This window comes from Paenibacillus sp. F411, from assembly GCF_017582705.1.
Lineage (GTDB): Bacteria > Bacillota > Bacilli > Paenibacillales > Paenibacillaceae > Paenibacillus_AQ > Paenibacillus_AQ algicola.
Genome location: NZ_JAGFIP010000018.1, coordinates 1 through 109,485, shown reverse-complemented (window position 1 = coordinate 109,485; position 109,485 = coordinate 1). Strand labels below are relative to the sequence as shown.

95 protein-coding genes, 1 rRNA gene, 3 pseudogenes and 1 riboswitch are annotated in these 109,485 nt (G+C 46.3%); of the genes and pseudogenes, 89 read left to right on the top strand and 10 right to left on the bottom strand.

All coding sequences use genetic code 11. The features are described 5' to 3' along the window. From rrf to JJQ72_RS17105, 8 genes are all read left to right on the top strand, one after another. Nucleotides 1-102: ribosomal RNA gene (rrf, locus tag JJQ72_RS17140) — 5S ribosomal RNA — on the top strand; the annotation flags it as partial. A 371-nt stretch (nucleotides 103-473) separates the two neighbouring features. Next, nucleotides 474-1,454 (top strand): ketoacyl-ACP synthase III, encoded by a 981-nt coding sequence (locus JJQ72_RS17135; protein WP_347880769.1) that lies wholly within the window; start codon nucleotides 474-476, stop codon nucleotides 1,452-1,454. A gap of 202 nt (nucleotides 1,455-1,656) precedes the next feature. Further along, the gene (locus JJQ72_RS17130) at nucleotides 1,657-2,997 is read left to right on the top strand and encodes an ABC transporter substrate-binding protein (RefSeq protein ID WP_208204434.1); all 1,341 of its coding nucleotides are present in this window, start codon (nucleotides 1,657-1,659) and stop codon (nucleotides 2,995-2,997) included. A gap of 187 nt (nucleotides 2,998-3,184) precedes the next feature. After that, nucleotides 3,185-4,141, top strand: a complete 957-nt coding sequence (locus tag JJQ72_RS17125) for a carbohydrate ABC transporter permease (RefSeq protein WP_138224548.1) — start codon at nucleotides 3,185-3,187, stop codon at nucleotides 4,139-4,141. After that, nucleotides 4,138-5,001 (top strand): carbohydrate ABC transporter permease, encoded by an 864-nt coding sequence (locus JJQ72_RS17120; RefSeq protein ID WP_138224549.1) that lies wholly within the window; start codon nucleotides 4,138-4,140, stop codon nucleotides 4,999-5,001. The genes JJQ72_RS17125 and JJQ72_RS17120 overlap by 4 nt, the downstream gene beginning before the upstream one ends. Nucleotides 5,002-5,083: 82 nt before the next feature. Beyond that, on the top strand, nucleotides 5,084-6,847 hold the full coding sequence (locus JJQ72_RS17115; protein ID WP_138224550.1) for a cache domain-containing sensor histidine kinase: 1,764 nt from the start codon (nucleotides 5,084-5,086) through the stop codon (nucleotides 6,845-6,847). A 13-nt stretch (nucleotides 6,848-6,860) separates the two neighbouring features. Continuing rightward, complete coding sequence (locus tag JJQ72_RS17110) at nucleotides 6,861-8,210, top strand: ABC transporter substrate-binding protein (RefSeq protein WP_208204433.1); 1,350 nt, start codon at nucleotides 6,861-6,863, stop codon at nucleotides 8,208-8,210. A gap of 24 nt (nucleotides 8,211-8,234) precedes the next feature. Further along, complete coding sequence (locus JJQ72_RS17105; RefSeq protein WP_208204432.1) at nucleotides 8,235-9,824, top strand: response regulator transcription factor; 1,590 nt, start codon at nucleotides 8,235-8,237, stop codon at nucleotides 9,822-9,824. 71 nt (nucleotides 9,825-9,895) lie between these two features. Here JJQ72_RS17105 and JJQ72_RS17100 read toward each other — a convergent pair whose 3' ends face one another. Next, nucleotides 9,896-10,153 carry a GlsB/YeaQ/YmgE family stress response membrane protein gene (locus JJQ72_RS17100; RefSeq protein ID WP_138224553.1) on the bottom strand — a complete coding sequence of 86 codons (258 nt, stop codon included), beginning with the start codon at nucleotides 10,151-10,153 and terminating at the stop codon, nucleotides 9,896-9,898. A 160-nt stretch (nucleotides 10,154-10,313) separates the two neighbouring features. On the opposite strand from JJQ72_RS17100, the gene JJQ72_RS17095 reads away from it, so the two are divergent. The 23 genes from JJQ72_RS17095 to JJQ72_RS16985 all read left to right on the top strand — a co-directional run bounded on the left by JJQ72_RS17095 (nucleotide 10,314) and on the right by JJQ72_RS16985 (nucleotide 38,405). Next, complete coding sequence (locus JJQ72_RS17095) at nucleotides 10,314-11,132, top strand: MBL fold metallo-hydrolase (RefSeq protein WP_208204431.1); 819 nt, start codon at nucleotides 10,314-10,316, stop codon at nucleotides 11,130-11,132. A gap of 112 nt (nucleotides 11,133-11,244) precedes the next feature. Then, complete coding sequence (locus JJQ72_RS17090) at nucleotides 11,245-13,380, top strand: DNA topoisomerase III (RefSeq protein WP_208204430.1); 2,136 nt, start codon at nucleotides 11,245-11,247, stop codon at nucleotides 13,378-13,380. Between the two features lie 181 nt (nucleotides 13,381-13,561). Beyond that, a complete protein-coding gene (locus JJQ72_RS17085) occupies nucleotides 13,562-15,727 on the top strand; it encodes a 5'-nucleotidase C-terminal domain-containing protein (protein ID WP_208204429.1) in 2,166 nt (721 codons plus the stop codon). Between the two features lie 208 nt (nucleotides 15,728-15,935). Further along, entirely contained in the window at nucleotides 15,936-16,928 is a 993-nt protein-coding gene (locus JJQ72_RS17080; protein ID WP_208204428.1) for a Gfo/Idh/MocA family protein, read from the top strand. A gap of 64 nt (nucleotides 16,929-16,992) precedes the next feature. Then, nucleotides 16,993-17,130: a hypothetical protein gene (locus tag JJQ72_RS17075; RefSeq protein ID WP_208204427.1), complete on the top strand. Its 138-nt coding sequence runs from the start codon at nucleotides 16,993-16,995 to the stop codon at nucleotides 17,128-17,130. Nucleotides 17,131-17,234: 104 nt separating this feature from the next. After that, nucleotides 17,235-17,498: a DUF1294 domain-containing protein gene (locus tag JJQ72_RS17070; protein WP_138224558.1), complete on the top strand. Its 264-nt coding sequence runs from the start codon at nucleotides 17,235-17,237 to the stop codon at nucleotides 17,496-17,498. Nucleotides 17,499-17,595: 97 nt separating this feature from the next. Beyond that, nucleotides 17,596-18,033, top strand: a complete 438-nt coding sequence (locus JJQ72_RS17065) for a universal stress protein (protein WP_138224559.1) — start codon at nucleotides 17,596-17,598, stop codon at nucleotides 18,031-18,033. A 202-nt stretch (nucleotides 18,034-18,235) separates the two neighbouring features. Continuing rightward, a riboswitch (purine riboswitch) is annotated at nucleotides 18,236-18,337 on the top strand. A gap of 199 nt (nucleotides 18,338-18,536) precedes the next feature. Continuing rightward, entirely contained in the window at nucleotides 18,537-19,022 is a 486-nt protein-coding gene (purE, locus tag JJQ72_RS17060) for a 5-(carboxyamino)imidazole ribonucleotide mutase (RefSeq protein ID WP_138227612.1), read from the top strand. After that, nucleotides 19,019-20,203: a 5-(carboxyamino)imidazole ribonucleotide synthase gene (gene purK, locus JJQ72_RS17055; RefSeq protein WP_208204426.1), complete on the top strand. Its 1,185-nt coding sequence runs from the start codon at nucleotides 19,019-19,021 to the stop codon at nucleotides 20,201-20,203. The genes purE and purK overlap by 4 nt, the downstream gene beginning before the upstream one ends. After that, complete coding sequence (gene purB / locus JJQ72_RS17050) at nucleotides 20,200-21,495, top strand: adenylosuccinate lyase (protein WP_138224562.1); 1,296 nt, start codon at nucleotides 20,200-20,202, stop codon at nucleotides 21,493-21,495. The genes purK and purB overlap by 4 nt, the downstream gene beginning before the upstream one ends. Before the next feature lie 49 nt (nucleotides 21,496-21,544). Further along, entirely contained in the window at nucleotides 21,545-22,444 is a 900-nt protein-coding gene (locus JJQ72_RS17045) for a phosphoribosylaminoimidazolesuccinocarboxamide synthase (RefSeq protein ID WP_208204425.1), read from the top strand. A 34-nt stretch (nucleotides 22,445-22,478) separates the two neighbouring features. After that, nucleotides 22,479-22,724 (top strand): phosphoribosylformylglycinamidine synthase subunit PurS, encoded by a 246-nt coding sequence (purS, locus tag JJQ72_RS17040; protein WP_138224564.1) that lies wholly within the window; start codon nucleotides 22,479-22,481, stop codon nucleotides 22,722-22,724. 5 nt (nucleotides 22,725-22,729) lie between these two features. Continuing rightward, nucleotides 22,730-23,419 (top strand): phosphoribosylformylglycinamidine synthase subunit PurQ, encoded by a 690-nt coding sequence (purQ, locus tag JJQ72_RS17035; protein WP_138224565.1) that lies wholly within the window; start codon nucleotides 22,730-22,732, stop codon nucleotides 23,417-23,419. Further along, nucleotides 23,397-25,640, top strand: a complete 2,244-nt coding sequence (purL, locus tag JJQ72_RS17030) for a phosphoribosylformylglycinamidine synthase subunit PurL (RefSeq protein ID WP_208204424.1) — start codon at nucleotides 23,397-23,399, stop codon at nucleotides 25,638-25,640. Before purQ ends, purL begins: the two co-directional genes overlap by 23 nt. Further along, entirely contained in the window at nucleotides 25,625-27,103 is a 1,479-nt protein-coding gene (purF, locus tag JJQ72_RS17025; RefSeq protein WP_138224567.1) for an amidophosphoribosyltransferase, read from the top strand. Before purL ends, purF begins: the two co-directional genes overlap by 16 nt. Before the next feature lie 231 nt (nucleotides 27,104-27,334). Then, entirely contained in the window at nucleotides 27,335-28,375 is a 1,041-nt protein-coding gene (gene purM, locus JJQ72_RS17020) for a phosphoribosylformylglycinamidine cyclo-ligase (protein ID WP_208204423.1), read from the top strand. Then, complete coding sequence (purN, locus tag JJQ72_RS17015) at nucleotides 28,375-28,992, top strand: phosphoribosylglycinamide formyltransferase (protein WP_208204422.1); 618 nt, start codon at nucleotides 28,375-28,377, stop codon at nucleotides 28,990-28,992. The genes purM and purN overlap by 1 nt, the downstream gene beginning before the upstream one ends. 240 nt (nucleotides 28,993-29,232) lie before the next feature. Further along, entirely contained in the window at nucleotides 29,233-30,780 is a 1,548-nt protein-coding gene (purH, locus tag JJQ72_RS17010) for a bifunctional phosphoribosylaminoimidazolecarboxamide formyltransferase/IMP cyclohydrolase (protein WP_138224570.1), read from the top strand. A 116-nt stretch (nucleotides 30,781-30,896) separates the two neighbouring features. After that, nucleotides 30,897-32,165, top strand: coding sequence for a phosphoribosylamine--glycine ligase (gene purD, locus JJQ72_RS17005; protein ID WP_208204421.1), 1,269 nt, complete (start codon nucleotides 30,897-30,899; stop codon nucleotides 32,163-32,165). A 501-nt stretch (nucleotides 32,166-32,666) separates the two neighbouring features. Beyond that, nucleotides 32,667-33,974: a sugar ABC transporter substrate-binding protein gene (locus tag JJQ72_RS17000; protein WP_208204420.1), complete on the top strand. Its 1,308-nt coding sequence runs from the start codon at nucleotides 32,667-32,669 to the stop codon at nucleotides 33,972-33,974. A gap of 92 nt (nucleotides 33,975-34,066) precedes the next feature. After that, entirely contained in the window at nucleotides 34,067-35,380 is a 1,314-nt protein-coding gene (locus JJQ72_RS16995; RefSeq protein ID WP_138224573.1) for a sugar ABC transporter permease, read from the top strand. Then, complete coding sequence (locus tag JJQ72_RS16990; RefSeq protein WP_138224574.1) at nucleotides 35,380-36,222, top strand: sugar ABC transporter permease; 843 nt, start codon at nucleotides 35,380-35,382, stop codon at nucleotides 36,220-36,222. The genes JJQ72_RS16995 and JJQ72_RS16990 overlap by 1 nt, the downstream gene beginning before the upstream one ends. 146 nt (nucleotides 36,223-36,368) lie before the next feature. Next, on the top strand, nucleotides 36,369-38,405 hold the full coding sequence (locus JJQ72_RS16985; RefSeq protein ID WP_208204419.1) for a methyl-accepting chemotaxis protein: 2,037 nt from the start codon (nucleotides 36,369-36,371) through the stop codon (nucleotides 38,403-38,405). A 144-nt stretch (nucleotides 38,406-38,549) separates the two neighbouring features. Here the strand turns inward: JJQ72_RS16985 and JJQ72_RS16980 are convergent, their stop codons facing one another. Further along, nucleotides 38,550-40,685 carry an alpha-amylase family glycosyl hydrolase gene (locus tag JJQ72_RS16980; protein ID WP_208204418.1) on the bottom strand — a complete coding sequence of 712 codons (2,136 nt, stop codon included), beginning with the start codon at nucleotides 40,683-40,685 and terminating at the stop codon, nucleotides 38,550-38,552. Nucleotides 40,686-41,243: 558 nt separating this feature from the next. On the opposite strand from JJQ72_RS16980, the gene JJQ72_RS16975 reads away from it, so the two are divergent. Continuing rightward, nucleotides 41,244-42,188, top strand: a complete 945-nt coding sequence (locus JJQ72_RS16975; RefSeq protein ID WP_208204417.1) for a ring-cleaving dioxygenase — start codon at nucleotides 41,244-41,246, stop codon at nucleotides 42,186-42,188. 1 nt (nucleotide 42,189) lies between these two features. After that, entirely contained in the window at nucleotides 42,190-42,801 is a 612-nt protein-coding gene (locus JJQ72_RS16970) for an alpha/beta hydrolase (RefSeq protein WP_208204416.1), read from the top strand. Between the two features lie 51 nt (nucleotides 42,802-42,852). Here the strand turns inward: JJQ72_RS16970 and JJQ72_RS16965 are convergent, their stop codons facing one another. Beyond that, nucleotides 42,853-43,359 carry a DUF3231 family protein gene (locus tag JJQ72_RS16965; RefSeq protein WP_208204438.1) on the bottom strand — a complete coding sequence of 169 codons (507 nt, stop codon included), beginning with the start codon at nucleotides 43,357-43,359 and terminating at the stop codon, nucleotides 42,853-42,855. 261 nt (nucleotides 43,360-43,620) lie between these two features. Here JJQ72_RS16965 and ilvA point away from each other — a divergent pair, with 261 nt between their 5' ends. From ilvA to JJQ72_RS16950, 3 genes are all read left to right on the top strand, one after another. Further along, nucleotides 43,621-44,889, top strand: a complete 1,269-nt coding sequence (gene ilvA / locus JJQ72_RS16960) for a threonine ammonia-lyase IlvA (protein WP_208204415.1) — start codon at nucleotides 43,621-43,623, stop codon at nucleotides 44,887-44,889. 164 nt (nucleotides 44,890-45,053) lie between these two features. Then, nucleotides 45,054-45,335: a hypothetical protein gene (locus JJQ72_RS16955; protein ID WP_138224581.1), complete on the top strand. Its 282-nt coding sequence runs from the start codon at nucleotides 45,054-45,056 to the stop codon at nucleotides 45,333-45,335. Between the two features lie 147 nt (nucleotides 45,336-45,482). Continuing rightward, nucleotides 45,483-46,310 carry an alpha/beta hydrolase family protein gene (locus tag JJQ72_RS16950; protein ID WP_138224582.1) on the top strand — a complete coding sequence of 276 codons (828 nt, stop codon included), beginning with the start codon at nucleotides 45,483-45,485 and terminating at the stop codon, nucleotides 46,308-46,310. A 95-nt stretch (nucleotides 46,311-46,405) separates the two neighbouring features. Here JJQ72_RS16950 and JJQ72_RS16945 read toward each other — a convergent pair whose 3' ends face one another. Further along, nucleotides 46,406-46,945: a DoxX family protein gene (locus tag JJQ72_RS16945; protein ID WP_208204414.1), complete on the bottom strand. Its 540-nt coding sequence runs from the start codon at nucleotides 46,943-46,945 to the stop codon at nucleotides 46,406-46,408. Nucleotides 46,946-47,228: 283 nt separating this feature from the next. Here JJQ72_RS16945 and JJQ72_RS16940 point away from each other — a divergent pair, with 283 nt between their 5' ends. The 5 genes from JJQ72_RS16940 to JJQ72_RS16920 all read left to right on the top strand — a co-directional run bounded on the left by JJQ72_RS16940 (nucleotide 47,229) and on the right by JJQ72_RS16920 (nucleotide 51,606). Beyond that, nucleotides 47,229-48,332, top strand: coding sequence for a DUF3048 domain-containing protein (locus tag JJQ72_RS16940; protein WP_243896158.1), 1,104 nt, complete (start codon nucleotides 47,229-47,231; stop codon nucleotides 48,330-48,332). A 162-nt stretch (nucleotides 48,333-48,494) separates the two neighbouring features. Beyond that, on the top strand, nucleotides 48,495-49,109 hold the full coding sequence (locus tag JJQ72_RS16935) for a DUF47 domain-containing protein (RefSeq protein WP_208204413.1): 615 nt from the start codon (nucleotides 48,495-48,497) through the stop codon (nucleotides 49,107-49,109). A gap of 16 nt (nucleotides 49,110-49,125) precedes the next feature. Beyond that, the gene (locus JJQ72_RS16930; protein ID WP_138224586.1) at nucleotides 49,126-50,115 is read left to right on the top strand and encodes an inorganic phosphate transporter; all 990 of its coding nucleotides are present in this window, start codon (nucleotides 49,126-49,128) and stop codon (nucleotides 50,113-50,115) included. Nucleotides 50,116-50,192: 77 nt separating this feature from the next. After that, nucleotides 50,193-51,149: a magnesium/cobalt transporter CorA gene (corA, locus tag JJQ72_RS16925; RefSeq protein ID WP_208204412.1), complete on the top strand. Its 957-nt coding sequence runs from the start codon at nucleotides 50,193-50,195 to the stop codon at nucleotides 51,147-51,149. 82 nt (nucleotides 51,150-51,231) lie between these two features. Next, on the top strand, nucleotides 51,232-51,606 hold the full coding sequence (locus JJQ72_RS16920) for a YrhK family protein (RefSeq protein WP_138224588.1): 375 nt from the start codon (nucleotides 51,232-51,234) through the stop codon (nucleotides 51,604-51,606). Between the two features lie 200 nt (nucleotides 51,607-51,806). On the opposite strand, the gene JJQ72_RS16915 is transcribed toward JJQ72_RS16920, so the two are convergent. Continuing rightward, a complete protein-coding gene (locus tag JJQ72_RS16915) occupies nucleotides 51,807-52,367 on the bottom strand; it encodes a hypothetical protein (protein ID WP_208204411.1) in 561 nt (186 codons plus the stop codon). 311 nt (nucleotides 52,368-52,678) lie between these two features. On the opposite strand from JJQ72_RS16915, the gene JJQ72_RS16910 reads away from it, so the two are divergent. The 16 genes from JJQ72_RS16910 (at nucleotide 52,679) to JJQ72_RS16835 (ending at nucleotide 68,531) form a co-directional block, all read left to right on the top strand. Continuing rightward, nucleotides 52,679-52,969 carry a YerC/YecD family TrpR-related protein gene (locus tag JJQ72_RS16910; RefSeq protein WP_138224590.1) on the top strand — a complete coding sequence of 97 codons (291 nt, stop codon included), beginning with the start codon at nucleotides 52,679-52,681 and terminating at the stop codon, nucleotides 52,967-52,969. After that, on the top strand, nucleotides 52,969-53,733 hold the full coding sequence (locus JJQ72_RS16905) for a sirohydrochlorin chelatase (RefSeq protein ID WP_208204410.1): 765 nt from the start codon (nucleotides 52,969-52,971) through the stop codon (nucleotides 53,731-53,733). The genes JJQ72_RS16910 and JJQ72_RS16905 overlap by 1 nt, the downstream gene beginning before the upstream one ends. Nucleotides 53,734-53,752: 19 nt before the next feature. After that, on the top strand, nucleotides 53,753-54,634 hold the full coding sequence (locus tag JJQ72_RS16900; protein WP_138224592.1) for a diacylglycerol kinase: 882 nt from the start codon (nucleotides 53,753-53,755) through the stop codon (nucleotides 54,632-54,634). Between the two features lie 42 nt (nucleotides 54,635-54,676). Then, a complete protein-coding gene (locus JJQ72_RS16895; RefSeq protein ID WP_208204409.1) occupies nucleotides 54,677-54,943 on the top strand; it encodes a hypothetical protein in 267 nt (88 codons plus the stop codon). 205 nt (nucleotides 54,944-55,148) lie between these two features. Next, nucleotides 55,149-55,286: a hypothetical protein gene (locus tag JJQ72_RS16890; RefSeq protein ID WP_208204408.1), complete on the top strand. Its 138-nt coding sequence runs from the start codon at nucleotides 55,149-55,151 to the stop codon at nucleotides 55,284-55,286. A 321-nt stretch (nucleotides 55,287-55,607) separates the two neighbouring features. Continuing rightward, nucleotides 55,608-57,179, top strand: a complete 1,572-nt coding sequence (gene rlmD, locus JJQ72_RS16885) for a 23S rRNA (uracil(1939)-C(5))-methyltransferase RlmD (protein ID WP_208204407.1) — start codon at nucleotides 55,608-55,610, stop codon at nucleotides 57,177-57,179. A gap of 73 nt (nucleotides 57,180-57,252) precedes the next feature. Further along, nucleotides 57,253-57,381 carry a hypothetical protein gene (locus JJQ72_RS20680; RefSeq protein WP_279591742.1) on the top strand — a complete coding sequence of 43 codons (129 nt, stop codon included), beginning with the start codon at nucleotides 57,253-57,255 and terminating at the stop codon, nucleotides 57,379-57,381. Nucleotides 57,382-58,321: 940 nt separating this feature from the next. Continuing rightward, nucleotides 58,322-59,398, top strand: a complete 1,077-nt coding sequence (locus JJQ72_RS16880; RefSeq protein ID WP_208204406.1) for an SAVED domain-containing protein — start codon at nucleotides 58,322-58,324, stop codon at nucleotides 59,396-59,398. Nucleotides 59,399-59,790: 392 nt separating this feature from the next. Beyond that, on the top strand, nucleotides 59,791-61,161 hold the full coding sequence (locus JJQ72_RS16875; protein WP_208204405.1) for a nucleotide-binding domain-containing protein: 1,371 nt from the start codon (nucleotides 59,791-59,793) through the stop codon (nucleotides 61,159-61,161). A gap of 728 nt (nucleotides 61,162-61,889) precedes the next feature. Next, nucleotides 61,890-62,843, top strand: coding sequence for a DUF429 domain-containing protein (locus JJQ72_RS16870; protein ID WP_208204404.1), 954 nt, complete (start codon nucleotides 61,890-61,892; stop codon nucleotides 62,841-62,843). A 105-nt stretch (nucleotides 62,844-62,948) separates the two neighbouring features. Next, a complete protein-coding gene (locus JJQ72_RS16865) occupies nucleotides 62,949-63,524 on the top strand; it encodes a hypothetical protein (RefSeq protein ID WP_208204403.1) in 576 nt (191 codons plus the stop codon). Between the two features lie 895 nt (nucleotides 63,525-64,419). After that, a complete protein-coding gene (locus JJQ72_RS16860; protein ID WP_208204402.1) occupies nucleotides 64,420-65,103 on the top strand; it encodes a Fic family protein in 684 nt (227 codons plus the stop codon). Between the two features lie 1,162 nt (nucleotides 65,104-66,265). Next, the gene (locus JJQ72_RS16850) at nucleotides 66,266-66,622 is read left to right on the top strand and encodes a hypothetical protein (protein WP_208204401.1); all 357 of its coding nucleotides are present in this window, start codon (nucleotides 66,266-66,268) and stop codon (nucleotides 66,620-66,622) included. A 101-nt stretch (nucleotides 66,623-66,723) separates the two neighbouring features. After that, nucleotides 66,724-66,873, top strand: a complete 150-nt coding sequence (locus tag JJQ72_RS20925; RefSeq protein ID WP_208204400.1) for a YgiT-type zinc finger protein — start codon at nucleotides 66,724-66,726, stop codon at nucleotides 66,871-66,873. A gap of 116 nt (nucleotides 66,874-66,989) precedes the next feature. Next, nucleotides 66,990-67,268 (top strand): hypothetical protein, encoded by a 279-nt coding sequence (locus JJQ72_RS16840; RefSeq protein ID WP_208204399.1) that lies wholly within the window; start codon nucleotides 66,990-66,992, stop codon nucleotides 67,266-67,268. 621 nt (nucleotides 67,269-67,889) lie between these two features. After that, a complete protein-coding gene (locus JJQ72_RS16835) occupies nucleotides 67,890-68,531 on the top strand; it encodes a MarR family transcriptional regulator (protein ID WP_208204436.1) in 642 nt (213 codons plus the stop codon). Between the two features lie 479 nt (nucleotides 68,532-69,010). Here the strand turns inward: JJQ72_RS16835 and JJQ72_RS20920 are convergent, their stop codons facing one another. Further along, the gene (locus JJQ72_RS20920; RefSeq protein ID WP_481856866.1) at nucleotides 69,011-69,100 is read right to left on the bottom strand and encodes a DUF723 domain-containing protein; all 90 of its coding nucleotides are present in this window, start codon (nucleotides 69,098-69,100) and stop codon (nucleotides 69,011-69,013) included. Here JJQ72_RS20920 and JJQ72_RS20915 point away from each other — a divergent pair. The 18 genes and pseudogenes from JJQ72_RS20915 to JJQ72_RS16750 all read left to right on the top strand — a co-directional run. Then, nucleotides 69,064-69,249 (top strand): annotated as a pseudogene (locus JJQ72_RS20915) (DUF1643 domain-containing protein); the annotation flags it as partial. The gene JJQ72_RS20920 and the pseudogene JJQ72_RS20915 overlap by 37 nt on opposite strands. 476 nt (nucleotides 69,250-69,725) lie before the next feature. After that, nucleotides 69,726-70,034, top strand: a complete 309-nt coding sequence (locus JJQ72_RS16825) for a hypothetical protein (protein ID WP_208204397.1) — start codon at nucleotides 69,726-69,728, stop codon at nucleotides 70,032-70,034. Between the two features lie 291 nt (nucleotides 70,035-70,325). Then, a pseudogene (locus JJQ72_RS16820) lies at nucleotides 70,326-70,865 on the top strand (UvrD-helicase domain-containing protein); the annotation flags it as partial. A 602-nt stretch (nucleotides 70,866-71,467) separates the two neighbouring features. Continuing rightward, nucleotides 71,468-71,599, top strand: a complete 132-nt coding sequence (locus JJQ72_RS20675; RefSeq protein WP_279591741.1) for a hypothetical protein — start codon at nucleotides 71,468-71,470, stop codon at nucleotides 71,597-71,599. A 259-nt stretch (nucleotides 71,600-71,858) separates the two neighbouring features. After that, on the top strand, nucleotides 71,859-72,149 hold the full coding sequence (locus tag JJQ72_RS16815; protein ID WP_208204396.1) for a hypothetical protein: 291 nt from the start codon (nucleotides 71,859-71,861) through the stop codon (nucleotides 72,147-72,149). 384 nt (nucleotides 72,150-72,533) lie between these two features. Then, a complete protein-coding gene (locus tag JJQ72_RS16810; protein ID WP_208204395.1) occupies nucleotides 72,534-73,229 on the top strand; it encodes a metallophosphoesterase in 696 nt (231 codons plus the stop codon). Nucleotides 73,230-73,262: 33 nt separating this feature from the next. Continuing rightward, entirely contained in the window at nucleotides 73,263-73,850 is a 588-nt protein-coding gene (locus tag JJQ72_RS16805) for a DUF7669 domain-containing protein (protein WP_208204394.1), read from the top strand. Nucleotides 73,851-73,914: 64 nt separating this feature from the next. Next, complete coding sequence (locus JJQ72_RS20910) at nucleotides 73,915-74,082, top strand: YgiT-type zinc finger protein (RefSeq protein ID WP_481856865.1); 168 nt, start codon at nucleotides 73,915-73,917, stop codon at nucleotides 74,080-74,082. Nucleotides 74,083-74,878: 796 nt separating this feature from the next. Continuing rightward, nucleotides 74,879-75,379 carry a helix-turn-helix domain-containing protein gene (locus JJQ72_RS16795; RefSeq protein ID WP_208204392.1) on the top strand — a complete coding sequence of 167 codons (501 nt, stop codon included), beginning with the start codon at nucleotides 74,879-74,881 and terminating at the stop codon, nucleotides 75,377-75,379. A gap of 100 nt (nucleotides 75,380-75,479) precedes the next feature. Next, the gene (locus tag JJQ72_RS16790; RefSeq protein ID WP_208204391.1) at nucleotides 75,480-76,388 is read left to right on the top strand and encodes a hypothetical protein; all 909 of its coding nucleotides are present in this window, start codon (nucleotides 75,480-75,482) and stop codon (nucleotides 76,386-76,388) included. A gap of 115 nt (nucleotides 76,389-76,503) precedes the next feature. After that, the gene (locus JJQ72_RS16785; protein ID WP_208204390.1) at nucleotides 76,504-76,785 is read left to right on the top strand and encodes a TIGR04540 family protein; all 282 of its coding nucleotides are present in this window, start codon (nucleotides 76,504-76,506) and stop codon (nucleotides 76,783-76,785) included. 3 nt (nucleotides 76,786-76,788) lie between these two features. Beyond that, nucleotides 76,789-77,385, top strand: coding sequence for a DUF1819 family protein (locus tag JJQ72_RS16780; protein ID WP_208204389.1), 597 nt, complete (start codon nucleotides 76,789-76,791; stop codon nucleotides 77,383-77,385). A gap of 9 nt (nucleotides 77,386-77,394) precedes the next feature. Beyond that, nucleotides 77,395-77,961 carry a DUF1788 domain-containing protein gene (locus JJQ72_RS16775; RefSeq protein ID WP_208204388.1) on the top strand — a complete coding sequence of 189 codons (567 nt, stop codon included), beginning with the start codon at nucleotides 77,395-77,397 and terminating at the stop codon, nucleotides 77,959-77,961. Between the two features lie 17 nt (nucleotides 77,962-77,978). Next, complete coding sequence (gene brxC / locus JJQ72_RS16770; RefSeq protein WP_208204387.1) at nucleotides 77,979-81,545, top strand: BREX system P-loop protein BrxC; 3,567 nt, start codon at nucleotides 77,979-77,981, stop codon at nucleotides 81,543-81,545. Between the two features lie 77 nt (nucleotides 81,546-81,622). Continuing rightward, nucleotides 81,623-85,126, top strand: a complete 3,504-nt coding sequence (pglX, locus tag JJQ72_RS16765) for a BREX-1 system adenine-specific DNA-methyltransferase PglX (RefSeq protein ID WP_208204386.1) — start codon at nucleotides 81,623-81,625, stop codon at nucleotides 85,124-85,126. Nucleotides 85,127-85,204: 78 nt separating this feature from the next. Continuing rightward, a complete protein-coding gene (gene pglZ, locus JJQ72_RS16760) occupies nucleotides 85,205-87,763 on the top strand; it encodes a BREX-1 system phosphatase PglZ type A (protein ID WP_208204385.1) in 2,559 nt (852 codons plus the stop codon). Nucleotides 87,764-87,780: 17 nt separating this feature from the next. Further along, nucleotides 87,781-89,835, top strand: a complete 2,055-nt coding sequence (gene brxL, locus JJQ72_RS16755; protein WP_208204384.1) for a protease Lon-related BREX system protein BrxL — start codon at nucleotides 87,781-87,783, stop codon at nucleotides 89,833-89,835. A gap of 4 nt (nucleotides 89,836-89,839) precedes the next feature. After that, complete coding sequence (locus JJQ72_RS16750) at nucleotides 89,840-90,106, top strand: hypothetical protein (RefSeq protein WP_208204383.1); 267 nt, start codon at nucleotides 89,840-89,842, stop codon at nucleotides 90,104-90,106. A 206-nt stretch (nucleotides 90,107-90,312) separates the two neighbouring features. On the opposite strand, the gene JJQ72_RS16745 is transcribed toward JJQ72_RS16750, so the two are convergent. Both JJQ72_RS16745 and JJQ72_RS16740 read right to left on the bottom strand, forming a co-directional pair. After that, nucleotides 90,313-90,591: a hypothetical protein gene (locus JJQ72_RS16745; RefSeq protein ID WP_208204382.1), complete on the bottom strand. Its 279-nt coding sequence runs from the start codon at nucleotides 90,589-90,591 to the stop codon at nucleotides 90,313-90,315. After that, complete coding sequence (locus tag JJQ72_RS16740; RefSeq protein WP_208204381.1) at nucleotides 90,584-91,558, bottom strand: ParM/StbA family protein; 975 nt, start codon at nucleotides 91,556-91,558, stop codon at nucleotides 90,584-90,586. Before JJQ72_RS16740 ends, JJQ72_RS16745 begins: the two co-directional genes overlap by 8 nt. Before the next feature lie 1,027 nt (nucleotides 91,559-92,585). On the opposite strand from JJQ72_RS16740, the gene JJQ72_RS16735 reads away from it, so the two are divergent. From JJQ72_RS16735 to JJQ72_RS16715, 5 genes are all read left to right on the top strand, one after another. Continuing rightward, nucleotides 92,586-93,782, top strand: a complete 1,197-nt coding sequence (locus JJQ72_RS16735) for a hypothetical protein (protein WP_208204380.1) — start codon at nucleotides 92,586-92,588, stop codon at nucleotides 93,780-93,782. 619 nt (nucleotides 93,783-94,401) lie between these two features. Beyond that, on the top strand, nucleotides 94,402-94,914 hold the full coding sequence (locus tag JJQ72_RS16730) for a helix-turn-helix domain-containing protein (protein ID WP_208204379.1): 513 nt from the start codon (nucleotides 94,402-94,404) through the stop codon (nucleotides 94,912-94,914). A gap of 216 nt (nucleotides 94,915-95,130) precedes the next feature. Next, nucleotides 95,131-95,691: a hypothetical protein gene (locus JJQ72_RS16725; RefSeq protein WP_208204378.1), complete on the top strand. Its 561-nt coding sequence runs from the start codon at nucleotides 95,131-95,133 to the stop codon at nucleotides 95,689-95,691. Nucleotides 95,692-95,814: 123 nt separating this feature from the next. After that, nucleotides 95,815-96,207, top strand: coding sequence for a four helix bundle protein (locus JJQ72_RS16720; protein ID WP_208204377.1), 393 nt, complete (start codon nucleotides 95,815-95,817; stop codon nucleotides 96,205-96,207). Nucleotides 96,208-96,229: 22 nt separating this feature from the next. Further along, nucleotides 96,230-96,787 carry a hypothetical protein gene (locus JJQ72_RS16715; RefSeq protein WP_208204376.1) on the top strand — a complete coding sequence of 186 codons (558 nt, stop codon included), beginning with the start codon at nucleotides 96,230-96,232 and terminating at the stop codon, nucleotides 96,785-96,787. An 842-nt stretch (nucleotides 96,788-97,629) separates the two neighbouring features. Here JJQ72_RS16715 and JJQ72_RS16710 read toward each other — a convergent pair. After that, on the bottom strand, nucleotides 97,630-98,334 hold the full coding sequence (locus JJQ72_RS16710) for a hypothetical protein (RefSeq protein WP_208204375.1): 705 nt from the start codon (nucleotides 98,332-98,334) through the stop codon (nucleotides 97,630-97,632). Nucleotides 98,335-98,645: 311 nt separating this feature from the next. Between JJQ72_RS16710 and JJQ72_RS16705 the strand changes: the two genes are divergently transcribed. From JJQ72_RS16705 to JJQ72_RS16670, 9 genes are all read left to right on the top strand, one after another. Continuing rightward, the gene (locus JJQ72_RS16705; RefSeq protein ID WP_208204374.1) at nucleotides 98,646-99,212 is read left to right on the top strand and encodes a recombinase family protein; all 567 of its coding nucleotides are present in this window, start codon (nucleotides 98,646-98,648) and stop codon (nucleotides 99,210-99,212) included. 146 nt (nucleotides 99,213-99,358) lie between these two features. Continuing rightward, on the top strand, nucleotides 99,359-100,150 hold the full coding sequence (locus tag JJQ72_RS16700) for a TnsA endonuclease N-terminal domain-containing protein (RefSeq protein ID WP_208204373.1): 792 nt from the start codon (nucleotides 99,359-99,361) through the stop codon (nucleotides 100,148-100,150). A gap of 13 nt (nucleotides 100,151-100,163) precedes the next feature. Beyond that, on the top strand, nucleotides 100,164-102,299 hold the full coding sequence (locus JJQ72_RS16695) for an integrase catalytic domain-containing protein (RefSeq protein WP_208204372.1): 2,136 nt from the start codon (nucleotides 100,164-100,166) through the stop codon (nucleotides 102,297-102,299). Beyond that, a complete protein-coding gene (locus JJQ72_RS16690) occupies nucleotides 102,286-103,764 on the top strand; it encodes an ATP-binding protein (protein ID WP_208204371.1) in 1,479 nt (492 codons plus the stop codon). Before JJQ72_RS16695 ends, JJQ72_RS16690 begins: the two co-directional genes overlap by 14 nt. Further along, nucleotides 103,761-105,260 (top strand): TnsD family Tn7-like transposition protein, encoded by a 1,500-nt coding sequence (locus tag JJQ72_RS16685; protein WP_208204370.1) that lies wholly within the window; start codon nucleotides 103,761-103,763, stop codon nucleotides 105,258-105,260. The genes JJQ72_RS16690 and JJQ72_RS16685 overlap by 4 nt, the downstream gene beginning before the upstream one ends. A gap of 70 nt (nucleotides 105,261-105,330) precedes the next feature. Next, the gene (locus JJQ72_RS16680) at nucleotides 105,331-106,155 is read left to right on the top strand and encodes a hypothetical protein (RefSeq protein ID WP_208204369.1); all 825 of its coding nucleotides are present in this window, start codon (nucleotides 105,331-105,333) and stop codon (nucleotides 106,153-106,155) included. Nucleotides 106,156-106,315: 160 nt separating this feature from the next. Continuing rightward, nucleotides 106,316-106,444, top strand: a complete 129-nt coding sequence (locus tag JJQ72_RS20670) for a hypothetical protein (RefSeq protein ID WP_279591740.1) — start codon at nucleotides 106,316-106,318, stop codon at nucleotides 106,442-106,444. A 1,045-nt stretch (nucleotides 106,445-107,489) separates the two neighbouring features. Beyond that, entirely contained in the window at nucleotides 107,490-107,717 is a 228-nt protein-coding gene (locus tag JJQ72_RS16675) for a hypothetical protein (protein WP_208204368.1), read from the top strand. After that, complete coding sequence (locus JJQ72_RS16670; protein ID WP_208204367.1) at nucleotides 107,677-109,323, top strand: hypothetical protein; 1,647 nt, start codon at nucleotides 107,677-107,679, stop codon at nucleotides 109,321-109,323. The genes JJQ72_RS16675 and JJQ72_RS16670 overlap by 41 nt, the downstream gene beginning before the upstream one ends. 36 nt (nucleotides 109,324-109,359) lie before the next feature. Here the strand turns inward: JJQ72_RS16670 and JJQ72_RS20560 are convergent. Continuing rightward, nucleotides 109,360-109,485, bottom strand: a pseudogene (locus tag JJQ72_RS20560) (IS256 family transposase); the annotation flags it as partial.

Genomic DNA, 109,485 nt, shown 5'->3' with positions numbered 1-109,485 from the left:
GGAAGGGTTCCACGCGTACCCATCCCGAACACGAACGTTAAGCCTTCCAGCGCCGATGGTACTTGGACCGCAGGGTCCCGGGAGAGTAGGACGCCGCCAAGCAAAGAAGAAACCGTTACTGCAGCTAATGCAGTAACGGTTTTTTTGTTCCATTCCAATCATCCACAGCGCATCACTTCAAACCCGCGTATCATGATTGGAGTTATCCCTATGATGTGAACAAGCTGTACATAAGCATGAAGATCACGCTCATTAAGCACAGTTTATCAACATGACCTGGATACATCTTCACAGGAAAGCTTTTAATTCATGTTGAACAAAGCGGTTATCCTCAGCTTCATCCCCAGACCTGCATAAGATTCAGTGTTCTGCATGTCTATCTTACAAAATGTAATACATTCTTATCCACAAATTTAGTACTAAGTCCTAATACTTAGTGTTATAATAAACGAAAACAGATGGAGGTATCCACGGTGATCCAATCCCAATCAAGAGTCACGGCAATAGGAGCCTATGTGCCGGAACGGATTCTGACGAACGAGGATTTGCAGAAGATGGTTGATACCAGTGATGAATGGATAGTACAGCGGACGGGAATGCGGGAACGGCGGATTGCGGCAGAGGGACAATTCACGTCTGATCTGGCTGAGCAGGCCGTAAAGGATATGGTCCGCCGGTATGGTGTTTCTGTTCAGGATGTGGATATGATTCTGGTGGCGACAAGTACACCGGATTTTGTTTTTCCAAGTACGGCAGCAAGGCTGCAGGCCAAGCTCGGAATTCAGAACACCGGTGCCCTGGATATGAATGCTGCTTGTGCCGGTTTCGGGTATGCGCTGCAAATCGCGGACGGATGGATTACCAGTGGAATGTACCGTAAAATTCTGATCATTGGCGCGGAGACGATATCCAAGATTACAGATTATACTGATCGAGCGACGTGTATATTGTTTGGTGATGGCGCCGGTGCGGTGCTGGTAGAGCGTGATGAGGAGCAGCCGGGATTCCTTGCCTCGATTACCGGCACTTATGGGGAAGGCGGCATGAATTTATATAAAACCGGCCTTGCCAAGCAAATGGATGGACAGGATCTTGGCAGCGAATGCATAGTCCAGAACGGACGGGAGATTTATAAATGGGCGGTGCGGAATGTACCGGAAGGCACTCAGCGCTTAATCCAGCGGGCGCAGCTAGCTCCTGAGGATGTAGATTGGTTCGTCCCGCATAGTGCGAATCTTCGGATGATTGAAGCGATTTGTGAGCGGGGACCGGTTCCATTTGAACGAACTTTAACGAGCGTTGAGTATTTCGGCAACACCTCAGCGGCATCGATACCGCTTGCATTGCAGCTGGCTGTGGATAACGGGAAACTGAAGGCAGGTCAGAATGTGCTGCTGTACGGCTTTGGCGGAGGCATGACCTATGCCGGCTCTATCATTCACTGGACCATCTAAATGACAGCTTGTTTGCGCACCCCCAGCGATTATTGTGGATTAATAGCTTAAGCGAGGCCAGGATGGTTCCTGGCCTTTTTGGCATGGCGGCAGGATCGTAAAATATTCAACCTAGATTCAGAAGTTTGCCTCCTCAACATAAGGTGCTGCTTTGATTACACTGAAGAAGTAGAAAGCAACCTAAATGAGAGGGGTAAAAAGCATGAGTAGATTTAAAACCTGGGGCGTCATGCTCCTGAGCGTGATGATGGTGTTCTCGCTGGCGGCCTGCAGCGGCGGGAGTTCTGGAAACAACGAAGGTTCATCGGAAGGAACGAATGGAGAGCAGCAAGGTAGCAGTAACGAAGGAGCATCTACGGAAAACGTTGAGCTTTCTTTCTGGTCGCTCGGTACGACGAATTATGAGGAGCTGGCCAAGGAGTACACGAAAGAGCATCCCAACATTACGTTCAAGTTTCAGAACACTTCTGATCAGACCGCACATCATGCCAATTTAACGACAGCCCTATCGGCGGGATCAGGTGCCCCAGACATTTTCATGCTTGAAATCGCATTCATTGAGCGCTTTATCAATGCTCAGGATAAATTCTATAACCTGTATGATCTCGGTGCGAAGGATGTACAGGGAGATTACCTGGACTGGAAATGGAAGCAAGCTACTTCCGTAGACGGCAGCTTCCAGCTGGGACTTCCTACTGACGTCGCTCCGACCGTAGTCTACTACCGGACAGATCTCGCAGAAGCAGCAGGTCTCCCAACAGACCCGCAGGAATTCTCGGCAGCCATTAACACTTGGGATAAGTTTGCTGAGGTCGGCAAGCAGTTCAAGGACAAAACAGGCAAGCCATTCGCGGATTTGACGGATCTGGTCTATAACGGTCTTCGGGATCAGTCTCCAAACCAGATTTATTTCAGTAAAGAGGATGGTTCATTCATCGGGGATTCTAACCCGCAGGTGAAGAAAGCTTACGATTTCACAGTCAAAGGGATTCAGGAGGGCTGGATTGGCAACTGGGTGCTCTGGTCTCCGGAATGGAATAAAGCCATGAATGATGGTGAATTTGGCGTGCTGCTGGGCCCGGCATGGATGGCGGGAACGATTCGTAACGCAGAAGACTCCTCCGGCAAGTGGCAGATTGCTCAAATGCCAGAGGGCGCAGGCAACTGGGGAGGCTCCTTCCTGACGCTGCCGAAAGAAGGAAAGCATTCTAAAGAAGCATATGAATTTATTTCCTGGCTCGTCAACAAGGAGAACCAGCTGAAATCCTTCAAGGTCAGCGGCTTGTTCCCGTCCATTCCTGCAGTGTACGATGATCCGGCATTCAAGTCGGAGCAGGACGAATTCTTCAGCGGCCAGATCATTGCAGAAGCATATGCCGAAGCAGCGAAGAGCGTACAGCCGGTGTATTACGGTCCGCTTCATGATCAAACCGATACGATTATCAAGAACGCCCTGAAAAATGTACTGGAGAAAAAAGCGGATCCAGCAGCAGAGTGGGAAGGTGCCATGAAGCAAATTAAAACGCTGGTGGACCGCAGCTAGACCTAGAAAGAGACAGAAAAAGATAGCACAGCAAGGTACAGATATTGAAATCAGGAAGCATATCAGACAAAGAGTTCATCACAATCATTATCATTAGAAGCAGTTTTGAAATAACAACCGTCCGGATGAATGCAGGGAGGACTTCCTTACGTTCATTCGGACCTATTCTTTAGCATGGAGGTGCACCATGGCAGAACCCGCAGCAGCCGCAGCGGCATCCTATCCGGCCACACGTAAACGGCTGACAGAGCAAAGAAAAAGCCGGCTGACGGCCTACCTGTTTATTTCTCCGTTTTTCGTGCTGTTCGGTATTTTTGGCTTGTATCCGATCCTTTTTACGATCTACCTGTCCTTCTACAAATGGGATGCGCTCGGTCCAATGAGGTATGTAGGCTTCAAAAATTACGAGCTCATTACGAGTGATCCGACCTTTTGGATCTCGTTTAGTAACACTTTGATTATGGGAATTATGGGAACCGTACCGCAGATTATCGTTGCACTGCTTGTTGCCGTCATGCTGAATTCGGCCCTGAACAAGTACAAGAACATATTCCGTATACTATTTTTCATGCCCAATATTACGTCCATCGTCGCTGTAGCATTAGTGTTCAGTACGATGTTTGGCAACAACGGGATGGTGAACTGGCTGCTGAATAGCCTGGGCCTGGACAGTGTTCCTTTTAACTCCGGCTGGTGGGGTGTCAAAATCGCCATATCGACGATGGTCATGTGGCGCTGGATGGGGTATAACGCAATTATTTTTTTATCCGGCCTGCAGAGTATACCGACTGATATATACGAAGCCGCCCGCATTGATGGAGCCAGCCGCAGTCAGCAAATGCTGTATATTACGCTGCCTCTCCTGCGTCCGTTCATTCTGTTCGTAACCTTGGTATCGACAATCGGGGCGCTGCAGCTGTTTACCGAGCCTTATGTGTTTCTAGGGCAGTCCGGCTCTGGCTCTACTCGACAGGAAGGGGTTACGATGGTTACGTATTTGTATGATGAGGCATTCAAGAATGGATTTTTTGGAACGGCGGCGGCGACGGCAGTGCTGCTGTTAATTGCGACCATTATGTTCTCCCTGCTGAATATGCTTCTATCCAGCCGGATGGGCGGAGAAAGAGGGGGGAGTAAGGCATGAGCATCGCTGTAACGGCCAAAAAAAATCCGGATGAGCCGGGCATTGGCGCAAAGATACTATTTTATCTGCTGCTGCTGTTCGGTGCTGTACTCTCCATCTTTCCGTTCTATTGGATGTTTGTCGTAGGTAGTAATGATAAGACGGCCGCCTTTCAGATTCCGCCGCTGCTTACTCCCGGTACGGAGTTCTTCAATAACTTCTCCCGCGTGCTGGAGCGTACGGATTTCTTCAGAGCGCTGATGAATTCAGCTGTGGTGTCCACCACGGTTACGCTCTCCGTTGTTTTCTTATGTACGCTGGCAGGATATGCGTTCGCCAAATATGAATTTCCGCTCAAAAAAACGCTGTTCGTGTTCGTGATCGGCACGATGCTCGTCCCTGCACAGCTCAGTGTACTGCCTCTGTATGTGATTATGGCCAAGCTGCAGTGGATCGACAGCTACAAGGCACTGATCGTGCCGGCCATGGTGAATGCGTTCGGTATTTTTTGGATGAGGCAGTATATTGCCTCGGCTGTGCATAATGAGCTGATTGAGGCAGGCCGGATGGATGGCGGTGGACATTTTCGGATCTTCTGGAATATTGCAATTCCGGTGGTGACCCCGGCCATGGCTACACTTGGCATTATCAACTTTATGAACGTATGGAATGATTTCTTCTGGCCCCTGGTTGTGCTGAAGAATCGTGAGAATTATACAATCCAGATCGCTCTTCAGCAGCTGTTTACGAACAAGGACGGGCTGGATTACGGGATGATCATGTCAGCAACCTTTGCAGCGACACTGCCGCTGCTCATCGTGTTTCTGCTGTTTAGCCGCTGGGTGATTGCCGGGTTGACCTCGGGGGCGGTTAAGAGCTGAGTTTTCTCAAACATGTTAGCCAGCTACAAGGAAGTGGCGCAGCGATGAAGAATAATAGACAGAGGAGAATGGGGGGAAGCCTGTGAAGCTCCGTCGTAAAATCCTGCTGGCTATTATTCTTCTTGTGTTTATCCCGGTGATCGCTATGGGGAGTGTGACCTACTACACGTACTCCCAGGCCATGGAGAAGAAGTCCAGTCATTTTTACTGGATATCGCTTCAGGAAACGGATCGCCGTCTGAAATTTGCACTGAATGAGATTACGACCATATCCAATTTTGCAATTACCCAGCAGGCAGTTCAGCAAGCCTTGAAGCAGCCGGAATCCGCTGTGACCTATAACCGCCGGCAGGAAATGAACAATTTAATCCATCACCCGATGATTCTGTCCTTTGCGCTGTATAGTCATGACCGGCTTATCTACTCCGACAGTGACGCTTATACCCTCGCAGAGCTCCAGGCCCAGGAATGGTATGGCCGGGTCGTGGAAGCGCAGGGACGTCCGGTGTGGGCAGGACCGGGAGAGGACCGTGCTGCGGGAGCGCTGATCTCTGATCAAGCCCCTTCCGCAGGGCGTATTGAAATCGCTTCCGGGGCACTTATTCAGGCGCGGACCATTAAGGATTACCACTCTTTGGAGGACATCGGGACGCTCATCATTTACGTCAAGCCTGATTTGCTAGACCAGGTGTTTTGGGAGGCGGCAACGTTAAAGCAGGGAGACATCCTGCTGGTCAATCAGGAGGGGCGCATCGTATTCGATAAATCCGGGGAGCGGATCGGGGAGCATGCAGCGTTTCCTTTTTTGGAGGCGGGCTACAGCAACGGCAAAGGCTATTATGTAGATGATGATCTGGGGGAGTCGTCACTCATTACCTATCTGCCTTCACATCACAAGGAATGGTTTCTGGTCGCGGTGACCGAGAAGAAGCTGATCGCCTCGGAGTCGTCCTATATTCGCAATCTGGCGCTGCTGCTGGGCGGAAGCTCGCTGCTGTCGGCGTTTTTGTTTGACCGCTTCTTTGTCCGGAGGCTCGTGCAGAGCATCATTGGGGCGGTCAACGGCATGAAGCAGGTGAAGCGGGGCAGCTTTGTTCCGATTCCTTCACCAGGGCGGGCGGATGATGAAACCGATCTTTTAATTGATGGCTTTAATCGGATGAGCGCCCAGATTGAAGAGCTGCTGCAGCAGATTCAGACCGAGCAGGCACGCAAGAAGGAGGCTGAAATGCAGGCACTGGTGGCGCAGATCAATCCACATTTTATATATAATTCTCTGGAGTCGATCAATTCGATGGCGGTGCTGGAGGGCAACCGGAATATTAGCAAAATGGTTATTTCGCTCGGCAAGCTCCTGCGGATCAGCATTAACGAGAATCAGGAGCTAATCCCGCTTAGTATGGAGCTGGAGCACGTCAGGCATTACATGAACATCCAGAAGTTTCGCTTTGAGGATCAGTTTGATTATGAGATTACGATTCCCGAAGAGCTGAAATTTGTCGTCACTCAGAAGCTGATTGTGCAGCCCATTGTAGAGAACGCGCTATATCATGCCATTGAGCCTATGGAGGAGCCGGGTCTGATTCGTATTGCGGTCAGCGATGCGGGAGACGAGGTATTCATTGATATTACGGATAACGGACCTGGATTCTCTAAGGAACGGCTTCAAAAGCTATATGGTGAAGAACAGGGACCCGCGAGAAAGTATCGGGAAAACGGTGTGGGATTAAAAAATGTTCATGAACGCCTTCAGATTCGCTTTGGCGGGCGTTATGGCATGATGATCTGCTCCGCGCCGGGCTTCGGCTCGACGATCCGTATCCGGATACCGAAAATGCTGCCATGAAGGGAGAGCAAGCATGAAGACTCCAAAAATATTGGGAGCCCGGGGATGGGTTGTACTGTATATGTGTCTGATGACGTTACTTGTAGGCTGGATGCTGCTGCAGGATCGGGAAGTCATTGAAGAGGAGCAGGGTGAGAAAATAACGCTCACCTTTCGACACTTTTGGAATAAGGAGCATGACCGCCAAGTGCTTGACATCGTAACAGAGGTCATCAGCAGCTATCAGGCGGAGCACCCGAATATCAAAATTAACTTTGAAGGAATGGACCAGACGATTCACCGGGAGCAGAAGCTTAAGAGTGAAATGGTTACCGGCACGCCTCCGGATATGTTTGTACTGTTCGGCGGAGCGGAGATTGAGCCTTACGCCCGGGCTGGGCGCCTAATGGATTTATCGGAGTTTGTGCAATCCCGCGGTTTGAACGGGGAGTTTACAAGCCTTTCATTATGGACCTTTGATGGCAAAATCTTTGGGCTTCCCATCGAAGGGCATGCTGAGCCGCTCTATTATAACAGGGACCTGTTTCAGCGGCTCGGACTTCAGCCGCCCCGGACGCTCGCCCAGCTGAATGAGATCATAGAGAAGCTGCTGAAGCGGGATGTGATTCCATTTGCGTTAGGCAATGAGGACCGGTGGCCGGCTGCAATTTTTGCCCATTATTTCATGGATCGATATGCCGGAGCTGCCTTGATTGAGCGCTTGGCACGGGGAGATGAAGGCGTCCGTTTTGACAATGAGCTATATTTGAGTGCCTTTCAGCATTTCCAGTCCTGGATTGAGCAGGGGGCCTTCGGCCCTTCGCCCAACACTTCCTCGACAGAGGAGGCCATTGCCCTGTTTACCGGCGGGCAAGCCGCGATGTATTTGAACGGGAATTGGGATATTAATCTGTTTCAAAGTGAAGAAGACCCGGATTTTCAGCAAAAGGTGGGTGTCATCCCGTTTCCTTCTCTTCGGAACAGCGAGCCAAGGTCTATGGCCGGCGGATATACGATCGGTATTGGTCTGTCCTCCGAGCTTGTAGATCCAGAGAAGCAGGCGGCGTTAGGGTTAATGGAGGCCTTGTACACGGAGGATGTGCAGGCTCGCATCGTGTATGAGGGTCGGAGGATTCCGTCAATGAAAATTCCGTTTGATCCGGAGCGGACTGGACCGGTATTTGCCCAGGTCATTGATTTGCTGGAGCAAAGCCCGGCGAGCTTTCTCGCTTATGACAACGTCATTTCTCCGGAGGTCAAAACATCATTTCTGGAGGTCATTGAGGACCTTATCAGCGGTAAAACCAGTGCAGGAGCAGCACTTGAGCAAATTGAGCAGTCCTCCCGGGTGTATTGGGAGCTGCGCAAGGATGCGCGCAGGTGACAAAAAAGGGAGGCTGGTGTGCTTATGGAGGAGAAGCGGTATCGTGTTATCCTGGTGGATGATGAGCCGATCATTCTCCGGAGCTTGAGAGCAGCAATTCCATGGGAAGAGCTGTCGATGGAGGTTGCCGGTGAAGCAAAGAATGGAGAAGCGGCGCTGGAGCTCGTCAAGCAGCTCCAGCCTCACGTACTGATCAGCGATATCCGTATGCCGGGCCTGGATGGAATTTCTTTAATGAAGGAAGTAATGCAGGAGCAGCCGAAGCTGTTTTTTATTTTTATAAGCGGCTACGGGGAATTCGAGTATGCCCGGGAAGCGCTGCGGGAAGGCGCCTTCGATTATTTGCTCAAGCCGATTGATCATGAGGAGCTGGCGGCTTCACTTCTGAGAGCTGTTGCGGCTTTGAAGAAGCAGGAGGAGAATGACAGGCTGCTGCACTCTATGCAAACCCTGTCCCTTCTGGCCAGAGAACGCCTCTTTACTGAGCTGATTGAGGGCAGCCGCAGCCCGCTCCTTCAGCTGCAGTGGCTGGAGCATAATGAGCTGGACCAGAGCTGGTATATGGCGGTGCTTCAGCTTGACCGTTTCGAGAAGCTGGAAGCGGCCTGGAGCCGGGATGAGAAAAGGCTGTGGCTGTTCGCAATTCGGAATATATTGGAGGAATGGTTTGAGAACAGCGGCGGCCTGACTGTGTTTCCGTTTCGGAGCGGAGAGTGGCTGCTCATCTTTCCCGAGCGGATGAAGGAGCTGCAAAAGCAGCTTGGTCATGAGCTTATTTCTTTGATAAAACGGCATACAAAGCTTTCCGCCTCCGTCGGCTTCAGCTTGACGGCGTCGGGTATGCAGCAGCTGGGAGAAGCCTATGAATCGGCCACCCGGGCGCTGTATCAGCGTTTTTATACGAATGGAGAAGGCGTCTACTGCGCGGAGCAGAATAGCAGGATTAGCACCTCTGCCGGGAGCTCCTATCCAAAAAATCTGGAGGCCTCCCTGTTGGACCGTGTAAGAACGCTGGATCAGGAAGGACTGCGCTCAGGCCTTCAGGAGGTGTATGCTTACCTGGAAGCACAAGGCTGCCTGAGGCCGGCGGCGGAGCAGATTCTGGTTGAGCTGTCGGTCGTATTGTATCGGCAATTTAAGGATATGAGGACCGGGCAGGAATGGTCATTGGAAGAGCTGCTTCAGGACATCCATGCTTCCGACAGCCTGAAGGATATGATGTCCGTGCTTCAGATCACGCTGGCGCGGTGGATGAAGGACAGTGCTGCCGAGCCCTCCAGGGAGGATATGCACACGGTCATGGAGAAAGCCCGCAGCTATATTCAGGAGCACTATCAGAAGGATTTATCGATCGAGGAGGTGTCAGAGTATAGCCATCTTAGCATCAGTCACTTTTGTACGTTGTTCAAGCAGTCCTCCGGCTATACCTTCGTGGAGTATTTGACTCTCTGTCGTATCGAGAAAGCGAAGCATATCCTGAGAAATACGAGTGTGAAGGTATATCAGGTGGCGCCGCTTGTCGGCTATCAGGACCCCAGATATTTCACTCAGGTATTCAAAAAGGTTACCGGTCATACACCTACAGAATACCGGGAGTCGGTAAGTGCACAATAAAAAACACCTTCCCTTGCAAATGCGGGAAGGTGTTTTTTTGGGAATAATAAATGCGTTGTCTGTTGTTAAGGTTACGAACGGTTGCGTCTCATCGAACCCATAACCAGGCTGACGATGAAGACCAGTGCAACGGCACCGATAATGGCAGGGACGATGAAGAAGTCACCAATTTCTGGACCCCAGTCACCAAGAATCAGGCTACCGAGCCATGCGCCGATGAAACCGGCAATAATGTTACCGATGACGCCTCCGGGAATATCTCTTCCCATAATCAGACCTGCGATCCAACCAATGATACCACCAACAATGAGAGACCAAAGAAAACCCATGATTATCACCTCGTTAAAATTTTTTTAACTGTCTGTGCTTTACTATTAACCAAAGAAGCTCCGTTTAAACAGCTAGCGACACAGAAAAAATGGAATCCTGTTGTAAGGGGTATGTTATATATAAGAAATTAAAAATAACGATATGGAGGGAGAGTCTGTCATGGAAAATCACAGCTTGCTAAGAACCGGTGCAGTCGATACCGAGGAGGTCACCCCGGATCTATTGTCCATGAGAACGCTGATTGCCAATGTGCTGATGGTAGGACAGCCGCAGCAAGGCAGCTGGGTGCTGGTGGATACCGGCATGGCCAAGTTTGCAGACGCCATTGCAGACACTGCAGTCCAGAGATTTGGCCGCCCGCCCGCATGCATTGTGCTCACGCACGGGCATTTCGACCATGTCGGCACGGTGAAGGAGCTGGCAGACCGTTGGAATGTTCCCGTGTATGCCCATGGGCTGGAGCTTCCCTATCTGACAGGGAAGGCAAACTACCCGCCGGCAGATCCTACGGTGGGCGGAGGCTTGATGGCGCGGGCAGCGCTAGCGTATCCGAACGAAGGCATTAATCTTGGCACACGCGTTCACGCTTTACCGAAGGACGGATCACTGCCGGAGCTGCCGGAATGGAGATGGATCCACACACCAGGCCACAGTCCTGGCCATATTTCACTATACCGAGAGCGGGACGGCGCCCTCATTGCAGGCGATGCGTTCATTACCGTGAAGCAGGAATCGGCCTTGGCGGTCGTGACCCAGAGTAAGGAGCTTCACGGACCGCCGATGTATTTTACGCCTGACTGGGAAGCCGCTGAGCAGTCCGTTCAGAAGCTTGCCGCATTAAAGCCTCAAGTAGCAATTACGGGACATGGCGTTTCCATGGCAGGTGCCGAGCTGCAGGAGTCGCTGCTCCGCCTCGCGGAACATTTCAAAGAGATGGCTGTACCGAAGCAGGGCAAATATGTAGAGGACAGACCGTAGGCCGAGGCTGGACCGTTCTTATATGACCTGACTCCCGGATGCTGGGGACATCCGGGAGCTTTTGCCGCAGCTGCCCATGGTATAATATCATTTACGAGAAAGGGGAGAGCTTATGAAGATATTGGTGTTGGCGGAGAAGCCGTCGGTAGCTAGAGAAATTGCGCGGGTCATGGGGAGCCGCGAGAAGCATAAGAACTATTTTGAAGGACCGAAATATGTAGTTACCTGGGCACTGGGGCATTTGGTAGGGCTGGCCGAGCCGGAGGATTATGATCCCAAATACCAGACCTGGGCGCTGGAGGATCTGCCGATCCTGCCGGAGCGCATGAATCTGAAGGTGCTGCGTGAAACGAGCCATCAGTTCAAGACCGTACAGCATCTCTTGAAGCGCCAGGATATCGGGGAGATGATTGTAGCCACGGACGCGGCACGGGAAGGCGAGCTGCTGGCCCGCTGGATCCTGAGCATGGCGAAATGGAACAAGCCGTTCAAGCGTCTATGGATTTCTTCCCAGACAGACAAGGCGATTCGGGAGGGCTTTGCTTCCCTTAAGCCGGGCAGCCAGTTCGATCGTCTGTACGAGTCCGCACGCTGCCGGGCTGAGGCAGATTGGATGGTCGGCTTGAACGTGACGCGCGCGCTGACGTGCAAATTCAATGCACAGCTGTCTGCCGGGCGGGTACAGACGCCGACGCTGGGCATGATTATGCAGCGAGAGAAGGACATTACCGGCTTCCGCTCCCAGGAATTTGATACGATTCAAGTGGATCTTGGGGGCTTTGAAGCCTCGTGGCGGGCGTCCGGCGGTGACGGACGCATCTTTGACCGCAAGCAGACCGAGGAACTGAGGGCCAAGCTGTCTTCAGGAGCAGCCCGCGTCATCACGGTGAAAAAAAGTGAAAAAGCCGAGCCGCACCCGCTGGCGTACGATTTGACCGAACTGCAGCGGGATGCGAACCGCCGTTTCGGCTTCTCAGCCAAGCAAACGTCCAGTGTGCTGCAGCGTCTGTATGAACAGCATAAGCTCGTTACATATCCGCGTACAGACAGCCGTTACTTAACAAGTGATATGGTGTCCACGCTTAAAGAACGGCTGGAGAGCGTAGCCATCGGCCCGTATGCTGCGCTGGCCCGTCCACTGCTTCGCAAGCCGATGCAGCCTGGCAAGCGAGTCGTTGATGACAGCAAGGTGAGTGATCACCATGCGATCATTCCAACAGAGGAAACGGTGCTGCTGAACAAGCTCAGCGCAGAGGAGCGCAAGCTGTATGACCTGATCGTGCGCCGGTTCATCAGCCTGTTCTATCCTCCTGCGAAATATGATTCCGTGTCGGTCACCCTCAAGCTGGAAGGCGAGCAGCTGTACGCCAAGGGAACGACCGTTAAAGACAGCGGCTGGCGCGAGGTGTACGGAGGGGATTACGAGACCGCGGAGGAGGACGATGCAGATCTCGGCGTTTCGGAGTCAGCCGGAAAGCTGCTGCCTCCGCTGCAGGAAGGCGAGCAGCTTCAGGTGCGCCGCTGCATCGTCAAGCCGGGCCGCACTCAGCCGCCGAAGCGGTACACGGAAGCCGCGCTGCTGACCCAGATGGAGAAGCATGGGCTCGGCACTCCGGCAACGCGCGCGGACATTATCGAGAAGCTCGTCAGCTCTGATACGATTGAGCGGCAGGGCTCGTCGCTGCATCCAACAGGCAAGGGCAAGCAGCTGATTGAGCTGGTGGCGCCGCAGCTGCGTACGCCGGAGCTGACCGCAAGCTGGGAAGCGGACCTGGAGATGATTGCCAAGGGCCAGGGCAAAGCGGAGCCGTTCATCCGCGGCATTCGGGAGATGACAAAGGAGTTGGTCGCGGGAGTCAAGGGGAGCACGGCGGAATATACGCCGCATAATGTATCGGCCAGCCATTGCCCGGACTGCGGCACGAGGCTCCTGGAGAAAAAGAGCAAGCGCGGCAAGCTGCTGCTCTGTCCCAGCGACGACTGCGGCTATAAGCGTTCCGGGGAGAAGCGTCTCTCCAACCGCCGCTGTCCGCAGTGTCATAAGAAGATGGAGCTGAAGGAAGGCAAGGCCGGGATGTTCGTGCAGTGCCTGGGCTGCGGCATTACGGAGACGCTGAATAAAGACAGCAAGCATATTAACAAACGGGAGGAACGTAAGCTCGTTCAGCAGTATGGTAGCAAGCAGGAATCTCTGGGTAATAATCTGGGGGAGCTGCTGAAGGCTGCGATGGAGAAAAACAAAGACTGATTTCCCTTCTTGAACAGAGGGAGAAATCGGCTTTAATTTTACATAGAATTAACTCAATAACTGCTCCCCGTAAATTTTTCCGCGTTATGGTAGGAAAGCAGCGTCTTTGAAAATTCATTTTTTCATAGATCAGTGGTTAGATCCATTCCGCTAAACAGCGAACGAGGAGGAGTATAATTCTATGGAAAAGGTATTGGCGAAAAAAATGATCAGCAGCATGCTGAGCGCAGTTGTTGTGGCAGCATCCGTTCTTCCCGGCCTGGCAGGAGCGGCAGGTACAGCAGGTGCAGCAGGTGCAGCGGGTACAGCAGGTGAATCCAAGGGGTTTGAGCTCCGCATTTTACATACGAATGATACCCACGCGCATTTGGACCAGGTCGCCCGCAGGGTGACGGCAGTGAATGCAGCGAGAAACGACAGCACTTTGCTGCTGGATGCCGGCGATGTATTCTCCGGGACGCTGTATTTCAATCAATATAACGGACTGGCCGATCTGTATTTCATGAACCTGCTGGGCTATGACGCTATGGTGCTCGGAAACCACGAGTTTGATAAGGGTCCCAAGGTGCTGGCTGATTTCGTCAAGCAGGCCAAGTTTCCGCTGCTAAGTGCGAATATTGATTTCAGCACCGAGCCGGCACTGCAGAAGGAGTCTGATCAGGCCATCGGCGTGCCCGCAAGCAACGGCAAAATCTATCCGGCAATGATCAAGGAAGTAAACGGAGAGAAGGTTGGCATTATTGGACTGACGACTCCGGACACCGCGGTGCTCTCTTCTCCGGGTCAGAACATCAAATTTCAGGACGAGGTGGAGAGTGCACAGCAGCAGGTGGATGCCTTTGAAGAAATGGGAATTGAGATGATCATTGCATTGACTCATTTGGGCTACAATGCCGACGTGGCGCTTGCCGAGCAGGTAAAGGGACTCGATATTATTGTGGGCGGTCATTCCCACACAATCCTGAATGAACCTAAAGTGGTGCATGCGGATGAAGAGCCTACGCTCATCGTACAGACGGGTGAGTACGACAACAACCTGGGCCAGCTTGACGTCACCTTCAATGATGAAGGCGTGGTTACAGCCTGGAAGGGCCAGCTGATTCCTCTGAACAAGAAGGATGATGCAGGCAACTACACCATTGCCAGCGATCCGGCTGCTGCTGAGAAGCTGGCTGAGTATGCAAAGGCGCTGGAGGAGCTGAAGAAAACCGTAGTCGGGAAATCCGGCGTGGAGCTGAACGGCGAGCGTGAATCAGTGCGCAAGGAAGAGACAAACCTCGGCAATCTGATGGCGGACGGAATGCGCTCCAAGGTGATGAGCATCGTCAAGGACCCGGATGCCAAAGCTTATGTAACCATTCAGAACAGCGGCGGCATCCGCGCCTCGATTGGGGCGGGCGATATTACCCTGGGGCATCTGCTGACGACGATGCCTTATGGCAATAATCTGACGGCTTTGAAGATGACCGGGGAAGAGATTGTTGCTGCGCTGGAGAACGGAGTCAGCGGCGTGGAGGACGGAGCGGGAAGGTTCCCGCAGGTGTCCGGTTTGCGCTTCTACTATGATTCCACGAAGCAGCCGGAGAAGGTGGACAGCGTAACCGGAACAACAGAGCAGGAAGGCCAGCGGATCGCAAGTGTGCAGATTCTGAATGAAGATGGCACGTATTCCGATATAGACCCGGATGCTTACTATATCGTTGCCACGAACTCCTATGTTGCCGATGGCGGCGACTTCTACAGCTCCATGAAGCAAGCCAAAGAGGACGGGCGTTTATATGAGCTGAATCTGGTCGATTATGAGGTGTTTCGCGAGCATCTGGATCAGGTGGGGAACGTCAAGATCTCTACCGAAGGACGGATCACCGATCTGTTAGGAGCGGCGCTTCCGGCTGAAGCCGGAGGAAACGCTGGTGCCACTAACGGCCCTGTATTCAAGGACATCGTCAATGATCCGGCTCTGACTATGATTCAGGAGGCAGCAGAAGCGGGGATCATCAAGGGCTATGAGGATGGCACCTTCCGTCCGGACCGGGTCGTTACACGGGCGGAATTCGCCGTCTTGATCAGCCGGGCATTTGACATGAAGAAGGCAGGAGATGCAGCGGCAGCGGAGTTTACGGACGCCCATCTTATTCCTTCCTGGGCGCAGGATTCTATCGCTGCATTGGATGGAGCCGGACTGCTGAAGGCATGGCCGGGCATGGCATTCAAGCCTATGGAGCCGATGACAGCATCTGAAGCAGCAACGCTGCTCCGCGCAATCTCGGACAGCTACGACGTTACCGGAGAGGCGAAAAGTCTGACCCGTAAAGCGGCTGTGCTTCTGATCATGGAGGCACTCTGATATCCAGAAAGTCCTGACAGTGAGGCCCCTGGTCTTTGAGGCGTGAAGCTAGAGGCTTCATCCGTAGACCAGGGGCCTTTTTTTTATTGAAAATGGCGGAAAATGGCGCTGCATTGTAACCTTTGCGCGGCACTTTAATTATAGAATAGGATGGAGTGACTGGATAGCCATTTCATTCCAATTAGATGAGGTGAAGGAGGAGTATGGCATGGAAGAAACAGCAAGCCGCATTCAATGGGGCATTATGGGGACAGGCTGGATTGCCGAAAAGTTTGCTGCCGATTTGAAGTATGCTAATAACGGAAGCCTTGCGGCCTGCGGGTCGAGAACTGACGACAGCGCCCGGCGCTTTGGGGAGCGCTTTGATATTCCTCGTACATATGGCTCTTATGAAGAGCTCGTGCAGGATCCGGCACTGGATGCCATTTATGTAGCAACGCCGCATCCGCTGCACAAGGACAATGTGCTGCTTGCACTTCGCGCCGGCAAGGCTGTGCTGTGTGAGAAGCCCTTTACGATGAACAGCCGCGAGCTGGAGGAAGTGATCCAGACTGCGAGAGACCACAAGCTGTTCCTGATGGAAGGCATGTGGACCCGCTTTCTTCCGCCTATTGTACAGGCAAGACAATGGATTGCGGATGGCCGGATTGGCGAGGTGCGTATGTTGAAGGCGGAATTTGGCTTCAGGACGGAGATGAACCCGGAGCACCGTCTGTTCAAGCCGGAGCTGGGAGGCGGTGCACTGCTGGATGCGGGCATCTATCCGGTTTCGTTCGCTTCTATGGTGCTGGGAAGTGCTCCTTCAAACCTTAGCAGCACGGTACACTTTTGCGAGACCGGGGTTGACGATCAGTTTACGCTGCTGCTGGAGTATGAGGATGGAAAGTCAGCCTCTTTAAGCAGCGCTACGCGCCTGGCCTTGACCAATGACGCCGTCATTTATGGAACGGAAGGGCGGATCCGGATTCCTGGCTTTTTCAATGCCCGTGAAGCCTTTCTTTATGAAGGAGATCAGCAGACCGAGGCCTATCAGGATGACCGGGTCAGTGACGGCTATGCCTTTGAAGCCGAAGAGGTTGGACGCTGTCTCATGAACGGCGCCCTGGAGAGCGCTGTAATGCCTTTGGATGAATCCCTGGCCATTATGAAGCTGCTGGATGGGGTGCGGGAGCAGTGGGGACTTCAGTACGAGGTTGAATAAAAAAAACGGGGCATAAGCTTCCCTTCGTTGGCTCACTCTAGGTAGTACAGGGGGGTGAAGTGAAATGCCGATCCATAAGCCAAGAAAGATCAAGAATCAACAAAACCACTCCAGCATTCTGGAGGAAAGCCAGACGGTGAAGCCGCAAAAAGCAGCTCATACACCGCCGAGCCTGAACGGAATCCCGAAGCAGGAATCGTAAGCATTTTGCCGGAATGATATAGCATAGAGCCCCTTAGTTTGTGTTCTCCTCCCGTCACTTTTATAATAAAACGGAAGAAGAACGCGGGATAGGGGGCTTTTATAATGAGGACAGCACTGATCATATGGTTTCTGTTTATTAATCTGACCTCATATTTGGTGATGTCCGAGGACAAGCGCCGGGCACGGCTGGGCCGCGAACGGATCCCGGAGCAGACGCTGTTCCTGCTTGCGGCAGGAGGCGGGGCACCGGGAGTGCTGGCAGCGATGTACCGCAAACGTCACAAGACCAGGCATCTCTCCTTTCGACTAGGAATACCGCTGCTGTTGTTTGTAAACGCGGTCATTTACGGGTACCTATGGACATAATAAGCAGGCTAAAGGGCATGCTCCGGGGTTTCACCTTACCGGGTTGAAGGTTAATGAAGGGCAATTCTTTCTTTAACCTGGGAATGAGGTGGGCTATATGCTGTTCAAAAATATATTGCTGGCTTATGACGGATCGGAGCTGTCCGAGAAGGCACTGGAGCAGGCGCTGGGGCTGCTGAAGGTCATGCCGGAGGCAGCGCTGGATATCGTGCACGCTTATGAATTTCCTCGCTTTTTCATCGGAGAGGGCATTGCGCCGGTTCCGGGAACGGTGAATAAGGAGATTTTTGATGTGGCGGAGCAGACGACGAACGAGCTGAAAACCCGGCTGCGCGAAGCCGGTGTGGACGGGAACGTACAGATGATTCAAGGTGCACCGGGAGAGGTGCTGGTAGAATTTGCTGTTCAGAACGGGAATGACCTGATTGTGATCGGCAGCCGCGGTCGCAGCGGTATCCAGGAATTTATGCTGGGAAGCGTCAGCCATCATGTCGTTCAGCACGCCGGCGTGCCGGTGCTGGTCGTTAAATCATAATTCGAGAGCGGGGACACGGCTTCAGGGACACCATGGGTGTTCCTTTTTTTATAGGAACAGGAGCCTTGATTTTACAAAAAGCGAACATTAGATTTTACGAACAACTAAACGTTCGTGTTTAGGTTGACACCCGGTGTTAGAGATTGTTAAACTGAAATTATCAGGGCTTATTTATCTCATGAATGATCTATCCCATGAAATAACGGCCTAATTGTATAGGTCTCGTATAAAGCCGGGGATAAGGCCCGGAGGTTTCTACCCGAAAACCGTAAATTTTCGGACTACGAGGGAACAGGGCATAAGTCAGCAGGGCCATGTGTCGATGACTGCAGAAGACCGCCCTGACAGGTATTTTTTGTGCCCGGACTTTAATCGCCATTATGATTTCATCATAGAGCAGGTCCGGTGTTCCCTTGGAAGTCCGGTCCTTCTGCACAGCTGCAGAAAGAGCCGGATTTTTTTAATAGCTAAGTGTAGTTGAATCCTGAGAAAGCAGGTGCATGATGTCGGTAAAAGCAGCAGTCATTATGGGCAGTCAATCGGATTGGGATACGATGTCCCACGCATGCGAGGTGCTGGAGGAGCTAGGCATCCCCTATGAGAAGAAAGTGGTATCCGCCCACCGGACGCCGGACTTGATGTTTAAATATGCTGAAGAGGCAGAAGGACGGGGCATTCGCGTAATTATTGCCGGAGCGGGCGGGGCAGCCCATCTGCCGGGTATGGTGGCGGCGAAGACCGTGCTGCCGGTGATTGGTGTGCCGGTGCAGTCGAAAGCGCTGAACGGTCTGGATTCTCTTCTGTCCATCGTGCAGATGCCCGGCGGCGTGCCGGTAGCAACGGTGGCGATCGGCCGCGCGGGGGCAGTCAATGCAGGCTTGCTGGCCGCCCAGATTCTCGGAACCGCCGATGAGGCGATCCGGGCCAAGGTGCAGGAGCGGCGTGACCGCACCCGCGATGAGGTGCTGAAGGGCAGTGACCTGTTATGAGCAAACGTATCAATGAAGGACAAGCTGCTCCAGTGCTTCCGCCAGGCTCCGTCATTGGGGTGCTCGGAGGCGGTCAACTCGGCCGCATGATGGCTCTGGACGGAATGAAGATGGGGTATCGGTTCATGACGCTGGACCCCGTCCCGGATTGTCCGCTGGGCCAGCTGGCTCCGCAGATTACGGCGTCTTACTCTGACCGTGAGGCGGCTGCGGAGCTGGCCTCCAGGTCAGATGTCATCACTTATGAATTCGAGAATGTTGACGCAGCCGTAGCTTCATTGCTGGAAGAGCAGTCCTATGTTCCTCAAGGCAGCCGACTGCTCTATACGACGCAGAATCGTCTGCGGGAAAAGGCGGCGATTGAAGCTGCTGGCGTTCCGGTTGCTCCTTACCGGGAGATACACAGTCTTGAGGAGCTTCAGGCTGCTGCGGCAGCTCTGGGCCTGCCCTGTGTGCTGAAGACCGCAACAGGCGGCTATGACGGCAAGGGACAGGCGGTGCTGAGGGAAGAAGGCCAGCTGGCTGAAGCCTACGACACTCTGGCAGCAGCTGGAACACAGCTCGTGCTGGAGAAATTCATCACCTTTAGCAGTGAAATTTCTGTCATTGCAGCGCGAACACCGGCTGGTGAGGTCAAGAGCTTCCCGCCGGCGGAGAATGTGCATGTAGACAATATTTTGCACGTATCCATTGTGCCCGCCCGAATTCCTACAGAGGTTCAGCGCCGGGCCTGCCAGGTGGCGGAGAAGGTAGCAGAGGGCTTAGAAGCTGTTGGTCTGCTGGCCGTTGAAATGTTCTTGACAGACCAGGGCGATATTTATGTGAACGAGGTGGCTCCTAGGCCGCATAACTCGGGTCACTATACGATGGAAGCCTGCGCTACCTCACAGTTTGAGCAGCATGTGCGTGCGATCTGCAGCCTTCCTCTCGGAGACACCGCGCTGCTGAGTCCTGTTGTGATGGTGAACCTGCTGGGCCAGCATGTCGAGCCGGCTGTGGAGCGCCTCACAGGCAAGGATGAACTTGCAGAGTCGCTTGGCATCGTGCCGAAGCTTCATTTATATGGAAAGAGTGAAAGCAAGCACGGCCGCAAGATGGGGCATATCAACCTGTTGTGCGGTGATGTGGAAGATGCGTTGAAATGGATCGAGCAGACTAATATTTGGAGGCTGAATCAATGATTGAACGTTACAGCAGACCGGAAATGCGGGCCGTTTGGACCGAGGAGAACAAATTCAGAGCCTGGCTGGAGGTTGAGCTTTGCGCCTGTGAGGCTTGGGCAGAGCTGGGCGTAATTCCGAAAGAGGATACCGTCACCCTGCGCCAGAATGCTTCTTTTAATATTGACCGGATCTACGAAATCGAGCAGGAGACGCGCCATGACGTTATTGCCTTTACCCGCGCAGTCTCGGAAAGCTTGGGCAATGAGCGCAAATGGGTTCACTACGGTTTGACCTCCACAGATGTTGTGGACACGGCCAACGGCTATCTGCTGAAGCAGGCTAATGAAATTCTGGAGCAGGATCTGCTGCGCTTCATCGACATTTTGCGCGAGAAGGCGCTCTCCTACAAGCATACCCCGATGATGGGACGCACACACGGCGTTCATGCCGAGCCGACGACCTTCGGTTTGAAGATGGCGCTGTGGCATGAGGAAATGGTCCGCAATCTGGAGCGCTTCCGCCACGCCGCAGATGCGGTGCAGTACGGCAAGATCTCCGGCGCAGTTGGCACATACGCGAACATTGATCCGTTCGTAGAGGAGTTTGTGTGCCGCAAGCTGGGTACAAAAGCGGCTCCGATCTCCACCCAGACGCTGCAGCGTGACCGCCATGCGGAATATATGGCGACGCTGGCGCTGATCGCGACGTCTCTGGACAAGTTCGCTACCGAGGTCCGCGCGCTGCAAAAGAGTGAGGTCCGGGAGGTGGAGGAAGCTTTTGCCAAGGGGCAGAAGGGCTCCTCGGCAATGCCGCACAAGCGCAACCCGATCGGCTCGGAGAACATCTCCGGCCTGGCCCGCGTCATCCGCGGCCATATGGTGTCAGCGTATGAGAACGTGCCGCTGTGGCATGAGCGCGATATTTCACACTCCTCCGTGGAGCGGATCATTTTGCCGGATGCAACCATGCTGCTGAACTACATGCTGAACCGCTTCGGCAACATTGTGAAGAATTTGACGGTGTTCCCGGACAACATGAAGCGCAACATGGCCCGTACATTCGGTGTTCCGTTCTCCGGCCGCGTCATGACGAAGCTGATCGACAAGGGCTTCAGCCGGGAGCAGGCCTACGATACAGTGCAGCCGAGAGCGATGCAGGCGTGGGAAGAGCAGCGCCAGTTCCGCGAGATTGTGGAGAGCACGCCGGAAATTACTGAAGTGCTGAGTGCAGAGGAGATTGAGGATGCGTTCAATCCTTCATGGCATCTGAAGCATGTGGATACGATTTTTGACAAGCTGGGCTTGAAATAGAAGTAAGGCGGCTCCGGCTGGAGCTGCCCCTTCAAAGGGAGTGGAGAATATGGGATCTCGCGCACTGTCCACAGCTGTGGATCTGATTGATGCGCCGCTGCTGTACAAAGGCAAGGTCAGAGAGCTTTATGATCTTGGGGAACATCTGCTGATTGTGGTCACGGACCGCATCTCGGCGTTTGATTACGTGCTGGACCCGCCGGTTCCCGCCAAGGGAACAGTGCTGAACCAGCTCAGCGCTTTTTGGTTTGACCTTACGAAGCATCTCATGGATAACCACGTGGTGCATACCGATGTTCATGCATTAGGCGCAATCGTCAAGGACCCGGAGGCGCTGGAGGGAAGAGTGATGGTGTCCAAGCGGGCCGAGCGCATTGATATTGAGTGTGTGGTCCGCGGCTACATTACCGGAGGAGGCTGGCGGCAATACCAGTCCACCGGAGAGATCAACGGCATTCATCTTCCGGAAGGCATGCGGAAGAATGAGGCCTTTAAAGAGCCCATCTTTACGCCTGCAGCCAAGAACGACGTCGGCCATGATGAGGATATCTCCATGGATACGATGAAGGACATGGTGGGGGCAGAGCTCGCACTGGAGCTGCAGGAGAAAAGCCTGATGCTCTACCACTATGCCCATAATTACTGCGCCGAGCGGGGCATCATCCTGGCAGACTGCAAGTTCGAATTCGGCCTGCTGGACGGCAAGGTGATTCTCATTGATGAAATCTTCACTCCCGATTCCTCAAGATTCTGGGATCAGAGCAAGTACGAGCTGGATATTGAAATTGACAGCATGGACAAGGAGCCGGTCCGCAGCTACCTGGCGGGAACCGACTGGGACAAGAACAGCAAGCCGGAGGAGCTTCCGGCCGGTGTCGTTGAAGAGACGACTCGCCGGTATACCGATATTTACCGCCGCATTACGGCACCCGTTCAATCAAACTCTTAATTCCTATACGATACCGAGGAGGAACATCAAAGACATGTTAAAAGCAAAGGTCTATGTCACCATTAAGCAGAGCGTTTTGGATCCACAGGGAGTTGCCGTTCAGGGCGCTCTTCATTCCATGGGTTTTCAGGAAGTGGAAAGCCTTCGGATCGGCAAGTATATGGAAGTAGAGCTGAATACGGATGACCGTGAAGAGGCGGAAGCGCGTTTGAAAGTCATGTGCGAGAAGCTGCTTGCCAACACCGTGGTTGAAAATTACCGCTTCGAACTGGAGGGCTAAGTATCATGAGATTTGCAGTACTCGTGTTTCCCGGCTCCAACTGTGATATTGACTGCTACAAGGCGGTAGAGCAAACGGTTGGTGAGCCTGTTGATTACGTTTGGCATACCGCAACCGACCTGTCGGCATATGATGCCATTCTGGTACCCGGCGGCTTTTCCTACGGCGACTATCTGCGCTGCGGCGCCATTTCTCGCTTCGCTCCGGTAATGAGCGAGGTCGCGAAGGCAGCAGAGCAGGGCAAGTTTATTCTGGGCATTTGCAATGGCTTCCAGATCTTGACGGAGGCGGGCTTGCTGCCAGGCGCTCTGCGCCGCAATGAATCGATGAAATTCCGCTGTCATGACAGCGTTCTGAAGGTCGTGAACAACGAAACTCCATTTACCCGCCACTATAGTGAGGGACAGGAGATCGTCATCCCGATCGCACATGGAGAAGGCAACTACTACTGTGATGAAGAGACACTGCAGCAGCTGCGTGACCGTAACCAGATCGTATTTACGTACAGCGACAATCCGAACGGCTCCGTTGCGGACATCGCTGGCATTTGCAACGAGCGTGGCAACGTGCTGGGCATGATGCCGCATCCGGAGCGGGCGGTGTCCAGCCTGCTTGGCTCGGAAGACGGAAAGGCAATGTTTACATCCATCATTCAGACCTGGAGGGATACACATGGCGCAGCAAGTGTCCGCTAAAGAACCTACCGCAGAACAGATTGCGGAACACCGACTATATGAGCAGATGGGCGTGTCGGACAGCGAGTATGATCTGATCTGTTCGTTCATGGGACGCAAGCCGAATTATACGGAGATTGGCGTATTCAGCGTCATGTGGTCCGAGCACTGTGCCTACAAAAATTCCAAGCCGCTGCTCCGCCGTTTTCCAACGAGCGGTCCGCGCGTGCTGATGGGACCCGGCGAAGGCGCAGGGATCGTTGACATCGGCGACAATCAGGCCGTTGTATTCAAAATCGAAAGCCATAACCACCCCTCCGCTGTAGAGCCGTTTCAGGGCGCAGCGACCGGAGTCGGCGGCATTATCCGTGATATTTTCTCCATGGGTGCAAGACCGGTAGCGATTCTGAACTCGCTTCGTTTTGGCAAGCTAGAGAGCGATCGGGTGAAATATTTGTTTGAGCACGTCGTTTCCGGCATCGCCGGCTACGGCAACTGCATCGGCATTCCGACCGTCGGCGGTGAGGTAGTGTTCGATGAGAGCTATGAAGGCAACCCGCTTGTAAACGCGATGTGTGTCGGCGTCATCGACCATGACAAAATTCAGCGCGGTGTCGCCAAGGGTGTAGGTAACCCGGTCTTCTATGTAGGACCTCCTACCGGCCGTGATGGCATTCACGGAGCAACCTTTGCTTCGGTAGAGCTGACTGAGGAATCGGAAGCGAACCGTACTGCGGTTCAGGTTGGCGATCCGTTTATGGAGAAGCTTGTCATGGAATCGTGCCTGGAGCTGATCGACTCCGGGATCGTGCTGGGCATTCAGGATATGGGCGCAGCCGGCCTCACGTGCTCCAGTGCTGAAATGGCAAGTAAAGCCGGCAACGGCCTGGAGCTGTATCTGGATCAGGTTCCGCAGCGCGAAGAAGGCATGACGCCTTATGAGATGATGCTGTCGGAATCCCAGGAGCGTATGCTTTTCGTTGTTGAGCCGAAGGATGAAGCGCAGGCGCGGGAAATTTTTGAACGCTGGGGCGTGATTTGTGCGAAGGTCGGCAAGGTTACAGACGACGGCCGCCTGAAGCTGTTCCATCACGGTGAGGTGGTCGGCGATATGCCGGTTACGGCGCTCGTGGATGAGTGCCCGGTGTATAACAAGCCTTCCTCGGAGCCGGCTTACTTCGCCGAACAGGCCAAGGTGGATACGACACGTTATGCGGAAGTCACAGACCTTGGCGGCGCGTTGAAAAAGGTGCTGGGCTCCCCTAGCCTTGCGAGCAAGGCCTGGGTATACAACCAGTACGATTATATGGTACGCACCAGCACGGCAGTACGTCCGGGCTCGGACGCTGCGGTTGTAACCGTGGACGGCACACGCAAGGCGCTGGCTATGACAACGGACTGCAACGGCCGTTATGTATATCTGGATCCGGAAACCGGCGGCAAGATTGCTGTCAGCGAAGCAGCGCGGAACATCGTCTGCTCCGGCGCAGAGCCGCTGGCCATTACGGATAACCTGAATTTCGGATCTCCGGAGAAGCCGGAAATCTTCTGGCAGATGGAGCGGGCTGTTGACGGCATGGCAGAAGCATGCCGCGAGCTCAATGCTCCAGTCATCGGCGGTAACGTCAGCCTGTATAACGAAAATGCCAAGGGAGCGATTTACCCGACGCCGGTCGTTGGCATGGTCGGTCTGATCCATGATGTAGACCATATCACGACACAGGACTTCAAGGCGGAAGGCGATCTGGTGTATCTGCTGGGCGAAACATTTGCGGAGCTGGGCGGAAGTGAATTCCAATCGGTAATCCACGGCGTTTCCGAGGGACGTCCGCCGGTGCTTGATCTGGCTAAGGAAAAAAGACTGCTCAGCGGCGTGCTGACAGGTATCCAGTCCGGCTTCATCTGCTCCGCGCATGACGTATCCGAGGGCGGACTTGCCGCTGCTCTGGCCGAGAGCTGCATCAGCGGACAGATTGGCGCAAGCATTGAGCTGCAGAGTGAGCTCAGAAATGACATGACGCTCTTCAGTGAAAGCCAGTCCCGGATTATCGTTTCGGTTACCCCGGGGAATGAGTCCAATCTGGAGCAGCTGCTGAAGGAAGCCGGCGTTCCGTTTGCTGCGATCGGACGGGTTGGCGGCAGCGAGCTGCATATTTCGATCAACGGTGCTTCCGCGGTACAAGAACCGGTGGAGGCTTTGAAAGCCGTCTGGGAGGATGCCATCCCATGCCGAATGAAATAATGCCTGAAGGCTTATGGACTGGCGATTATTACAACGAAGGCAGCGGCAAGGACGGCGTCTTTGATAAATTGAAGGAGGAGTGCGGGGTGTTCGGCGTGTTCGGACATCACGACGCGGCTTCACTCTCCTACTACGGACTGCATGCTCTGCAGCACCGCGGTGAGGAGAGTGCCGGTATTTGTGTAGCGGACGGTGTACAGTTCCGTTATCATCGCGGCATGGGGCTCGTCAAAGAGGTGTTCGGGCGGGAGCTGCTGGAGTCTCTGCAGGGAGACCGCTCTATCGGACATGTCCGCTACTCTACGAGCGGCGACAGCCAGATTACGAATGCCCAGCCGCTCGTCTTTAAATATCGCCAGGGTAATCTTGCGATTGCTACGAATGGCAACATCGTCAATGAACCGGCACTGCGCCGGGAGCTGGAGGATTCCGGCTCCATCTTTCAGACGACCAGCGACACCGAGGTCATCGCGCATCTTATTGCCCGGTCCCCTAAAAATTTTGTTGAAGCAGCCAAGGATGCTTTGCAGCGTCTGGTAGGCGGATTCGCCTTTCTGCTGATGACGGGCGATAAGATGATTGTGGCTTCGGATCCGAACGGTCTGCGTCCGCTGACGATGGGGCGTCTTGGAGACGCCTACGTCTTCGCATCGGAGACCTGCGCGATGGAGGTCATCGGTGCCGAGCCGGTCCGCGACATTGCACCAGGCGAGCTGCTGGTGCTGGATGCTGACGGACTGCACGAGGACCGTTATACCGAAGCCGGCAGAAAAGCGCTGTGTGCGATGGAGTATATCTATTTCTCCCGTCCGGACAGTGACATGAACGGCTCGAACCTGCATTCCGCCCGCAAGCGGATGGGCAGCCGGATGGCGCTGGAATCCTTCGTGGATGCCGACGTCGTTACCGGAGTTCCGGACTCCAGTATCTCCGCTGCCATCGGCTATGCCGAGCAGACGGGTATTCCGTACGAGCTGGGACTGATCAAGAACAAGTACACGGGCAGAACGTTTATTCAGCCCAGCCAGGAGCTGCGGGAGCAGGGCGTCAAGATGAAGCTCAGCGCCGTACGGCGGGTCGTGGAAGGCAAGCGGGTAGTCATGATTGATGATTCGATCGTGCGTGGAACGACGTCGCGGAGAATCGTGAATCTGCTGCGTGAGGCCGGAGCGACTGAGGTGCATGTGCGGATTACGTCGCCGCCGTTCCAGAATCCGTGCTTCTACGGCATCGACACGCCGGACCGGAGGGAGCTGATTGCTTCTTCCAAGAGCGTGGACGAGATCTGCCGGGAAATTAACGCGGACAGCCTCTCCTTTCTGACGCCGGATGGCCTCATATCGGCCATTGGGGGCTACGACGAGAACAGCCCGAAGGGCGGCTTGTGCCTGGCCTGCTTCGATAATGAGTATCCGACACAGATTGATTTCGGCGGGGAAGAGAAGATGGGGTGCAGCTGTTAAGGAAGGCGGCTTAGCTTTCAACAACCAGTGCACCTATGATCTGGTATCCTGCATGCAATGAAGTTAAGTCCATAAATGATTCAAGCCATAAAGCAACACGCTTGATACCGGCACGAACATCATCCGGCAGTTGAAAAGGAAGTCCTGTGGATTCCTGCTGGACTGGCCGGATGGTTCTGTCTGTGTCATCAAATACGTATCCATTAATTTCTTTAAAGGAGTGTTTCGCGCGTGTCTGATACTTATAAAAACGCCGGAGTCGATATTGCGGCAGGCAATGAAGCGGTAGAACGGATGAAAAAACACGTCAAAACAACGTTCAGGCCGGAGGTCATGACGGATCTGGGCGGATTTGGCGCTTTGTTTCAGCTGAATAAGGATCAATATGAAGAGCCGGTTCTCGTCTCCGGTACCGACGGCGTAGGCACCAAGCTGAAGCTCGCATTCTCGATGGACCGCCATGATACGATCGGGATCGATGCTGTAGCGATGTGTGTCAATGATGTCGTGGTGCAGGGTGCAGAGCCGCTCTTTTTTCTGGACTACCTGGCCTGTGACAAGGTCATTCCTGCAAAAATTGAATCCATCGTGAAAGGCATCGCAGACGGCTGTAACCAGGCGGGCTGCTCCTTGATCGGCGGCGAGACCGCGGAAATGCCAGGAATGTACAGCGAAGGCGAATATGATATCGCCGGCTTTACGGTAGGCATCGTGGACAAGCGCAAAATGATCACTGGCCAAAATATCGCTGCCGGCGACACGGTCATTGGACTGGCGTCTAGCGGCGTGCACAGCAACGGCTTCTCGCTCGTACGCAAGCTGCTCCTGGAGCAGTCTGGCTACAAGCTGGATCAGGACATTGAAGCATTGGGAGGCCGTCTCGGGGACGTGCTGCTCACACCGACCAAGATTTATGTGAAGCCGCTGCTGGCCTTGATGAAAGAGGTAGAGGTTAAGGGCATGGCGCATATTACAGGCGGAGGCTTTATCGAGAACATTCCGCGGATGCTTCCAGAAGACGTCAATGTCAATATCGAATACGGCTCCTGGCCGATTCTGCCGATCTTCCAGCTGATGCAGGAGCAAGGCGGAATCTCGAATAAAGATATGTTCACAACCTTTAATATGGGCATTGGCATGGTGATCGTTGTCTCCAGCGCCCAGGCAGAACAAGCTGTTGAGCTGCTGAAGGCTGCAGGAGAAGAACCGTACGTGCTGGGACAGGTCACAGCAGGCGAGCGGATTGTGACCTTTACAGGGGCGGACGTTTAATGGGCTCTTACCGGATCGCCGTGTTTGCTTCCGGCACCGGGAGCAATTTTCAGGCGCTGCTGGATGCGCAGCGTAAGGGGAGCTTGCAGGCGGAAATCGTCCTGCTTGTGTCGGACAAGCCGAACGCCCCGGTTGTGGAGCGTGCCCGAAATGCCGGAATCGAGGTGTTTCTGTTTCAGCCCAAGGACTATAACCAGCGGGAGGATTATGAACGCGAGATTCTGAGTCAGCTGGAAGCGCAGGGCGTAGATCTCATTGTGTTGGCAGGCTATATGAGACTGCTGACCTCCGTACTGGTAGCGCCGTACAGCGGACGGATGATCAACATTCATCCGTCACTGCTGCCGGCTTTTGCAGGCAAGAACGCAATCGGACAAGCACTGGAATACGGTGTAAAGGTGACGGGAGTGACCGTTCATTTTGTCGATGGGGGCATGGATACCGGACCGGTCATTGCCCAAACGGCGCTGGACATCCAGCCCGGAGAAGAAGAAGCCGCCCTGACAGAGCGTATTCATGCTGCGGAACAGCAGCTTTATCCAGCGGTCGTTTCCTGGTTTGCTCAGGGGCGGATTATCTTGGAGGGACGTCAGGTGACGGTGCTGCCGCTGCGTTAAGAAGATCAGGCGCTCAGCCCAACCTTCTGCAGCAGTCCATGCAATAGCCTCTTAGCTCAATCTGGGCTGCAATTATATAAAGTCCGATTGAGCTTCAGGCATTCTGAATAAAGCCCCGAATACTGCCGGGCAGGTTACATATTTCTCGGGAAATACTGCCCCATATCTTCCTTCTCGACAGCATTTATCGCTGGTAAGGCAGTGTTTAGGGAACTTTGCATAAATTAGGAGGAATCCATAGTGAGTATCAAACGAGCGCTGGTTAGCGTCTCTGACAAAACAGGTATCGTGGAGTTTTGCCGCGAATTGTCTGCATTAGGCGTCGAAATTATTTCTACAGGCGGAACGAAATCCTTGCTGGCGAAGGAAGGCGTGCCGGTCATCGGCATTTCGGACGTAACCGGCTTTCCGGAAATTTTGGACGGACGTGTCAAAACACTGCATCCTGCCGTGCACAGCGGCCTGCTTGCCATTCGTGACAGCAGTGAGCATCAGCGTCAGATGCAGGAGCTTGGACTGGACTATATCGATCTGGTGGTCGTCAATTTGTATCCGTTCCAGGAAACAATTGCGAAGCCGGATGTTGAGTATGAGGACGCAATTGAAAATATCGACATCGGCGGTCCAACCATGCTGCGCTCTGCAGCAAAAAATCACGCGTTTGTCAGTGTTGTTGTCGATGCAGCGGACTATGCTTCCGTATTGGAAGAGGTTTCAGCAAGCGGCGATACGACGCTGGAAACGCGCAAACGCCTTGCAGCCAAGGTGTTCCGCCACACCGGCGCATACGACACCTTAATCTCCGAATATTTGTCGAATGTAACCGGCGATCCGCTGCCGGAGCGTCTCAGTGTTACTTTTGAGAAAATCCAGGATTTGCGCTATGGCGAGAATCCACATCAGAAGGCTGCCTTCTATCGCAAGCCGCTTGCTCCAGCCGGTACGCTGACAACAGCAGAGCAGCTTCACGGGAAAGAGCTGTCCTACAACAATATTAATGACGCGAACGCAGCACTGCAGATCGTTAAGGAATTTGACGAGCCGGCTGTCGTAGCCGTCAAGCATATGAATCCATGCGGTGTTGGCGTTGGTGCAACGGTGCTGGAGGCTTACCAGAAGGCGTATCATGCCGATCCAACCTCGATTTTTGGCGGTATTGTGGCCGCAAACCGGACCGTGGATGCAGAGACTGCCGAGCTGCTGAAGGATATTTTCCTCGAAATTATTCTGGCTCCGGATTTCACGCCGGAAGCGCTGGAGCTGTTAACCCGCAAGAAGAATGTGCGCCTGCTCAAAATGGGTGAGTTCGGTTCGGCGAAGGAGCGCACATCATCCCTGAACGTAACGTCCATTGAGGGCGGGATGATCGTGCAGGAAAGTGACGTGCATTCTCTGGATGCTGCGGAGCTGAAGGTGGTCACAGAGCGTCAACCGACAGAGGAAGAGCTGAAGCAGCTGCTGTTCGGGTGGAAGGTTGTTAAGCACGTGAAATCCAATGCCATCGTTCTGGCAGCAGATGATATGACCGTCGGTGTCGGCGCCGGTCAGATGAACCGTGTCGGCTCAGCGCGGATTGCGATTGAGCAGGCAGGGGAGAAGGCTCAGGGAGCTGTAATGGCTTCCGATGCGTTCTTCCCGATGGGAGATACTCTGGAGCTGGCGGCGAAAGCAGGCATTACTGCTGTTATTCAGCCCGGCGGCTCGATCAAGGACGAAGAGTCGATCAAGGTTGCTAACGAGAACGGCATCGCCATGGTGTTTACCGGCGTAAGGCACTTCAAGCACTAAGCCCTGCCGCGCTATAACGATTCACTTTGGCAGCTAGCAGGCTAGGAATGACCAAATTCACACGGAAATGCCGTTTATCCCTCGGGAGACGGCATTTCCGCATATGGAGGGAACCCATGGATATTCTGGTAATCGGCGGCGGCGGCCGCGAGCATGCAATCGTCTGGGCTTTGGCCCAAAGCCCGAAGGCGGGAAGTATTTATTGTGCGCCGGGCAATGCCGGCATCGCGCAGCTGGCAGAGTGTGTGCCCATCGCAGTCGGTGAGTTTGAGAAGCTGAAGGCATTCGCACTGGAGAAAGAGGTCGGGCTGGTTGTCGTCGGACCGGACGACCCGCTCGCGGATGGCATCGTTGACGTGCTGGAGGACGCGGGCCTGGCCGTATTTGGACCCCGTAAAAATGCAGCCGAAATTGAAGGCAGTAAAACCTTCATGAAGGATCTGCTCCACAAGTACAGCATTCCGACCGCCGCATATGAGAAATTCGACAGCTACGAGCAAGCACTGACCTACCTGCGCAGCCAGAAGGCGCCGATCGTCATTAAGGCTGACGGGCTGGCCGCCGGTAAAGGGGTAACCGTCGCTCATACGATGGAAGAGGCGGAGCAGGCGCTGCAGGATATTATGCAGTCCAAGGTGTTTGGTGAGGCTGGCAGCCGTGTCGTCATTGAGGAGTTTCTAGAGGGACAGGAGATGTCGATCCTGGCGTTTGTCGACGGAGAGACGGTCAAGCCCATGTCGGCAGCCCAGGACCATAAGCCGGCATATGACGGAGACAAGGGACCGAACACGGGCGGTATGGGAACCTATTCCCCGCTGCCTCATATTCCGTCTTCTGTCATTGAAGAAGCGGTCGAGCAGATCATTAAGCCGACAGCCAAAGCGATGGTCGCTGAAGGCCGGCCGTTCCGCGGCGTGCTGTTCGCAGGCCTGATGATTACGCCGGAAGGGCGCGTGAAGACGATCGAATTCAACGCCCGGTTTGGTGATCCGGAGACGCAGGTCGTCCTGCCGAGACTGAAGACGGATCTGCTTGAAGTGTTCCTTGCAGCGGTCAATGGCACACTTGCAGAGCTGGAGCTGGAATGGCGTGAAGAAGCAGCAGTCTGCGTTATTCTGGCGTCCGGCGGTTATCCGGCCTCGTATCCGAAGGGACTGCCGATTACCGGCCTGGAATCGACGAATGATACGTCCATGGTCTTTCATGCAGGGACGGCCTTAAATGCTGAAGGTCAGGTGGTCACAAGCGGAGGCCGGGTGCTGGGCGTTGTGGGTCTGGGTGAGGATATTGCTTCAGCCCGTGACAATGCTTATCAGCGTGCCGAAGGCATTACATTTGAAGGCAAGCATTTCCGTACCGATATTGCTGCCAAGGCGTTGAAATAGCTTCCCGGTCCTGAAGGCTGAAATATGGGCATTGCGTCTAGAAAAGGCTGTTCTCCAAGTGCTACACAGGAGGACAGCCTTTTTAATTTGGAGCTCCAGCACGTTGGTTATAGGCTACTATAAGTCGTAGCGCATGAAATTTTTCGCTAATGCAAACGATTGCTCAAATGGAGAGGCGTATCAATCCGCTACAGGAGCAAATCTTGTCCAATTCTAAGTATATTCTCGCGAAAAATTAGATAAACTGCATAAGAAAGCGATATAGGGAGAAAAAAGGAGATAATAAACAATTAATCAGCATTTTCAGTCTGTGCAAACGTTTTTACAAAGACTTGCGCATGGTGTATGATGTTTCTAGTGAATGAAGCGCTTTCTCATTAAAAAAGTCTTGGGAAACGGTTTCGCCCTACATAAACTACAATGGGCTTGAAAGTTTTCTGAAATCGTTTGCGCAGAGTTCCAAGGTGATTCAAGAACATTATTGAGAGGGGTTATTTTAGAATGAAGATGAAAAAGGTTATGACACTCGCCGCTGCGTTCACTATGGCATTCTCGATCACAGCATGCGGAGGCAACACAGCAGCTCCAGCTCCGGAAACTCCAGCACCTGCTGAAAATACACCAAAGACGGAAGCTCCACCAGCCAATTCCCCAGAGCTGGCACCTGAAGAAGGCGCTAAGCTGGTCGTTTGGGAAAGTAAAGACGAAAGAGCTTACACGGATGAAGTTATAAAAGCATTTACCGAAAAATATGGTGTAGAAGTTACCCTGGAAGAGCTGGCTCCAACGGATCAGCTGACTAAGCTGGCACAGGATGGACCATCCGGCCTCGCCGCTGACGTTGTGATCTTCCCGCATGACCAGCTGGGTAGAGCGGTATCCTCCAATCTGGTACTGCCAAATGACTACTTCGATGTAGAGACGAGAGAAGCAAACTCTGAAGCAGCAATTCAGGGCGCATCCTTCGATGGCGTACTGTATGGCTACCCTCGTGCAGCTGAAACCTACCTGATGTACTACAACAAGGATTTGGTTCAGGAAGCGCCTGCAAGCTTCGAAGACGTTATTGAATTTGGCAAAAGCTTCACTGACAACACGAAAAACAAGTATGCGATCATGTGGGAAACGGGTAACCTGTACTTCACATATCCGTTCCTGGCTTCCAACGGCGGCTACATCTTCGGAAGCAACGGTACAGATGTGAATGATATCGGGATCAACAATGAAGGCGCTGTAAAGAGCATGGAGGTTTACCAAAGCCTGAATGAAATTCTGCCCGTCAAAGCCGGTGACATCACTCCGGACATCAAGCGTGCACTCTTTAATGAAGGCGACCTGGCCATCGACATTAACGGTCCTTGGGAATTGGCAGGCTACAAAGCAGCACTGGGCGACAAGCTGGGCGTAGCACCGATTCCAACGATCGCAGGTCAGCCGGCTGTATCCCTGTCCGGTATTAAAGCTTGGTACGTCAATGCAAACTCCCAATATCCGAATGCTGCCCGTCTCTTCGCAAACTTCGCAACGAATGAAGAGAACCAGCTGAAGCTGAGCGAGCTCGTAGGCTCCGTACCAACCAACAAAGCAGCTCAGGAATCCGATCAAATTAAAAACGACCCGTACCTGTCCGCGTTCACAGAGCAGTTCAACAGCTCTGTACCAATGCCTTCCGTACCTGAGATGAACAATGTATGGTCTCCGGTGGGAGCGGCACTGACAGAAATCTGGGATAACAACAAAGACATTAAAGCTTCCCTGGACAACGCAGTCAATCAGCTGAAAGAGCTGAACAGCGGCGCAGCGAAGTAAGCAGCACCCTATAGAATAACGTACAAAGATGTTCACCCGCCGCGGGCCGGCGGGTGATTCCTCGATTATACGGAGAGGAGAATGGATGGAGAATGCGTCAACATCGAATGATCGCAGCCATATTGTCAGCAGTTTGTATGGGCTTGGGCCAACTGTATAATCGTCAATGGATGAAAGGCATTATTTTAACTGTGATCGGGGCGGGAAGCCTTTATTTTTTCTTTAACAATCTGGGAGATGCCCTGTGGGGAATTACAACCCTGGGAGAGCAAGGCAACCGCTTTGAGAAGGTGGATGGCCTGACCAAGCTGGTGCCGGGAGATCATTCCATCAATCTCCTGATTGAAGGGCTGATTGTTCTGATTCTGCTTGCTCTGTATCTTATCGCTTATTACGCAAACATCAAGAACGCTTATAACGCAGGAAAACAAAGGGATCTGGGCGAGAAGCCCAACACGATGAAAGACACCCTTAACTATATTTTTGAAGTTAAATTTGCACAATCCTTTCTGACGCTGCCTGCATTCGGCATTTTGTTCTTTACGGTGATGCCGATTATATTCATGGTCATGCTGGCATTTACCAACTATTCAGCGCCGAATAACCTGCCTCCGGCGAAGCTGGTGGACTGGGTCGGCTTTGAAACCTTTACCAGCCTGGTAGCGCTTAAATCATGGAGCCATACCTTCTATGGCGTATTAACCTGGACGCTGATCTGGGCGGTGCTAGCCACAGTTACGACCTATTTCGGAGGCATGCTCGTTGCCCTGCTCATTCAGCAAAAAGGCATTCGCTTCAAAGGCATGTGGCGTGTCATCCTGATTATTCCTTATGCAATTCCACAGCTGATTTCCCTGCTCGTGATGCGGAATCTGTTCAACGGTCAATTCGGCCCGATTAATCAGTATTTTAAATACTTCGGTTTAAATGGCCTGCCATGGCTGACAGATCCCTTCTGGGCAAAGGTTACGGTTATCGTCGTTAATATGTGGGTCGGCATCCCTGTATCCATGCTGCTGATCATGAGTGTATTGACCACAATTCCGAAGGATTTGTATGAAGCTGCCGAAGTCGATGGGGCAAGCGGATACCAGAAATTCAGAATTATTACTCTGCCGATGATCCTGTTCTCGACAGCACCCGTGCTGATCACACAGTTCGCCGGTAACATCAATAACTTTAATGCGATTTTCCTGCTGACCAACGGTAACCCGGTCGTCGGCGACTATCAGTATGCCGGAGCTACCGATTTGCTTGTCACCTGGCTCTACAAGCTGACACTGGATCAGCAGCGCTATAATATGGCGTCCGCGGTCGGCATCATTATCTTCCTGATTATCGCCAGCTTCTCGATTTACAACTACCGTCGTTCCAGATCGTTCCGAGAGGAGGATATGATCCAATAATGGGAATCAAGCTGAAAAACACCATTCGCCTGACGTTCAGCTACCTGCTGCTCGTGATTATCGCCATCGGTTGTATTTATCCGGCTGCCTGGGTCGTGTTGTCTTCCTTCCGTCCCGGAAAGTCGCTGTATAGCAAGACATTTATTCCGGAAGCCTTTACCCTGAGCCATTACCAGGAGCTGTTTACCTCAAACACCTTTATGTTTACGACCTGGTATGCTAATACGTTAAAAATTGCCGTGCTATCCATGGTCATCGGTACGCTGCTCGTGCTTCTGACCAGCTACTCGGTTTCCCGCTTCCGCTTTAAGGGACGGAAGAACGCACTGTCTACGATTCTCGTACTGGGTATGTTCCCGGGCTTCATGAGTATGATTGCGATTTACATTTTGCTGAATTCTCTGAATCTCCTGAACACGCATATGGCGCTGATCATCGTGTATGCGGCGGGTGCGCCGCTAGGCGGAACGTTAATTATGAAGGGCTTCCTGGATACCATTCCGCGGAGCCTGGATGAAGCCGCCAAGATTGACGGAGCTACCAACTTCCAGATTTTCCGAAAAATCATTCTGCCGCTTTCCAAGCCGATGATTACGTACATGGGTCTGACCTTATTCGTTGGTCCATGGGTGGACTTCATCTTTGCCCGCCTGGTGCTGCGGACGAAAGAAAACTGGACCCTGGCCGTTGGACTGTGGGATCTCGTAAACTCTCAGCAGAACAGTAACTTTACGCTGTTTGCGGCTGCATCTGTATTGATTGCCCTGCCGATTACGATACTGTTCGTCTTCCTGCAGCGCTTGCTGGTGGATGGTATGACTGCCGGCGCGAGCAAGGGATAAGGAAAGACATCGTGAACTTACGACAACGCCTATAACGTTGAATAGAGCTTACTATACTGGCATAAGCGACATCATGGAGAGACACAGCGTACAAGATGCTGTGTCTCTTTATGCATAATTCTAAATAATCGGGGGTACATACGAGTATGTTAAAGCGCTTACAATTCAAGTCGGTCGGGATGAAGCTGTTTATGATCTTTTTTACAGCAGTGCTGCTGCTCACTTCGGTGCTGGGCTGGGTCGCGCTCTCTGTCTCCCGCAGCATTGTGCTGGAGCAGGTGTCGGAGGCGACCGCCGGACAGCTGGCTCAGGCAGCGGACAAGGTGGATTTTCTGTTCTCACAATATGAAGGAATCTCCAAGCAGCTGGCTGTGGATACTCTGCTGAGGGAGGATCTGGTTATTGTCAGCGATCCTGCAGTGAGCATTGTGAACAAGACAGCCGCCGAGGCTCGGATCCGGGAGCGCCTGAACGGCGCTGTGCAGATGGACAGCAAGCTGCAGGGGGTGCGCCTGGTGTCACTGGATCTTAGCACCTCGACCTCCTACAGCTCGGTAGGCTCCTCCGGGACGACCTCCTCTGAAGCGATACAGGCCAAGATGGAGCACATTGTGAAGGCGAATGGGCAGGTAGTATGGTTCCCGACAGAAATCAAAGGCTTTATGGCCAATGAAACGAAAGCATCGATAAGCATGGGAAGGCTGCTGAAGAACCTCAACTTCCCACGGGCCACCTATGTGCTGGTGATTGACGTCAAGGAACGGGCGATCGGAGACATGCTGTCCAATATTCAGATCGGCGAGAGCGGCAGCATCCGTATGGTGACAGCGGAAGGACGGATCGTCCATGATCCGGATGCCCAGCTGCTGATGAGCCAATCTGATCTTGAGCTCCCGCAGCAGGATGAAGCGGAGCAGGGAGCTTTTTATACGGACCAGGATGAAATGGTCGTGGTAGAAGCCATGAGCACAGCGCCATGGGTGCTGGCGGGATATGCACCGACGGATGATTTTTTGCAGGCGGCGGACAAGCTGTTATGGGTGACATTAGCAGTCATTGCGGCAGCCATCGGGATTGCCCTGCTCCTCGGGTGGTTCATGATGCGGCATGTTGGCAAGCCGCTGAATGATATGTGCTTATTGATGGAGCAGGGAGAACAGGGCAACTTGCAGGTACGGACCTCGTTTCCACAACGGCAGGATGAGATTGGAAGGCTGGGTTTGAGCTTTAACCGGATGATGGAGCAGATTTCGGGCCTGGCTAATCAGACCCGGGCTTCAGCCGTACAGGTGCTGGCTACTGCGGAGGAGCTGGCCGATGTATCCCGCTCGACCTCCCAGACGGCTGGTGAAATTGCGGCGGCCATGGAGCAGGTCGCTCAGGGGGCCGGCAGCCTCAGCCAGCAGGCGGAGAATGAAAATGCTCTGGCCGAGCATATCGGGGTTCAGATGGGTCGGGTTACGCAGTCTCATGAGGTGATGCAGGAAGCGGCAGACCAGGTGCTGCAGGTTGCGGGCCAAGGAAGCCGTCATATGCATCATCTGGTAGAAAAAACGGAGGAGATCCATCAGGTGAATCAGCAGATGGTTCAGCGTGCAGAGCAGCTGAAGGACAAAGCCTCCTCGATCCACAAAATCCTGGAGCTGATGAATGAGATTGCGAAGCAGACGAATATTTTATCCATGAATGCGACGATTGAAGCTGCCCGGGCAGGAGCAGCGGGCAAGGGCTTCATGGTCGTGGCGGATGAAATTCGGGAGCTGGCGGATTCCTCCAAGCGCTCGATTCATACCGTTGCCGGCATGACCCGGGAAATTCAAGAGGGGGTCCAGCATACCGTGGAAACACTGAATCGCTCCGCTCCGCTGTTTGATGAGCAGCTGCAGTCGGTAGGTGAAGCACAGGAGAGATTTCATAATGTGCAGAAGCAGATGGATCACTTCCTGGTTGAAATTCAGGGCTCAACGCATTCCATTCAGGAGCTGCTAGATGCTCAGCAGGAACTGACCGGCTCGATCGCTTCGGCGGCCTCGATCGTTCAAGAGAGCAGTGCGGCGACCGAGGAGGTGGCTTCCATGGCGTCCCAGCAGCATAAAGTAAGCGAACGGCTCGTGGGCCTGTCCGGTCAGCTGGAGCAGCTGTCGGAGCAGCTGAAGGAATCGCTGGTGAAGTTTAGAACATAGAAAAGCCACTCGGATTATACACAACAAAAGACCAGCCCCCTCGGGGCGAATCGGTGGATGGCTTCACCGGTTTGCACCCCAGGGGGCTGGTTGTATTAGAGATTATTCATTGCCGGAGCTAGAGCCTAGATGATGCTCATCTCATCATGGCTGCCAGTTGACGTTGACGGTTGCCGTGCCGGAGGCTGGAGCGGTAAACGTACGGTTGCTGCCCCCTTCCCATGTAGCCGTAGAGCCGTTTTTCTTCAGGAATTTGTAGCTGATCGTTGCACCGGCCGGTACGCTGACATCATAGTACCAGGTCGGATATTGGGTGATGACCTTGTTGTACAGTGGTCCGATCGCTTTCGCCGGATCCCAGTTGCCCAGCTCACTGACGCTGCCGGCAAGGTATACATTTTGGCCGAGCGTTGTGGTCGCGTTGTTAACAATGAAGCGGACGGTGACCTGATCTCCGGTCAGTACTTCAAAATTATCGTACACATTGCTCTGAACGGCTCCTGCATTCCCGATACGGACATTATATTTACCCGGCGTGACAGCTGGAATCTTCACTTTGATCTGGGTATCCTCCCAGGATGTAATGGCACTTCCGGTGACAGCTGTCGTGCCGAAGTACACAGTTCCTTTGGCTGCGCCGAAGCCGCGGCCATCAATGGTGATGGTGGTGCCGGCTTTGGCCATCATCGGTCCGACATGTCCAACCACCGGAGTGGATTGAGCAGAGGTCTTCTCCCATACTGCCACTGCGCCTGCAGCCAGAGTGAAGGCATTGACCGTGCCGCTGCCGCCGGCAGTAATCGAGCCGCCGCCCAGCAAGCCGCCCAGCGCGTCACTATACGTACCCGCCGGAAGCGAGGTGACCATTCCGCTGATGGAGGCGGAGGTGTTCAGGTTACGGTTGATCGCAATGACAGCCGTGCTGGAGCCGAATTTGCGCTCATAGACGATGACGTCATTGTTAATCCAGCGCTCCTGGGTGGAGCCGTAGGCAATGGCTGGGTTTGATTTCCGCAGCGGTGCCAGCTTTTTGATGACATTGTATGCCGTTGTGGTCGTGGAGAAGGAAGGGATGCGGGCCCGGTTGTTCGGGTCATTCCCGCCGGCCATATATTGCTCCGTTCCATAATAGATGGCGGGTACGCCGCGTGAGGTCAGGGTAAAGGCCAGCGCCTGCTCCAGCTTCCGGTTGCTGCCGGTTTGGAAGCGTTCCATATCATGGTTGTCAATGAACGTGACCTGATCATCCACCTGGGCGTAGTCCACTGCCGTGCCCTCCAGCATGGCCTTCAGGCCGTACATGTTATCCGTACCGTCACGGAACACCTGCCGCGTCTTCTGTGCGAAGCGGAAATCCAGCAGGCTCATGCCGATCTCATTGGCAAATTGGTGATTCTCCGCGCTGACTTCATTGGTGCCGAGGAACCACTCACCGAAGGTGAAGACCGGCTTATAGTTGTTAATAGTAGCCATAAAGCTCTTCTGCCAGCCAAACGGCATATGCTTGACCGCGTCGACACGGATTCCGTCGATGCCAAGATCCAGCCACATCTTGATCGCATCCTTCAGATACTTGTCCACCGTGCTGTTGTTATGGTTCAGATCCGCGAGATCATACAGATTGCGGTAGATCCCGTCCTCCGTGGAGGAGAAGTTGGTGCCGCCGTTATGATGGAACAGATTTTGCGTATCGTTGGTGTAGCCTCCCAGCAGAGTGCCGTTGTTGTAGAGCTTGCCATTCTCGGCAAAGGAAGGCTGATCAGATGAGGCAGGTGAAGTATGGTTCGGTGCAAAGTCGATAATGACCTTAATATTCTTGGCATGCGCGGCCGAGATCAGGTTGCTGAATTCGGTCATGGTGCCGTAGTAAGGGTTCGCCTTCTTGAAATCACGGGCCCAGTAGCCATGGTAAGCGGTATTGTTTACTCCGGAGTAATTGATGACACTGTAAATGTTCTCCACCGGCTGCGAAATCCAGATCGCGGTAATGCCCATGCCGGTCAGGTAGCCATCATTAATCTTGTTAATGATCCCTTGCCAGTCTCCCCCGCAATAGAGCCGGAGGTTGGAGCAGTTTGCGCTATATGCCGATCCGGATGGGTTGTTAGCTGCATTGCCGTCCGAGAAGCGATCGGTAAAAATCTGATAAATCACGTCCGTGCTGAAATTCTGCTTGTTCGTCACCGAGGTGTCTGGTGCAGCCTGAGCCGGTGTAATGACACTCAAGGCCAGAGAGAGCGACAGTGTGAAGGCAGCGGTAAACCGAGTCCATCTCTTCATTTTCTTAAAAAGCCTCCTCTTTAATCTTCAAAATTCCAGGAGTTCTCCTGGTGCAATCGGTTGCTCAAACAAGCGTCGCTGCCTCACCTCCTTAAAAATGGACCACAAAAAACCCCGGCGTCTCGGGAAGAGATACCGGGGTTGTTTCATCACCTGAAATGGATCTGAAAGCAGGGCCCTCAAATTAACCTAGTTATGAATGTGTGTAGGTTTATTTTATAAGTAAGCGTATACATTGTCAATCATTTTAAAGTCAAGAAACTGTAGGTCTGTCTAATTTACTGAAGATTTTTTTGTGAATAGTTCCAAAATATCAGCTGACAGCATCTCAGCGCTCTGTTATAATGGGTCTTGTTACGGGGGAACACGTACGTGTATAGAGATATAGAACTAGAAGGAGGCCTGTCCTAAGACAGGCCTCTTATATATTCTTCTGGTCCATGGGCGAAGAATCCCTCATGGCATTGACAAATATCTCGTTAATATCTTAATATTAAGATATATAAATTAAGCATAACTACACTGAAAATATATTTAGCTCTGAGGAGGAGAAGCAGCATGCCTAGAACATCAGGAATTCACCATATTACATCTTTTGTGCAGGATCCGCAGGGCAATGTGGATTTTTATGCGGGTGTCTTGGGGCTTCGACTGGTGAAAAAGACCATTAACTTTGATGCACCTCAGGTCTATCATTTTTATTTCGGGAATGAAACGGGAAGCCCCGGAACGATTATGACCTTCTTCCCGCAAGAGGGCGCGCGACGGGGAAGTATTGGCGGAGGACAGGTCGGAATTACGGTCTTTGCAGTGCCCTCAGGAGCACTGGAATTCTGGAAATCCCGGCTGGAGCAATTTGGGATTGCCAATGAGGAAACGACCCGCTTCGGAGATGTGTACGTTCGCTTCCATGATCCGTCGGGCCTGCTGCTGGAGCTTACGGAGCGCAAGTCAGGCGAGGATAGCCGCTGGACCTTCGACGGGATCGGGGTGAAGGAGGCTATCAAGGGCTTTGCGGGAGCGGTACTGTTCAGCATGAAGCCCCAGCGCACGGCGGAGGTGCTGCAGGGACCGCTGGGTCTCCAGCAGGTAGAGGAGTCTGGGGGCTGGGTGCGGTATCAGGCAGCCGGCGACCGAGGCCAGATCATCGATATGAACAGGAACGAGATGGAGTGGGGCCGGGGGGGAGCGGGAACGGTGCACCATATTGCCTGGCGCGCAGCCGATGATGCACAGCAGGAGCAGTTCCGCCGTGAGGCGGAAGAACAGCGGCTTCACCCGACACCGGTCGTGGATCGTCAGTATTTCAATGCGGTCTACTTCCGCGAGCCGGGCGGCATCCTGTTCGAGATTGCGACCGATCCTCCGGGATTTGCGAAGGATGAATCGGAAGAGACCCTGGGTGAGCGCCTCATGCTGCCGGAATGGTATGAGCCTCACCGTCAAGAGATTGAGCGCGGCCTTACTCCAGTAGAGGTGCGTGTACTGAAAGGAGGTGCGTGAGATGGAGCATCATCACATTTATAAGGAAGGCGCATCGCCAGAAGCGACGATCTTGCTGCTGCTGCATGGCACCGGCGGTAATGAGCAGGATTTGCTGCCACTCGCAGACCTCCTTCACAGCGGTGCTGGCGTGCTGAGCGTAAGGGGCAATGTGCTGGAGAACGGAATGCCTCGCTTCTTCCGGCGATTGTCGGAAGGAGTATTCGATGAGGAGGACCTTATCCGCCGTACGAGTGAGCTGAACGCCTTCCTTGATGCAGCAGCAGAGCAGTATGGATTTCAGCGCAGCAAGGTTGTTGCGGCAGGCTACTCCAACGGGGCGAACATCGCTGCAAGCTTAATGTTCCACTATGGCGATGCGCTGGCAGGCGCCATGCTTCACCATCCGATGGTTCCGCGGCGGGGCATCGCACTCCCGGACTTGTCCGGTGTGCCGGTGTTCATCGCGGCTGGCAAGCGGGATCCCTTGTGCACGCCGGAGGAAAGTGAGGAGCTGCAGGGTCTGCTGTCTGGAGCCGGCGCGGACGTGCACCTCCACTGGGAGCCGGGCGGCCACCAGCTGAGCCGGACCGAGGTGGACGCAGCGGCGGCATGGCTGCATAATAAGCTGTAAATAGAAGCAGGGCCTCCCTCAGAACTACATTGAGGGAGGCCCTGCTTGCTTCTATTCTGAACGTTGAATGTGAAGCGGCGGCGGAATCAGCCAGCCCTTCTCTTTGTTCATGCGCAGCACTTTAAGGCCGAGCGCGGCTTTTTTTGTATGGTATTTAGCGAACAGAGCTGCAATATCCTCGCGGATGGATTGTCCCATAGCCATGCTGCAGGCTGCAAGACCGGCAGCGCAGTCCACTGCCAGCTTGGCGGCCGTCTCCGGATCACTGAAGCGCGCGCCTGCAGGGATGTCCTCCCAGTGCACCTCCGGTCTCTCCGGCAGCGCCGGTGGCGGGACGATCCCCTGCTCTGTCAGCAGCTCATCCAGCTCTTTGGATTCCAGGCGGGCCATCTCCAGCATCTCGCTCAGCAAATGCTTGAGCTCTTTATCGCCGGCATGATTCATGTAGGCCTGATAGCAGGAGATCATCCCCTTTGCGCCCATGGAGGCCATCCACACGCCATATACCTCGCCGTAATGCATCGGCTCGTCCTTCGGATTACCGTCCAGAATGCCCATAGTTTTCATTAGCTCCTTCATCGTTTTGATGTGGTTGATCTGTTCCCGAGCCCTAGTATAGCCTCGGCAAGCCTCAATCATGTGCGGGTCCTGCTGGCATCTTCCTGCGGTGTGCTGTGGAGGTGTGTAATTTTGATGAAAAGCACCCGGGAGGACGGCCAAAAGTGGTACAATAAAGGACAGTAAACTAAACAGACAGGGCACCCCGAAGGCGCACAGGCCTTGGGGACCCGGGTGTATAGAGTGGAGTGGAATGTGATCATGGATGAAGCCAATACGACGGCCAGAGCGGTCGGTATGGAGGATATTGTAAGGGCACACCACGTGCTGCGCGAGGTGATCGTGCGCACCCCGCTGCAGCGGGATGCGGTGCTGTCAGCGCGGTATGACTGCAATGTGTATCTGAAGCGGGAGGATTTGCAGGTCGTGCGTTCCTTCAAAATCCGGGGCGCCTACAATATGATTCGCAGCCTGAGTGAGGAGGAGCGTGCAGCCGGTATCGTGTGCGCGAGTGCAGGGAACCATGCACAGGGTGTCGCTTTTTCCTGTAACGTCCTTCATATCAAGGGTAAGATATATATGCCGAGCACCACCCCGAAGCAGAAGGTGAAGCAGGTGAAGCGGTTCGGAGGCAGCAGTGTCGAGGTGCTGTTAATCGGCGATACGTTCGATGATGCGTACGAGGAAGCGATCAAGATGTGCCAGGAGCAGGGCATGTCGTTTATCCACCCCTTTGACGAGCCGCGAATCGTAGCCGGTAATGGAACGATCGGGATGGAGATTATGGAGGAGCTGGACGTGCCGGCAGATTATATGTTTGTTACGATTGGCGGCGGCGGATTGGCAGCTGGAGTCTCTACCTATGTCAAAACGGTCAGTCCTCACACGAAGCTGATCGGCGTAGAGCCGCTCGGGGCCGCTTCCATGAGTGAGGCCAAGCTGCAGGGCCAGGTCGTCACGCTTCAGGAAATCGACAAGTTTGTGGATGGCGCAGCCGTCAAGCGGGTCGGACATCTGACGTATGATATTTGCAGCCGTCAGCTGGACGATATTGTGATGGTGCCGGAAGGGAAGGCATGCACGACTATTCTGAGCCTCTATAATGAGCAGGCGATCGTAGCCGAGCCGGCCGGCGCACTGCCCGTAGCCGCGCTGGATCTGTACGGGGAACACATTCGCGGCAAAAATGTCGTCTGTATCATCAGCGGCGGCAACAATGACATTGACCGGATGCAGGAAATCAAGGAGCGCTCGCTCATCTATGAAGGTCTCAAGCATTACTTCATGATTAACTTCCCGCAGCGCGCCGGAGCTCTGCGTGAGTTTCTGGAGGATGTGCTGGGCCCGGATGATGATATTGCACGGTTCGAATATACGAAAAAGCATAACAAGGAAGACGGTCCGGCTCTTGTCGGCATTGAGCTGCTGCACCCGGAGGATTATACGCCGCTCATTGAGCGGATGAATCGCAAGGGTCTGGAGTATACCGAGCTGAACAAGAATATGAATCTGTTCAACCTGCTGATTTAAGCACGGCGCAGCCAGCTCCTCAGGCGCCATACAAGTTGATCTCAAGCTTGTATGGCGCCTGAGGTTTTTTTCGTGCGGTTGGGGACAGTGAATAATTTCCCCGGTTCTTTTTAACACTAACCTGAAGATATTCCCACATTACGATCCACGAAAGGAAGATCAGCATGTTCGATGATGAATTTAACGTACAGAAGCCTTTGCGGGAGGATGAAGCATTAGAGCCTCGCGGGGCGGAACAGGCGAGAGCGACACAGCAGACCTCTGGAAAAGGTATGGCGTCAGGAACAGCAGAGGGAGCCCATGACGCTGAGCCGAACCAGGTCGGGACACCGGAGAGCAGCATGGCGGCAGATTTGTGGACAGGCTCGGCACAGGAGAGCGAGTGGATCCACCAGTGGAACGGGAGAGCCGAGACCCACTCCATGTTCAAGCGCAGCTACGAGTAAGCTTCACCGGTGACCTGCCGCAGCCTAAAGATTCCTTGTTAGACATTGACACCTGTTTAAAAGGGATGCTAAGATAATTTTAATTAATTCATATTAAACTTATCGGAATTATCCATATATAGGTGGTCAATAGGGGGAGGCATGGTTATGGAGCGGCAATTTGCAATTCGACATGGTGAGGAAGAGCTGACAGCAAGCATACATTACCCGGTACAGCAGGAGGACGTACGCAAGGATTGCCGGCGGGTGCCGCTGGCGATCATCTGCCATGGCTTTGTGGGCAGCCGGATTGGGGTGGACCGCCTGTTCGTAAAGGCAGCCCGGGAGCTGGCGGAGGATGGCTATATGGTTATCCGCTTTGACTATATTGGCTGCGGAGAGAGCACAGGCAGCTACGGCGCTCAAGGGCTGGAGTCGATGATTTCGCAGACCCGGGCGGTGCTGGATTACGGCGCAAGCATTACTGATGTAGATCCTGCCCGCATTACGCTGATTGGACACAGCCTTGGAGGTGCGGTGGCCTTGCAGACAGCGGTGCGTGACAGCCGCGTAAAAAATCTGGTACTGTGGTCAGCGGTCGGCTATCCGTTTCATGACATTGTAAACATCACCGGGCGCAAGGTATACGATACCTCCGTGCAAAAGGGCGCAGCCGACTATTTGGGTTATGACCTGACCCCGGGCTTCTTCGAATCGCTGGCGGCGGGCCAGCCGTTTCAGGAGGCTGTGAAGTTCGGGGGCGATGTGCTCGTTATTCATGGTACGTCGGATGAGGTGATTCCAGTAGACTACGCCTTCCTGTTCCAAAAGGTCTTCTGGACCCGTCCTGTGGGGCGGTGCGACAAAGAGATCATATTCCAGGCAGATCATACGTATTCTGCCGGAGAACCCCGTGCCCAGCTGCTGAAGCGAACGCGGGAGTGGCTGAACGAGCTGGAGCAGATCCAGCAGGATTGGCAGCACTGGAGCATCTAAAGCGAATGCCAGCTCATCTTCAGCGGAGCCGTATACGATAAAAGAAGCAATCCGGACTCCGCTTGGGGTCCGGATTGCTGTATTTTGTTCTCTCTCTAGCCGGTACGTCCCGGCTGCTTCTTAAAAAAGTGGATGCCGTCTCCGGGCTGCTGCTTCCCGCCTCTGCGGAACAAGCCGCGCAGGTAAGGGATCAGGAAGCGGTCAAGCCCGATCTTGCCGGCGTTCGCTGCAGCGACAATGATCAGCACTTCCATCAGCAGCATCTGCACATTGGTGCTCACCGTGCCCGATAACAGGAACGCGGCATTCATCACCAGTCCCATTAGTGCCGCGAAGGTGGTGAAGGTGCCAAGGATCAGTCCGAGACCGACTAGAAATTCACCGAGCGGGATCAGGATGTTAAAGAATTTGACTGCAGGCATTGCCCCATACTCCAGAAAGGCCGCCCACCAGCTCTGAACCGCCGGGTGGTCGCCGGCAGCCTTGCCGATGGCCCCTTGCAGGAAGCCTTGTGCATTAAATCCGCCCACCAGCTTGTGCCAGCCTGCCGTCAGCCACTGATATCCGATGTAAACCCGGATAATCGTCAGCATCCACATTGCAATCTTGTTTTCTCTCAGCCATTGATTAAACATATGAACCACTCCTTGTATTGGATTATTCGCGGATCAGGTGCTGCTCTCTTTCATGTCTTTATTATAAGTGAAAAAAATCACTAGAGCTGTGACATAGATCACACGCACTGAAGAAATAACGGCTTGACTGATTGAACCTGGAGTGTCCCGTTACAGCCGCGGATTGACTTTCTTTGACCTGCCGGGAAGGAACAGACAATTCCGGTATTTTGTGATTAAATGGGTATGAGAACGGTTACTGTCAGGCCATCGGGAGTGGCCTTGGATATAGGGGGAAACGTACATGAAGCATTCAAGTAAAGGTAAAGTGACTACTATGCTGCTAGGGATTACCGCAGCCTTTATGCTGAGCGCCTGCAGCGGCGATCAGGCGACAGAGAGCCCGCCGGTGAAGGAGCCGGTCCAGCCGCCCGCGGTGGAACAGCCGGTAGAGACGCCGCCTGCTGCTGAGGAGCAGCCGGAAGCAAACAGCGCCTTCACTGCGCCGCTGACGGGACAAGGCCTGGAGCAGCCGTCGGATCGCCGTCCGCTTGCAGTCATGATGAACAATGCCCCGGCGGCCCGGCCCCAGTCCGGCCTCAGCCAGGCAGATCTTGTGTATGAGGTGCTGGCGGAGGGAGGGATAACGCGGCTGATTGCAATCTATCAGAGCCAGACAGGCATTGAGAAGATTGGGCCGGTACGCAGCATCCGGCCTTACCTGATCGATATCGGCGAGAGCTATGACGGGGTGCTGGTGCATGCCGGCGGAAGTCCGGAGGCCTACGCCATCATTCAAAGGCAGAAGAAGCAGGATCTCGATGAAATCGGAAGCGCGGGCGCCTATTTTTGGCGTACCACCGACCGGAAGGCTCCGCATAATCTGTACACGAGCGAAGAAAAATTAAGAGAAGCCGTCTTGAAGCACAGTTATCCACAGGAGAGCGAGGTACCGGAGTATGACTTTCTGGATGCAGCCGCCCCGGCGGATGACGCTGAAGGAGAGCCGGCCATCCGCGTGGATCTGACCTTTTTGCTGGGCAGCTATAATGTAGGCTATACGTATGATGAGGAGACCGGAACGTATAAGCGCTCCATCAACAATCAGCCGCATATTGACAAGAACAACAATGCCGTGCTGGAGGCTGCCAATGTTGTCGTACTGAGTGCCGAGCATAAAGTGCTGGACGAGGTGGGCCGCCTGGCTGTAAACCTGGAGCAGGGCGGAGAGGCGATGCTGTTCCGCAAGGGCAAGGTGATTAAGGGAGAGTGGAGCCGCAAACAAGGGGACGTGATCCGCTTCCTCAAGGACGGCAAGGAGGTTCCTTTTTACCCGGGTACGACCTATTTCAATATTGTCCCGAGCTCCCCTTCGTTTGCAAGCCATGTGACCATTTCCAATCCTTGATGAAGGGCATGAAAAGGCATGTAAACCGCATATAAAAATGAGGTAAATAGAATGTCAAATCATATGTAAATAGTTACGCTTCAATACCATGATTTTGCATACACAGGACTATGGAGATGTGATAAGATATTCAGGGTTATTTTCCATAAAGGAGCTGCAAGAATGAGAACAAAGAAAAAGGATATATTCCTCCAGAATCTGGATAATATGGCCGACACCGTGGTGCAGGCTGCAGATTATTTCTCGTATCACGTTACGAATCTGCAGGATGTGCTGGCATTCGCAAACCAGATGAAGCAATATGAGTCTGAATGTGATTCCTACACGCATACGATTATTACCGGACTGAATCAAACCTTCATTACGCCGATTGACCGCGACGATATTATGGAGCTGGCTACGACGCTGGATGATGTCATGGACGGTCTGGAGTCTACAGCTTCGCGATTTTATATGTACAATTTGGGACAGCCCGACGAGTATATTATTCAATTCGCGGAAATTTTGCGGCAGTGTGCTTATGAGATTCAAAAGGCAGTACACCTCCTTTCCCAGAAAAAGCTGCTGGCGATCCGGGAGTTTACGATTCGGCTGAACGACCTGGAGAACCAGGGTGATGAGCTGCTGCGCATCTGCACCAAGGAGCTGTTTGCTACCGTTACCGATCCCATTGAGCTGATCAAGCGCAAGGAGATCTATGAACGGCTGGAGACGACCACGGATCATTGCGAGGACGTGGCGAACAAGCTGGAATCTATCATTATGCGCAATTCGTAAGGAGTACTTTCTGATCATGGAAACTAGTATGCTCGTGCTGGGCCTGGTTGTATTTCTGGCGCTGGCCTTTGACTTTATTAACGGATTTCACGATACCGCGAATGCGATTGCTACCTCGGTATCGACCCGCGCGCTGAAGCCGCGGACGGCTATTCTGCTTGCGGCCTCCATGAACTTCGTCGGAGCGATGATGTTCACGGGGGTCGCCAAGACGATTGGCGGCAAGGTGGCAGATCCGGCCACGCTCGACAACGGAATTCAGATTGTGATCGCCACCCTGATTGCCGCCATCATCTGGAACCTGGTCACCTGGTGGTTCGGGATTCCGTCCTCGTCCTCTCATGCGCTGATCGGCGCCCTGGCCGGCGGTGTCTTCGCAGGGGCGGGCAGTGATGCACTTAATTACGGCGGCTTCCGGGACATTATTCTCGCCCTGATTCTTTCTCCCCTGATCGCCTTTATCGGCGGCTACCTGATCATGCAGCTGCTGAAGGTGATCTTCGCCAAGCGCAGTCCGCATACAGTGAACAAGGGCTTTCGGAGTATGCAGATCTTCACCGCCGCCCTGCAGTCGTTTACGCACGGGACGAACGATGCCCAGAAGGCGATGGGCATTATTACATTTGCGCTGGTGGCCTCGGATAGGCTGCAGGAGATGGAGGTTCCGTTCTGGGTGAAGCTGTCGGCGGCAACGGCGATGGCGCTCGGCACCTCGGTTGGCGGCTGGAAGATTATCAAGACGATGGGTACCAAAATATTCAAAATCGAGCCGATCAACGGCTTCGCCGCGGATTTCACCGGGGCCTCGGTGATCTTTGGCGCGACGCTGCTGCATTTGCCGATCAGCACCACCCATGCGATTACCTCGGCGATTTTGGGGGTAGGCTCGGCGAAACGGTTCTCTGCCGTCAAGTGGTCCCTCGCAGGACGGATCGTGATCACGTGGTTTATTACGATTCCGATTACAGCGCTGCTGTCCGGATTGCTCGTCACGCTGTTATTTTAGAGCATCAAGAGAGAACAGGAACAGGATGAAGCCAATCAGAGGATTGGCTTTTTTCATGCCGGGAAGGGGAAGTAGAGATGATTCGTACATTAGCGGTAACGCGGGATCACCAGGCGGTGATCGGACTGCCTCTGGAGGCGCTGAATATCGAGGATTACGCCTGGGTGTGGGTGGATTTCGTTGCACCGGTGCCGGAGGAGTCGGCGCTGCTGGAAAGTTATTTCCAGTTCCATCCGCTCGCGGTGGAGGACTGTCTGCACATGATCCAGCGGCCCAAGCTGGATTACTATGGAAAGGTGCAGTTTCTCGTACTGCATGGACTGGATCCGGTGACGCTGGAGGCGATGGAGGTCGATTTCTTCCTGTCGTCTACCCTGCTCGTGTCGTTTCATATGTCTCCGCTGCCGGAGGTGGAGGAAGCCTGGAAGCGCGTTTGTGACCAGGCGCAAAAAGGAAAAATTACCGAGAACGGCACGACCTTTGCCGCCTATACGGTGATGGACAAGCTGGTGGATCAGTATTTTCCCAGCCTGTTTGCGATTGAGGATGAGCTGGCGGACATTGAGAGCCAGAGTGCGGAGGAATCGCTGGAGAGCCTGATGCAGCAGGTGTTCCAGCTTCGTTCCAAGCTGCTGAAGCTCAGGCGCACCATCGTTCCGATGCGGGACCTGCTGTACCGGGTGGTCAACTCCCAGCATGTCCAGTGCCATGGCCATCAGGCGTATTTTCTGGACGTGTACGATCATCTGCTGAAGCTCACCGACATGATTGAGGCCGACCGCGAAATGACGTCAGATCTGCGGGACAGCTATATATCGCTTAACTCCAACCGGATGAACAATATTATGAAGACCCTCACGGTGATCACGACGATCTTTATGCCGCTGACGCTGATTGCAGGCATCTACGGGATGAACTTTGAAATAATGCCGGAGCTGGAGTGGCCATTCGGATACGCCGCGGTGCTGCTGCTTATGCTGCTGCTCGGCGGCAGTATGGTACTCTGGTTTCTGCGCCGGGGCTGGTTCAAGTAAAAAGGCTTCGCCATATCGAGCAATTGCAGAAAATCCGGTTCAGTGCTTCTGTCAGGGGTAAGCAGGAGTAGGAGGGATGATCATGCAGCAAGACAACAAGCTGAACCCGAGGGGTGCAGGCTCTCATTCAGCTGACGCTCATCATATACCGCCCATGCGGGCGCGAATGAAACGAAGATTGGCCGAGGCGGCCCGGCGCAAAAGAAGGATTACTGTAACCAATCGCTACGAAACCGGCATGGTGCTCAGTGAAATCGTGACAGGGTTCTTCTTCATTGCCGGCAGCATCAGTATGTTCTACACCGACACCGATATTCCCGTCGTGCTCTATCTGGTCGGCAGCATTATGATGCTGCTCAGATCCGGGCTGCGCGTCTCCTATTGGTTCCGGCTAAAGGAGCTGCAGCAGAAGGGGCATGATGAGGGAGCTCCGAATGGAGCGGGCTGGAGCCGGTAAAGAGTGCATATTGGGATCATGCGGATGAGGCAGCATTATAGCATTAAAAGGAGACCGTATGCTTATGCAGGGGTGATCGCGATTCAGAGGCCTGCCTTTCCTTGTCATTTCGGCCTCGGCAGGAACCGGCTGCTTGAAGCTGTGCTGAGCACTCAGGCAGCCGGTTCACGGGGCCAAGGTGAATTAGCATAAAATCTAGTCTAGGAGCGCTTGCGTTTGCCGGTGCCTTTGCGGCGGCTGCCTGTTTTCTTGCGGCGGCGGGTGCGGCGTCTGCGCGGTACATACTCGGTGTCGTAGCCCCCGGGGCTGACGGCGTCGCTGTCGGACCCTTTTTTGCTGAGGAGGTTCGAAAATACAGCCATCATGGGCGCGAGCTGCTGTACGCTCTGCATTACCTTCTGGACCTTGCCAATGTTGGCAACAAGCCCCTCGACGCCTCCCATCCGCTCGATCATGCCTTTGAGATCCAGGTTGCTGAGATTCAGTCCTCCAAGCAGTCCGGCTAATCCGCTGCTGCTGCCGGTCTCGGCAGCAGGCTGAGGCGTGGTCACGGCCGGAAGGCTGGACATGGGCTCCATCGGCGCTATAGAAGGCTGGGCCGGAACCGAATACGGATAGTAGGCAGACGTTCCCGCGTCAGCGGAGTAATCAGGATAGGCCTGGGCTTCAACACCGGGATAGGATGACGCTGGCAGGGACTCATTCAAGGAGCGGGAGGAAGCGTTTCTGGGATGATGATAATAATGCTGATGTCCTGACATGCTTTATCACTTTCCTTTGTGGTTGGTTTAGTACACTGTATGAGCTAGGCGGGCTAATGTACTGGGCGGATGCCCTGATTGCTGCTTGAATGGCGCTAAACAGGCGCCTGCCCAGGAACGGGCGTAGGAGCTGCGGGGCTGTGGAAGAGACTGCCAAGGCCTGTTGGCGAAAAAATGAATGGTTCATTTTTCCTGCTCTGGAGAAGGGTTCAAGGGCAGCTCTTCAGCGCGTGAAACCGTTAACGCTTGAAAAGACGGGGCCTGCTCAGGTACAATAAAATGGCGTACAAGTAACTGTAGGGGATGATCCAGTGCAATTAAAAAAATTAGACGATAAAAGCATCGATCAATTATTCGAAGCTATTCTTACCTTGAAAAATGTAGAGGAATGCTACGTGTTCTTTGACGACCTGTGCACCGTGAACGAGATCCAATCCTTATCGCAGCGCCTGGAAGTGGCCCGGATGCTGGGCAAGGGTTCGACATACAACCAGATTGAAGCTGAGACGGGCGCCAGCACGGCGACGATATCCCGGGTGAAGCGGTGTTTAAACTATGGCAATGACGGGTATAAAATGACTTTGGAGCGCTTGGGGCGCTAATGATGAAGCCGGGAGTTTTAGTGATCAGCCACGGTTCCCGGGAGCCGTCCTGGGTAGCGCTGGTGGAGGAGGCGGTGACCGCGATGGCGGAGCGCTGCCATCTGCCGGTGAGTGCCTCTTATCTGGAGCTCGTAGACGGGAAGCTCATACAGGACGGGATTGATTTGCTGGAGGGCCAGGGTGTCACGGACATGCTGGTTATTCCGTTGTTCATTTCCTCCGGCAGCACGCATGTGGACGAGATCGCCTATGCGATTGGCGCGAAGCCGGAGCCAGATATGGAAACCGATCTGGACCCTTTCCGGGTGCAGGCCCGGATTCATTTCGGGGACCCGTTCGATGATGGTGCGGATACCGCGGCTATGGTGTGGGATAAGGTGCGTTCCCTTTCCGTGAATCCCGCGGAAGAAGTCATTCTGATGGTGGGCCATGGCAGTCCGCATGAGCTGTTCTGGCGGCGCTGGGAGAAGATTGCGGCTTCTCTGGCGAAGCGGGTGACCGAGGTTAGCGGTCTTGAGACAGATTGGGCGCTGCTCAATCCCGGCGATGTGCGGGAGAAGGCTGAAGCGTGGCAAAAGCGAGGGTACGAGGTGATCGTGTCTCCGCTTTTTTTAAGTAAGGGGTATTTTACCGACCATGTCATTCCGCAGCGGCTGGAGGGACTTCCCTGCCGTTATTCCGGTGAACCGCTGCTGCCGCACCCGCGTCTTGCCGAGTGGATGCTGAAGCAGGTGGAGCGCCTATTGAAATCTTTGAAATTATAGATACAGGTGGCGTTTGGTGATGAGAAGAGCACGTTTGATCTATAATCCGACCTCCGGACGGGAGGAAATGAAGCGCCGCCTGGCAGATGTGCTGCAGCGTCTGGACAGTGCCGGGATCGAAACCTCCTGCCATGCAACCACAGGCGAGGGAGATGCGACCCGGTCTGCAGCAGAGGCTGTGGAGCGGGGTTATGACCTGATCATTGCAGCCGGCGGTGACGGCACCCTCAATGAGGTCGTTAACGGAATGGCGGGGAAGGACCACCTTCCTCCGCTGGGCGTGTTTCCTCTGGGAACGACGAATGATTTTGCCCGTGCGCTTGGCATCTCGAAGAATTGGGAGGACTATTGCGATCTCGTGATCCGGGATGTGACCCGTCCGATCGATGTTGGCGTGGCCAATGACCGCTGCTTCATTAATATTGCCGGGGGCGGTACGCTGACAGAGCTGACCTACGAGGTGCCCAGCAAGCTCAAGACCATGATTGGTCAGCTGGCGTATTATTTGAAGGGGCTGGAGAAAATGGTCAGCCTGGCGCCGCAGGAGCTCATTATCCGCGCGGACGGCCAGCCGGAAATCCATGATGAATTCATGGTGTTCCTTATGGCCAACAGCAACTCGGTCGGCGGCTTCGAGAAGCTCGCGCCCGGCGCGAGCATCGACGATGGCCTGCTCGACGTCATTGCGCTGCGCAAATGCAACCTCGCGGAGTTCGTCCGCGTGGTTTCCCTCGCTCTGCGCGGGGAGCATGTGCACGACAAGAAGGTCATTCATTTCCGGACCGATTATATGGAGGTCTACTCCCCCGGCCCGGTACAGCTGAATCTGGACGGCGAGTTCGGCGGTGTACTGCCGGGCACGTTCCGTATCCTGCCGCAGCACCTGCGGATTTTTGCTTGAGGGGCTCCCGATTGGGGGCCTTTGTGCTGGGAGGGCTTGGAGGTGGCAGCGAAGGACGCTACGGTGCTGGATGGGCCTTGGGAGATGGCAGCGAAGGACGCCTCGGTGCTGGATGGGCCTTGGGAGAAGGCAGCGAAGGACGCTACGGTGTTGGATGGGCCTTGGGAGATGGCAGCGAAGGACGCTACAGTGCTGGATGGGCCTTGGGAGATGGCAGCGAAGGACGCCTTGGTGCTGGATGGGCCTTGGGAGATGGCAGCGAAGGACGCTACGGTGCTGGATGGGCCTTCCGATCGCTGTTGCCGTTGAAAATGTAGAATTAGGCCTTGCAGCGGTACATTTTCAACGGCAAAGGCGAGCGCTTCGCTTCTCCATTCCCACTCCAGCCCCTCCGCTGGCGCTGCTGGGAAAAGCCCCTCTTGTAAGGTTATGCTGGCGGAGGAGGCCTCTTGCAAGCTATGCTGACGGAGGGGGGCCTCTTGAAAGTTAAGCTGGCGGAGAAGGCTTACAAGCTATGCTGACGGAGGAGACCCCTTGTAAGCTATGCTGGCGGGAAAGCTCCCTGCAAGCGGTGGTGGGGGGAGGGACTTGGCCGGTGTGCCGGGGAGATCCCCGGGGCACACTGGGCTGGGCGGTGAAGGCTGGGCAGTGAAGGGGTGCGGGCTGGCATGGGTTGTTAAAGGCTGGATCTTGGAGACCACTGGTGGGGGAAGGGTGCTTGTGAGTTAGCAGCCGCAGCTTGGGGCTTTGGTGCTAAGGAAAGGCCATTAGGCTTCTGTAAGCTGTGCTGAGGGGAGTGCTTTTGGCAAATCTGCTAGCGTGCGCTTGGATGGAATGATGTGTAAGGGCGCCGGGTGGAGGCGTGAGTGGGATATATTTTTACAGGTACATTGTATAGATGTTAGAGGTATCGTGGATACCTATTTTATATAGAAGTGAACCAAGTTGAACGGAAAGAAGTGAACAGCAAGCTATGAACAAGAATCGCAGCGGTCATCGCCGCAGCTCTAAGGGCAGCAGGCCCTCTCCCGAGCTTCTGAATCTGCCGGTTGCCAAAAATGATGAGACCGTCATCGACATCATCGGCATGAATCACGATGGGGAGGGGGTTGGACGAGCCGAAGGCTATACTCTTTTTGTGCAGGGTGCGCTGCCGGGGGAAAAGGTCCGCGTGAAGGTGCTCAAGACGAAGAAGCAATACGGCTATGCCAAGCTGCTGGAGCTGGTCGAGGCCAGTCCGGACCGAACCTCGGCACCGTGCCCCATCTATGATCAATGCGGCGGCTGTCAGCTGCAGCATCTGGACTATGCAGCGCAGCTGCAGTGGAAGCGGCAGCTGGTGGTGGACAACCTGGAGCGGATCGGGAAGCTGACGGTGGAAGGCGGCCGGCTGGATGGCGCGCTGAGGGAGCAGAGTGAAACCCTTGCCGGAGATGGAGCGCATAAGCAAGTGGCATACGGCGCAGACATGGCCGCAGCGCGTGAAGCTCGTGACGAGCAGCGTAAAGGCATTATTGTGAAGCCAGCACTTGGCATGAGTGAGCCTTGGCGGTATCGCAATAAATCTCAGGTTCCGATTGGAGTGACGGATGGCGGGCTGGTTGGAGGCTTTTATGCCCGCGGCTCACACCGGATTGTTGATATGGAAGCCTGCCTGATTCAGCACGAGGAGAATGACAAGGTGGTGCAGCGCGTCAAGGACATCGGCCGCAAGCTGGGCATCACCGCCTACGATGAGGAAACCGGACATGGGCTGCTGCGTCATGTGGTGGTGAAGATTGGTTTTTCAACCGGAGAGATGATGATTGTTCTTGTGACGAACGGGAATTCCATTCCACAGCGGGAGAAATGGATTGCAGCGATTCGTGAAGAGCTGCCGGCAGTGGTCAGCATCTGTCACAATGTGAACACGCGGCGAACGAATGTGATTTTTGGAGAAGTGACTTCTGTGTTGTGGGGTCGAGAGGTCATTTACGACTACATTGGAGATGTGAAATTTGCCATATCGGCACGATCTTTTTTCCAGGTGAATCCGGTGCAGACGGAGATTTTATATGGAAAAACGGTAGAGTACGCCGGCTTGACCGGCAACGAGACCGTCATTGATGCCTATTGCGGCATCGGTACGATCTCCCTGTTTCTCGCGCAGCATGCCAAGCAGGTATACGGCGTGGAAATCGTGAAGGAAGCCATCGAGGACGCACGCGCTAACGCGGCGTTAAATCATATGCACCACGTACAATTTGAGGTGGGCGCTTCTGAGGACGTCATTCCGGCCTGGAAAGAGCAGGGCATCGAAGCAGACGTCATCGTCGTCGATCCCCCGCGCAAGGGCTGCGATCCGCGCCTGCTGGATACGATCCTGGAAATGCGGCCGGAGCGGGTGGTGTATGTGAGCTGCAACCCAAGCACCCTGGCGCGGGATTTGCGGATCTTGGAGGACGGCGGCTATCGCACAGTGGAGGTGCAGCCGGTGGATATGTTTCCGCATACGGTGCATGTGGAGTCGGTGGCTTTGTTGGTGAGGAATGTTGTAGAAAACTAATAAACCCCTGGTATTCATAATAAACCCGTGCTAAAAATCGAATGAAGACGTGATAAAATCGGGGAGAGGAAGAATGGAGAAGGGGAAAAACCCAGATCCATCAAGCCGTTCCCCTGTTTTTCTATCAAGACATTATTCAGATTTTAATAAAGTTGTGACAGAAAAAGTTGGGTCAAAAATTGAGAAAAGAACTGTTTTGTAGCACGAGTTTATTTATGAGGGCAACGGTGGAATGCGGGTTTGAGGGCTGTTTTTTATCAAGGGTTTATTTATTCTGAACATAGTAGGGATGGAAATAGGAGAACTCTTTTCTATGGAATAGGGAGAGGAAAAGGAATAATAAGATCGATCTTGAAGTCTAAGTTTAGATTGTGTACATAGAAGTAATCGAACCGAATTGTAAAGCAATAAAAGTTTTACTTGGAAACTTAATAGACGTGCTGGAAAGATTTTTGCCTAATGCTTGTGTAGTAATGTAATTGAACTAATTTAGCTAAATGGTTTTGAAGGGTATCGGGAAAATGAGAACGGAAAAGGAAATATGGCAATTAATATTAAAAGAAGTTGATGAACGAATGTCAGAAAAGCAAAAACATCGAAACAAGCAAAGTGAAGCTCAATAAAAAAGAAGTTTGAATAAAATACAAGATAAACCATGGTGACACCCTAATAGAGCAGGAAGAATTAATTTTTATTGGGGCTATTATTATGGAAAGAAGAATGGGAAAAAATGACTCAAAACAATAAAATAGCTCACCAGAACACCAGTGAGATAATAAATTGGGTAGTATGGAATAAGAACGCCATGTTAGAAAAAGAACAATATTTGATTTGTAATATTCATAGCAATATATCAATAGCAGAGCTCCCTTTTTACGAATTAGGGACGAATCTGCTATACCATGTTGGATTCATTAGGATAATAGTGAACTTTAATGTGACGCATTATGCTCCCATTGAGTTACCTGATAATAATTTACAGAGTGAAAAGGAGATAAACAATCGAAGGTTAGGATTTTCTAACCTTCTTTTTTTGTTATAAGCTCTGTTACGCAGTAATTTCCAAAAAAATAGTAGCATGGAGTATCCTTCCATCATCGGAAATGGTAAAATAGACCTAACTTATATAGGGAGAAACCAAGATGACTATTAATATTGTATTAGCAATTTGCGGCCTTCTTATCATACTGCTTGTCGGTGTCATTTTTTTTGTGAAGCACTTGGCAAATAAACAGCGTGAAGAAGCTGTGGCAGACACGGTGATGACAATTGGCGGTGAGTTGATTGTTACCTCATTTGGTACATTTGACGACAAAGTGTTCGCATTTCTAAACCATACTGAAGTGCAGAATAATATCGTTCAGTTGGTTACCGGAGGTTTACTCTTCATTATTGGACTATTTTTGATGTTTCATGTCAAAAACAAGATGTATATCTTGAATATCAACGGCATGTTTCATGAAAGAAGGATTGAAAATCATCATAAAGATGTAGGTCTAAATCAATTTCAGTTCAAAGAAAAAGAAATTGATTTTGTTCGCCTGTTCAAAAAAGGCGTGAATTTGGAAATAGCTAAAGATATTATCGAAGAGATTGAGCAGAAAACTAATTCATTCAAGCTGGAGAGTAGGGATAAGAAACGCGGATATACAGGTGTCGCATCGATACCGTTTGTCATGATGGCTGGTAAATACTTCGAGCGAGAGCGGATGGATGAATATTTCGAGTACAACAAAATGGAACAAACATACTATCAGCTCGAAAAAAAGCCATTTGGAAAGAACTTCCCCAAGCTAAAGCCAAATGTTCAGGATCCTTTTGCTTCAATTAATGCTGTAAATTGCGATGAAATAGTCGTAGCGGTCAGCCTCACAGCTCCAGTTTTAGATCAGCAGTTGTCACAGTTCACTTGTCCACATATTCACCTTGCGGTTGCTTCACCAAAGGATAACCTCATTGTTTATAAAGAACAGTTGCGAGATTACGTGAAAACAACGTACGAACTTTTAAATGAAGCAAATCAAAAACTGCCGTATCTCAAAAAAATTCACTTTATTGTCTCTGGCCAAAGCTGTTTTGCTTTTGAAATGGGCAAATTGATTGATGACAACCGAATGAAGGCTGTCATCAACTATCAATATAATGCTCAATCAAATCCCCAATATCCATGGGGCATTCATATTAATACTGAGCAAAAAGGCACTTTTGTAAAAACCTAATTTTTAAGAGGTGAAAGCATACACAAGGTAATTACAAATACCACGGAAACAAGAGAAAAATTAGATTGTCCTAATCTTTCTTTTGTTTGGAAAATAAAAGCTTAACATTTTCAATCGGATCAATGAACGGTTATCACACTGGAGAGGACACACAAAAAGGTTTAGAGTTCTACTCGGTGAATCAATCAGAAATACCCGATTTACGACGGATACATCTTTTCTTTGTGGATCTTTAAGTCTATACATTTGGAAGAGTCATCACATCCAGATTGGATTGTGAGATATGGATATACAATCATACCCGAACTGAAACTCCAAAATATTAATGGGAAATTATTTGCCATTAAGTGACAAGCCTATTGAATTAAAAATAAATGGAACGAGGGGTTAGTATGTATAATCTGCAAACTAAATTTAATACGTTTTATCAAACCAAAGTTGTTCTTCCTAAAGACAAAAAAGATGCATTGTTTAACAAAAAAAACATCAATGTTGAGCGGCTCAAAGAGGGTTTAAAGGAGTATAACGAAGAGAATGGAACTGATTACAAATTATCAGAAACCCCTATTGTTCAGGGGAGTGTCGCCATGTCAACCGTTGTACAAAATGAGGATAATGATTATGACATAGATGTAGCCATTGTCTTTGAGAAGAGCAACCTTCCTGGCGGGACTATTGCTACGAAAAATATAATCGTAAATGCCTTGAAAAGAAAGTGTACGGGATTTAAAACTCCACCCGAAGCAAAAACGAATTGTGTCCGTATTGTTTACAAGGAAAACTATCATATTGATTTTGCGATTTATCGTAGATACGTTGACGAAAATGGAGATTATAAATATGAACACTGCGGAAGTGAATGGAGAGAGAGGGATCCGAGATCGATTACAAAGTGGTTTCTTGAACAAAATAAAGAGAAGAATTATAACCTAAGGGAAATTGTTCGACTTATGAAAATGTTCTCGAAATCAAGAACAGGTTGGGTTAATATGCCTGCTGGGCTTATTCAAAGTGTTCTTGCGGATGAGAAGTATCAAGCCTTTGATAGAATTGATGAGCGATTCTACCATACTATGGTTGCTATAAGAGACAGGTTGGCAGATGATAAAGAAGTCTATAATCCTACAGATGCCACGAAAAGCCTTAAACTTGTAAATAGCGACAGTGTAAAGATGGATAATCTCTATAACCGGCTTAATGATAAGCTCGGTAAGTTGGATATATTATTTGAATCCGATTGCACATATAATCAAGCCATCGAAGCTTGGGAAGGGTTCTTTAACCATTCTTATTGGACTGATCAAAAACAAGAAGAACTTGCTCAATTAGCAAAATCCTATACCCAGTTGAATGAGCAACAGATTCTCTACAATTTCCGGGAAACAGAAGAGTATATTCAGACTCTATTTCCTGTGAATCTGAGATATGTAGTTAATCTTGACTGTAAAGTTAAAAAAAATGATAGAATAATTGGTTGGTTAAATGCTATGAGGATGCAACATAAGCCTCTTCTTCCTGGTCACAACTTATATTTTTATGCAGAAACAAATGTCCCTGAGCCTTTTCAAGTATACTGGAAAATAAAAAATCGAGGACCAGTAGCATTAGAACAGGACTGCATTCGAGGACAAATTGAAAGGACAGACAAGTTGATCCATAGTGAACCCACTTCTTTTAGAGGAGATCATTATGTTGAATGCTATGTTATAAAGAGTGGAGAGTGTGTAGCGAAAGCAAGGATAGATGTCCCAATTAAAGTTTAGAGAAATAATAGGTAAGTAGGTATTGAAAGGCTAATGAGCTTTGTTGGCTTAATGTCAACAAAGCTTAATACTACTCTAAACAGTGGGGATTGTACCGCAATTCTACCCTTCGAATGGCAGAACATTATAAATTGAAAAATTACGAATTATCTCTACGAGTGTACTTAAATGTTTTATATCTCGACTAAATTGTACAAATAATATTTGAATTATGGATGGGAAGCCGTATCATGAGGCGAGAGCTTATGATCATAGAGAACCCAATGCGTTCATTGCCCCGGCCTTATAAAACGTATTGTTCTATTATAAGAAAAGCGAGTTCCCTTTAATGAAGTAGAAGTAAAAAATTTGTTTTAGAAGAAGCAACTCATATGTATGCTTCTATAAAAAAAGTTAGCACCTGAAACGGCACGGCAGTCGTTATTGAAAAAGAATCTATTATGGGGAGACAATATCATTTCTTGACTGTCAAAGAAAAAATAGTTACATACGAGATAAAAGCATGTGCAATGCAGGAGAATTGAGGAGTGTCATACGTATTTATATTCTGAAAACGTGTCTTTTCGGGATACTTTTATATTAACTGCGACTATTAGTACTTTTCTGAACCAATACCGCATGTCCGATTTCTTCTTTAAGATTGCATTATGGTTGCTCATTCTGAATAAAGCTCTGATATATCAAACCTAAATAGATTGATATTTATGTCAGGTTAGGAGGTCAACTTATTGAATTTAAACTCTAAAAGAGCTATAACCGCTTTCGGTATCGACATGGGTGCATTTGGAACATCAGAGAAAACGATATTGGTTAGAGCTGATCGAATAGACAGTACAATATATTTAACTGTTTACGAAGAAAATCCCTTGCAAGTAAAGCCCAATTCTTCTGGTAAGCTGGATGAAGTAAAAAAAATAACTAAGACATTCTTTGAAAGTATCAAAAAATCAGGAAAACGATTATTTATCGATGTTCCTATAGACTTGCAAGGACTACCACATTGTATAGATCCTATATATGACTGGCAAACTTATAAGCGACCTGTGGATAGAGCTTTTGAAGGACAAGCACCTTTAGCACGTGATATAGGAACGCATGTTGCTCGCTTTAGCTTTTTGTTTTATCAAAATTATACAAGTAGAGAACGTGAGTCAACACTTGGATCTACAGTTTTTGAAACATATCCAAGGGCAACTTTGCAAAGGTTAGGTCTGAAATATGAAAAATATAAAAGTGATAGAGCCAAAAGATATGTTTCACAAATTTTCTCAAAACGTAATTCCCTCTGGGAAGCAACACCTGGTAATGATAACCCTAATAGTAGGAATTTGCGTTATAACGTTAATATGCTTAGATTAAAACAAATTGGAAAAAAGGTGATTTTAGGGGATGATCAGTTTGATGCGATTATCTGTGCAATTACAGGCGTTTTAGTTCCAATTGCTCCTGTAACCGAAGGTGAGTTAAATGAACTGTTAAAGAAAAAAGGGTATTTTAATAGTGAGCCTTTCAAGGTTGCGGATGGCTATGTGTTGTTATGTCCTAAACATCTAAGTAAAAAAAACAGTATAAAGACTCCATTCTTTAGGGGTATTTCAAATATATATATAAGAACGGAGAGTTCTTGGAGTAATGATTTTTTGCTTGAGAATGCGTGGCAATCAATTAATAGGTTTGATTAATGCCATCGACTGTAACCTACTCCACTTTTGTCTATTACAATGGCTGGAAAGTTACTTAATATACATCGTTTTAAATTAGAAAACTGTAGAGTTTTGGAGGATCTTATGCAGATTGAAAATATTTTAACAGAGTGGTTGATTCATAGGGGAAATGGTAACCAGTTAAGAGGCCTGCTTAATGATAATTCTAATTGTATTTATCATGGTCATTTATTTAGAGCGTATCGCTTAGAAATTGGTGAAATTGAAGGGATTATGCAAGAGTATGCTGACTTCCAAAATGTTTTGAGTAATATTGAGATAAATGAACTTCAAGACGGTAGGACTATATTATTAAGTAACGATGCAAAGGAGAATTTAATCAGAAGCTATATTATAGTGGAAGATAATGAGTGGGTATCTTATTCCAAAAGTATAAATGGTTGTAAAAAATTTATTGAGGAACACGCCGAGCAAAATTCGTTTAAAAAGTTACCAGTAGTATACACAAAAAGTAAACAAATAATTACAGGCATAGATATAGCCAAATTAGGTGAAAAGTACGCAGTAAACCAAAACCTAATAGATGAATACATAAAGCTAGAAGAAATATACGGTCAATCGACTTCGATATATGACATCATTGAGTTTCCAGAAATCTCGGTCTATCTACAAGATGGAATACTACATGTTGAGAAGTAGCCCACTTCAGTATGGAGATGCGTACTACCTTTGTAAACACAAATAATTCCCGTCCAGTTCCCCAATAACTGTCCCTGAATAAAAATAACTGTCCTTAAAAAAGCAAAAGACTGGTAGATGCTCTGACTTTTTCTCAAGCATTTCCCCAGTCTTTTTCTCTTCCTTTTCAAGCCCTTCCTAAGCATTTTCCCAAGCAAAAATCCACGCGTATCAAGGCATTTACCCACTCCTTTACCCGAGCTTCTACTCCGAATTCCCATCCCTAACCCTTGTTTTTCCCTTGCCTTTTCAGCCCTTCAGGGACACTAAATATTATTTGTTTTCGGGCACAGTTGAACCAGTTTCTTTCCAGTTTTCACCCTGTATTCGTGTCGAATCGGGACAATAATTATTATCCCGGAAATCGGGGAGAAGGCTTGGGGGGAGAGGGATGGTAGGGTGTTGTTGAGGGCACATTTGGGAAGAATTATTTCGTTTTTGTTTGTTGCAAAGTGAAAGTGCTCAGTTTTGCAGCGAAATTTGATTCAGCCTAGCAGAACTGGTTTTACATGGAGAGGTGGGCATGATAGGCTGGCTAGCCTCTGCGAAGCCTGTGGCTTCGCCCTTTCGCAAGGAATCATGCCCATAGAGGCTCCATGTCAAACCCACGTATAAAATTACTCTTTGCTGTATTTTGATTCACAACATCATTGCAAAACTCGGCACTTTTCGATTGCCAAAAACACGTTTTTACAAAGTAATAGGTGTTGGCTGGTATTGGGATGAACGGAAGGGATAACGGAAGTTCGCAGTAGAATGCTTACTTTTAAGAACTGAAGAAGGGAAATGAAGGTATGTGTCCGAATATGTGGGAGAATGCATGTACATCGGAATTGTTAAGACGATTGGAGGTTAAATGATGCATCTTCCAAAGGATTATTTAGATGATCTTTTAGTGCGTATAGCACATCATTCTTGTGCAATTGAGAACAACACCATCACACTTAGTGAAACCATTTCTGTTCTTCTATATCGCATGATAACAAACAAAGTATCCGTCCGTGAGTTTTACGAAGTGGAAAACCATCGGTTAGCTTTCAACTATGTTATTGAGAATATCGATCAAGAACTTACAATATCCGTAATTAAAGAGATTCATTCATTATTATTGGATCGAATCCATCATGAACGAGGACGATTCAAATCTCAGGAAAATACGGTAGTAGGAGCGAACTTCCAGACAGTCTCTCCTTCAGACACTTTCTCCCGCATGAATCAATGGCTTCAGAATCTGAACGATCAGATTCAAAAAGCGAAGTCGTCTGATGATATTATTCTTTCGGTTTGTTCCAGCCATATCGAATTTGAGCGAATCCATCCCTATTCGGATGGGAATGGGCGAACAGGAAGATTGCTTATGATGCATGTACTTTTACAAAATCAAATTTTACCGCTTGTAATTCTAAAAGATAATAAGCAAGAATATTATCAGTTTCTTGAAAATCAAGATGCCACAGGATTTGCGGCGTATGCCAAAGCAACCATAGAAAAAGAGCAACAACGATATCACGCATTTATGAATTCACTACCAAGGGAGTAACTCTTTCGTTCAGTCAGGTAGTGCACGAAGAGTTTCTTAATCAGTTTGATGTAATTCTTAATAAGATTAATATTTGGCCGAGCTGGTTTCAGGAGGTAACTCCTGTACTCGTTCGGTTTTTTGCGTTCTCCCAGATTTTGAGCACGCTAAAGAAAATTTAATTCGTTTATTCAGGAGAACAGAGGATAATAAAGTTTCAATGCAGTTACAATGATAACTGTATCATGCCCACATAATTTCTCTTAATGATAGAATTCAAATTAGGGTTCATATACCCCTTACTAAACGAGTGTTCCATCACCATATCGTCTTTACCCTGGTGTGTCACTCATTTAGATTTTGGAGGGATTAGCGTGGAGATAGATAATGAAGAACTTGAAGGTTTTCATCGATCCATCGATATCATTCAATCCAATCTGGAACCTATTCATGCATGTGTCTTCTTAAAGGTGCTGTATCATTACATGCGGAATGCTTCAACCACAATAATATTCCTACTTTAACCAAGGGTATTGGAGCGGATCGAAGAGCGAAATTACGCTGAATACGATCCACTGGTTTACGAGGATCTGAGAAGAGCCTTTAAGATCATGGTGGAGATCGCTCAAGAAAAGGAATTAATAAATGATGAGTTTGAAGATGATTTTCCTGATGGAGTACACACTGTACCAGCATCTAAAGACGGAACCAAAGATTAATGTCAGGGCATTGTTGATTTATTGTCAGGAGGTCGGAAAAAATATCGCTGAGTTGTCGTCGGAGGAACTGGAACCTTTTTTAGACCGTAATCACGATAAATAGGATATGGAGATGCGATTCAACTATGTGTGCGTACACTTTCGGAAAATGCATGGCATTGGGATAGAGAATTGTTATTACAGTCCGTATTAGGTGTATTTGGCAATTGAAAAGTGCCGAGTTTTGCAATGATGTTTTGAATCAAAATACAGCAAAGAGTAATTTTATACGTAGGTTTGACATGGAGCCTCTATGGGCATGATTCCTTGCGAAAGGGCGAAGCCACAGGCTTCGCAGAGGCTAGCAAGCCTATCATGCCCACCTCTCCATGTAAAACCAGTTTTGCTAGGCTGAATCAAATTCAGCTGCAAAACTAAGCACTTTCACTTTGCAATATACAGTATTAGGGACAGGAGTGAAATGTATGGAGATTAACTATTATGGCCATCAGGAAACCATCGCCCAAAATTTGATTTTACTCATGCGTCAAAAGGGGTGTTCAAGACTCTCCTTGTCAAAATTAACAGGTGTTCCTCGACCAGCGATTGATCAACTCTTATTGAGCGGTGGTGAAATTATTAAAGAGTCATCCTATAACACGTATATTTTGTGGATTAATCAGACATTTAATTTGGCGGAGGACTACTTCCTAAAAGAAAAGAGCATGCCTAAATTTTTGCCACAACCCCCTCTTATTAAGTATGAGAGAAGTGAGTTAGCTCAAGAACTCTTAGATGGGTTAGATCAAATTTTAGATATATATTCGATGTATATAAAGTGATTGGAGACTGGGGATGAGTCCGACTGAATGTAAGAAAAGCAATAACAAAATGTATCTGCGGCGAGAACGCCTTCCTGTACTTCATTAATAAATGTGGCCGAATGGGAAAGCATACTATAAACGTTATTGGAGTACCAGTGTATGTATGTTCCGACTGTGGTGAGCAATTCTCAAGAGGGCCCGATAGTATCATATATGCAAAGCGAGTCAGAGAAGCTTTTGAAATGAGAGAAAGGGAGATGCGTTTTTAAGGGGAGGCGAAGCCAAGGGGAAATCAGGTGTTTTAATCTGATTATCTTTGGCTTTTTTCCCCCAAATACTTTAACGTTGGTATTGCGGATTTAGTGAGTGGGAGTGGATAGGGCTGATGAAAGATACGTTGCTTGTAACCCAGATTGATAAGAATAGAAAATCTCAAACGAGGCATTTCAGATTGGAGTATAATGGACGTTCCATTGAAGTGGCCTTGGGATATGTAGCTACAAAAGATGAAGTTCAAGCATCATATTTAACTGGACCTATTGGTAAGGAAAATAGATGGGGAAATCCTACTTTTGTCGAGTTGATCGAGAAATATATAGGTTACAAAGTTCCAGGCAATAGAAAAGACTTTATCCGTAGAATATACTATTCAGCAGGACATTAATGGCCAAGCTATGTTATAAGCTGAAAATATTCTTGCGAGATCACACGTAATGCAGTATATTGTGAATAATTAATAATTTTTAACGTTCGGATTTGTCGGAAGCACCGCAAGTCTCCTTTCTAAGAATAAGGGGATATTGCGGTCTTTTTGCGTTACCGAGACAATTTGGAGGATAAAGATATGAATTGCTGTACGTTTTACTCGATTGAGTCTGAGAAGCTCTTTAGTCACATGAACATTGATATGGGAGGACTCTGCTTGGGTTGTTACATGAAATTACAGGGTTCGTGTGGGGTATGTAGCGAGAGCTTTATGCCAGAGGTAGTCCAGGAAGTAGTCCAGGAAGATGTAACGTATAATATTAGGGCGAAATTTATTAGTATGAGCGAGAAGAAGAATATCATTGTGTGTGATCTGTGTTATGCGGCGATTCAACAGAAGTTTCCGGAAATGATGGCGTGATAAGACAGGGTGGGACAGGGCGATAGGCTTGAATAGTCACATTGAAACACAATCTAAATCACAATTATCAAGTCACAATACTCTAATTACTTACGCAGAAAATTGAAGTAACCTATAATAGAGCTATAGGGAAAAACTGGAGAGGTTTGGGTGGAATATATGATTTTAAAAGATAAGATCATCAATTATCTGAAAGACAAGGATGGCTTGACTGACCGTGAAATTGCAAAGGCGATTTTAGGTGTAAACGAGCCGCAACAGGCTGTTAATCAGGCATGTAGGTCATTAGTTAGCAAAGGAATCATTAAAAGGTTTAACCGAAAAGATGGATTAATTGGTAACTATTTAGTTGCTGAAGGAAGACACGTTGAACCATCTCACGTCACTCAGGAAGAGCATAAGACGGAATTATCCTCGGTGTTTAAAGAAGATAGGCTCAAGCAGATTTTGAAGGATTATCTACATAGGAACGGCTGGGAAACTCAAATAGCATGGGGGAAAACGCCTGGTATTGATATCAATGGGATAAGAGGAACAGAGAGATGGATCATAGAGGTAAAAGGATTAGGTTCATTAAGTGCGATGAATGTGAATTACTTTCTTGGCGTCTTGGCTGAAACACTTCAAAGAATGGATGATCCGAATGCCAAGTATAGTATTGCATTGCCAGATGTAAAGCAGTTCCGTAATCTATGGAATAGACTTCCGTTGTTGGCAAAGAATCGAACTGGAATAACGGCAATATTCATTGATGAACAAGGTAATGTCGATGAAAGTGAAACCAATTCAGGACTGATATGAGAATCAAACAGGATTTAGGGCGATAAACGTTACCAAATACATTTTTTTATCATTGCATAAATAAATTACTATAAAGAATGTTGCAATACTTATGGTTGTGTCTAAACTATCACATCAGCCATCTGTGGTGTATAAAGCGTAATGCCTTTTTTCGTACTTGGTGTAATGCATGATACTCAAAGATTGTTTGCAGTCTTCTTGCGTCCGAGGTTTAATAATCGCCTTCGCTTTGCAATATTCTAATGTTGGTTATTAAGCATCTTTGTGTGGGTCATCTTACTAAAGGTCGTTTGCGTCCACCGCAGATGCTATAAATTCTAATTGAAAAAGGATGGCTTCATTAGGATTGGCACAGTCGCCACGAGAGGATACTCCTGCATGAAAAGAAGGTATTGTTCGTCACTTTATTACGATGACAGTCCAGTGGCGGAATGGTCCAGTAAAGACACTTAGTTACTCTAAATCGAATGGAGTGAATTTTATGAAGATGGATGCCATTTTTGACTCAACAAGAAAGTATAGATACTTACTCTCCCGTGAGTGGGACACTTTATTACCGAGGGTGTTATACGTCATGTTAAATCCGAGCACAGCCAATCATGAGGAGGAGGACCAGACATCTAAACAGTGTTTATATTTCGCTAAAAAGTTTGGCTTTGGGTCATTAGAAGTCGTTAATCTTTATGCCATCAATTTCAACGGATCCAAATCAAATTAAAAATGCGTTTGATCCAATTCGGATTGACAACGACAAATTCATTCCAATAAGGTTATTATTGTAACGACATCCAGTTTTTATTGACCGAATTGCTGTGGTTATCCTATCCTAATAATAAAAGTATGACTTTCTCGGTTGATACAATGACTAAGCGTTTTTGCTTTACGTCAATAGGTTAGGGTAAGGTAATTGGGAGGGTGAGGCAGATGGTAGATGAGATCCAACAGTTAATCGATATTAAGGATAGAAAATCTGCTGTTGAACATCTTGAAAACGCCAATAGAAGGGTAATGCACCAGATTGCATGTCGTTTGATCTATTAAGGTGTTGAGGATAATGCCTTCATAGCACAAATTACCTCCTTTCGTGTGGCGGAGATAGAGGCACTCCGTGGCTACTTAACAGTCGAAGAAGTGAAGACCGAACTTGGTTTATCCGAAAAGAGTTTGCGAAGATATATTCGGCGGGGACTCATTATGCATAACGGAAAAGTCCCTCGATACGCAGTTGGTTTAATGAGAGATCTCGTTTACTGTATTTTAATGCAGATAGAATACCAGAAAAATATGTTAAAAGAGCAAACAGAAGAAGAATATTTGAAGAACATCAAAAAGAGTATTGCTGAATATGAAGAGGATCATGGAGGTAGTTTTGAAGAACTCTATGGGCATTTAATGACACATGAGATAGATGAAAGGGATGATTCAATGGATCTTACGATTTGGAAAGACCTGATCAAAGAATTGAGAGAGTTACAAACAAAAATGCGAGGTGAGCTGGGATGAAGGTAAAGATCAAATTCGGTGAAAAACGGAAACTAACGCACCTATCGGAAAAATCAACAACAAGGGTAACTGCCGAGCTAAGAATTATGAATAACAAGTTGTTAAATATTGTCAACGAAAGGAAGTTTGGAGGATGACATACCGTCCTGCCTTTTCCCATACGCCCTCGATATTGATTTTTAGGGGACTGAATAATCTTTGAGGAGTTGAGAGTCATGGCTTCTCTTTTTTTTGGTTAATAGTGTTATAATGTTAGTAAATAATTTGCACGGATTTGAGAGGGTTAATTATATGGGGGCCGAGGACTTCTTCATACGCAAAAGAAAAGAATTAGGTATAGACTTAAATGATGTTCAAAAGCAAGCGGTTCTCCAAACAGAAGGACCATTGCTTCTATTGGCATCTCCTGGTTCGGGTAAGACAACAGCCATCATCATGCGTATCGGCTTTCTTATTGAGGACAAAGGAGTTATTCCAGATCGAATAAAGGCAGTTACATTTAGTCGTGCCTCAGCCAGCGACATGATGGAACGGTTCAAACGATTTTTTCCTCAGCTATCTCCTGTTGATTTCTCCACCATACATAGCTTTGCATTTGAAGTTGTTCGAGATCATTTACGTGCTACCAGAACCCCTTTTCAAATAATTGAGGGTGATATCGACTTGGAGGAACAAGAATCCTCTGATTCAAAGATCCCGCCGCTACATAAGAAGATCATATTGCGAAAACTCTTTAAAGCAATTGTCGGCGAAAACATTACAGATGATCAATTGGATGAGCTTACTACCTACATCAGCTTCATCAAAAACAAAATGATTCCGCCCGAAAAGTGACAGTAAGTTGTTACTTGATTCCGTTTAATCCTAATGCTATTCGAAAAAAAGCTGAGTTGATTAAAGGGAAGACGGTTAAACATAGGGTGTTTGGAACGGGATCCATAGTAAAAAGGTGAATGATGAACGTGTTCATGTTCGATTTGCTTCAAACGAAAAGGCATTGTCGATTGCAACCTGCCTGGAGATGGGACTATTAGAGCCAGTATGAACAATAAGTTATGTATGGGATCGAAATAATCAGGTTCTCCGATTTCGATCCCTTGAATTGATTACAAGTATCCTTACACGGAACTTGAAAAGCTATTTAGAAGCGGGAAGGTGTTAAATTTCTGAATCGGAAAGGTCTGGTTTAGGGCAGAGAACTAGAAGCTCAATAGGGTTATAAAAGTAACAATATTACATTTATATTGACAGTTCCCTATACTCAGATTAGTATAATCTACAAAAGATATAAGGAAGGTGATCGGAAATGAATCCGATATGTAATTCGTACTTAAATAATTCCAAAAGAATCGAATGAACCACTTAGTCGAATGGCGACTGAGTGGTTTTTTTAATGGAGTTTTGTAAGCAACACTATAATGGAGGTGTACTCGATGAGGATGGTATTAGGCAAGTTGAAGGAGCGGTGGATTGTACAGAACCTTGTTATAGAGCTGGTTGCTGATTTACTTATGCTTTCTTCGGGCATTGTGATCGGCTACTACTTAAAAACGCTGATGTTTTAAGGCTGGAGAAAGAGTTCAGACGACTGGACGCTGGCTGTACGAGGTGGGGAGTCGGATAATTATTGTATATTTGGTCGAATTATCAGTTGAACAAAAGCTGGCTGTCAATGATGTAGTAAATGACTTGGATGATGATGAGTTTGTTATCTTGCTACAAAATGATCAAGCAATTCACGGAGAGAAGATGGGAGGGAAGGTCGTTATCAGAGAGGTGCTTTATTATGTTTGAAGTAGAGGGAAAGGGGAAGAGGAAGAACTTATGAGCAAACGATTAATCAAGGATGAAGCCACTTGGATCTTGGGTCAAAGCTACGGTATGACGAAGGCTATGCAAAGATTTATGGATCATTACTTTGACCAGCTAAAGGCGGAGTATTTCAAGAAGTTGCGGGAGTTACAAGATCTGGACCTTGTTGATAAATTGAACGATGCTATATTCTCAACAAGAACTAATAGGGATGACCTCGTTTTAATGCTGAACTTGATACATGACCAGCATCAGGAACAGATGAAGAGGAATTGTGAAAATGCTCAAACACCAATAGAGTAATTGCTGTCTAATAAAAATAACGAGAGGAGATAAAGGTATGGAGAATAAAGTAAGTGACCTTTTACCAAAACTCTAAAAACAAGAATTAGATGAGAAACATGGGACACACACACAAGTTTAAAAGGAAATGGGATTTGTGGGGGGAGTAGCCTTTGGACCCGATGGAGAAGAAAGGGATAGACTCGCTGTCTGCTTGATCTACAACATGGGATTACGGTACTTCCTTGGATACTACCAGAGGAGTCAAAGGGTATATTAAAGGAGCTTTTAGAGGCTGAGAACAAGGACGATGGTTAAATAAACAATGTTATAATATACCTAGAGCTGAAACCGCCTGAATGGACTAATATGGCGGTTTTTATTTATGGATTGGGGGCAGGGATATTGAAGTTTTTCATCACGGATATACACGGTGAGTACAACGGACTGGAGTTACTGTTGAAGCATGCTGAGATCGATTTTATGAAGGATCAGGTTGTGTTTGGGGGCGATTATATCAACCGAGGAAAGCAGAGCGGGAAAGTTATCAGAAAGGTTAAGGAGCTGGCTGAGGCATATCCCAATAATGTGGTCGCACTAATAGGCAACCATGAGGAAATGATGAGAGATTATTACAGGAGAAGGGATAGACTTTGGCTTAACCATGGCGGTCAGGATACACTAATGGATTTTGAAAAAACATTCTCCAAAACAGAAATGGATGACCATATAGAATGGGCGAGTAATCTGCCGCTGGTTTATGAGGATGACGAGTTCGTTTACACGCACGCTGGATTGAATCCATTTGAGCCTCTGGATAAGCAAAACAGAGAAATACTCTGGATGTCAGAGTCCGACTTTTATAGCATCTCAAAGGAGAGTCTTTTTGGCTTAACTAAGAGCAAGCCAGTAGTCCATGGGCACACTCCTGTTGAAAGAATCTATTATGATGGTGTCAGACTAAATTGCGATTTGGGATCGAATACATATATGATCGAAGAGGAACGGGGAATAGGTCTGGTGAACCTGACTGAAATGACATATCTCGTTTATCGGCAATCACAAAAGAAAATAGAAAAGCGGGAGATTGCAAAATTTTAAGTAGTGAATAGTGATTAAAGAGGAGGATGCAGGGTGTTGGAACGTCAAAAGGTAAATTATCGAGATGAGATATTAGCGGCTGTACACGAGATCGTGAAAAGGAAAGGGCAAAATAAGTTCGAAGTAAAAGAAGTCATCGACTATATGGTAAGTAAGAATCCGAACTATAACGAATCGACCATTCGGACACATATTGGGTCGAGGTGTTGCGTGAACGCAAATGCTAATCATGCTGTAACGTATAAAGACTATGAGCGAATTGGACATGGAGTATATCGATTGTATGAACCAGCATCCAGTGACATAAGAAAGCTCTACTTCGTTGATGTAAATACACAAAATAACTATTTGCTGGCACTGGACGTTCAAGTGGAGGAAGGTGATGGGAAGGCAAGGGTTAGTTTCTTTGATACAAATAGGGGCAGAGGATTCGAAGGTGAAATGTTGGTTAAAGAAGAAGGCGGTTTTGTCTTTTTGACTGAGCAACGACAAGTTATGACATTTCGAGTAGCGACTCTGGACGAGTTCAATTTGGTTTGGCGGCGAAAAATTGAAGGAAGTGTACCTGACTTTAGGACGGATGAGGGGTTGTATGAGTGGTACTACAAACAATTTGCATAATTAGAGTAGATTGCTGTTTTGGCAAGGAGCGTGGGATGGCTTGGTGCATGTTAAATTATGCGTAATGTGTGGCTGTACGGACGTTCCGCCTGCCGAGCTGGAAGTTAAAGTGAAGCACAATCACATCATAAGTATCAATGTTCGTGGAGCACGTTGTAAAGAATGTGGCGAGAAATATTACGATAAGCAGTCGTTGAAGTTGATCGAAGAGCTTGAGAAGGAAGAGAATTGATAATGAATTAGCAGTGTAACGACATCTTCCTGATTGTACGGTTTAAATCCGCTAACTTGAGCGTAATTTGCATTGGAATTCGGATTAAATGCATATGACTTGCATAACAGTTATGAATAACTTCGGATGTGTGCGTCTGGGGACAATACAATACATATGTATTTGTTATGGAAAAGTTATGACGATATATGAACTGATTATGAACTGCTTCCCTTGAGGTGTGATTAATTCATACATACTCGATTACACAACAAGGCTCATGCAGATTTTTTGTGAAAGAAGCCCAAATAACATTCGCCGCTATAAATAAGATTCCATGGCTGACGGTTGCCCGCAGTCAATTGGGGACTTAAATTATCATTTAGGCAAGCGTTGTTCCTATACTTACATCTTGTTATACTAAAATGCAAACGAATGTTCTTGTGTGAGGTGATAGAAGTATGGATTGGAAGAGATATGATCGGTTTAAAAATTGCTTACACCAACTTATGAAGGCATGCCTCCAATAACCAAATGGAGAGCATGCCTTTTTTAATACAGTTCGGAAATGAACGGGATTGAGTTGGTCTACTGAAAAAGATGGAGGTGTAGTATATCAAGATTATAATGACAGATCATGCCTTGTTACGGTGTAGTCAACAAGGACTGGGACTATAAAGACATAATTAAGTCTATTCGTGGTATCCCGTAAACAAGAACGAAGAGTGATTGCCAAGCTGGTCAATGCTTATGATATAAGGTTCGCAAAGAGCAAAGGATTCTCACTATGAGATATGCAGAAAGGAGTCAATCAACAATGATGGATGACAAAAAGAAGGGGATTTCCGCATTAGGTATTGCAGACGAAGAGGGTAAAAGCGGCGGTGGATTCGCTGTTGCTGACAGCTTCGGAATTTTGATTCGGCACTACAGAATGAAAGTAAAGGATCTGTCCTTAAAACAACTTGAAGAATTGAGCCAGGTATCAAGTTCGTACATCAACAGATTGGAGCGAGGCGAAAAAACGTCGCCAAGCTTACCTGTTGTATTTTCATTAGCCGAAAGCTTGGAAATTCCCTACAGTGTTCTCATGGCGACTTTATTCCAAACGTCGGAAAGCAATGAACAACCATCAATATCAGATGTCCTAATTCAAAGCAATTTCGTCCTAAACAATCAAGAGTTGAGTAAAGAGGCACGTTCAACTCTAATCAGGATTAACGAGTTTCTGGTGGATTGCAAATGGAATGCCGAGACGAAAGTGAAGGAGTTGTATATGCTTTCTGAAATGCTGGACGAATTTAAAGCGGCAATATAAGTGGATGAGGGGGAGGGAAGCTTTGCCTTCCTTCTTCTTATTCTTATTGGGGGGGAAATGGTTGAGTAGATATGGATCCGAGAAGGAGTTTATTCTGACGTTGTTTTTACTGAAGCATCCTCAGTATTTGGAGAGTCTAATTGGGCAAAAGTTAGAACAAACAGAAGCAGAGGTCCCGATTGGTAGACGGAAAGTCGATTTGTATGCAGTTAATCTATCACGGAGATTGCCGATATTCATAGAAAGTCAGGTAAATCCATCTGATAAACGACATTTAATGAAGGTACTTGAGATTATCGATGCGACATCAGAAGGTACTATTGTCTGGCTTGCTTCTGATTTTCAACAGTGTCATCTTGAAGAAGTGATTGGATATATGAAAAGTCAGAAACATAAATATATTGATTTTTTTGCATTACGTCTAACTCAGGAAGCTATCAAGCGGTCAAGTGAAGTTAACAAGCTTTATAAGCTTGATGTATGGAATAACTTACACAGAATTGGAAGTTCTCAATATCCGCCGCTGGAAACATATTATGCATATTCCCAGGTTCCGTCTGCTCATACTGGTCGGGCAATAGCGAAAGTAAGCTATGATTTTGAGCGTGTTGAGGATGTGAAACAATACATGCTTGAAAAGTTTAGAATACACATTCCCTACTTGACCAACGTCTGGAAATCGAAAAAGCATAACAGTAATGATTGCCAACTCTCAATTGGAGGTGGCAGAGGCGGAGTAAACTTTAAAGTGAGTGCTCGAAACAAATATGGACATGCATCGATATACCTACATTTCGAGGAATGTCAGAAGAAGCTGTACCATACCTTCGAGAGCAGGATTACGGAACTTCAGAAGGATATACACCCCTTGCTAAAAGCTGAGATTCGAAAAATAGGGGTTAGTTTTAAGCCAGACAGTGATTTGGATACTACGATCATTAAGCTATCTCAACTTTTTGATAAAATGTTGAAGACGATGGGACCAGAATTGTATGCAGGTCTTAGATAAAGGTCGAAAAAACCGCTGAACAAGCGGTTTTTCTTTTTAAGGCACTAAGGTATAATCGAGGAATAAGAATGAAGTAAGAATTGAGTATAAATGGTGATACTTATGAGGTGGTCACATGGAACTAAAGCTTTTCTATAAAACGCAAAGGGAACTCGCCATGGCAGTTAACGAAATTATTGATGCCTATTGGGATAATAATGTAAGCGAAGATTTGCTGAAAAAGAACATAGCAAACATGTATAAAAACAATCCACAGAAGATTTTGAAACAAGCGGAATTCACCACAATTCTCAAGCAACAATGTGGCAAACGACGGCTGGAGGTTGTTGAACGGGTACTCACTATAACTGGAATGTTAGAGGATGAAAAATCCACTGAAGAAAAAGCAGGGAGTTGAATCATGTCTACAGAATTAGAATATAGTGCCACCTTAACTGGGGCTTCATTCATGTTCTATGAATTTAAGCAGGTCGTAAGTCTTAGGTTGAAGGGGTTTAGCGAGCAGGAGATAAGGCAGAAGGTTTTATCCGAGAATTTGTTTCAATATAAAGTTAGTGCGAGCTTAAAACGTGGTTTGCCTTCGATCTTACGAAGGGTAGAGATTCTTGATGAAACCTTATGTCAGATGATTTTGGAGCAATCGTTGGAGACAGGTAGACTCATTAATCTCTATGCCATTATGAAAACGGACAGGCTCTTTTTTGAATTTATGAACGAGGTCATCCGTGAAAAACTCCAAGCGAATGATTATTTATTGGAGAAGAAAGATATCAATCTTTATTTCACATCGAAATCGGAGCAAGACGAAGGGGTCGCAGGTTGGACGGAACAGACCGTCACTAAATTAAAAAATGTCATTCAACGTATCATACTTGAGGCAGGCATTTTGAAAGACAAAAAAACTGGTGAGTTAAGTCGAATACTAATCGATGATCAGTTGAAACAACATTTGATACATATTGGGGACATCGCTTTTGTAAAAGCGATGGGCGAGTGAGGGTAGAGCATGGCTAATCTGAATAGCAGACTTGATAAAATCATACCGAAGATCAGAGAAGACAAGTTTATCGAGGGCAGAGGGCTTGGGAATGAAATCAGTTTCTACGTGTTTGATTATGAGCCAGAAAAGGAACTGCTCGTTCGGGATTATGTCTCACACATTTTAAAAGAGTTCAGTTATGAAGGCTCTAACCGCAGGATTATTGAATTTGACCTGTATAAATTGTTAATCGAAATCGCAAAGGAAAAACGAATATTTGATCGGATCCCCCAAATGGAAGAGAAACAGGGGAAGGATGCTCTTTTTAAAGCAATGGCTAATTTCGCCAAACCTGATATATTTCTTCAAAAGATCAAGGAGCAAATTGCCGATAATAATGTTGTGTTCATTACAGGGGTGGGCAAGGTTTATCCGTTTGTACGTTCCCATAATATCCTTAATAATCTTCAAGAGGTCTTAGATAAAGTTCCAGTCATTATGTTCTTCCCAGGTAAGTACGATGGCTTATCACTGCGACTGTTTGATCGCTTCAAAGATGACAATTATTATAGAGCATTTCGCTTGGTGGACTAATTGGAGGAGGCATTCTTGTGAGAATTAAAGACATGTTCGTTAAAGATATCGAACGTAGTATTAAAGGGGTAATCAAGGTCGCACAGACCGATGAGAATAACATCTATCAAGAACTTGATGAGTATGTCGTGACACGAGAACTCAATAAGCACTTATCTAAGTTTTATGAGAATTATCAGCAGGGGATTGATGGTACTACCGACAAGATGGGAGTTTGGATTTCGGGCTTCTTCGGTTCAGGTAAATCGCACTTTTTGAAGATACTCGCCTATTTGCTTGAAAATAAGAAGGCAAAAGACAAGCGAGCTGTTGATTTCTTTACTGATAAAATACAAGATCCTATCGTACTCGCCAATATGAAGCGAACAGCGAGCGTAGATACTGAAGTTATTCTGTTCAATATCGATTCAAAAAGCTCATTGGACAACAAGTCTAAAGAAGATGCCATCCTTCGGGTATTCACCAAAGTTTTCTACGAGCACCAAGGCTTTTATGGTGATATCCCTGGTGTTGCAGAGATGGAAAAGTATCTGACCAAGGAAGGCGTATATGAGGACTTTAAGCGTGAGTTTAGAGCTGCGGCAGGCGAAGAGTGGGTAGACCGCAGAAACACATTCTACTTTGATGCTGACTATGTAATCGGAGCATTAACCAAGGTTACTTCGATGTCTGAAGAAACAGCTCGTAACTGGTTCGAGAATGGTGTTAATAACTTTGAAATCAGTATTGAGAAGTTTTCGAAGGACGTAAAGGAATATCTCTTTCAAAAGGGGAACAACTTCCACCTGATTTTCCTGGTCGATGAGATTGGGCAATACATAGGTGACAGTAGGCAACTGATGCTTAACTTGCAAACGCTGGCGGAGGATCTCGGAACGCATTGCTCAGGCAAGGTGTGGATTATGGTCACTTCACAGGAGAGCATTGATAGTATTGTGAAGGTGAAAGGTGATGACTTCTCCCGTATTCAAGGACGTTTCGATACCAGACTATCGCTTTCATCGATATCGGTTGATGAGGTTATCAAGAAACGGATTCTCGAAAAGAAGGAGCATGTCGCTGATAAATTAAAGCTTCTTCATCACGAGAAGAGTGCAACACTCAAGAATCTCATTAGCTTCAAGGAAAGCACGGCGGATTTGCGTGGGTTTGAAAATGATTTGGAGTTTGTAGACGTATATCCATTTCTTCCGTACCAGTTTAAGCTCTTACAGAATGTTTTTGAGCAAGTGCGTAAACATGGTAGCTCAGGTAAGAGCTTATCAGAAGGGGAGCGTTCTATGCTTTCTGCCTTCAAAGAATCAAGTTTGCGTTTCAAGAATGCAGAAGAAGGTACATTGATCCCGTTCTATGCTTTTTATGAGACGATTAAAGAATTCCTGAATCCATCTATTTCTCGTGTAATAGATGGAGCGTATGAGAACCCAGCATTGCGTGACGATGAGTTCAACATGGAACTACTGAAAGTACTGTTCATGATTAAATACATTAAAGAACTTCCAGCGAATATCGATAATATTGCAACGCTCATGGTTACACAGATTGACGAGGATAAGTTGGCATTGAAAGAGAGAATTAAGGTATCGCTTCGTAAACTGATGTCCCAAACGCTTATTCAGAAGAACGGCGAGTTCTACCTTTTCCTGACGGACGATGAGCAGGATATTAACCGTGAAATCAAAGCCATGAAGATTGAAGAGGATGTTCTAAAGCGGGAGCTTGCTAATTACATTTATCAAGACTTGTACGATGATAAGAGATACCGCTATTCGGCACAATACCAGTTCTCCTATAATCAGAAGATGGATGAGAAGAACATCGGTAATCAAACATCGAGTATCGGAATCAATGTTCTCTCGCCGCTGTCTGATCATTATGCCAAATCCGAACAAGAGATGATGCTTATGTCTTCTGGTACAGGCGAGATGATTCTAAAATTGGGTGCGAATGAGGCTTATGTTGAAGAAATGGAAGAGGTCCTCAAAATCGAGGAGTATCGAAAGAAGAAAAATCCGACTCAGCTTCCAGAGAGCATTCAGAACATCCTGAACAACAAACAAGCCGAAGCAAGAGATCGTAAGCGGCGGGTACGGGATATGCTGGAAGAGGCGATCAAAGGCGGAACGTTCTTCATCAACGGCAATAAGGCGGAGATCAAGGGATCGACAGTAAAAGAACGGATTAACGCTGGCTTCCTTTCATTGGTCGAAAATGTGTATACGAAGCTTGGTTATGTCAAGCACTTTCTGGAATCAGAAAAGGATCTCAAATCGATTTTGAATAGGAACAATGAGCAACTGACAATAGATGGTGGATCATCTAATGCAAATGAACTGGCAGTTAAAGAAGTCATGGACTTCATCAGCTTACAGGATAGTATTCAAAAACAGGTCCGTGTAAAAATCTTGTTGGATCGTTTCAGGGATAAACCGTATGGCTGGAAGGATCTTGACATTTCGGGTCTGATTGCAGAATTAATGAAAGAACAACGTATCCGCCTTAGACTTACAGCAGAATATTTGGAGCCAGAAGATGGTAATACGGTAAATGCATTGACTAAGGCAAGTGATGTTGACAGGGCTATTGTCACGAAACGAGTCAAGGTAGATGAATCACTTTTAAGAGTGGCGAAGAACATCTGTAAACAAGTGTTCAATAAAACGGATGTTGCTGATGATGAAGATGGTCTGATTAAGAATATACGAGGATTCATCGAGGAACAAGTAAAAGAAATAGATGCACTTCAAAAACGCTACGAAGGCAGGAAATACCCAGGTGGAAGCCTTTTGAATAAAGGGCTTGAGTATTTCGGTGAATTTACGAAGAGTTTGGATAATGTCTCGTTCTTTACTAAATTGCGTGACCTGGAAGATAGCTTGTTGGATTGGGAAGAAGATGTTACCTATGTAAAGAGCTTTTTCGCTACCCAAAAAGATATCTTTGACAAAGGACTTCGTGCAATCGAGAAGTACAAAGAAAATAATGTTTATTTGTCGGGTAACGATATCAAAGACTATGCAGATAAACTTCAAGAGATCTTAACGGAAGTTCAGCCTTATCGCAGAATCAAGGACATCCCTGAGCTTGTTAATAAGATTGATGAACAGATTCAAGGCGTACTTGAAGAGAAGAAAGTTACGGCGAAGAGTGTAATTCAATTGGATATGAATCATCTGACCTTGCGTGCGAATGAAGATGGGGTGTCGGATGAGACGAAAGAACGAATCCAGGCTTACTATGAAAACTTGTTCATTAGTATGAATGAGCTTGTCGACATTTTTAAGGTGGATGCGACAATAACACAAAGCTCAGCTTTCAAAGACAGACAAGAACTCATTATTAATCGTGAAATTCGTGAGTTTGAAGAGAAGCAACAAGTGGAACCGCCAGGGAAAGATGGTGGAGGAGATAACACTAATCTTGTAGTAAAGCCAGTCCCTCAGCGTGAACGTGTAAAGGTGAACGCCTTACTTTCCACCAAGACGCTGAAAACGGAAGCAGATGTAGATATTTTGATGGACACATTATCGGCAAAGCTGAAACAAATTATTAAGAGCAATAAACAGATCGAGTTTATTGATTAGTAAAGTGTGCCGTGGTCTAAGGCCACGGCTTTCTAATTATAGATACATTCCAATATGGGTTGGTGAATAGCACGTTTATGAATAAGACAGCATTGAAAAACTTTGCGACAAATGCTCGTAAAGAATTGATCGAGAAGGTCAAAGCTAAGGCTTTCAGAATTGGGATTACGGCAGAAACCATAAAGAAGGCTCAAATTGAAAGCTCAGATGTAATTTATATTGATGGTAAACCACTTGATACAACTGAGAAAAAACAACGGCAGAAACTCATTTCTCGAATCAAGGAAATTGGGTATCAGCAAGTGGTTGAAGAGGTTGCATATACTTGGTTTAACCGCTTTACTGCGTTGCGTTTTATGGAAGTAAACAACTATCTTCCTACAAAGGTAAGGGTGTTGTCGTCCAATAACGCCGATAGTTCTGAGCCTGACATTATTAAAGAGGCATTGACGGTTGACTTAGATATTAATAAAGAGTTTGTTTATGACTTGAAGGTAAACAACAAAACTGAAGAATTATTCAAATATATGGTCATCAAGCAATGTAACAGCTTGAACAAAGTCCTACCATTCATGTTTGAAACGATTGATGATTATAAAGAAATTCTCTTTCCAGATGGATTGTTAGTAAAAGACTCATTTCTTCGTGAGATGACTGATGTCACAGCGATTTCAGAAATGGACTGGGAACAGGTTGAGGTTATTGGGTGGTTATATCAGTATTACAATAGTGATGAGAAAGACAGAGTTTATGAAGGAAGGGAAAAACATAAAAAAGAAGAAATTCCCTATGTAACTCAGTTGTTTACTCCAAGCTGGATTGTAAAGTACATGGTGCAAAATTCTCTGGGAACATACTGGCTTGAATCATACCCTGAACACAAAGATTTAATAAACAAGTGGGAGTATTATGTAAATTCTGCTTCTACTGAGATTGATTCTGAACATAGCATAAAAAAAGATTTGCGAGTAGAAGACATCAAATGCTTCGATCCTGCTATGGGAAGTGGTCATATTCTCGTATGTATGTTTGATGTGCTTTTTGATATTTACAGTAAGTGTGGATACATGGAAAAAGAGATACCCAGGTTGATCATTGAAAATAACCTGTATGGATTAGACATTGATGACAGAGCTTACCAACTTGCATCTTTTGCTGTCGTTATGAAAGCTATGAAATATAACAAACGATTCTTGAGAAGTATTGACAGAGAAGGGCTACAGCTTAACTTAGCCTCCATACAAGAGGTTAATGATTTAACTGCAACAGATATTTTTTTTATTGCGGGCAATAATGAAGAACAAAATAAAATTATTAATAATTTTTTAATGCAATACCAGGATTCCAAAATTTATGGATCTTTATTGAGGATTGATGATACTGGTCTGTCAATAATTAAAAATCGTTTTGATGAAATAAAGGAAAATCCTGTTGAAGATGTATTTGAAGTTGAGTCACGGGAAAGGGTAATACGAATCTTACCATTATTAATTAAGCAGACTGAAATCTTGACTTGCTCTTACGATATTTTAATTACCAATCCTCCTTACATCAATTCGGGAAGAATGAACACCAAGCTGGGAGAATACTTGACTAAAAATTTTCCTGATTCTAAAACTGATACTTGCACAGCTTTTATGGAGATTGGCTATTTTCTGAAACATCAAGGGTTCTTAGCAATGATTAATCAACATTCATGGATGTTCCTTTCAAGTTTTGAAAAACTAAGAAAGAAAGTAATAAATGGTACAACTGTATATTCAATGTTACATCTTGGTGCAAGGGCGTTCGAAGAAATTGGTGGTGAAGTCGTTCAAACGACAGCATTTGTACTTAGAAACTTAAACATCAAAGATAAAAAGGGTATCTACATTAGACTAACTGATTATAAAGATCCAAAGGAAAAAGAAATAAGAACATTGGAGAGTGTTAGTAATCCGGCTGTTAATTATCGGTTTAGCATTCCCATGAGTTATTTTATTGGAATTTCAGGAGTACCTATAGCTTACTGGATAAATGAAAAAGTGAAAAACATCTTCCAAGATAATGGGAAATTAGGGGAGATTACTGAACCAAGACAAGGCTTTTATAGCGGAGATAATGATAAGTTTTTGAGATACTGGTATGAAATTGAAGATAATAGGTTTACTATAAAAAAACAAGATGCAGGTAAATGGTTCCCATACAATAAGGGAGGAGAATATAGAAAGTGGTATGGAAACAATTGGTACGTTGTCGATTGGGAAAATGATGGTCATGAAATCAAGAATTATAAAGATGGAAATGGCAAGTTAAAATCGAGACCTCAAAATCTTGAACATATGCTTTGTGAAGGAATAACTTGGGGGTTAATTGGTTCTGGAAAGGCATCTTTTAGATATTTTAATCAAACCTACCTCTCAGGTCATAAAGGGCCGTTTATAACTTTTGAAAATCATCCAGAAAATATGCTTTACTGGATTTTAGGAATACTAAATTCTAAAATTGCGGAAGAGTTCTTAAAGATTTTATCTCCTACAATGGGATTTGAGGTAGGGCACGTTAAGAGAATTCCATTGCCACTTGATAAAAGTAGAATAGATCAAGTATCCAGGTTAGTAAAAGAAAATATTGCACTTTTAAAGGATGAATGGGACCGTAAAGAAACTTCGTGGGATTTCACAATGAGTCCATTAATGAATAAAAAATCAAATCTTATGAGTGAAAGTTATTTATACTATACCCAGGAAATCAATGATATCAGGGATTATGTTTATAAAAACGAAGTTGAAATAAATGACCTTGTTAAATCTGCTTATGGGCTTGAAAATGTGCTGGATACTACTGTTAATATTGATGAGGTTAACATTAGTATAGATTCAGCTCAAGAGTCCATTAAATCTTTTATCTCGTATTTCATTGGCTGTTCTTTCGGAAGGTACGGGTTAGAGGAGAAGGGTTTGATCTTTGCTGGAGGAGAATATGAACCTTCACGCTACAAAGTGTTCAAGGCAGATGAAGATAATATTATTCCGCTTTTAACTTCAGAATTTTTCACAGACGATATAGTGCTTCGGTTCTTTGAGTTCGTAAAGATAACTTTTGGAGAAGAAACATTACATGAGAATATTGAATTTATTGCGGATTCTCTTGGAAAGAAAGTAGGGGAATCTGCAAAAGAGACTGTTAGAAGGTATTTAATAAATGACTTCTTCAAAGATCATTTGCAAACATATAAAAAGAAACCTATTTATTGGCTCTTCACATCAGGGAAACAAAAAGCATTCAACTGCCTAATCTACATGCACCGCTATGATAAATCCACTTTGTCGAGAATCAGAACGGATTATCTACATGAGCTTCAGAATCGGATGGATGCAGAGAAGAAGTCCCTTCTTGATGTAATTAATGGGGACGGTACGACTAAGGAAATTACCAATGCCAAGAAAGAGTTGAGATCACTTGATCTGAAGATTGAAGAGCTTCGGGCTTACGATGAGAAACTTCATCACATGGCAGACATGCAGATCGAGATTGATCTCGATGATGGCGTTGCTGTGAATTACACTAAATTCGATGGCTTACTCGCTCCAATCAAATAATTTGGTTACAATGGGGATATGCCAGTTATTGTTGGCGTATCCCCGTTTTTAACCTGATTGTAAAGGTGTTGATAAATAATGAATATGGATGAAGTTACAAAGGCACTCCAAGAAGCTTTTCTTCAACCGCTAAATGAGGGCGAACATAGAAAGATCATCTTCTGGTTTGATAAAGATCAGGAGTTTGCTGAATACATACATGAGATTTCTTTTGAGAACGTCAAAGTACATACTCTGACTGAGGGAAATAGCTTCTATACGAAGGTGTTGCTCGAAGAAGAAGGTCCTACCTCAAATTATTTGATCTATTCTAACCTGGACATGAAGATGGAAGACAATTGGTTGTTGGATACAATACTGTACTCGAAGACGTTCTATGCGGACAAGATCTCCCTCATTATGAATGAACTGAACATCGATCCTTCTCTTCGGAATACAGTGAAGAAATATGAGAAATTCTTTGGTAGTAAGGATCGGATTAAGAAATTTAAAGGGTTCGAGGTTAATGCGAATTCTGAAGGAACAATTGAACTAATGATGATAAGTGCGTTATGCAACCTCAAGACTCCAGATTTCGAGGATGTGCTGAAGGGTGTATTGATGGATTCACTTGATGACAGTGAAAACAAGCATCTGGATTCGATTGCGAAGTATGTAGGGTTAGAAGTGTTTTGGAATGCGGTAACTGAGCAGTATGGCTATGAGCAAAGTCAAAAGTCGCTTAAAACGCTGTTTATCCATTTGACGGTCACTGCACTTAGCCATGCGGTTAATGAGGAACGTCTTTCGCTGGTTAAAGGCTACATTGCTACTCGAAACAGGTCCAATGCTTTAGTGTTCGTCGATCATTGGATGCATCATAAAACGGATTATCACATGTATGATCAGTATGCTGAAATTGCCGAGAGAGAAATCAAGCTATCGGATATCATAAACCAGCTCCCTGTTGAAGAGTTTAAGGCGGCGGATACGTTCCCATACTTCGATAAAGCAATTATCATCTATATCGCCAACAGTCTGGAAGATCGACTGGAGGATTATGAGGCGTATACGAAGCTGATTAACTTGCGGAGAGCAAAGCACTATTACGAGCAGTATCAATCCATTTATGAAGCATTGTTGTATACCGTTAAGATGTTCGAGTTTCATAAGAAGTACAGCATGGGGATTCCGAGAACGCAAGCTGCGGATATGTACCGAGCATATGTGAATGATTATCATCAGATGGATATGTACTACAGAAAGTTCTACTTCGCTTACGACAATGATTCAAACAGCGAAATCTTGAAGAAGCTCAAAGTGATGGTTGAGAACCTATATACAAACTGGTACATAAGCGAATTGAACTCGCACTGGTCCGCTGCTGTACACGATGAGATGAAATCAAGTTGGGTTCTGCCAGGTATTCAAAGCCAGAAGGATTTCTATCTAAGCTTTGTTGCTCCGAAAATCTCTAATGGTGATCGGGTATTTGTTATCATATCAGATGCCCTCCGTTATGAGATAGCGGCGGAGTTGGCGGATAAGCTGAATTCGGAGACAACGGGAGCCTGCGACATTCAGCCATTGTTAGGCGTACTTCCTTCCGTTACAAAGATGGGGATGGCATCGCTCCTGCCGCATAAGAACCTGGAGATTGACCTAAATGGGAATGTGCTGGTGAATGGAAAGTCTTCAAGTGGCATCGACAATCGTATTGGCATTCTCCAAGCGGTTGTAGCCGAAAGCTCAGCGGTTCATTTTCAAGAGCTGAAAAATATGAACAAGGCTGGTCGCAGGGAGACATTCAAGGGTAAGAAACTGGTTTACATTTACCACGATAGCATTGATGCAACGGGAGATAAGGCATCGACCGAGATCTATACGTTCACAACGGCGGAGAAAGCCATTGATGAATTGTACGATGTAGTTAAAATCATCAAGGATGATTTGAGCGGTACGAACATTTTCATCACAGCGGATCACGGATTCGTATATCAACGTGATGCCTTGGAAGAGAGTGACAAGATAGAAAAGGAAGGTATTAAAGCCTTTGAAGTCAAAAGGAGATATCTGTTCTCGCAAGAAAAAGGAGAGCGGAGCGGCCTTCTCGATATTAATATGGACAAGCTGATCCAGAATGAACATCAGATCACGACGTACGTTCCGAAAGCCACGATTCGTTTCAAGATACAAGGAGCTGGAGCTAATTTCGTTCACGGCGGAGCCAGCCTTCAAGAGATTGTTGTGCCTCTCATTCAATTCAAGAATATCCGAAGTGGGCAGAAGAACAGTCGTGAAATCGAGAAGGTGGACGTTAAGCTTACAAACACCACAAGAAAAATTACAAACAGCTTGTTTAACCTGACTTTCTTCCAATCCGAGAAGGTGGAGGACAAGCGAGTTCCCCGAACTGTGAAGATCTACATGATAGATGAGAGGGACTCGGTTATCAGTAATGAGGAAACACTGATATGTGACCGTACTTCTGATAAGCCAGATGAGCGTACATTTAAGCTTCGGTTTGCATTAAAGTCTATACCTTATGACAAGAATAGTAACTATTACCTCATAACTAAAGACGATGAAACGAACGTGATTGTGGAGAAAACGCCATTTACAATCAATCTGGGGATTGTTAGTGATTTTGATTTTTAAGGGGAGGAGGAAATCGGGTGGAGCAAGTAAGTGAAGATCGGTCACTGGATTTAGATCGCAAATTGAATGAAGTATTTTCGGGAAGAGTTGTTCGGAAAGACCTGACGAAGTTGATGAAAGAGGGGGCAAATATCCCTGTCTACGTTCTTGAATATCTGCTTGGGATGTATGCGGCAACCGACGATGAAGATAACATTCGTGAAGGAATCGAGCGGGTAAAGAAGATACTCTCAGATAACTTTGTAAGACCAGATGAAGCGGAAAAAATTAAATCAAGAATTCGAGAATTAGGACAGTATTCGGTTATTGATAAGATAACCGTCACGCTTAATGAGAAGATTGATTCCTACGTAGCGGAATTCTCCAACCTGGGGCTTAAAGGGGTTCCGATTTCGCCGAGCTACGTCAAAGAATTCGATAAGCTCTTGGCAGGCGGAATCTGGTGCATGTTAAAGATGGATTACTTCTTCGATGAGGAAGTGAAGAACAGTAATCCATTTAGTATCAGTAGTTTGAAGCCGATTCAAATGCCGAACATGGATATGAACGAGGTGTTTGAGGGTAGGAAGAGCTTCACGAAAGACGAATGGATAGACGTACTCATTCGCTCTACGGGTATGGAGCCGACACAACTTGAGGACAGAGTGAAATGGCATCTTCTGCTTCGACTTGTACCGCTCGTTGAGAACAACTATAACCTTTGTGAACTTGGTCCACGGGGAACGGGAAAGTCGCATGTTTACAAAGAGATATCGCCAAACTCGATTCTTGTCTCAGGTGGCCAATCGACGGTTGCGAACCTTTTTTACAACATGTCTTCAAAGAAGGTTGGGCTGGTGGGCTTATGGGATACTGTGGCATTCGACGAAGTGGCGGGCATAACGTTTAAAGACAAAGATGGCGTGCAAATCATGAAGGATTACATGGCATCGGGATCCTTTGCACGGGGGAGAGAAGAGAAGGCGGCTTCTGCTTCCATGGTATTCGTAGGGAACATTAATCAGAGCCTTGATTCTTTAATCAAGACATCCCATCTATTTGCACCATTTCCTGAAGCGATGGCGAATGATTCAGCGTTTTTTGATCGCATGCATTATTACCTGCCAGGTTGGGAAGTTCCGAAGATGCGTCCTGATTTCTTTACGGACAAATACGGCTTCATCGTTGATTACATGGCTGAGTTCTTCAGGGAGATGCGTAAGCGTTCGTTTGCTGATTCTTTGGATCGCTACTTTAAGCTCGGAAATAATCTGAATCAGCGTGACGTAATTGCGGTTCGTAAAACGGTGTCAGGTATGGTGAAGCTCATGTATCCAAACGGGGAATACACGAGAGATGACATTGAGGAGATCTTGAAATATGCCCTTGAAGGAAGAAGACGGGTAAAGGAACAGCTCAAAAAAATAGGTGGAATGGAGTTTTACGATGTCCATTTCTCCTATATCGACAAGGAGTCAATGAGCGAAGAGTATGTGTCAGTGCCAGAGCAAGGCGGTGGAAAGCTGATTCCTGAAGGACTCGGAAAAGCTGGGCATGTATATACCGTAGGGCATGGAGATTCGGGTATGATCGGGGTATACAAACTGGAAAACCAAGTCGTTTCTGGGACAGGGAAATTCGAGAAGTCGGGTGTCGGATCCCATCGAGGAGCGAAAGAGAGCTTGGATACCGCCTTTCGCTACTTTACTTCAAACAGTAAAAGTATCAGTGGCTCGATTAGCACGAAGACAAAGGATTATTTGATGCATATAAGCGACTTGCAGGGCATTGGATTGACGGATGAACTGGCGATTGCTGAATTGATCGGATTATGTTCTGGTGCTTTGGAACGACCTGTTCAGGAAAGCTTGGTTGTATTGGGGAATATGACGGTTGGCGGTACGATTGCTAAAGTCGATGAGTTTGCCAATACTCTTCAAGTGTGCGTAGATGCAGGAGCGAAGAAGGTGTTGATACCAGCGTCGTCCGTAGTGGATTTTCAAACGGTTCCCGCAGATCTGCTGATAAAGGTACAGCCCGTATTCTACTCGGATGCGACCGATGCTGTATTTAAGGCGTTGGGGGTAGGATAAACATATGGAGGATAAGGAACATAAAATCATTGCTGAGCTTGATTATGGGTCTGTCTATACCATTACTTATATCGATTCTAACGGAGAAGAAAAGTGTTATGATCTTTGGTTAGACAAAGAGAACACTATATATCGTTTACAGACCATTTATTTGTTTGATGGAAAACCAGTGGAGATCGGGGAGACTGTTGGGTACAACAAGTCTGAAATAACAAGGAAATTGTTCGAGCTGTCAGCCTATGATCAGTTTGATGTGCGTGAATGGGACTAAAATGAAAGTTGTCAGGACACTGGAAGGGTGGTTTTCTGGCTGTTTTCGGGATTACCACCTACGTACGAAATGCCCATCAACATTATTAAGAGGATATCGCCTTTGAATCTTGAGTGTGACCAAAAAACATGTAATTTGCTAAAAACCCTGCCGGTAATGCTCAAAATGAGCAAAAAAACAGGGTTTTCGTTTGGAAATATGTGAAATCAGAAGAGTTGGGATAAAAGATCGACATCTCCCTCTGAAATTTGGTGTTCAAGAGGGAGAGGGGATGGGGTTTGAGGGGAATTGCCTTGCTCACGAAGGATTTGTAACACTATCTTCCTGACCACATCGTGTGTTATGGGTGACTGTCCGCCGCCGCTGATATATAGATCTAACGCTTTTGCGATATAGTCACTTTTATTCGATATGGTCTGTAAATGGTCATAAATATACTGATGCTCCTTCTTGAAGGAAATGGATAAACGATTACGATTACCCATGATTCTTCGCCTCCAAGATAGTAAGGAAGGACAGTACATTTGCCAGTTGCGGGTCTTGCGGAATAACAGCGGCGGAATACTCAGCACTTATATAATCCTTCAGCAATAGTGAACCTCCGCCTACGAATATGACCTCAGTATTTGAGAAACTCACCTTTCTGCTCCGAGCAAAGTTGAATACCTCTTTAACGTGGTTAGTCAGCGTTTGGTCAACAATTTGTTTGCTCTCCTCCATCTTCTCACCGTTAAGAATCAAGTATTTGTCCCGATATACCGCCTCCACATCTTCGTCGGTAACAGTCATCCCATATTCAGTTGAGAGCTTATCGGCTATTTTACTGCGTAAGATGTTTACGCCAAGGTCGGCTGTGAGCATCTTGTCATATATAGGGATCAAGTTGTTAAACTCTTGGATATTGACGTTAAGTGAACCCACATCGAATATTAATACCCGTTTCCCCCTGTAGAGATTAAGGTTACTGTAGATCGGACCGATGCCTTCAGGGAAGAGGTGAATTTTATCGATTCGGAATAGGAATGGTTTATTGTTGACGATAATATTGATGGTTTCTCCGTTGTTTCCAATGAAATCGCTGAACTCGGTCTTTTGCTTCTCATTTTTATACAGGCTAATCGGAATATTGACAGCCAGTGATATTTTACTTAGTACGATATTTTGCTTAGACCTCATAAGCAATTGGGCGATAGCGAGATAGATGCATATTCGATGTGAATCCGTTTTTTTGCTTAGATTGAAATCCATTTTACTTTCGTCAAGCATATTCCCCACTAGGTAGTTTTGCTTGTCAAATTTCACTGAAAATGAACCTGGCGTTAGTTCAGCTCCCAGATTATTGACTTCCTCGACTTTGGTTTGAAACTTAACCCTTTGCATTATTCCTTCTCTCATTATTGCCTTTGTCGTGCTCTTGCCGCTGTCCACGGCTATTAAAAATGTGTTGTGCATATTGTAGCCCCCTTTGTTTGATAATTTTATAGAATTATATGCATTTAAGGTTTGACATAATCGTACAATGTCGCATATTTTAGGCTAATGCTGTCGGACAATGGGCGGATGATGTCGGACATGATTGGGGCGAGGAATAAGTAGGTAAAAGGAGGCTAATAGATACATTTGAGAGATAAAACAACTTTCGGAATACATATACCTATATATAGTGTTAAAAAGTTCTTCGAGAAGTTTTTGCTATTCGACAATTCATTGATATTACGCAAAATTCTTATGGTGTTGCAGTCATCATTCGTTTTGGGTTTCAATTTTCGCCTTCGCTTTTGGTATTATTGCAACCATCTTCTTGTTTGTTCTAAGAAGTAGTCATCATGTTGGTTTTATACATTAACGTTTATGGGAACGCCAAAACCAGCGTTCCAGGTTTCAACGAAAAGCATTTGCGTAAAGATTTGAGTATTGAGCATTTATTCAACTGATGTTCGTTAAACTCGCTGATAGTATGCCGTTCCTCAGAGAATTTAGAATCAAAGAATCGATAACCCTATGATAAGCAGGCTACTTCTTTGTACATGGTTCAAGAACGCAACAGCATATCGACATATATAAATTGTTACTGGCAGTGATCAGGTATAACGATTTTTTTGAGCGGAATTGCTGGAGAGTTCGAGCGGCACATATATTCAAGGAATAAAAAATATAAAGTAATTCCGTTAAGATCAGCCACTTGCCCGAATTGCTCATCTATTAAGCAGAACTTACTTAGATGATCAAGTAGTAGCAAAAGTCATCCAGCAATCGTTGTCGCCTGGCTTTAATAGCTCATTATCTGCTGTATCTGATAAAAATATGAGATATCTGGCCGCAGCGGCCAGATATCTTTAATCCCCTCCTTCCCAAGTACCCTTCCTGTTTGCTATGTCAACCCCAATATGCTCAGACTTGGTTCGACCATTTATTGCCCCACAGACAATTGATTTCCCCGTATGATGATGTGGATAACATCACAAAGGGGGAGTTATGAATGAAAAGAAATAACGTAGTAAACAAACTCAGGAAAGATGGGAGAGTAGGGGTAAGGAAACGAATCAATAAAAAGATTCGGAATTTGAAGGATCGAGGGCTTGAGGGAAAGGAATATCGGTACAGGTCTTATCGGATCAAGATGATAGAAGAGCGACGAGCAATAAATCAGAGATATATTAAGCCAACTCCTGAAAATATCGAATTAATCAGGGATAGGGCACTTAAAACAGGAATGATCGATCGATTTAAAAAAAATCAACAACGGTCACAGTTTTACATGCTTATTGAGACAAAGCAACAGCTTTTTCGTATTGCAAATCGATTCAATATGTTTGAGCTGATATTTGAAAATCTCAGGAAATTTGAAATTGATCGGGAATTCCCATGCGAGCTGATCGAAGGCAATAGAGCGTGGATCTCCAAAAGTGAGGAAACGGAAAAGTATCGGTACTTTACAAAGCGACCTGGTGAAAGGCCCTATAGTCTGAGCATATTTGATTTAATCGAGATTGTGAACGGGTATAAAGGGTTTCAGTGTGCCGCTGAGGAATTGGCTCGACTCTTAGATCTTAATAATTTACAAGATGAATGGGAAATGGTTCAGCGGGAAAAGTACCAGGCTAACATTGATTACCTCGATAGCAGTGAGGTGAAGATAAAGAGAAAATACACGACTTTGTATCGATATATTCATAGGCACATTGAATTACTCAAACACCTAAACGAGTATGGGATGGAGCATGTTAACCGTTTGTTTATGCATGAGGGTAAACATCTATTTTATTTGGCGACAACAGAGTTGGCTAAACACGAATCACTTGAATTAGATCAACCAGAGGCAAACAGGGCATTAAATATGTTGGCATTGCTTGGATTAATAAAGAAGATACCCTATGGCGACCTCTCGTCACACATCCAAGCTGTTGCAAAAGGGATTCGAGGTAACAACAAAAGTTTTCGATATGTAACCTTTTATCAAGTTCCACCATTAAACGCTGATGTTTTACTTCAAGCTGAAAAGATGGCTAAAAAACTTGAAACAGTCGGGATCCGTGGAGATAGGGATATAAGTAAAAGGAACGTTGGCAAATTTCTTGGGGGAGTAGTGTTCAAGAGTATCTATCATAGCTTTCCAGAAGGATACGAGCCAACTGACCGCCAGGGGCGTCCAGATGATGACGAAGTACCTTTTTAAGAGTCAATTAAATGTAGACGGAGCAATTAATTGCTTCGTCTTTATTTGTACCATTACTTTATCTGTTTACTTCACTAAAGTCATGTATCATACTTTTGTGGATGATTGAAAATTCATTATGGTGTATATAAATCAAGGTGGTTGAAGAAAACATGAAGTGTAGTTTTTGGCGAGATAATCATAGTGGGTTGGCACTACCTCAGAGCATTCAAATAACGTGGAGTGATGCGAAAAATCACCAATAGGATAATTGCATAAGACCAACTTCATACAAGGATTAATGCCAGTCCTCTAATTGAAGATTACAAGCGTAGGCGTTCATTGAAATCAAGTACGCATGAAGACCGAAAAAGTTCTATAGTTATCGCTTCACACCAAGTACGAAAGAGGTTCTCGCATTACATCTTTAGATGCTTGCAAGGAAGAATTCTAAAACAAACTTTAGGAAATTTGCACATGTCTTATAGTAACTTATTTATGCAATACAAATTTTCCCAATTAATCTACCGCCATAAATTATGTTGATTAAAGGCAATGTTTTGGATGATGTATCTTTTAATCGATAATCGTGTATACTTGAGGTATAATAATGTACGTGAATGCGGGAGGGGAATTAGCTATGGATGATTTTGATAATAAAACAGAAGAATCCTTTGGAGCAATAATTAAGCGTGAGAGACAGAAACAAGATTTATCCTTGAGTAAGCTTTCAGAGAAAATTGGGAATGCAATAACCCCTTCATATATCAATCGCTTGGAAGCAGGGGACAAAGGCAATCCGAGTTTCGTCAATGTTTGTATTTTGGCAGAAGCTCTTTCGATGGATTTAAGGGAAATCTTGAAGGTGTTTGGATATGAGCACTTGCTCAGTAGCAATATTAATCAGCCTTATCATACAATTGAAGAAATCCTTCGTCTGAATGATATCTTAGCACCATCATCACCGCCAGGGGATATCGAGAATGCAAAAACAGATTATTTATCCCAGATAGAGAAAGAGCAACTAATAGAAATTATTAGGGGCTTATATTTATTTGCAGTTACGGACTCGGAAAAATCATTAGATGAGCTACCGAATATCATAACGCAAATCATTAAATTTAAAGGGTTACGTCAGGGAAAACAAAAATGAATGATTGGTCTGGAGAAAAGATACAGAAGGAGTTACTCCGTATTATGGAGTAGCTCTTTTTTGTTTAATACGGTTATGTTTGCAACACCATTCGTTGACTCTAGACAATAAATAATTACTTGTTGCATATAGTGTTGACATCTGTCTGTTAGTGTATTATTATTGTCTCAAGGCAATGAAATAAAAAAAATTGACCAATAGGAGAAGTGAACTGAAATGAAAAATGAAGTGAATGAAATGGTGAAGAAAATCCAGGAAACGAATGCAGAGGTGCAGGGTTTGCAGAGGCAGATAGATATCATGGGCCAAAAAAAGCTCAACCAGATTGTACAAATTGCTTCGGATAATTTGGAATTTGAAGAGATTTATCACACATCGTTTCTTCATGATGAGGACGCTGAGCAAGAAGGAGAGCCCTTTCTTGATCAAAAGGGCAATGTGCTGAGAGGGATTAAGGTTATAGTCATGATCGAGGATTCCTCTGATGGGGATAGTGAGGAGGAATGGGAACATCATAAGGAGGTTTTTCTTATTGAAGATGGGACCTTTAGAACTTTCGATACTATTTACAGAACGTTCGAGTGCCCAGATTGCGATGTAATGCACAAAAGCATTTTGAGAGAAATGGCAGAAGAAGATTATGATAGTGAGTACAGAAGTGAACTCATTATAAGCAATATTGCTTGGAGACTTCATGATCGAGCGGAAGAATTGGAAATGAGAAGGAGCAGATTGGCTGAACGTGTGGAAAAGCTAAATATGTTGATGGCTTCGTAGGTGTAAGGATTTGAGAGAAGACAGGAATAAGCAGGTCTGATAAATAAAGATGATGCCTGGGGAATAGATAATGAGTGAGTGTTCCCCAGAGCATTAAAAGTAGGGTGATGTAATCTGGAATCAATGAGAGAACCACAGATCAGAGATTTTCGAAAACTGGCATTGTACCAAAAGGGAATGGTTTGGATAGAAGAAATCAGAGAGATAGTTAAAGGCTGGAGTTGGGAGGACAAACAGGTGATCGGACATCAACTCCTCCGTTCATCCAGCTCTGTAATAGCAAACTTAGTAGAAGGAAACGGACAGCTTTACTTACAGAAGGAAATCAACTTTATCAACAATGCATTAGGCTCTGCGGCTGAAAGCATGATGTGGTTTGAAACGGCTTATAAAGCTGGTTTGATGAATCAGGCCACATTTAAACGGTTGGATAGTGAAGCAATAGAATTGCGGAAAATGCTTGTTGCTATGATGAAGAAAATCAGGGTAGAGATCGTGGACAGGAAACTGGCATAAAAATTGATTGGAGGAAACACGAATGGGTTACACGACAATATTTGCTGGACAGTATAAGCTCAACAAACCGTTGGATGATAAGACTAACGAGTTACTTCAAGGGCTTGCACGCACGAGAAGGATGAAAAGGGATCCGGAAATATTGGAAGATCTGGGTTTTGGCAAAGCCGAGATTTTTGGGATAGAAGGTGAATTTTTTATTGATCCAGAAAAGCATGATCCTTTTCGAAATTGCCCTTCGGTAGTCGACCATAATGAGCCGCCAGCTACACAACCAGGGCTATGGCTTCAATGGGTTCCAACAGAAGATCGTCAATCTCTTGTTTGGGATAAAGGAGAAAAATTCTACGAGGCGGGCAGTTGGATTATTTATCTGATTGAACGGATTCTATCCCCAAAAGGTTATGTAGTAAATGGAATTGTAAATGCTCAAGGTCAACACAGGGATGATAGATGGAGAATTGAGGTGAAAGGAAATAAGGTATCGATAAAGTGCGGATTCAGCAGGAAAGCACCAATACCCAATTTCAGCCAATGGTACGAAGAATTAGAGCTTGATTATGAAAAAAACTGCGGATAAATGTAAGCGAACAATTGGCATATTAATAGAAGAGAAAAGTTACTCTTAGACCAAGATTCATTGTGCTTGGTCTTTACATACATTATTGCTCTAATTTTTGCATTGTGTAACATTTCTTAGTTGCTGGAACATAATGTCCAACATTTGAAAAGCAATGAGTATTGAAGTTAGTGGTGAATACTTATAAATGAACCCAATATCACCTTATGAAGGTCAACATTTCGGTCGTCAATCTTTGGACAGATAATTCAGTCATCAATCGGACCATGATTGAGACAATTCTACTGATGTCCGACTCTTTCATCTAACGATCACTCGAAGCACTCCGATAATCGTTCCTCGAAATAATCATCTTCATTATTCTCACACCCCCTATTCCCCTCGATTAACTGAACGTCATTGTCATGATCTGAACAGAAAGGGCAATCGCAAGGAGTATTAACATAAACCCGAACCCCTGTTGCGTTGGAATCAAACACCCTGATTTTCTTGCCATCGCTATTGCATGGAATCTCGTATATATTCATTTTTATTTCCCCCTAATCAATCGTTCATCAATATTGTTACCTTATAAACTATAATGGGAATATATGTTCCTGTATTATTGGAGATAGTATAATCGACATTTTTTAAATTGGCAACAGATTCCCATCCAAGGTTAAACCCAAAAATCACACTTTCTTGGTTATGTTGATTATGCTATACTGGTTTCAAAATTCATATGTTAACGAAGAGGTATTTCATCTAAGTCAATTAACTGGTAAAGAAAACCAGTTACTTTGCCTGAAGACTGGAGTACCTCTTCCTGTCGTCTGACAGGGAAACGCTACATTATCTCTGGTTTACTTATGGTTTTCAGATATCACTACAAATCCTAAGTAAACATTAGTACCATATGCTGATCCGAGAAAAGTTGATGTAGAGTTAATTTCAAATTCTCTTTCATCAAGATATTTATTTTGAATAATCTTAAGTTGTTTTTTCAAAATATTAACAGCTTGATCAAAAACAGCATGATGATCACTGTAGTCTCGGATACATTTATTTTTTTCCCCCAAATCATTAACAATAGACTTATATTTTCCATCAATTTCGTGGCTGGGATTAACCAATGCTAAGACGTGATGTATCGCAATTGTAGGATTATCCTTTTTCTTTTCTAATAATTTTAGTAGATCGTATTTAATCCCTTTTTCGTTTCCAGGGGGGTTGCGAAGTTGGTAGTTTTCTCGCCAGATGTTATCTTGACGAAGGTTTTCATTCCTAAGAAAATCGGTATGATTATTTTTCAATATTATCCAGTAAGCGTCTGTAAATTTCAGTTCAATTAGGGTGTTAGATATATACTTGTAAGTTTGTTTCGACATACGTCTTTCAACGATAGCGACATCATGTTTTTCAAATTCATGTAAAGCCATGACTTCAGAAGGCAGGTCATTGTCACGACAGTATTTTTCAAGAGAAATTGTTAAGACATTTCGCAACATAAGTTCATTTTTCTTTCTAAGAAATAGCATAGCCCATTCATCTGATTGAATTATTGGCATTCTACCAAGAACCTCCAGTAGTTGCTTTTGGGTTAGATACAAATGGATCACCTCACGTATTATTATGGTCACAATACAAACTTATACCGATTAGGAATCAATATCAATTGTAAAGCGAGAAATAGACTTGTCCCTGTTGAACAAAACTGTTTCAAATTGTGTACTTTTTCGAACAATGATATTCTATGTATTATTATTGTGCCAATAACATGCAAATTAACTGATACATATGTCAAAAAAGATCATAGACATTTTGGAATGTTTTTTGTAGAATAGTCTCATTGCTGAGGTAATGTTGGGAGAGAATATTTATGAAGATCGGCTACGTCCGAGTATCCAGTCAAGATCAGAACGAAGCCAGACAGATCGAAGCCCTTCAGCAGCAGGCAGTGGAAAAGTTTTTTTCAGAAAAAGTAAGTGGGCAAAACATGAACAGACCAAAACTAAAAGAGATGATGGATTTTGTAAGAGAAGGCGATAGAGTATATATCGAATCTATTTCTCGTCTTGCTCGTAACACCCTCGATTTTTTAAATATTGTCAAAGATCTAAGTGCAAAGCAAGTTGAAGTTGTAAGTTTAAAAGAATCAATTGATACATCTACTCCGCAAGGAAAGTTCATGTTAACAGTGTTTGGAGCATTATATGAATTGGAGCGGGATAGCATCAAACAACGACAGATGGAAGGCATTGCAGTTGCAAAAGCGAAAGGCACACAATTTGGTCGACCAAAAATAGAAATTGATGAACAGTTTATCCATGAATACAGTGTTTGGAAAAAGGATCTACAGACCGCAACCTTTGCTATGAAGAAACTTGGGCTTTCCAGATCCACGTTTTATCGCAAGGTTAAAGAATATGAAGAGAGCTTACAATAAACTTATATATGAATGCCATTGCATTAGGAATCTGAATTTTTAAAAAAAATTCAGTATTGCCTAAATGCAGTGGCTTTTTTAATTTTCACTGAAGGGAAATTATTGTGTAAACGTTGACTGAATACCCTATTCTCAGGAGGTCAAAAATGAGCAACTGGAACAAGGAGAAACTTCGCAGATATCTAAGCGAGGGAAGAGGACAAGGAGAAAAAGCTTCCTACATCCCATGGACGAAAACTCACGAGTTCTCCTCAAAAGGCAGAGCAACGAGAATACTTGGAATTAAAACTCAACGCATACATCATCTTCATTCTGACAATCAATTAAGGGCATTCCATATGTTTGAGTGGAGTGACAATGTAATTGATATAAGAGAAAGTTATCCTCTGTTGGATGTTATGGAGGTTATTGATGACAAAGAAAACCTTCGTTTTGATAAATTTTGTGATAAAGAATCTGGTGAGCAGTTGGTACTGACAACAAGTTTCCTTTTAACGATTAGGGATAAAGACGGAAATGAACGATATCTTGCAAGAGCTATAAAAAACTCATCCGAACTAATAAGAAAAATTACTTTTGAAAAACTTGAGATAGAAAATCGATACTGGAGAGCCAGGGGAATAGAGTGGAAAGTAATTACGGATAAACAGCTTTCAAGACAGTTTGTTAAAAATATTGAGTGGGTTAGAGAAACATTATTATCGAGCGGACAAGGAGATATTGATAAAGACCAGCTTTCCGATAAGTTACTGAAATTTCTTCATAGCAATATGGACTCAGTCTTGCGGGATAAATTAAAAGATTTCGAGAAAATTGTTGGTGTCAATAACGGTTCAGGGCTTTATTTACTTCGATATTTAATAGCCACGAAAGCAATTAGGATTGATATGAGTAGAAAGTTCGATACAACGGCAAGAATTATAGATCTACTAATGTGATGGGGGGATTACCATGAAATTCATGGAGAATATGCTGTTTAAATATGGTGATGGTAAAGTCATTAGAATTCTACATATTAATCGAGTTTCTTCAATTATATATGTGATCGATATGGCGAGTAATAGATGGGCGTATCCTCTGAAGATGGATGAACTGAGGCATTTTCAGGAACAGTCAGATATAATACTGATGGAAGAAGACATCTATTGCAGAATTGTTATCGAAGAGGATTTAAGCGATGCGGAGAAGAGGAAGAGGGAGCATGCCTGGGGGATCGTAAAATACATATTAGATAATGTCGAAACTGAAGAACATCTGTATCTCAGTAAATATAGAGAACCAGCAATTAAGGAAGCGATGCAGATGTTTAAGTTGAGCTATAACGGAGTAAAAAACTTGCTAATTCGCTATTGGCATGGAGCACAAACTAAAGATAGCTTGATACCAAGCTATCATAGATGCGGGGCTAAGCGAAGGGATAGAATAAGCGGGAACCATAAGCGTGGAAGACCACGTAGCGGTGAGAGAGGCATCGGCATAAATGTTGATGATAAGATGAAAAAGATTTTTAAGCAAGCACTAAATAGGTATTACTACTCTGAACGTAATAATTCCTTGAAAATCACTTATGAGCTGATGCTCAGAGATGCCTTTGTTAAAGATGAAGTTGAACAAAATGGGGTCAAATTACCCGTACTTATGGACAAATCCCAATTACCGACGTATCAGCAATTTTTGTACTGGTATAAAAAATTGAATAATCCTAAAAAGGAGATCTCTAAAAGGAAAGGAACCAGAGTGTATCAGCAAAACTATAGAACAATCATTGGTGACTCAACACAAGATGCTGGTGGGGCATGTGGTTCACTATGGCAAATCGATTCAAATGTCTTTGACATATATTTAATAAGCTCAATGAATAGGGACTTAATAGTGGGAAGGCCAATATTGCATGTGGTAATAGATGTATACTCCAGATTAATTATGGGGTTTAATGTGAGCTTTGAGTCGCTGAATTCTTACAGTGGGGCTATGGTTGCACTTGCAAATAGTATGACATCCAAGAAAAAATTTGCTTCAAAGTATGGTGTAAGCATCGAAGATGAGGAGTGGCCATATTGTGTACCACTTCGAGTAATGGCAGACCGAGGGGAATTGGTTGGTAAACAGATTGAAAATGCAATTCAAGGATTAGGAATTACAATACAAAACACTCCTCCATATCATGCTGATTATAAGGGAATAATTGAGTCGGCATTCTCTGTCATGAATTCGAGAGTCAAGCCTTTTGCTGATGGAGTTGTAATTAAAGGAAAAGGGAGTAAGGAGCGAGGAGAAGCTGATTACCGTTTGAAAGCTAATCTATCCATCGAGGATTTCATAACCATTATCATCAAGTGCGTACTTTTCCACAATAACCACCATGTTCTTACTGATTACGTCTTAGATGATCTCATGATAGAAGAGGGAATTGAAAAGATACCTATCCAAATTTGGAATCATGGATTAAAACATAGAAAAGGAAAACTGAGAATTTTGCCAGAAGAGATGATACTATCTCATCTTTACCCAATAGACCAGGCATCAGTAACTGCCAGAGGAGTTCTATATAAGAAGATATTGTACGCTTCGGATTATACATTAAAAAATGAATGGTTTCAGAAAGCACGAATTTATGGTAGCTGGAAAGTAAACATTTGCTACGATCCACGAGATTTAACATGTATTTACGTAATGGATGAGGGTGAACAAGGAGTTCTCAAACTGACGCTATTGGATCATTTAATGAAATATGCAAATAAGGGGATCGAAGAAATAGAGCAGATGGCAAAACATGAACAAAAGGTTGATGAGAAGAGTAAGGAAAGAGAGTTACAGGTAAAGGTAAAACTATTTACTGAAATAGAGCATATCGTTGAAAATGCAAAAAGAAAAACGGATTCCGAAAGAGAGTATGACAAAAGTAAGACACAGCGATTAGCAGGAATAAAAGAAAATCAACGAAACGAGCGATTATTACATCGTACAAGTGAATCGAAAAGAACATCAATTGTTGAAATGCCTACTGCTTATACAGAAGAACCAGAAGAAGTGACTGATGATCTATCCATATTTTTTAATAATGATGGTGATTATGATGAAGAGTAAAATATATTTACCCAATGGGACGGAAGCTCAAGAAGCCTGCTATAATGAGTTTCCGATTGAAGAGTATAACACAAATCCTTATATTCAGGCTTTACCCCCAATTGCAGATAAGAAGACGATTATCAGAAATTTATTGACCGTTCCTATCTTTAAAGAAGAAGAGCGTCAACTGGATAGCTCATATAGAGTGCATATTGTTAATCGATTGTATAAGCTTTTTCAGCCCTTACCTCAACATGTCCGAATTTGGAATATGGTATTCTCGCTTATTTCCCAGGGATACCTGGCGAGAAATCCATTTGATAAGGAATACCGTAGATATGTGAATGCAACGGGTAAACAAATTATTAATAGATCGTTTGATATCAATAGCAGAACAGATTTTAGAACAACAGCAAATTGTGGGCTTGTGATTGGCTATTCGGGAATGGGAAAGACAACTACAATTAATAAGATTCTAAGTAACGTGCCGTCAGTAATTGTTCATAATACTTATAATGGTGAACATTTTAACCAAACACAATTGGTTCAAATAACCTTACAAACGCCGCATAATGCGAGCCTAAAGGCACTTTCACTTCAGTTTTTTATGAAAGTAGATGAAATACTCGGAACAAACAACTTTAAAAAGTATGTATCACGAAATCTAAGTGTTGATGCGATGCTCCCTCTAATGGGGATTGTATCGCAAAATATCGGTCTTGGTTTGATGGTGATTGACGAAGTTCAACATTTGCAAAACCGTGGTGTACAGCAGATGATGAATTACTTTGTTACTCTTATGAATTCGTTTGGTGTACCCGTAATTTTTATTGGTACACCAGCATCGTATCCAATTTTCCAAAATGAATTTAGGATTGCAAGAAGAGTAACGGGGAGTGGCGAGGTAATCTGGAATAACATGAATAATGACGAGGAGTTTCGTTTGTTTTTGAATTCAATATGGAAATATCAATGGAACCGAAAATTCACACAACTAAATGATGAATTGATCCAGATTTTCTATGAAGAAACTCAAGGGATATCGGATCTCATTATCAAGTTATTCGTCAACGTTCAGCATATGGCAATTCACAGTGGAAAAGAAGAGTTAACGGTTGATATTGTGAAAAGAACGGTTAGAGACAATTTTAAAATGATGAAGCCAATGCTGGATGCACTGCGATCAGGCAACCCTTATAAAATCTCTAAATATGAGGATTTAAGGAAAAGTGAAGAGAAAAATAATATTAGAAGCGAGGTGTTGGCTCAGCCTACGAAAAATAATAATGAAGCCAGATCCAGGGAAAGAACTGTAGCAACTTCAATCAAGCTCAAGAGCAAAATGAAACAGGATTATGAATTTAATGATATAAGATCAATCCTTGATCAAGCTAATAAGTCGGGTACATCTGCGTACCAACTATTGTTAGAACATGGCTATATTGATGAAATGACTTATAAGCAAGATGATCTAATTGTATGATGAATTTCTTACCGATTTTATACAATGACGAAGTCTTCTATAGTGTTTTGTCACGATATAAAAGAATGTGTGGGATGATAAGCAAAACAGCTCTTATTAGGGACTTATTTGGCGAAAAAACGGCATTCAAATCAACGTTGTTTCCGCAACACCTGAACAAGCTGATAGAAAACTTGCCCTATAATTCAAAAATAGAGGAACACGAACTTATCAGAAATCACACACCTATAAATTTCTATACTGCCTTTTTATCCAGTAAGCATTCTAAAGCTGTTGTAGATGGAATGATCAAAGGAAAAGGAACTGGAATTGAAGCCCTGGTTGGTATCGCAGGAAGCAAAGTGAAATTAAATGATTATCTGAAGGTCTGTCCTAATTGTCTCATAGAGGATAACGAACATTTAGGAGAAAGTTACTGGAGGAGATCCCATCAAATTGTTGGGGCATTGTTTTGTTTAAAGCATGAAGTTCCTTTAGTAAACAGTAAGGTAGGATGTTCAGATAATATTGTTGATTTTATTTGTGCGGATGAGGATGTCTGTGATTTGGAAAATATCTTAATACCTAACTACTCAGAAGAAATAAAGCGGCTAAATCTGAAATACCTTCGTAATGTTTCCTATTTACTAAACGTTAATGAGGAAAGAAAGGACCTTTCCTTTATTAATAATTATTATATAGACCGTTTACGCGAGAAAAACCTCGCTTCAAAAAGTGGGAATTTATATATTAAAGATTTGGTAACAGCGTTTGTGAATTATTACCCAATTGAGTATCTAAAGCTTATGCAAAGTGCTATAGATATTAATAACGAAACAAATTGGTTGAGACTTTTTGTAAGAAATAACAATAAGAATAGAAGTCCACTAAGACATCTTTTACTGTTAGAGTTTCTTGGCTTAGAAGTCGCAGATTTATTCAATTGTAGTTCAACAGTAGGAAGAATTCCATCCAAGTCAAATCGAAAACCCAATTATGAGTTAAGTGAACGAAGGAGTAAATGGTTAAAGCTAATACAAGATAATCAGGGGGCTACGAGGGCTGAGTTAAAAGTAATTGGGAAGGGGCTTCATACATGGATTATTGCTCATGATAGAATGTGGTATGAAGAAGTAACACCCAAGATTCGAAAGAGAGAGAATAAGAGAGAAGTAATTGATTGGAACCAAAGGGATGAAGAGTGCTTGAAGCTTGCAAAAAAGGCGGTAAAGGCACTTCTAAATAATGATGGCAAGCCGATTAGAATTGTTCCAGCAAGTATTAGGCGAGCCGCAGGAGTTAAGAGATGGTTTCTTCATAAAAAGTTAAGTAAGACATGGGAGTATTTAATGGCAGTCACAGAGGATATAAATAGCTATAGAATCAGAAAAATTAAATGGGCAATAAGAGAATTAACGGAGAAGCAAGGGAAGGCAACGGTTTATCAAATTCAGTTGTATGCAGGGTTTGGAGGCAATAATAAAAAAATTAAATTAACTATAGAGCAATTTTTGTAGTTCTAAAGCAGATTGATTTTGGATATGACTTCAATAAAGAAGGAAATGATATAAAAGGGAGAGAGAGTACATGTGGGGTCAAGCTACAATTGAATTTCTAATTGATGATTTCTTGAAGTATATAGGAGGTATAAGTGTAACAGCATTAGTAATGGGGGCTATATTTCTTATTTTGAAAACTTCTACCAATTCAATAATAACTTCTAGTTTTAATAAAAATCTTGAGAGCCATAAAGCTGAGCTTACAAAAATGATAAATGCCGAAACTGAACAAAAGAAAAGTGAATTAGCTAAAGTAAATGATAAATTTAGAAATGAGCTTAATGCAGAAATTGAAAAACTCAAACACGAACAACAAAGAGCATTTAAGGACTTTGAGCTTTATACATCCAAAAAACATGAAAGGTATCCAGAGGTTTATAAAAGTATTGAAATTGCATATGGGGCTATTTTATCGTTGCACGGTAAATATAGGGACTTGTCCTTTGAGAATGTAAATAAAGACGATGTTAAAGCTTATTTAGAGATGGAAGGTGTAACAAAAAAAGATATGCAAGAAATAATGGATCTTTGGGTCGACGGTGAGCCCAATGCAGATGCCGTCATGCGAATTAATTCGGTGAGAAGGAGAATAAAAATCAATTCAGCTTATGAAAGTTGGTCTGATGCGAACGATACTTTAATTTTCAACGAATTATATCTCTCAGAATCCGTTTCTGAGCAAGCAAGAAAGGTTCTTAATAAGTTATGGGAATACCTTGATTTAGAAGAAATATACGGTCGATCATATGAGGAAATACTCGGTGGTTCTAATGTTAGGGATGAAATGAAACAAGAGAAAGAAAAATTAAAAAAAGTTATGAAGAGTGAATTATCTCAAGTAGTATCTCTATAGTATCTCAATAAATTTGTGGACTCAGTTTGCGAAATCTTATAAATCCTATTTCCCCAAAACCTATATCCCTACTATGTAGAAAACTAATAAACCCCTGGTATTCATAATAAACCTGTGATAAAAATCGAATAAAGACGTGATAAAATCGGGGAGAGGATAAATGGAGAAGGGGAAAAACCCAGATCCATCAAGCCTTTCCCCTGTTTTTGTATCAAGACATTATTCAGATTTTAATAAAGTCGTGACAGAAAAAGTTGGGTCAAAAATTGAGAAAAGAACTGTTTTGTAGCACGAGTTTATTTATGAGGGCAACGGTGGAATGCGGGTTTGAGGGCTGTTTTTTATCAAGGGTTTATTTATTCTGAACAGGATGGTGTAAATAGCAATCAAAGTTTAAACAAAGCCTAAATAGTCGTACTAAAGCCTAAAAAGTCATGTTACGAGCCGAGCGAAATTCAGGGATCCAATCCTATTTTTCCTCGGCTCTTATCTCTTTCTCAAAAGGTAGGAGAACCCTTATGGGGCAAGGGATGAGGAAGTTTTTCTCCTGCTTTATCTCGATCATTTCTCCAATAATCTTTGGCCCTATCCCCGTTCTTCCCCTTGCCATAACACGACTTTAATTGCTTTGTTGACCCCGATTTTCTCGGTCGTAGCCCCTGTTTTTCCCCTATTTGTAGTACGACTTTAATTGCTCGAAGGGATTGGGGAAAGGGAGGGGGAAAGGCTGAGAAACCTTGTAGCTCTAAGGCGGAGAGGGATTAGGGAAAGGTGACATGCGTGAGTAAACTATTTTTGCTGATGACAGATGGTACAGAGGGTTGAGAGTGCAGTGATGGAGCGGGTTTGGGGAGTAGTACAGATGGGATAGGAATGTGAGACAGAGGCAAGATATTAGTGGGGGTGATTAATAGATTAATATTAGATAACACCCGAACACACCTGATAACACCTGATAACACCTGATGCTGAAAATCAGGTGTTTTTGCTTTTTTAGCTAGGTGATCTGGTAGGAGCTTAGAGTTTATCTAAGCAATTTTCTCTAAATGACTCCTAGATCAATTTCTAGCGGTACAATGGCAAGAGTAATATGCAGGAATAGCGGGAGCCGATCAATGAGACATTGAGTTCACAATCTCTATTTGTTTAGAGAGTATTGTGTTAGTTGCTGATAGTAAATTTCTTACCGGGCCAACATACCTAGACCTCCGATCAATAGATGACAAGGAATATCAAAAAGTATGTGGAATTATGTAATGATAACTTTTGAAGTTTCGCGATTAGGTGAGAATGCTTTTTTTAAAATTCACTAGTTGACCAACTTGGAGGATAATATGACGTACTGCTTTGCTTGGAAACAAAATGGTTGTGTGTTTATGGTTGGAGATTCATTAATGTCAAGTAAAGAAAATGATATATTAAATTCAAATGTAAGTTCTATTGGTGAAGAACATGGTAAATACGGAGATTATTATGTTGAAGAAACCACCTCTAAGTTATTTAGAATTGAAGATTTATTAATTGCTTATTGGAAAAGTAGAATATTCAAAAGATATTATTGAACAAATTGAGTTACAGTTAAGCTACTTTGATATTGAAGAAATATTACAAAATATCAGTAATTCATTCTCCCATGCAGCTGAGTTCGAATTATTAGTTGCCAAGAAAAAAGCAAGTTCAAACATGTTGTTTTATGTAACACCTTCTTCATTCGAAAGAATTGATGAAGCTAAAAGTATTGGGAGTGGCAATAAAATAACCCAACTTACAGATACATTATTAAATTTTACAAAAGGATTTGATTTTAAAGAAGATGATCCCAAAACAGTTCTCAGTAAAATGGTTGCTTTTTTGCAAATAATTATATACAAGAATGGATTTTTAGAATATGGAGTAGGAGGAACGGTTTGCGGAGCTTGCCTAGAAGAAGAAATTATTTGGAATGATGATTTGTTTTATCTCTTTTATGAGAGAAATTTTGAAGATAGAGTGACATTAAATGTATCCGTTCGAGAGGATGTTTTACTTACAGGGTCGGATTTCAATGAAACAAATAAGATTTTTGGATCACTTACTACAAATAAAGATAGCTTTAAAAGACATAATATTATTAGAAAATTACTTAAGATACTAAACACAACACCTCCAAGATTTATTGTTTTTTATAGTAAATTTTATAATTGCATTTATTTTAACGATACGAACAGAAGGAACATTACTAGTATAGGATTTAGGTATTTAAAACGTGGATCCCAGATAAAAGTAGCCTTCATTAATAATCCTGATTTAGTTTTACAACTATGTTCACACCAATCAGACGAAAAAATAAATATACCTGTTTTCTATATTAAGTCGTTTCAACTCCCATATATATCGAGAGAAGATTTGTTAAATATGTATAATATTGAAGATGTAATGGATATGAATGAAACTTACGATTTTGATTTAGACGAAATAGACATCAACATACCCAACAACTTAATAAGAAGTATCAACATTGATAAATTTGCCGAAATCGATGATGTCCTTATTATTGACTTTCAGTATCTTTTTACAAAAATAAAAGAACGCCTTGATCATTATAAAGGTCTTAATATTAAACTTAATGCTAGTAATATCTCAAAAGCATTTACCAAATTTATGGGTAGATACACCGCTGAAAACTCACTTAAACAATATATAATTTATTATTCGAATGGTGAAGATTATATTATTGACGGAGAAAACATACTTACAAACTTTATAAGCTCAATTGAAAATGTAATAAGTTTTGAGTTTTCTAATGATAATTACTACTTAGGTGTAGTAGCTAATACATCGATATTTTTAAAAGAATATTATGTAAATGAAAAATACTTTGGAATAGATAAAATATGTAAAGTATTGGATAACACTCCGATTAACCAAATACTTGAGCTTCTCCCTACATCTAATTATAACCCAGAAGAAACCGACTTAATTTTAATAAGAAATCATAAATATGAAACTAATATTAAAGTTCCAATAGTGTATTACGTCGTGGACTATTTAATAGATGATATGTTTAATATAACGCAAGATAATGCATTATTATGGGACTCATATAAGGGTACTGAAGAGGAAGAACTTATAAAATATATGATCAACGATACACTTGGGGGTCTGTCAATAAGTTTGTGTAAACTCTAAATCAAGAGTTCCCCTGTTAAGAGAAGAAGATGCTCTTTAAGGCAGATGCTGGCCAATCCGTTCAGGATAAAAGACGGATAATTGAAGCAGGATCTGACCCCAGTTTTGGACTCGGCCTGTCCACTTGCGGGTGACATCGACCGTCACTAAATAGAGCATTTT

Bases quoted from the DNA above. Each gene is read 5' to 3' on its own strand.
- JJQ72_RS17130 (WP_208204434.1), top strand. From the start codon at position 1,657: ATGAGTAGATTTAAAACCTGGGGCGTCATGCTCCTGAGCGTGATGATG.
- JJQ72_RS17125 (WP_138224548.1), top strand. From the start codon at position 3,185: ATGGCAGAACCCGCAGCAGCCGCAGCGGCATCCTATCCGGCCACACGT.
- JJQ72_RS17120 (WP_138224549.1), top strand. From the start codon at position 4,138: ATGAGCATCGCTGTAACGGCCAAAAAAAATCCGGATGAGCCGGGCATT.
- JJQ72_RS17110 (WP_208204433.1), top strand. From the start codon at position 6,861: ATGAAGACTCCAAAAATATTGGGAGCCCGGGGATGGGTTGTACTGTAT.
- JJQ72_RS17105 (WP_208204432.1), top strand. From the start codon at position 8,235: ATGGAGGAGAAGCGGTATCGTGTTATCCTGGTGGATGATGAGCCGATC.
- JJQ72_RS17100 (WP_138224553.1), bottom strand. From the start codon at position 10,153: ATGGGTTTTCTTTGGTCTCTCATTGTTGGTGGTATCATTGGTTGGATC.
- JJQ72_RS17095 (WP_208204431.1), top strand. From the start codon at position 10,314: ATGGAAAATCACAGCTTGCTAAGAACCGGTGCAGTCGATACCGAGGAG.
- JJQ72_RS17090 (WP_208204430.1), top strand. From the start codon at position 11,245: ATGAAGATATTGGTGTTGGCGGAGAAGCCGTCGGTAGCTAGAGAAATT.
- JJQ72_RS17085 (WP_208204429.1), top strand. From the start codon at position 13,562: ATGGAAAAGGTATTGGCGAAAAAAATGATCAGCAGCATGCTGAGCGCA.
- JJQ72_RS17080 (WP_208204428.1), top strand. From the start codon at position 15,936: ATGGAAGAAACAGCAAGCCGCATTCAATGGGGCATTATGGGGACAGGC.
- JJQ72_RS17075 (WP_208204427.1), top strand. From the start codon at position 16,993: ATGCCGATCCATAAGCCAAGAAAGATCAAGAATCAACAAAACCACTCC.
- JJQ72_RS17070 (WP_138224558.1), top strand. From the start codon at position 17,235: ATGAGGACAGCACTGATCATATGGTTTCTGTTTATTAATCTGACCTCA.
- JJQ72_RS17065 (WP_138224559.1), top strand. From the start codon at position 17,596: ATGCTGTTCAAAAATATATTGCTGGCTTATGACGGATCGGAGCTGTCC.
- purE (WP_138227612.1), top strand. From the start codon at position 18,537: ATGTCGGTAAAAGCAGCAGTCATTATGGGCAGTCAATCGGATTGGGAT.
- purK (WP_208204426.1), top strand. From the start codon at position 19,019: ATGAGCAAACGTATCAATGAAGGACAAGCTGCTCCAGTGCTTCCGCCA.
- purB (WP_138224562.1), top strand. From the start codon at position 20,200: ATGATTGAACGTTACAGCAGACCGGAAATGCGGGCCGTTTGGACCGAG.
- JJQ72_RS17045 (WP_208204425.1), top strand. From the start codon at position 21,545: ATGGGATCTCGCGCACTGTCCACAGCTGTGGATCTGATTGATGCGCCG.
- purS (WP_138224564.1), top strand. From the start codon at position 22,479: ATGTTAAAAGCAAAGGTCTATGTCACCATTAAGCAGAGCGTTTTGGAT.
- purQ (WP_138224565.1), top strand. From the start codon at position 22,730: ATGAGATTTGCAGTACTCGTGTTTCCCGGCTCCAACTGTGATATTGAC.
- purL (WP_208204424.1), top strand. From the start codon at position 23,397: ATGGCGCAGCAAGTGTCCGCTAAAGAACCTACCGCAGAACAGATTGCG.
- purF (WP_138224567.1), top strand. From the start codon at position 25,625: ATGCCGAATGAAATAATGCCTGAAGGCTTATGGACTGGCGATTATTAC.
- purN (WP_208204422.1), top strand. From the start codon at position 28,375: ATGGGCTCTTACCGGATCGCCGTGTTTGCTTCCGGCACCGGGAGCAAT.
- purD (WP_208204421.1), top strand. From the start codon at position 30,897: ATGGATATTCTGGTAATCGGCGGCGGCGGCCGCGAGCATGCAATCGTC.
- JJQ72_RS17000 (WP_208204420.1), top strand. From the start codon at position 32,667: ATGAAGATGAAAAAGGTTATGACACTCGCCGCTGCGTTCACTATGGCA.
- JJQ72_RS16995 (WP_138224573.1), top strand. From the start codon at position 34,067: ATGCGTCAACATCGAATGATCGCAGCCATATTGTCAGCAGTTTGTATG.
- JJQ72_RS16990 (WP_138224574.1), top strand. From the start codon at position 35,380: ATGGGAATCAAGCTGAAAAACACCATTCGCCTGACGTTCAGCTACCTG.
- JJQ72_RS16985 (WP_208204419.1), top strand. From the start codon at position 36,369: ATGTTAAAGCGCTTACAATTCAAGTCGGTCGGGATGAAGCTGTTTATG.
- JJQ72_RS16980 (WP_208204418.1), bottom strand. From the start codon at position 40,685: ATGAAGAGATGGACTCGGTTTACCGCTGCCTTCACACTGTCGCTCTCT.
- JJQ72_RS16975 (WP_208204417.1), top strand. From the start codon at position 41,244: ATGCCTAGAACATCAGGAATTCACCATATTACATCTTTTGTGCAGGAT.
- JJQ72_RS16970 (WP_208204416.1), top strand. From the start codon at position 42,190: ATGGAGCATCATCACATTTATAAGGAAGGCGCATCGCCAGAAGCGACG.
- JJQ72_RS16965 (WP_208204438.1), bottom strand. From the start codon at position 43,359: ATGGGCATTCTGGACGGTAATCCGAAGGACGAGCCGATGCATTACGGC.
- ilvA (WP_208204415.1), top strand. From the start codon at position 43,621: ATGGATGAAGCCAATACGACGGCCAGAGCGGTCGGTATGGAGGATATT.
- JJQ72_RS16955 (WP_138224581.1), top strand. From the start codon at position 45,054: ATGTTCGATGATGAATTTAACGTACAGAAGCCTTTGCGGGAGGATGAA.
- JJQ72_RS16950 (WP_138224582.1), top strand. From the start codon at position 45,483: ATGGAGCGGCAATTTGCAATTCGACATGGTGAGGAAGAGCTGACAGCA.
- JJQ72_RS16945 (WP_208204414.1), bottom strand. From the start codon at position 46,945: ATGTTTAATCAATGGCTGAGAGAAAACAAGATTGCAATGTGGATGCTG.
- JJQ72_RS16940 (WP_243896158.1), top strand. From the start codon at position 47,229: ATGAAGCATTCAAGTAAAGGTAAAGTGACTACTATGCTGCTAGGGATT.
- JJQ72_RS16935 (WP_208204413.1), top strand. From the start codon at position 48,495: ATGAGAACAAAGAAAAAGGATATATTCCTCCAGAATCTGGATAATATG.
- JJQ72_RS16930 (WP_138224586.1), top strand. From the start codon at position 49,126: ATGGAAACTAGTATGCTCGTGCTGGGCCTGGTTGTATTTCTGGCGCTG.
- corA (WP_208204412.1), top strand. From the start codon at position 50,193: ATGATTCGTACATTAGCGGTAACGCGGGATCACCAGGCGGTGATCGGA.
- JJQ72_RS16920 (WP_138224588.1), top strand. From the start codon at position 51,232: ATGCAGCAAGACAACAAGCTGAACCCGAGGGGTGCAGGCTCTCATTCA.
- JJQ72_RS16915 (WP_208204411.1), bottom strand. From the start codon at position 52,367: ATGTCAGGACATCAGCATTATTATCATCATCCCAGAAACGCTTCCTCC.
- JJQ72_RS16905 (WP_208204410.1), top strand. From the start codon at position 52,969: ATGATGAAGCCGGGAGTTTTAGTGATCAGCCACGGTTCCCGGGAGCCG.
- JJQ72_RS16900 (WP_138224592.1), top strand. From the start codon at position 53,753: ATGAGAAGAGCACGTTTGATCTATAATCCGACCTCCGGACGGGAGGAA.
- JJQ72_RS16890 (WP_208204408.1), top strand. From the start codon at position 55,149: ATGCTGACGGAGGAGACCCCTTGTAAGCTATGCTGGCGGGAAAGCTCC.
- rlmD (WP_208204407.1), top strand. From the start codon at position 55,608: ATGAACAAGAATCGCAGCGGTCATCGCCGCAGCTCTAAGGGCAGCAGG.
- JJQ72_RS20680 (WP_279591742.1), top strand. From the start codon at position 57,253: ATGGAGAAGGGGAAAAACCCAGATCCATCAAGCCGTTCCCCTGTTTTT.
- JJQ72_RS16880 (WP_208204406.1), top strand. From the start codon at position 58,322: ATGACTATTAATATTGTATTAGCAATTTGCGGCCTTCTTATCATACTG.
- JJQ72_RS16875 (WP_208204405.1), top strand. From the start codon at position 59,791: ATGTATAATCTGCAAACTAAATTTAATACGTTTTATCAAACCAAAGTT.
- JJQ72_RS16865 (WP_208204403.1), top strand. From the start codon at position 62,949: ATGCAGATTGAAAATATTTTAACAGAGTGGTTGATTCATAGGGGAAAT.
- JJQ72_RS16860 (WP_208204402.1), top strand. From the start codon at position 64,420: ATGATGCATCTTCCAAAGGATTATTTAGATGATCTTTTAGTGCGTATA.
- JJQ72_RS16850 (WP_208204401.1), top strand. From the start codon at position 66,266: ATGGAGATTAACTATTATGGCCATCAGGAAACCATCGCCCAAAATTTG.
- JJQ72_RS20925 (WP_208204400.1), top strand. From the start codon at position 66,724: ATGGGAAAGCATACTATAAACGTTATTGGAGTACCAGTGTATGTATGT.
- JJQ72_RS16840 (WP_208204399.1), top strand. From the start codon at position 66,990: ATGAAAGATACGTTGCTTGTAACCCAGATTGATAAGAATAGAAAATCT.
- JJQ72_RS16835 (WP_208204436.1), top strand. From the start codon at position 67,890: ATGATTTTAAAAGATAAGATCATCAATTATCTGAAAGACAAGGATGGC.
- JJQ72_RS16825 (WP_208204397.1), top strand. From the start codon at position 69,726: ATGCATAACGGAAAAGTCCCTCGATACGCAGTTGGTTTAATGAGAGAT.
- JJQ72_RS20675 (WP_279591741.1), top strand. From the start codon at position 71,468: ATGAGGATGGTATTAGGCAAGTTGAAGGAGCGGTGGATTGTACAGAAC.
- JJQ72_RS16815 (WP_208204396.1), top strand. From the start codon at position 71,859: ATGAGCAAACGATTAATCAAGGATGAAGCCACTTGGATCTTGGGTCAA.
- JJQ72_RS20910 (WP_481856865.1), top strand. From the start codon at position 73,915: ATGTGTGGCTGTACGGACGTTCCGCCTGCCGAGCTGGAAGTTAAAGTG.
- JJQ72_RS16795 (WP_208204392.1), top strand. From the start codon at position 74,879: ATGATGGATGACAAAAAGAAGGGGATTTCCGCATTAGGTATTGCAGAC.
- JJQ72_RS16785 (WP_208204390.1), top strand. From the start codon at position 76,504: ATGGAACTAAAGCTTTTCTATAAAACGCAAAGGGAACTCGCCATGGCA.
- JJQ72_RS16780 (WP_208204389.1), top strand. From the start codon at position 76,789: ATGTCTACAGAATTAGAATATAGTGCCACCTTAACTGGGGCTTCATTC.
- JJQ72_RS16775 (WP_208204388.1), top strand. From the start codon at position 77,395: ATGGCTAATCTGAATAGCAGACTTGATAAAATCATACCGAAGATCAGA.
- pglX (WP_208204386.1), top strand. From the start codon at position 81,623: ATGAATAAGACAGCATTGAAAAACTTTGCGACAAATGCTCGTAAAGAA.
- pglZ (WP_208204385.1), top strand. From the start codon at position 85,205: ATGAATATGGATGAAGTTACAAAGGCACTCCAAGAAGCTTTTCTTCAA.
- JJQ72_RS16750 (WP_208204383.1), top strand. From the start codon at position 89,840: ATGGAGGATAAGGAACATAAAATCATTGCTGAGCTTGATTATGGGTCT.
- JJQ72_RS16745 (WP_208204382.1), bottom strand. From the start codon at position 90,591: ATGGGTAATCGTAATCGTTTATCCATTTCCTTCAAGAAGGAGCATCAG.
- JJQ72_RS16740 (WP_208204381.1), bottom strand. From the start codon at position 91,558: ATGCACAACACATTTTTAATAGCCGTGGACAGCGGCAAGAGCACGACA.
- JJQ72_RS16735 (WP_208204380.1), top strand. From the start codon at position 92,586: ATGAAAAGAAATAACGTAGTAAACAAACTCAGGAAAGATGGGAGAGTA.
- JJQ72_RS16730 (WP_208204379.1), top strand. From the start codon at position 94,402: ATGGATGATTTTGATAATAAAACAGAAGAATCCTTTGGAGCAATAATT.
- JJQ72_RS16725 (WP_208204378.1), top strand. From the start codon at position 95,131: ATGAAAAATGAAGTGAATGAAATGGTGAAGAAAATCCAGGAAACGAAT.
- JJQ72_RS16720 (WP_208204377.1), top strand. From the start codon at position 95,815: ATGAGAGAACCACAGATCAGAGATTTTCGAAAACTGGCATTGTACCAA.
- JJQ72_RS16715 (WP_208204376.1), top strand. From the start codon at position 96,230: ATGGGTTACACGACAATATTTGCTGGACAGTATAAGCTCAACAAACCG.
- JJQ72_RS16710 (WP_208204375.1), bottom strand. From the start codon at position 98,334: ATGCCAATAATTCAATCAGATGAATGGGCTATGCTATTTCTTAGAAAG.
- JJQ72_RS16705 (WP_208204374.1), top strand. From the start codon at position 98,646: ATGAAGATCGGCTACGTCCGAGTATCCAGTCAAGATCAGAACGAAGCC.
- JJQ72_RS16700 (WP_208204373.1), top strand. From the start codon at position 99,359: ATGAGCAACTGGAACAAGGAGAAACTTCGCAGATATCTAAGCGAGGGA.
- JJQ72_RS16695 (WP_208204372.1), top strand. From the start codon at position 100,164: ATGAAATTCATGGAGAATATGCTGTTTAAATATGGTGATGGTAAAGTC.
- JJQ72_RS16690 (WP_208204371.1), top strand. From the start codon at position 102,286: ATGATGAAGAGTAAAATATATTTACCCAATGGGACGGAAGCTCAAGAA.
- JJQ72_RS16685 (WP_208204370.1), top strand. From the start codon at position 103,761: ATGATGAATTTCTTACCGATTTTATACAATGACGAAGTCTTCTATAGT.
- JJQ72_RS16680 (WP_208204369.1), top strand. From the start codon at position 105,331: ATGTGGGGTCAAGCTACAATTGAATTTCTAATTGATGATTTCTTGAAG.
- JJQ72_RS20670 (WP_279591740.1), top strand. From the start codon at position 106,316: ATGGAGAAGGGGAAAAACCCAGATCCATCAAGCCTTTCCCCTGTTTTT.
- JJQ72_RS16675 (WP_208204368.1), top strand. From the start codon at position 107,490: ATGACGTACTGCTTTGCTTGGAAACAAAATGGTTGTGTGTTTATGGTT.